The sequence below is a fragment of the Arthrobacter halodurans genome (genome assembly GCF_041877255.1).
In the GTDB taxonomy this organism is placed as follows: domain Bacteria; phylum Actinomycetota; class Actinomycetes; order Actinomycetales; family Micrococcaceae; genus Arthrobacter_N; species Arthrobacter_N halodurans.
Genome location: NZ_JBHDLJ010000003.1, coordinates 228,658 through 342,388, shown reverse-complemented (window position 1 = coordinate 342,388; position 113,731 = coordinate 228,658). Strand labels below are relative to the sequence as shown.

Annotated in this window: 97 protein-coding genes and 4 tRNA genes (2 of these 101 running past the window's edge); 56 read left to right on the top strand and 45 right to left on the bottom strand. The window is 72.4% G+C overall.

What is annotated here, in order from left to right:
* From ACETWP_RS06070 to ACETWP_RS06055, 4 genes are all read left to right on the top strand, one after another.
* A protein-coding gene (locus ACETWP_RS06070; protein WP_373971316.1) for an o-succinylbenzoate synthase crosses the window boundary here: on the top strand, nt 1-937 show its 3' portion. Its footprint begins 104 nt before the window's first position; only the last 937 of its 1,041 coding nucleotides appear in the window; the start codon falls outside the window, past its left edge; its stop codon occupies nt 935-937.
* A gap of 89 nt (nt 938-1,026) precedes the next feature.
* On the top strand, nt 1,027-3,153 hold the full coding sequence (locus tag ACETWP_RS06065; RefSeq protein ID WP_373971315.1) for a PhoX family protein: 2,127 nt from the start codon (nt 1,027-1,029) through the stop codon (nt 3,151-3,153).
* A 30-nt stretch (nt 3,154-3,183) separates the two neighbouring features.
* Nucleotides 3,184-5,106: a 2-succinyl-5-enolpyruvyl-6-hydroxy-3-cyclohexene-1-carboxylic-acid synthase gene (menD, locus tag ACETWP_RS06060; RefSeq protein ID WP_373971314.1), complete on the top strand. Its 1,923-nt coding sequence runs from the start codon at nt 3,184-3,186 to the stop codon at nt 5,104-5,106.
* 127 nt (nt 5,107-5,233) lie between these two features.
* A complete protein-coding gene (locus ACETWP_RS06055; RefSeq protein WP_373971313.1) occupies nt 5,234-6,382 on the top strand; it encodes a peptidase associated/transthyretin-like domain-containing protein in 1,149 nt (382 codons plus the stop codon).
* A gap of 23 nt (nt 6,383-6,405) precedes the next feature.
* On the opposite strand, the gene ACETWP_RS06050 is transcribed toward ACETWP_RS06055, so the two are convergent.
* The 4 genes from ACETWP_RS06050 to ACETWP_RS06035 all read right to left on the bottom strand — a co-directional run bounded on the left by ACETWP_RS06050 (nt 6,406) and on the right by ACETWP_RS06035 (nt 10,453).
* Nucleotides 6,406-7,197, bottom strand: coding sequence for an amino acid ABC transporter ATP-binding protein (locus ACETWP_RS06050; RefSeq protein WP_373971312.1), 792 nt, complete (start codon nt 7,195-7,197; stop codon nt 6,406-6,408).
* A gap of 12 nt (nt 7,198-7,209) precedes the next feature.
* The gene (locus ACETWP_RS06045; protein ID WP_373971311.1) at nt 7,210-8,004 is read right to left on the bottom strand and encodes an amino acid ABC transporter permease; all 795 of its coding nucleotides are present in this window, start codon (nt 8,002-8,004) and stop codon (nt 7,210-7,212) included.
* 138 nt (nt 8,005-8,142) lie between these two features.
* The gene (locus ACETWP_RS06040) at nt 8,143-8,937 is read right to left on the bottom strand and encodes an ABC transporter substrate-binding protein (protein ID WP_373971310.1); all 795 of its coding nucleotides are present in this window, start codon (nt 8,935-8,937) and stop codon (nt 8,143-8,145) included.
* 163 nt (nt 8,938-9,100) lie between these two features.
* A complete protein-coding gene (locus ACETWP_RS06035) occupies nt 9,101-10,453 on the bottom strand; it encodes an isochorismate synthase (RefSeq protein ID WP_373971309.1) in 1,353 nt (450 codons plus the stop codon).
* Nucleotides 10,454-10,527: 74 nt separating this feature from the next.
* Here ACETWP_RS06035 and ACETWP_RS06030 point away from each other — a divergent pair, with 74 nt between their 5' ends.
* From ACETWP_RS06030 to ACETWP_RS06020, 3 genes are read left to right on the top strand one after another with little or no spacing between them, the layout of a single operon-like run.
* Nucleotides 10,528-11,322 carry a demethylmenaquinone methyltransferase gene (locus tag ACETWP_RS06030; RefSeq protein ID WP_373971308.1) on the top strand — a complete coding sequence of 265 codons (795 nt, stop codon included), beginning with the start codon at nt 10,528-10,530 and terminating at the stop codon, nt 11,320-11,322.
* 19 nt (nt 11,323-11,341) lie between these two features.
* Complete coding sequence (locus ACETWP_RS06025) at nt 11,342-12,679, top strand: geranylgeranyl reductase family protein (protein ID WP_373971307.1); 1,338 nt, start codon at nt 11,342-11,344, stop codon at nt 12,677-12,679.
* Complete coding sequence (locus ACETWP_RS06020; protein ID WP_373971306.1) at nt 12,676-13,773, top strand: polyprenyl synthetase family protein; 1,098 nt, start codon at nt 12,676-12,678, stop codon at nt 13,771-13,773. The genes ACETWP_RS06025 and ACETWP_RS06020 overlap by 4 nt, the downstream gene beginning before the upstream one ends.
* 100 nt (nt 13,774-13,873) lie before the next feature.
* Here ACETWP_RS06020 and ACETWP_RS06015 read toward each other — a convergent pair whose 3' ends face one another.
* From ACETWP_RS06015 to ACETWP_RS06000, 4 genes are read right to left on the bottom strand one after another with little or no spacing between them, the layout of a single operon-like run.
* Nucleotides 13,874-14,362: an HIT family protein gene (locus ACETWP_RS06015; protein WP_373971305.1), complete on the bottom strand. Its 489-nt coding sequence runs from the start codon at nt 14,360-14,362 to the stop codon at nt 13,874-13,876.
* A 3-nt stretch (nt 14,363-14,365) separates the two neighbouring features.
* The gene (locus tag ACETWP_RS06010; protein ID WP_373971304.1) at nt 14,366-14,800 is read right to left on the bottom strand and encodes an SMI1/KNR4 family protein; all 435 of its coding nucleotides are present in this window, start codon (nt 14,798-14,800) and stop codon (nt 14,366-14,368) included.
* 10 nt (nt 14,801-14,810) lie between these two features.
* Entirely contained in the window at nt 14,811-15,554 is a 744-nt protein-coding gene (locus tag ACETWP_RS06005; protein ID WP_373971303.1) for a trimeric intracellular cation channel family protein, read from the bottom strand.
* On the bottom strand, nt 15,554-16,963 hold the full coding sequence (locus ACETWP_RS06000; RefSeq protein ID WP_373971302.1) for a PucR family transcriptional regulator: 1,410 nt from the start codon (nt 16,961-16,963) through the stop codon (nt 15,554-15,556). The genes ACETWP_RS06005 and ACETWP_RS06000 overlap by 1 nt, the downstream gene beginning before the upstream one ends.
* Nucleotides 16,964-17,120: 157 nt before the next feature.
* Here ACETWP_RS06000 and ACETWP_RS05995 point away from each other — a divergent pair, with 157 nt between their 5' ends.
* From ACETWP_RS05995 to ACETWP_RS05980, 4 genes are all read left to right on the top strand, one after another.
* Nucleotides 17,121-18,791, top strand: coding sequence for a sodium-dependent transporter (locus ACETWP_RS05995; protein ID WP_373971301.1), 1,671 nt, complete (start codon nt 17,121-17,123; stop codon nt 18,789-18,791).
* On the top strand, nt 18,788-18,925 hold the full coding sequence (locus ACETWP_RS05990; RefSeq protein WP_373971300.1) for a methionine/alanine import family NSS transporter small subunit: 138 nt from the start codon (nt 18,788-18,790) through the stop codon (nt 18,923-18,925). The genes ACETWP_RS05995 and ACETWP_RS05990 overlap by 4 nt, the downstream gene beginning before the upstream one ends.
* 139 nt (nt 18,926-19,064) lie before the next feature.
* The gene (gene gabT, locus ACETWP_RS05985; protein ID WP_373971299.1) at nt 19,065-20,405 is read left to right on the top strand and encodes a 4-aminobutyrate--2-oxoglutarate transaminase; all 1,341 of its coding nucleotides are present in this window, start codon (nt 19,065-19,067) and stop codon (nt 20,403-20,405) included.
* Nucleotides 20,406-20,519: 114 nt separating this feature from the next.
* On the top strand, nt 20,520-21,383 hold the full coding sequence (locus ACETWP_RS05980; protein ID WP_373971298.1) for a universal stress protein: 864 nt from the start codon (nt 20,520-20,522) through the stop codon (nt 21,381-21,383).
* Nucleotides 21,384-21,440: 57 nt separating this feature from the next.
* Here the strand turns inward: ACETWP_RS05980 and rarD are convergent, their stop codons facing one another.
* The 5 genes from rarD to ACETWP_RS05955 all read right to left on the bottom strand — a co-directional run bounded on the left by rarD (nt 21,441) and on the right by ACETWP_RS05955 (nt 29,319).
* On the bottom strand, nt 21,441-22,445 hold the full coding sequence (gene rarD, locus ACETWP_RS05975; protein ID WP_373971297.1) for an EamA family transporter RarD: 1,005 nt from the start codon (nt 22,443-22,445) through the stop codon (nt 21,441-21,443).
* A gap of 164 nt (nt 22,446-22,609) precedes the next feature.
* Complete coding sequence (gene eccCa, locus ACETWP_RS05970; protein ID WP_373971296.1) at nt 22,610-26,572, bottom strand: type VII secretion protein EccCa; 3,963 nt, start codon at nt 26,570-26,572, stop codon at nt 22,610-22,612.
* A gap of 3 nt (nt 26,573-26,575) precedes the next feature.
* Nucleotides 26,576-27,637 carry a nucleotide-binding protein gene (locus ACETWP_RS05965; RefSeq protein WP_373971295.1) on the bottom strand — a complete coding sequence of 354 codons (1,062 nt, stop codon included), beginning with the start codon at nt 27,635-27,637 and terminating at the stop codon, nt 26,576-26,578.
* A gap of 16 nt (nt 27,638-27,653) precedes the next feature.
* Nucleotides 27,654-29,012: a type VII secretion integral membrane protein EccD gene (eccD, locus tag ACETWP_RS05960; RefSeq protein WP_373971294.1), complete on the bottom strand. Its 1,359-nt coding sequence runs from the start codon at nt 29,010-29,012 to the stop codon at nt 27,654-27,656.
* A 7-nt stretch (nt 29,013-29,019) separates the two neighbouring features.
* A complete protein-coding gene (locus tag ACETWP_RS05955) occupies nt 29,020-29,319 on the bottom strand; it encodes a hypothetical protein (protein ID WP_373971293.1) in 300 nt (99 codons plus the stop codon).
* Nucleotides 29,320-29,597: 278 nt separating this feature from the next.
* Here ACETWP_RS05955 and ACETWP_RS05950 point away from each other — a divergent pair, with 278 nt between their 5' ends.
* The 3 genes from ACETWP_RS05950 to ACETWP_RS05940 all read left to right on the top strand — a co-directional run bounded on the left by ACETWP_RS05950 (nt 29,598) and on the right by ACETWP_RS05940 (nt 31,925).
* Entirely contained in the window at nt 29,598-29,942 is a 345-nt protein-coding gene (locus ACETWP_RS05950; RefSeq protein WP_373971292.1) for a WXG100 family type VII secretion target, read from the top strand.
* A 147-nt stretch (nt 29,943-30,089) separates the two neighbouring features.
* Nucleotides 30,090-30,401, top strand: coding sequence for a hypothetical protein (locus tag ACETWP_RS05945; RefSeq protein ID WP_373971291.1), 312 nt, complete (start codon nt 30,090-30,092; stop codon nt 30,399-30,401).
* Between the two features lie 120 nt (nt 30,402-30,521).
* On the top strand, nt 30,522-31,925 hold the full coding sequence (locus tag ACETWP_RS05940; protein ID WP_373971290.1) for an FAD-dependent oxidoreductase: 1,404 nt from the start codon (nt 30,522-30,524) through the stop codon (nt 31,923-31,925).
* Between the two features lie 124 nt (nt 31,926-32,049).
* On the opposite strand, the gene ACETWP_RS05935 is transcribed toward ACETWP_RS05940, so the two are convergent.
* Together ACETWP_RS05935 and ACETWP_RS05930 are read right to left on the bottom strand one after the other, a co-directional pair.
* Complete coding sequence (locus ACETWP_RS05935; RefSeq protein WP_373971289.1) at nt 32,050-33,543, bottom strand: catalase; 1,494 nt, start codon at nt 33,541-33,543, stop codon at nt 32,050-32,052.
* A 12-nt stretch (nt 33,544-33,555) separates the two neighbouring features.
* Nucleotides 33,556-34,017 carry a Fur family transcriptional regulator gene (locus ACETWP_RS05930; protein ID WP_373971288.1) on the bottom strand — a complete coding sequence of 154 codons (462 nt, stop codon included), beginning with the start codon at nt 34,015-34,017 and terminating at the stop codon, nt 33,556-33,558.
* A gap of 236 nt (nt 34,018-34,253) precedes the next feature.
* On the opposite strand from ACETWP_RS05930, the gene ACETWP_RS05925 reads away from it, so the two are divergent.
* Nucleotides 34,254-35,534: an MFS transporter gene (locus tag ACETWP_RS05925; protein ID WP_373971287.1), complete on the top strand. Its 1,281-nt coding sequence runs from the start codon at nt 34,254-34,256 to the stop codon at nt 35,532-35,534.
* Nucleotides 35,535-35,695: 161 nt separating this feature from the next.
* On the top strand, nt 35,696-36,565 hold the full coding sequence (htpX, locus tag ACETWP_RS05920; RefSeq protein WP_373971286.1) for a zinc metalloprotease HtpX: 870 nt from the start codon (nt 35,696-35,698) through the stop codon (nt 36,563-36,565).
* A 107-nt stretch (nt 36,566-36,672) separates the two neighbouring features.
* Here the strand turns inward: htpX and ACETWP_RS05915 are convergent, their stop codons facing one another.
* On the bottom strand, nt 36,673-37,161 hold the full coding sequence (locus ACETWP_RS05915) for a YajQ family cyclic di-GMP-binding protein (RefSeq protein ID WP_373971285.1): 489 nt from the start codon (nt 37,159-37,161) through the stop codon (nt 36,673-36,675).
* Between the two features lie 147 nt (nt 37,162-37,308).
* Here ACETWP_RS05915 and ACETWP_RS05910 point away from each other — a divergent pair.
* Nucleotides 37,309-37,393 (top strand) — tRNA-Tyr (locus ACETWP_RS05910).
* A gap of 96 nt (nt 37,394-37,489) precedes the next feature.
* Here the strand turns inward: ACETWP_RS05910 and ACETWP_RS05905 are convergent.
* A complete protein-coding gene (locus ACETWP_RS05905) occupies nt 37,490-37,903 on the bottom strand; it encodes a hypothetical protein (protein ID WP_373971284.1) in 414 nt (137 codons plus the stop codon).
* 201 nt (nt 37,904-38,104) lie between these two features.
* Here ACETWP_RS05905 and trxA point away from each other — a divergent pair, with 201 nt between their 5' ends.
* Complete coding sequence (trxA, locus tag ACETWP_RS05900; protein WP_373971283.1) at nt 38,105-38,476, top strand: thioredoxin; 372 nt, start codon at nt 38,105-38,107, stop codon at nt 38,474-38,476.
* A 60-nt stretch (nt 38,477-38,536) separates the two neighbouring features.
* Here trxA and ACETWP_RS05895 read toward each other — a convergent pair whose 3' ends face one another.
* On the bottom strand, nt 38,537-39,562 hold the full coding sequence (locus tag ACETWP_RS05895) for an acyl-CoA thioesterase (protein WP_373971282.1): 1,026 nt from the start codon (nt 39,560-39,562) through the stop codon (nt 38,537-38,539).
* Between the two features lie 81 nt (nt 39,563-39,643).
* Between ACETWP_RS05895 and ACETWP_RS05890 the strand changes: the two genes are divergently transcribed.
* Nucleotides 39,644-41,326 (top strand): AMP-binding protein, encoded by a 1,683-nt coding sequence (locus tag ACETWP_RS05890; RefSeq protein ID WP_373971281.1) that lies wholly within the window; start codon nt 39,644-39,646, stop codon nt 41,324-41,326.
* A gap of 41 nt (nt 41,327-41,367) precedes the next feature.
* Here ACETWP_RS05890 and ACETWP_RS05885 read toward each other — a convergent pair whose 3' ends face one another.
* Nucleotides 41,368-42,366 carry a DNA-3-methyladenine glycosylase family protein gene (locus ACETWP_RS05885; protein WP_373971280.1) on the bottom strand — a complete coding sequence of 333 codons (999 nt, stop codon included), beginning with the start codon at nt 42,364-42,366 and terminating at the stop codon, nt 41,368-41,370.
* A 119-nt stretch (nt 42,367-42,485) separates the two neighbouring features.
* Here ACETWP_RS05885 and ACETWP_RS05880 point away from each other — a divergent pair, with 119 nt between their 5' ends.
* Nucleotides 42,486-43,874: a cystathionine beta-synthase gene (locus ACETWP_RS05880; RefSeq protein ID WP_373971279.1), complete on the top strand. Its 1,389-nt coding sequence runs from the start codon at nt 42,486-42,488 to the stop codon at nt 43,872-43,874.
* Nucleotides 43,875-43,883: 9 nt separating this feature from the next.
* Nucleotides 43,884-45,044, top strand: a complete 1,161-nt coding sequence (locus ACETWP_RS05875; RefSeq protein WP_373971278.1) for a cystathionine gamma-synthase — start codon at nt 43,884-43,886, stop codon at nt 45,042-45,044.
* A gap of 68 nt (nt 45,045-45,112) precedes the next feature.
* Here ACETWP_RS05875 and ACETWP_RS05870 read toward each other — a convergent pair whose 3' ends face one another.
* Genes ACETWP_RS05870 through ACETWP_RS05860 form a run of 3 tightly spaced genes read right to left on the bottom strand, consistent with a single transcriptional unit; the run spans nt 45,113 to nt 49,278 of the window.
* Entirely contained in the window at nt 45,113-46,642 is a 1,530-nt protein-coding gene (locus ACETWP_RS05870) for a carboxyl transferase domain-containing protein (RefSeq protein WP_373971277.1), read from the bottom strand.
* Nucleotides 46,639-47,868: a CaiB/BaiF CoA transferase family protein gene (locus ACETWP_RS05865; RefSeq protein WP_373971276.1), complete on the bottom strand. Its 1,230-nt coding sequence runs from the start codon at nt 47,866-47,868 to the stop codon at nt 46,639-46,641. Before ACETWP_RS05865 ends, ACETWP_RS05870 begins: the two co-directional genes overlap by 4 nt.
* 45 nt (nt 47,869-47,913) lie before the next feature.
* A complete protein-coding gene (locus ACETWP_RS05860) occupies nt 47,914-49,278 on the bottom strand; it encodes an SLC13 family permease (protein WP_373971275.1) in 1,365 nt (454 codons plus the stop codon).
* A gap of 143 nt (nt 49,279-49,421) precedes the next feature.
* On the opposite strand from ACETWP_RS05860, the gene ACETWP_RS05855 reads away from it, so the two are divergent.
* Nucleotides 49,422-50,135, top strand: coding sequence for a FadR/GntR family transcriptional regulator (locus tag ACETWP_RS05855; protein ID WP_373971274.1), 714 nt, complete (start codon nt 49,422-49,424; stop codon nt 50,133-50,135).
* A 106-nt stretch (nt 50,136-50,241) separates the two neighbouring features.
* Here ACETWP_RS05855 and ACETWP_RS05850 read toward each other — a convergent pair whose 3' ends face one another.
* Together ACETWP_RS05850 and ACETWP_RS05845 are read right to left on the bottom strand one after the other, a co-directional pair.
* Nucleotides 50,242-51,432 carry an amidohydrolase gene (locus tag ACETWP_RS05850; protein WP_373971273.1) on the bottom strand — a complete coding sequence of 397 codons (1,191 nt, stop codon included), beginning with the start codon at nt 51,430-51,432 and terminating at the stop codon, nt 50,242-50,244.
* 113 nt (nt 51,433-51,545) lie between these two features.
* On the bottom strand, nt 51,546-52,787 hold the full coding sequence (locus ACETWP_RS05845) for an MFS transporter (RefSeq protein ID WP_373971272.1): 1,242 nt from the start codon (nt 52,785-52,787) through the stop codon (nt 51,546-51,548).
* 169 nt (nt 52,788-52,956) lie between these two features.
* Between ACETWP_RS05845 and ACETWP_RS05840 the strand changes: the two genes are divergently transcribed.
* Entirely contained in the window at nt 52,957-53,415 is a 459-nt protein-coding gene (locus ACETWP_RS05840) for a MarR family winged helix-turn-helix transcriptional regulator (RefSeq protein WP_373971271.1), read from the top strand.
* A gap of 17 nt (nt 53,416-53,432) precedes the next feature.
* Here ACETWP_RS05840 and ACETWP_RS05835 read toward each other — a convergent pair whose 3' ends face one another.
* The gene (locus tag ACETWP_RS05835; RefSeq protein WP_373971270.1) at nt 53,433-53,861 is read right to left on the bottom strand and encodes a hypothetical protein; all 429 of its coding nucleotides are present in this window, start codon (nt 53,859-53,861) and stop codon (nt 53,433-53,435) included.
* Nucleotides 53,862-53,984: 123 nt separating this feature from the next.
* Here ACETWP_RS05835 and ACETWP_RS05830 point away from each other — a divergent pair, with 123 nt between their 5' ends.
* The 10 genes from ACETWP_RS05830 (at nt 53,985) to ACETWP_RS05785 (ending at nt 67,056) form a co-directional block, all read left to right on the top strand.
* Entirely contained in the window at nt 53,985-54,617 is a 633-nt protein-coding gene (locus ACETWP_RS05830; RefSeq protein WP_373971269.1) for an MOSC domain-containing protein, read from the top strand.
* Nucleotides 54,618-54,967: 350 nt separating this feature from the next.
* Nucleotides 54,968-56,911 (top strand): DEAD/DEAH box helicase, encoded by a 1,944-nt coding sequence (locus ACETWP_RS05825; protein ID WP_373971268.1) that lies wholly within the window; start codon nt 54,968-54,970, stop codon nt 56,909-56,911.
* Nucleotides 56,912-57,203: 292 nt separating this feature from the next.
* Nucleotides 57,204-58,475 (top strand): glycosyltransferase family protein, encoded by a 1,272-nt coding sequence (locus tag ACETWP_RS05820; protein ID WP_373971267.1) that lies wholly within the window; start codon nt 57,204-57,206, stop codon nt 58,473-58,475.
* Nucleotides 58,462-61,065 (top strand): glycosyltransferase, encoded by a 2,604-nt coding sequence (locus tag ACETWP_RS05815; protein ID WP_373971266.1) that lies wholly within the window; start codon nt 58,462-58,464, stop codon nt 61,063-61,065. Before ACETWP_RS05820 ends, ACETWP_RS05815 begins: the two co-directional genes overlap by 14 nt.
* Entirely contained in the window at nt 61,062-62,909 is a 1,848-nt protein-coding gene (locus tag ACETWP_RS05810; protein ID WP_373971265.1) for an ABC transporter ATP-binding protein, read from the top strand. Before ACETWP_RS05815 ends, ACETWP_RS05810 begins: the two co-directional genes overlap by 4 nt.
* Nucleotides 62,906-65,227, top strand: coding sequence for a phosphotransferase (locus tag ACETWP_RS05805; protein WP_373971264.1), 2,322 nt, complete (start codon nt 62,906-62,908; stop codon nt 65,225-65,227). The genes ACETWP_RS05810 and ACETWP_RS05805 overlap by 4 nt, the downstream gene beginning before the upstream one ends.
* A 112-nt stretch (nt 65,228-65,339) precedes the next feature.
* Nucleotides 65,340-65,411: transfer RNA gene (locus ACETWP_RS05800), tRNA-Thr, on the top strand.
* A gap of 67 nt (nt 65,412-65,478) precedes the next feature.
* Nucleotides 65,479-65,555 (top strand) — tRNA-Met (locus ACETWP_RS05795).
* A gap of 92 nt (nt 65,556-65,647) precedes the next feature.
* Nucleotides 65,648-66,652, top strand: a complete 1,005-nt coding sequence (locus ACETWP_RS05790) for a DUF2797 domain-containing protein (RefSeq protein ID WP_373971263.1) — start codon at nt 65,648-65,650, stop codon at nt 66,650-66,652.
* Between the two features lie 146 nt (nt 66,653-66,798).
* Nucleotides 66,799-67,056 carry a hypothetical protein gene (locus tag ACETWP_RS05785; protein ID WP_373971262.1) on the top strand — a complete coding sequence of 86 codons (258 nt, stop codon included), beginning with the start codon at nt 66,799-66,801 and terminating at the stop codon, nt 67,054-67,056.
* Between the two features lie 40 nt (nt 67,057-67,096).
* Here ACETWP_RS05785 and map read toward each other — a convergent pair whose 3' ends face one another.
* Nucleotides 67,097-67,873, bottom strand: a complete 777-nt coding sequence (gene map, locus ACETWP_RS05780) for a type I methionyl aminopeptidase (protein ID WP_373971261.1) — start codon at nt 67,871-67,873, stop codon at nt 67,097-67,099.
* Between the two features lie 64 nt (nt 67,874-67,937).
* On the opposite strand from map, the gene ACETWP_RS05775 reads away from it, so the two are divergent.
* The gene (locus ACETWP_RS05775) at nt 67,938-68,243 is read left to right on the top strand and encodes a helix-turn-helix domain-containing protein (RefSeq protein ID WP_373971260.1); all 306 of its coding nucleotides are present in this window, start codon (nt 67,938-67,940) and stop codon (nt 68,241-68,243) included.
* 27 nt (nt 68,244-68,270) lie between these two features.
* Here ACETWP_RS05775 and ACETWP_RS05770 read toward each other — a convergent pair whose 3' ends face one another.
* Both ACETWP_RS05770 and ACETWP_RS05765 read right to left on the bottom strand, forming a co-directional pair.
* Nucleotides 68,271-70,013, bottom strand: a complete 1,743-nt coding sequence (locus ACETWP_RS05770; RefSeq protein WP_373971259.1) for a SulP family inorganic anion transporter — start codon at nt 70,011-70,013, stop codon at nt 68,271-68,273.
* Nucleotides 70,010-70,426, bottom strand: a complete 417-nt coding sequence (locus tag ACETWP_RS05765; RefSeq protein ID WP_373971258.1) for an ArsR/SmtB family transcription factor — start codon at nt 70,424-70,426, stop codon at nt 70,010-70,012. Before ACETWP_RS05765 ends, ACETWP_RS05770 begins: the two co-directional genes overlap by 4 nt.
* Nucleotides 70,427-70,543: 117 nt before the next feature.
* On the opposite strand from ACETWP_RS05765, the gene ACETWP_RS05760 reads away from it, so the two are divergent.
* From ACETWP_RS05760 to ACETWP_RS05745, 4 genes are all read left to right on the top strand, one after another.
* On the top strand, nt 70,544-70,996 hold the full coding sequence (locus ACETWP_RS05760; protein WP_373971257.1) for an FAS1-like dehydratase domain-containing protein: 453 nt from the start codon (nt 70,544-70,546) through the stop codon (nt 70,994-70,996).
* Nucleotides 70,993-71,439: a MaoC family dehydratase gene (locus tag ACETWP_RS05755; protein WP_373971256.1), complete on the top strand. Its 447-nt coding sequence runs from the start codon at nt 70,993-70,995 to the stop codon at nt 71,437-71,439. Before ACETWP_RS05760 ends, ACETWP_RS05755 begins: the two co-directional genes overlap by 4 nt.
* 59 nt (nt 71,440-71,498) lie before the next feature.
* On the top strand, nt 71,499-72,578 hold the full coding sequence (locus ACETWP_RS05750; RefSeq protein WP_373971255.1) for a UDP-N-acetylmuramate dehydrogenase: 1,080 nt from the start codon (nt 71,499-71,501) through the stop codon (nt 72,576-72,578).
* Between the two features lie 95 nt (nt 72,579-72,673).
* On the top strand, nt 72,674-72,865 hold the full coding sequence (locus ACETWP_RS05745; RefSeq protein WP_373971254.1) for a hypothetical protein: 192 nt from the start codon (nt 72,674-72,676) through the stop codon (nt 72,863-72,865).
* A gap of 27 nt (nt 72,866-72,892) precedes the next feature.
* On the opposite strand, the gene asd is transcribed toward ACETWP_RS05745, so the two are convergent.
* The 4 genes from asd to ACETWP_RS05725 all read right to left on the bottom strand — a co-directional run bounded on the left by asd (nt 72,893) and on the right by ACETWP_RS05725 (nt 75,716).
* Nucleotides 72,893-74,011: an aspartate-semialdehyde dehydrogenase gene (gene asd / locus ACETWP_RS05740; RefSeq protein WP_373971253.1), complete on the bottom strand. Its 1,119-nt coding sequence runs from the start codon at nt 74,009-74,011 to the stop codon at nt 72,893-72,895.
* A 99-nt stretch (nt 74,012-74,110) separates the two neighbouring features.
* Entirely contained in the window at nt 74,111-74,338 is a 228-nt protein-coding gene (locus ACETWP_RS05735; RefSeq protein ID WP_373971252.1) for an NF038396 family protein, read from the bottom strand.
* Complete coding sequence (locus ACETWP_RS05730; protein WP_373971251.1) at nt 74,335-74,916, bottom strand: dihydrofolate reductase; 582 nt, start codon at nt 74,914-74,916, stop codon at nt 74,335-74,337. The genes ACETWP_RS05735 and ACETWP_RS05730 overlap by 4 nt, the downstream gene beginning before the upstream one ends.
* Entirely contained in the window at nt 74,913-75,716 is an 804-nt protein-coding gene (locus tag ACETWP_RS05725; RefSeq protein ID WP_373971250.1) for a thymidylate synthase, read from the bottom strand. The genes ACETWP_RS05730 and ACETWP_RS05725 overlap by 4 nt, the downstream gene beginning before the upstream one ends.
* A gap of 550 nt (nt 75,717-76,266) precedes the next feature.
* Between ACETWP_RS05725 and ACETWP_RS05720 the strand changes: the two genes are divergently transcribed.
* Nucleotides 76,267-78,657: a bifunctional polysaccharide deacetylase/glycosyltransferase family 2 protein gene (locus tag ACETWP_RS05720; protein WP_373971249.1), complete on the top strand. Its 2,391-nt coding sequence runs from the start codon at nt 76,267-76,269 to the stop codon at nt 78,655-78,657.
* A gap of 211 nt (nt 78,658-78,868) precedes the next feature.
* On the opposite strand, the gene ACETWP_RS05715 is transcribed toward ACETWP_RS05720, so the two are convergent.
* From ACETWP_RS05715 to ACETWP_RS05690, 6 genes are all read right to left on the bottom strand, one after another.
* Complete coding sequence (locus tag ACETWP_RS05715) at nt 78,869-79,939, bottom strand: chitinase (protein WP_373971248.1); 1,071 nt, start codon at nt 79,937-79,939, stop codon at nt 78,869-78,871.
* A 2-nt stretch (nt 79,940-79,941) separates the two neighbouring features.
* Nucleotides 79,942-80,271: a GNAT family N-acetyltransferase gene (locus tag ACETWP_RS05710; RefSeq protein ID WP_373971247.1), complete on the bottom strand. Its 330-nt coding sequence runs from the start codon at nt 80,269-80,271 to the stop codon at nt 79,942-79,944.
* Nucleotides 80,272-80,301: 30 nt separating this feature from the next.
* A complete protein-coding gene (locus ACETWP_RS05705) occupies nt 80,302-81,270 on the bottom strand; it encodes an NUDIX hydrolase (protein WP_373971246.1) in 969 nt (322 codons plus the stop codon).
* Nucleotides 81,270-83,486 carry an RNA degradosome polyphosphate kinase gene (locus ACETWP_RS05700; RefSeq protein ID WP_373971245.1) on the bottom strand — a complete coding sequence of 739 codons (2,217 nt, stop codon included), beginning with the start codon at nt 83,484-83,486 and terminating at the stop codon, nt 81,270-81,272. The genes ACETWP_RS05705 and ACETWP_RS05700 overlap by 1 nt, the downstream gene beginning before the upstream one ends.
* 105 nt (nt 83,487-83,591) lie before the next feature.
* Nucleotides 83,592-84,575 carry a mycothiol synthase gene (mshD, locus tag ACETWP_RS05695; RefSeq protein WP_373971244.1) on the bottom strand — a complete coding sequence of 328 codons (984 nt, stop codon included), beginning with the start codon at nt 84,573-84,575 and terminating at the stop codon, nt 83,592-83,594.
* Nucleotides 84,576-84,630: 55 nt separating this feature from the next.
* Nucleotides 84,631-85,332 carry a winged helix-turn-helix transcriptional regulator gene (locus tag ACETWP_RS05690; protein ID WP_373971243.1) on the bottom strand — a complete coding sequence of 234 codons (702 nt, stop codon included), beginning with the start codon at nt 85,330-85,332 and terminating at the stop codon, nt 84,631-84,633.
* Between the two features lie 355 nt (nt 85,333-85,687).
* Between ACETWP_RS05690 and ACETWP_RS05685 the strand changes: the two genes are divergently transcribed.
* The 3 genes from ACETWP_RS05685 to ygfZ all read left to right on the top strand — a co-directional run bounded on the left by ACETWP_RS05685 (nt 85,688) and on the right by ygfZ (nt 88,329).
* Entirely contained in the window at nt 85,688-86,446 is a 759-nt protein-coding gene (locus ACETWP_RS05685; protein ID WP_373971242.1) for a hypothetical protein, read from the top strand.
* Between the two features lie 210 nt (nt 86,447-86,656).
* On the top strand, nt 86,657-87,256 hold the full coding sequence (locus tag ACETWP_RS05680; protein ID WP_373971241.1) for a heme-binding beta-barrel domain-containing protein: 600 nt from the start codon (nt 86,657-86,659) through the stop codon (nt 87,254-87,256).
* Complete coding sequence (ygfZ, locus tag ACETWP_RS05675) at nt 87,256-88,329, top strand: CAF17-like 4Fe-4S cluster assembly/insertion protein YgfZ (RefSeq protein ID WP_373971240.1); 1,074 nt, start codon at nt 87,256-87,258, stop codon at nt 88,327-88,329. Before ACETWP_RS05680 ends, ygfZ begins: the two co-directional genes overlap by 1 nt.
* Nucleotides 88,330-88,392: 63 nt before the next feature.
* Here ygfZ and ACETWP_RS05670 read toward each other — a convergent pair whose 3' ends face one another.
* The 5 genes from ACETWP_RS05670 to ACETWP_RS05650 all read right to left on the bottom strand — a co-directional run bounded on the left by ACETWP_RS05670 (nt 88,393) and on the right by ACETWP_RS05650 (nt 92,991).
* The gene (locus tag ACETWP_RS05670; RefSeq protein ID WP_373971239.1) at nt 88,393-89,118 is read right to left on the bottom strand and encodes a GNAT family N-acetyltransferase; all 726 of its coding nucleotides are present in this window, start codon (nt 89,116-89,118) and stop codon (nt 88,393-88,395) included.
* Between the two features lie 9 nt (nt 89,119-89,127).
* On the bottom strand, nt 89,128-90,156 hold the full coding sequence (locus ACETWP_RS05665) for a 6-phosphofructokinase (RefSeq protein ID WP_373971238.1): 1,029 nt from the start codon (nt 90,154-90,156) through the stop codon (nt 89,128-89,130).
* A gap of 287 nt (nt 90,157-90,443) precedes the next feature.
* Nucleotides 90,444-90,686: a PspC domain-containing protein gene (locus ACETWP_RS05660; RefSeq protein ID WP_373971237.1), complete on the bottom strand. Its 243-nt coding sequence runs from the start codon at nt 90,684-90,686 to the stop codon at nt 90,444-90,446.
* 215 nt (nt 90,687-90,901) lie between these two features.
* On the bottom strand, nt 90,902-91,297 hold the full coding sequence (locus ACETWP_RS05655; protein ID WP_373971236.1) for a hypothetical protein: 396 nt from the start codon (nt 91,295-91,297) through the stop codon (nt 90,902-90,904).
* Nucleotides 91,294-92,991, bottom strand: a complete 1,698-nt coding sequence (locus tag ACETWP_RS05650) for a PspC domain-containing protein (protein ID WP_373971235.1) — start codon at nt 92,989-92,991, stop codon at nt 91,294-91,296. The genes ACETWP_RS05655 and ACETWP_RS05650 overlap by 4 nt, the downstream gene beginning before the upstream one ends.
* A gap of 125 nt (nt 92,992-93,116) precedes the next feature.
* Here ACETWP_RS05650 and ACETWP_RS05645 point away from each other — a divergent pair, with 125 nt between their 5' ends.
* The 3 genes from ACETWP_RS05645 (at nt 93,117) to ACETWP_RS05635 (ending at nt 96,239) form a co-directional block, all read left to right on the top strand.
* Entirely contained in the window at nt 93,117-94,397 is a 1,281-nt protein-coding gene (locus tag ACETWP_RS05645; RefSeq protein ID WP_373971234.1) for a PspC domain-containing protein, read from the top strand.
* A complete protein-coding gene (locus ACETWP_RS05640) occupies nt 94,394-95,059 on the top strand; it encodes a LuxR C-terminal-related transcriptional regulator (protein WP_373971233.1) in 666 nt (221 codons plus the stop codon). The genes ACETWP_RS05645 and ACETWP_RS05640 overlap by 4 nt, the downstream gene beginning before the upstream one ends.
* A gap of 304 nt (nt 95,060-95,363) precedes the next feature.
* Nucleotides 95,364-96,239 (top strand): hypothetical protein, encoded by an 876-nt coding sequence (locus ACETWP_RS05635; RefSeq protein WP_373971232.1) that lies wholly within the window; start codon nt 95,364-95,366, stop codon nt 96,237-96,239.
* A gap of 111 nt (nt 96,240-96,350) precedes the next feature.
* Here ACETWP_RS05635 and ACETWP_RS05630 read toward each other — a convergent pair whose 3' ends face one another.
* Nucleotides 96,351-97,550, bottom strand: a complete 1,200-nt coding sequence (locus ACETWP_RS05630) for a pyridoxal phosphate-dependent aminotransferase (RefSeq protein ID WP_373971231.1) — start codon at nt 97,548-97,550, stop codon at nt 96,351-96,353.
* Between the two features lie 558 nt (nt 97,551-98,108).
* Between ACETWP_RS05630 and ACETWP_RS05625 the strand changes: the two genes are divergently transcribed.
* The 10 genes from ACETWP_RS05625 to ACETWP_RS05580 all read left to right on the top strand — a co-directional run bounded on the left by ACETWP_RS05625 (nt 98,109) and on the right by ACETWP_RS05580 (nt 107,270).
* Nucleotides 98,109-98,181, top strand: a tRNA-Trp gene (locus tag ACETWP_RS05625).
* A gap of 122 nt (nt 98,182-98,303) precedes the next feature.
* Nucleotides 98,304-98,570, top strand: a complete 267-nt coding sequence (gene secE, locus ACETWP_RS05620) for a preprotein translocase subunit SecE (RefSeq protein ID WP_373971230.1) — start codon at nt 98,304-98,306, stop codon at nt 98,568-98,570.
* An 82-nt stretch (nt 98,571-98,652) separates the two neighbouring features.
* Nucleotides 98,653-99,558: a transcription termination/antitermination protein NusG gene (gene nusG, locus ACETWP_RS05615; RefSeq protein WP_373971229.1), complete on the top strand. Its 906-nt coding sequence runs from the start codon at nt 98,653-98,655 to the stop codon at nt 99,556-99,558.
* A gap of 129 nt (nt 99,559-99,687) precedes the next feature.
* Nucleotides 99,688-100,122 (top strand): 50S ribosomal protein L11, encoded by a 435-nt coding sequence (rplK, locus tag ACETWP_RS05610; protein ID WP_373971228.1) that lies wholly within the window; start codon nt 99,688-99,690, stop codon nt 100,120-100,122.
* Between the two features lie 146 nt (nt 100,123-100,268).
* The gene (rplA, locus tag ACETWP_RS05605; RefSeq protein WP_373971227.1) at nt 100,269-100,976 is read left to right on the top strand and encodes a 50S ribosomal protein L1; all 708 of its coding nucleotides are present in this window, start codon (nt 100,269-100,271) and stop codon (nt 100,974-100,976) included.
* Nucleotides 100,977-101,256: 280 nt separating this feature from the next.
* Entirely contained in the window at nt 101,257-102,942 is a 1,686-nt protein-coding gene (locus ACETWP_RS05600) for a glycoside hydrolase family 10-like protein (protein WP_373971226.1), read from the top strand.
* Between the two features lie 197 nt (nt 102,943-103,139).
* Entirely contained in the window at nt 103,140-104,246 is a 1,107-nt protein-coding gene (locus tag ACETWP_RS05595; protein ID WP_373971225.1) for a GNAT family N-acetyltransferase, read from the top strand.
* A gap of 600 nt (nt 104,247-104,846) precedes the next feature.
* Complete coding sequence (gene rplJ / locus ACETWP_RS05590) at nt 104,847-105,413, top strand: 50S ribosomal protein L10 (protein WP_373971224.1); 567 nt, start codon at nt 104,847-104,849, stop codon at nt 105,411-105,413.
* 68 nt (nt 105,414-105,481) lie between these two features.
* The gene (rplL, locus tag ACETWP_RS05585; protein ID WP_373971223.1) at nt 105,482-105,856 is read left to right on the top strand and encodes a 50S ribosomal protein L7/L12; all 375 of its coding nucleotides are present in this window, start codon (nt 105,482-105,484) and stop codon (nt 105,854-105,856) included.
* 136 nt (nt 105,857-105,992) lie between these two features.
* On the top strand, nt 105,993-107,270 hold the full coding sequence (locus ACETWP_RS05580; RefSeq protein WP_373971222.1) for an acyltransferase family protein: 1,278 nt from the start codon (nt 105,993-105,995) through the stop codon (nt 107,268-107,270).
* A gap of 177 nt (nt 107,271-107,447) precedes the next feature.
* Here ACETWP_RS05580 and ACETWP_RS05575 read toward each other — a convergent pair whose 3' ends face one another.
* The gene (locus ACETWP_RS05575) at nt 107,448-108,641 is read right to left on the bottom strand and encodes an acetyl-CoA C-acetyltransferase (RefSeq protein WP_373971221.1); all 1,194 of its coding nucleotides are present in this window, start codon (nt 108,639-108,641) and stop codon (nt 107,448-107,450) included.
* Nucleotides 108,642-109,351: 710 nt separating this feature from the next.
* Between ACETWP_RS05575 and ACETWP_RS05570 the strand changes: the two genes are divergently transcribed.
* Nucleotides 109,352-113,731 carry the 5' portion of a hypothetical protein gene (locus ACETWP_RS05570; protein WP_373971220.1) on the top strand. It continues 642 nt past the right edge of the window, so the window shows 4,380 of its 5,022 coding nt (coding positions 1-4,380); its start codon is at nt 109,352-109,354; the stop codon falls past the right edge of the window.

Sequence of the window (113,731 nt, the reverse complement as noted above, 5' to 3'; positions counted from 1 at the left end):
GCTCCGGGTCCGATTCCGCGGCGTCGCCGAACGCGAGGTGCTCCTGCTGGACGGCCCCGCCGGTTGGGCCGAGTTCTCGCCCTTCCTGGAATACGACGACGCGGAGGCCTCCGCCTGGCTGCGCTGCGCCGTCGAGGCCGGATGGGACGGATTCCCCGCCCCGATCCGATCGAGCGTCCCGGTCAACGCGACCGTTCCGGCGGTTACGGCGGCCGACGTCGAGCGCGTCCTGGCGTCCTTCGACGCGGCACACACGGTCAAGATCAAGGTCGCGGAACGCGGCCAAACCCTGCGCGACGACGTGGCCCGCGTGGCGGAGGTCCGCCGGCTGCTCCCGGACGCCGCGCTGCGGATCGATGCGAACGCCGGCTGGACGCACGACGAGGCCCTCGCAGCACTCGAAGCCATCGGTCCCCTCGGCCTCCAGTACGCGGAACAGCCCGTGGCCGGAATCCACGGGCTACGCGAACTGCGCGAAGAGGTCCGCCGCCGAGGATGGGGCATCCCCATCGCGGCCGACGAATCGGTGCGGAAGGAGTCCGACCCCCTGGCCGTGGCGCGGGCGGGCGCCGCAGACCTGATCGTCATCAAGGCGCCGCCCCTCGGCGGCATCCGGCGCGCCCTGCGCATTGTCGCCGAGGCCGGGCTCCCCGCGGTGGTCAGCTCCGCGCTGGACTCCTCGGTGGGGACGCGCGCCGGCGCCGCGTTGGCCGCGGCCCTTCCGGAACTGCCCTACGCCTGCGGGCTCGGGACGGTGTCGCTCTTCGAGGCGGACGTGTGCCGGAACCGGTACGAGGCTCGCGGCGGGCAGCTTGATCTCCGCCCGGTGGCGCCGGACCCAGAACTCCTGGAACGCCACCGCGCCGGCCGCGAACGCCGGGACTGGTGGCTGGCGCGGTTACGCCGCTGCGGTGAACTCCTGGTGAAGGACGCGTAGACCCAACGTTCATCCGGCGGCGGCCGGAGCGTTGCCCACGGGTGGCATGGTTCGGGAAGGAAACAACACACCCACCCGGAGGCCCAAGAATGACGACAGACCGCAAGCTCCTGCCCATGCTCGGCCACACCCGCGGAAACCGCTCCGCGGCGACGTGCCATTTCAAGTGCGGGAACGCCTGCGCGAAGGACGTCTGCAACGTGTCCGGCAACGCGTACTTCCGCGACATCGCCGACTCTGCGCTCTCGCGCCGGGCCCTGCTGGGCCTTTCCGGCGTCGCGGCCGCCGCCGTCGTCATCGGCACCGAGACCGTCGCCGCGCCGCATGCCGCGGCCGATTTCGGTGGTTGGGGGCAGGGCGGCGGCAAGCTGCCGTTCCGCGCGATCGCCCCCGTCGAGCGCACCGCCGACGTCGTGACCGTGCCGTCCGGCTACGACTGGGCGCCCATCATCCGGTGGGGCGATCCCCTCTTCAAGAACGCCCCCGACTTCTCCCTGACGCGGCAGTCCGCCGCCGCGCAGGCCGGGCAGTTCGGCTACAACAACGACTACCTGAACATCCTCGCCGACCGCGGGAACGCCCGGTCCGGGGTGCTCGTGGCCAACCACGAGTACACGAACGAGGAGATCATGTTCGACCCGGCGTGGTACGCCGAGAACACCGACGAGGCCCGGCGGATCGCCATGGCGGCCCACGGCTTCACGGTCGTGGAGGTCAAGCGCCGGAAGGCCGGACAGAAGTGGGAGTACATCCGGGGAGGGAAGCGCAACCGCCGCATCACGGCCACGACGCCGTTCGCCGTCGACGGCCCGGCGGCAGGCTCGGAGCTGCTCCGGACCAAGGCCGATCCGAGGGGGCGGCGGATCCTGGGAACGCTGAACAACTGCGCCGGCGGCACGACGCCGTGGGGCACCATCATCTCCGGCGAGGAGAACTTCAACCAGTACTTCGAGGGCACGGGGTCGGCCACGGACGCCCGCTACGGGATCGCCGCGGAGCCGAGCGAGCGCGGATGGGAGAAGGTGGACCCGCGCTTCTCCGCCCGCAACGAGGGGTTCGAGAACGAGGCGAACCGCTTTGGCTGGATCGTGGAGATCGATCCGCAGGACCCGACTTCCACACCGGTCAAGCACACCGCGCTGGGCCGCTTCAAGCACGAGGGCGCGAACATCAGGATCGCGGCGGACGGGCGCGTGGTCGCGTATTCCGGCGACGACGAGCGTTTCGACTACGTCTACAAGTTCATCTCGAAGAAGAAGTACCGGCCCGGCAACCGGCCGCACAACATGACGCTCCTGTCCGAGGGCGACCTCTACGTCGCCAGGTTCACCGGGGACTCCCCGGCGGCGGAGGTGGACGGCTCGGGCGGGCTGCCGGAGGACGGGAACTTCGACGGGACCGGCGCCTGGCTGCCGCTGGTCGTGGACGGGGTGTCCAAAGTGGCGGGCATGAGCGTGGAGGAGGTGCTCGTCTACACGCGCCTGGCCGGTGACAAGGTGGGCGCCACCAAGATGGACCGTCCCGAGGACGTCGAGCCGAACCCCGTCACGGGCAAGGTCTACATCGCGCTGACGAACAACACCAACCGCGGCGTCGGCTCCAACGCCGGCCCCGACGAGGCGAACCCGCGCTCGCGGAACCGCGACGGGCACGTCATCGAGCTCACCGAGCGGCGCCATGACGCCGCCTCGCTGACCTTCGGCTGGAGCATCCTGCTGGTCGCGGGCGACCCCGCGAAGAGCGAGAGCGCCTACTTCGCCGGCTTCCCGCGCGACAAGGTCTCCCCGATCTCCTGCCCGGACAACCTCGCGTTCGACTCCCGCGGCAACCTGTGGATCTCCACCGACGGCCAGCCGGGCACGATCGGCTACTGCGACGCGTTGCACAAGGTCGATCTGACCGGGCCCCAGCGCGGCCGCGTCCGGCAGTTCCTTGCGGTTCCCGCGGGCGCGGAAACCTGCGGACCGGTGATCCACGACCGCGACGACTCCGTGTTCGTCGCCGTGCAGCATCCCGGGGAAGGCGGCACGTTCGCCGAACCGCTCTCGCTGTTCCCCGACTACGTGCCGGCGCGCGGCCGCGAGAAGCGGGGGCAGGCCTTCGCGCCACGCCCGTCGGTGGTGCAGGTCTACCGAACCGACGCGGGGCGCCGGGGCCGCCACGGCAAGGGTTCGGCACCGCACGAGTCCGGGCACGACGGCGGTCGCGGCCGGTAGGCGTCCAGAACGGGACCATAGGATGGGGACATGAGGACACCCGCCGACGACGGACCGATTTCCCTGAACGCCGCCCGCTCCGCCCTGCAGACCCTGGCGGAGGGCGGCGTTCGCCATCTGGTGCTCTGCCCCGGATCGCGCAGCGCCCCGCTCGCGTACGCCGCGGCCGAGGCCGAGGAACGCGGCGAACTGCGCGTCCACGTCCGCGTCGACGAGCGCGACGCGGGCTTCACGGCACTCGGCCTGTCCCTGGCCAGCGGCCGTCCCGTGGCGGTCGCCACGACGTCCGGGACCGCCGTGGGCGAACTGCTCCCGGCGATCATGGAAGCGAACCATGCCGGCGTGCCGCTGGTCGTGCTTTCCGCCGACCGGCCGGAGGAGCTGCGCGGGACCGGCGCCAACCAGACGACTGACCAGCCGGGCCTGTTCGGAAGCCATGTCCGCCTGTGCGTCGACATCCCCGCGGGCCAGGACCCGGCGCCCGAGCTGCGCCGCGCGATGCTCACGGCCGAGGGAATCGCGGCCTCCGACGGACGCGGCGAGCTCCCCGGGCTCGGAGGTGTCGAGGGGATCAGCGTCCACGCGGTCGCCCGCGGACCGGTCCACCTCAACATCGCCTTCCGGGACCCGCTGGTCCCCGGGCCGGGCGCGGCGCTGGCGTCCACGCGGGGTTCCGCGCCGGACTCCGGGTCGGCAGGCGGCGCGGGTGGACCACAGCGGGGCGGATCGGAGGACGGCGAACCGCAGGACCGCGGGACCGGGTCCGATGCCGGCCCGCGCGACGAGGTTTTCTTCACCCCCATCGACGACCTGCCCGAGCGCCGCACCGTCGTGATCGCCGGACACGACGCCGGACCGGTCGCCGAGGAGTTCGCGCGGCGCCACGGTCTGCCTCTGCTGGCCGAACCCAGCTCCAACGCCCGCTTCGGCCCGCACGCCGTCGGGCCCTACCGGCTCCTGCTGGCCCCGTTCGAGAGCCACATCGAGCGCGTCGTCGTCTTCGGGCGCCCGACGCTCAGCCGCCCCGTCGAGCGGCTCCTGGCCGGGGGAGCCGTGCCGGCGGCGCTCTATGTGCCCGAACCGGTGGGCTGGTTCGACGTCGGGCGGCGCCGCGAACGCATCATCGACGAACCCGAGGACCTGTCGCTCTTCGCGGGCCGCGGCGCGCCGGGGTGGCTGGACGCCTGGCGCGCGGCGGGGGCCGCCGCCGAGCGATCCATCGCCGGGGTGCTGGATGCCGGCCCGATGACCGGGCTCCTCCTTGCCCGGCAGGTGTGGGCGGCGTCCCGCGGGGCACTGGTGATCGGATCCTCCAACGCCATCCGCGACGCCGATCTGGCCGGCCTGCCGGCTGGCGCGCCCGCGGCGCGGATCTTCGCGAACCGCGGGCTCGCGGGGATCGACGGCACCGTGGCGACGGCCACCGGCGTCGCGCTGGCGCGGGGAGCGGGACGCACGACGCTGCTGCTCGGCGACGTCACCTTCCTGCACGACGTCGGGGGACTGTTCCTCGGCGACGGGGAGGTCGAGCCGGACCTCGACATCGTCGTCCTCAACGACGGCGGCGGGGCGATCTTTTCCACCCTCGAGCATGGTCTGGTGGCCGAATCGGGGCGCTACGGGAGCACCGTGGAGCGCTTCTTCGGCACCCCGCACCGGGTGCGCCTCGACGGTTTGGCCGCCGCCTACCGCCTGGACTACGTCCGCGTCGACGATCCCGCCGCGTTGCGCGCCGTGCTGGACGCGCGCGCGCCGGGGGAGTCCGGCGGACGCCCGCGGCGGCGGATCGTCGACGTGGCGATCGACCGGACGGATGTCCGCGCGCTGCACCGTAGGATCGCATCCGCCGTTGCCGAGGCGGTGGCGCCGATCGCGGCGGGCGCCACGGCTCCGGACGCGGCCACGGCGGCGGACCAACCTTCGTCCCCTGCCCCGGCGACCGCCCGCCACTGACGTCGTCTCCCGCCCGCCACTGACGTCGTCTCCCGCCCGCCACAGCGGCTTCACGGCGGGGAAACCGCACAGCGGCGCCACAGGCGCGCCCCCGGCGCGGCACAGAAGCGGGAGGCAGGCTGGTGCCATGAACCGACAAACGCCTTCCGCGCCGCACGCCCCGGTGCCCACCACGTCCGCGCGGCCCGGTGCGGTGACGACCACGTCCGCGCCGACGGCCATGACGCGCGATCCCCTCGTCGGCGACGCGGTGCGCCGCGTCGGGGCATCGCCTGAGCACCACGCGGCCGACCGCGCCGAGAGCCGGCACACGGACCACAACCGCGGCGAAGGCACACACCCGGACCGCGACCGCAGTGAAAGCCCGCACCCGGACCACGACCGCGGCCTCGAATTCGATCTGCGCACCCTCCTGTCGCGGCGCTCCGCCTTCTCGCGGCGCCGGGCACTCGGCGCCGGGCTGGGAGGCGTGGCCGCCGCCGCTCTGGCGGCCTGCGCCCCGGCGTCGTCCGGGGGTTCCGCGACCGCCGCCGGATCGTCCGCATCGTCGGACGGGGCCACGGAGAACTCCGGTGGTGTCTCGTCCTCGGCGTCCGGCGCTGCCGCCCCCGCGTCCCCGACGGCGACGCGCGCCATCGCGGACTGCGGGGTGGAAACGCCCGACGAGACGGCGGGACCGTACCCGGGAGATGGGTCGAACGGGCCCAATGTCCTGGAGGAGTCCGGGATCGTGCGCAGCGACATCACGGGCAGCTTCGGTGGCGGCGACGTGAAGCGCGTCGAGGGACTCCCGCTCACCCTCACGCTGACCATCCTGGACGGCTCCAACGGATGCGTCCCCTACGCCGGGGCCGCGGTCTACGCGTGGCACTGCGACCCCAGCGGCAAATACTCCCTCTACGACGCCGGCTACGAGGACGACAACTTCCTGCGCGGCGTCCAGGAGGCCGACGAGAACGGGCAGGTCACCTTCAGCACGATCTTCCCGGGCGCGTACAACGGCAGGTGGCCGCACGTCCACTTCGAGGTGTTCGACTCGCTGAGGAACATCAACTCGACCGGGCAGGTGCTCAAGGTCTCCCAGGTGGCGCTGACGGACGCCGCGTGCCGGGCCGTCTACGCCACCGACGGCTACGCGTCGAGCGCGCGCAGCTTCCCGAACACGCCCCTGAACGGGGACATGGTCTTCGGGGACGACGGCGGAGCGCACCAGTTGGCGGCGATGTCCGGGAGCGTTTCGGCGGGCTACACGGCCTCGCTGAACGTCACGCTCTAGGCAGCTCCAGCGGCGCGAGGGGCCTACTCGCGGACGTCCACGTGGGTCGGATCGAGCACGCGCTTGAGGAAGTCCTGGGTGCGCGGCTGCTGCGGGTTGCCGATGACCTCGGCGGCCGTGCCCTCCTCGACGACCACGCCGCCGTCCATGAACACCACGCGGTCGGCGACCTCGCGCGCGAACGCCATCTCGTGGGTCACCACGAGCATGGTCATGCCGGCGCGGGCCAGGTTGCGCATGATGGAGAGGACCTCGCCGACGGTCTCCGGGTCCAGCGCCGACGTGGGCTCGTCGAACAGCATCAGTTGCGGCTCCATGGACAGGGCGCGGGCGATCGCCACGCGCTGCTGCTGGCCGCCGGAGAGCTGGTCCGGGTACCGGTCGCCGAAATCGGCCAGGCCGACGTTCGCCAGGTGGCGCTGCGCGGTCGCGCGGGCCTCGGCGGAGGGGCGCTTGAGGACCTTGGTCGGTGCGACGGTGCAGTTCTGGGTCACGGTCAGGTGCGGGAACAGGTTGAACTGCTGGAAGACCATGCCCACGTTCCGGCGCATCTTGTCCAGCTCGATGTCCGGGTCGGTCGCCTCGAATCCGCCGACGTGGATGGTTCCGGCGTTCGGCTGCTCGAGCAGGTTGACGCAGCGCAGCAGGGTGGACTTGCCCGAGCCGGAGGGCCCGATGAGGCAGACGACCTCGCCCGGCGCGACCGTCAGGTCGATGCCCTTGAGGACCTCGTTGCTGCCGTAGGACTTGCGCAGGCCGACGATGCTGACGCCCGCGGCGTGGAACTCTGGCTGGGTGGGGGTGCTGTCGTTCATGGCGTGGGTGCCTTATCGCTTGGTCCGCGCGGTGCGGGCTTCGAACTTCCGAGCCAGCAGGCTCAGCGGGACGGTGATGACCAGGTACAGCGCACCGGCCACGATGAGCGGGGTGATGCCCGCGCCCAGGCTCGTGATGCCGTCGCGGCCGAACTTGGTGAGCTCGTATTGGCTGGCCGTCGCCCCCAGGATGAACGCCAGGGACGAGTCCTTCGTGAGCAGGATGACCTCGTTGGTCAGCGGCGGCAGGACGATCTTGAACGCCTGCGGGATGATGATGGTGACCATGGCGCGCCAGGCCGGCATGCCCAGCGAACGCGCGGCCTCCATCTGCCCCTTGGGCACGGCCTGCAGGCCGGCGCGCAGGGTCTCGGCGATGTAGGCGGAAGCGACCATGCCGAGGGACACCATGACGACGACGGGCTGCGGCCAGCTCGTCCCGGGGAACGCGGTGGGGATGCCGAAGCCGAAGGCGATGAGCACCAGGATCGCGGGGATCCCGCGGAAGAACTCGATGTAGCCGGTGGCGATCCAACGGTACGGGGCGAAGGCCGACATCTTCATCAGCGCCAGCAGCAGGCCCAGGGTCAGCCCCAGGGCGAAGGAGATGGCCGTGTAGTAGATGGTGTTCTTCAGCCCGACGGTGATGATCTCGGGGAACATGGGTCCGATGGCGGCGAAGTTGAAGAAGGACTCCTGGAGCACCTCCCAGTCCAGCGTCAGCACGAGGACGATAACGACGATGACGAGGATCGCGAGCTGGACGATCTGGCTGATCCGTGATCGCTGGCGGACGGTCAGGGCCATGGGAAATGCCTTCCATTAGGGCCGCCGGGCCCCGGAGATCGTGGTGGATGTCCGGGACCCGGCGGATGTCTGCTCCGGGGGTGGTCCCCGGCCGTGACGGGTGGCGGCCGGCGCGCGGTGCCGTGCCGGCCGCGGTGCCTACTGCTCGGTCGACCCGAACCAGGTCGCGGTGAACTCCTCGAGCGATCCGTCCTCGGTCAGCCGCTGCAGGGTGGCGTTGACCTCCTCGAGCAGGGCGGTGTTGCCCTTCTTCACGGCGATGCCCAGCTGCTCGCCGGTCGCGAAGTCGGCGACGCGCTGGAACTGCTCGTCGTCCTTAATGGCGTAGCCGAGCACGGACTGGTTGCCCAGCGCCGCGTCGATGGTCCCGGACTTGAGCGCCTGGACCTGGAGGCCGCCGTCCTCGAACTGGACCGCCTCGATGCCGTTCTCGGCGGCGTACTTGGCGCCGGTGGTGGCCTGCTGCACGCCGACCTTCATGCCCTTGGCGGACTCGAGGTCGGTGATCCCGGAGCCCTCCTTGGCGACGAGGGTCAGGTCGTCGTCCATGTAGGGGTCGGAGAAGTCCATGTTGCCCTTGCGCTCCTCGGTGATGGAGACCGAGGAGATCGCGACGTCGCACTGCGTGGCGAAGAGGCCGGACTCGATGGCGTCGAAGGACGAGTCGACGACGTTCAGCTCCACGCCGAGGTCCTCGGCCAGCGCCGCGGCGACGTCCATGTCGAAGCCGACGTTCTCGCCGTCGCGGACGAACTCGAAGGGCTCGTAGGGGATGTCCGAGCAGACCGTGAGCTTGCCGGCGTTGACGAAGGCCAGCTCGGCCTCGGAGCCGGACGCGGCGGGCTCGTCGTTGGATCCGCCGCAGGCGGTGAGGGACAGGCCGGCGATGGCGGTGACGGCCAGCGCCTTGGCGAGCTTCGGGGTGATCCTCATGGAATGTGTGTCCTTCTTGATCTTGTCAACGGGAGCAGGCTGAGTCAGCAGGGCCATTCTAGCCCGGCGGCGGCGCTTCCCTGAGATATTCATCACAGGCTACAGGGGTAGATTCGAAGTAAACAACCGCTTCATAGTACAAGGGCGCGAACGGCGGCCGGGGCTAGAGGTTCAGCGCCTCGCGCATGGGGCGCATCTTCGCCCAGGACTCCGCCAGCTCGGCCTCGGGGTCGGAGGCGGCCACGATCCCGCAGCCCGCGTAGAGGCGCACGCGGGTCGGCGTCTCCACCACCCCGCCGCGCAGGGCGATGCCGAACTCCCCGTTGCCGGCGGCATCGACCCATCCCACCGGCCCGGCGTAGGGGCCGCGGTCCATGCCCTCGAGCTGGCGGATCAGGGCGCCGGCGGCCTCGGTGGGCGTGCCGCACACGGCCGCCGTCGGGTGCAGCACCTCGGCCAGGTCCAGCGCCGAGGGCCGCGTCCCGTCCGCCCCCACACTCAGCCGGGCCTCGACGTCGGAGGCCAGGTGCCAGACGTTGGGCAGCTCCAGCACGAACGGCTCCTTGGGCGAATTCATGCCCGTGACCAGCGGCCCGAGCTGCTCGGTCAGGGAATCGATGGCGAGGCTGTGCTCGTGGCGCTGCTTCTCGTCCCCGGAGAGCATCCGCCGCGCGTAGCCCGGCTCGCCCGCGGGGGCCGTGGCACGGTCGAGCGTCCCCGCCAGCACGCGCGCCCGCGCGGTGTCGCCCTCGACCTGGACCAGCATCTCGGGGGTGGATCCGATCAGCCCGTCCACGGAGTAGGTCCAGCAGTCCGCGTACCGCAGCGCGAGCTCGCGCAGGACCTGCGCGACGGCGATGGGCGCGCTGAGCTCGGCGACCGCGTCGCGGGCCAGGACAAGCTTCGTCAGGCGTCCGGCCTTGATGGCCTCCACGCCCGCGGCCACGTGCGCCCGGTACCCGTCCTCGCTCACCTGGCCCTCGACGAGCCGATCGCCGCCCTCGCCCAGCTCGTGCTCGACGGAGACGTCGTCGAGCAGCGTCGCGAGGCGCGCCTCGGCGGCCGCGACGCTCAGTTCCGCGTCCGGGTCGGAGGTCGTGTAGGTGAGCCAGCTGGCGTCGTCGCGCCGGCCCACCACGATCTCCGGGACGATCATCCGCGACGGGCGCGCACTGGTGAAGGAGAAGGAGAAGGACGCGAAGGCGACCGGCCCGCTGCCCGGCAGGCCGGCGTCGTTCCGGGACTCCGCGGCGCGGACGACGGCGTCCCACCAGGCGCGCGCCTCGGCGAAGCGCCCGGGGCCCGAGGACGCGAACCGCGCGGCCTCCCCGAACCCGACCATGCCGTTGCCGCGGCGCCCCCAGACGAACGAGTCGTCGCGGACCACGTAGTCGAGGAGCCCGTGCTCGCTCATGGGGGGACGTTCGAAGGTGATGCTGCGCAGCGACGGCGCGGCGGGCAGTTCGTCCACCGCACCCGCGGACGGCAGGGGGGAGCCCGGGGAGTCATTCATCATGGTTCCACCAGCCTACTCCGGACGCGGCGGCGGGCTGTTTTCCCCCATCCGCCGAACTTTGCGACAATGGGCGGGTGAGCCGTGCATCGCTGGAGAAGCGCCCCGAAGAAGTCCAAGCCATGTTCGACGACGTCGCGCCGCGGTACGACGTGGTCAACGACATCCTCTCGGTCGGCCAGACGCGCCGGTGGCGGAAGATCGTCGTCGACGCCGTCGACGCGGAACCGGGCCAGCGCGTGCTGGACCTGGCCGCGGGCACCGGCACCTCGTCCGAGCCGTACGCGGACGCCGGCATTCAGGTGGTGGCCTGCGACTTCTCGCTGGGCATGCTCCAGGTCGGCAAGCGCCGCCGCCCGGACATCGACTTCGTCGCCGGCGACGCCACCAACCTGCCGTTCGAGGACAACAGCTTCGACGCCACGACCATCAGCTTCGGCCTGCGCAACGTCACCGATCCGCAGAAGGCGCTCGCCGAGATGCTCCGGGTCACGAAGCCGGGCGGGAAGCTGGTCGTCGCCGAGTTCTCCCACCCGACGTTCGCGCCATGGCGCACCGTCTACACGGAGTACCTCATGCGGGCCCTGCCGGCGATCGCCACCAAGGTCGCGTCCAACCCGACCGCGTACGTCTACCTCGCGGAGTCCATCCGCGCCTGGCCGAACCAGGACGGCCTCGCCGCCTGGATCGACGCCGCCGGGTGGGAACAGTGCCGCTACCGGAACCTCTCCGGCGGCATCGTGGCCGTCCACCGGGCGCTGAAGCCGCTCGGCGGCGCGCCGGGCGGGGGCGCGGAGACCGACGCCGCGCCCGAGCACGCGGCCCAGGCCTCCGCCTACCTGCGCCACCACGCCTCGCGGCGCGTACTCTAGCCGGGACGGAAGGAACCACGTGTCCGTCCTGATCGTCGGCGCCGGCCCGGCCGGCTCCACCGCCGCGTACCACCTCGCCCGGGCGGGGGTGGAGGTGACCGTCCTGGAGAAGACGGCCTTCCCCCGCGAGAAGGTCTGCGGGGACGGGCTCACGCCGCGCGCCGTGCGCGAGCTGCGCCTGCTGGGGGTGCCGCACGACGCCGACGACGGCTGGCGCCGCAACCGCGGCCTGCGCCTTGTCGCCGGCGGTCGCCGTATCGAGCTGCCCTGGCCGGAGCTTGGCGACTTCCCCGACTACGGCCTCATCCGCACGCGGCTGGGCTTCGACGAGGCGCTGGCGCGGCACGCGGAGGCCGCCGGCGCGCTGCTGCACGAGCGCCACGCCGTCACCGAGGCCCTCCGCGACGAAACCGGCCGCGTCGTCGGCGCGCGCGCGAACGTGCTGGACGAACGCGGCCGGAAGACGGGGCAGACGCGGGACTTCTCCGCCGACGTCGTCCTGGCCGCCGACGGCAACTCGACCCGCACCGCGCTGAGCGTCGGGCACGAGAAGCGCGACGACCGCCCGCTCGGCGTCGCCTACCGCACCTACTTCACCAGCCCCCGCCACGAGGACGACTGGATGGAGGGCTGGCTCGAGCTGCCCGACCGGAACGGGAACCCGCTGCCCGGCTACGGCTGGGTGTTCGGCGTGGGGGACGGGACGTCGAACGTCGGCCTGGGGATCCTCAACTCCTCGAAGCAGTTCGGCAAGCTCGACTACCGGCAGGTGCTGCGCGACTGGACGGCCGGCATGCCCGCCGAGTGGGGCTTCAGCGAGGCGAACCAGGTCGGGGAGATCCGCGGCGCCGCCCTGCCCATGGGCTTCAACCGCACCCCCCACTACTCCCCGGGCCTGCTGCTGCTCGGCGACGCCGGCGGAATGGTCTCCCCGTTCAACGGCGAGGGCATCAGCTACGCCATGGAGTCCGCGCGCTACGCGGCCGAAATCGTCGCGGAGGCCCACACCGGGTCCCGCGGCGCGACGGCGGCCGGCCGCGAGGAGCTGTACGCCTCCTACGCCGACGTGGTGCGCGGCCAGTGGGGCAGCCACTTCACGCTGGGACGCCTGTTCGCGCGGCTGATCGGCAACCCGCGGATCATGCGGCTCGCCCTGCGCACGGGCATGAACGCGCCCGCCCTGATGCGGATGGTGGTGCGGATGCTCGCCAATCTCACGGACGAGGACGGCTCCGCGTTTGAGGATAGAGTGATCCATGTATTGGAGAGGCTGGCTCCCCCCACCAGCAACCAGCGACCGCTCCGCGCGTCCGCCGGAAGCCAACTCGCCCCGACGAAGAGTAAGCCACAGAATTGACTGATTCCCAGGCCAACTGGACCGCCGCAGGCCACGGCGTGCCGCACTCCGTTGACGTGAACCCGGAGACCGGCGTGCTGGCCGCCGGCATCCATCTGCCCCCCGGGTTCCGCGACGTCGCGGAGGACCCGGAGTTCGGTCCGGCCATCTCCCAGGGCATGGCCAAGGTGGAGAAGCTGCTGCTGGACGCCGTCGCGAACTCGGATCCGCTGATCGACGCGACCAGCCGCCACCTGGTGGAGGCCGGCGGCAAGCGCATCCGCCCGCTCCTGGTCCTCCTGTCCTCGCTCCTGGGCGAGGGAGTCGACGAGTCGGTCATCAAGGCGGCCGCGATCGTCGAGCTCACGCACCTGGCCACGCTCTACCACGACGACGTGATGGACTCCGCGCCCTACCGCCGCGGGGCGCCGACCGCGCACGAGGTGTGGGGGAACTCGGTCGCGATCCTCACCGGGGACCTCATCTTCGCCCGCGCGTCCGTCATCGGGTCCGAGCTCGGGCCGGACGCGGTGAACCTGCAGGCGCGCACGTTCGAGCGCCTCTGCCTCGGCCAGCTCCACGAGACCGTCGGGCCCCGCGAGGGCCAGGACGCCGTGGAGCACTACCTGCAGGTCATCGCGGACAAGACCGCGTCCCTCCTGTCCACGGCCGGTGTCTTCGGCGCCATCTTCGGCAAGGCGGAGGGCCACCGCGAGGTCATGCGCGACTACGGGGAGAAGGTCGGCGTCGCGTTCCAGCTCGCCGACGACGTGATCGACGTGACCGGCGCCCAGATACGTTCCGGCAAGACGCCCGGGACCGACCTGCGCGAGGGGGTGCCGACCCTGCCCGTGCTGCTCCTGCGGGAGGACGCGGCCGTCGGCGACGAATCGGCGCGCGCCGTGCTCGCGCTCGTGGACGGCGACCTGGCCTCCGACGAGGCGCTCGCCGCCGCCGTGCGGGCCCTGGCCGAGCACCCCGTCACGGGCCGCGCGTGGGCCGTCGCGCGCTCGTGGGCCGACGACGCGCTCGCCGCGCTGGCGCCGCTGCCCGACGGGCCCGTGAAGTCCTCGCTGGCGGCGTTCGCGGACGCCGTCGTCACGCGCGAACTGTAGTCACGCGCGAACTGTAGTCCCGCGCGGCAGCTCCGGGCGGAAACCGCCGGGACCCGTGGCCATTCCGGCCCCGAGGACGAGCCGCTCATCTGGGGCTCATCTAGGGCGTCCGCTCCAGCGCGGCCCGCAGCTCGGCGGCCAGGCGGGCGCGCTCCGGCACCGGCACGCGGTGGCGCAGCTGCTTGTACAGTTCGTCGCCGTGGTACCGGGGGAACACGTGCTGGTGGTAGTGCCACACGTGCTGGTTGCCGGCGGGCTCGTTGTGCTGCCGGGTCGAGGTCCCGTCCGGTTCCCAGATGGACTTCATGGCGGCGGCGACCCGTCGCGTCATGACCATGATGGCGGCGGCGACGTCGTCGGGCAGCTCGTAGAGGGTCTCCAGATGCCGCACCGGAATGACCATCGCGTGGCCGCCGTGCGTCCCGAAGCCGTCGCAGGCCATGATCACGGCGACGGCGTCGTCCCGCAGGACCATGTCGGTGGCGGCGCAGAGGTTGTCCGGCGAGCTGATCCGCCCGTCCAGCAACTCGCAGAACGGACAGGCGTATCCGGCGGGCGCGTGGGAAGGCCAGGGCCCCGCGCCCGACAACGGCTAGTCCTCGAGCTCGGGCTCGAGCTCGTCGAAGACCCAGGAGAACATGTCCAGCATGTATTCGCTGAAGGTGCCCTCCTCGCTCTTCCACGACCCGCGGACGTTGTGGCGGCGGTGGACGATCGGATCCGGGATGTCGAGGTGGTCCTCGCGGATGCCCCAGACGTACTGCTCCTCCTCGTCCTCCATGAACAGCAGGTAGCCGTCCTCGATCTCGAGCTCCTCGGGATCCCAGACGAAGTAGTAGGCCTCCATGAGGTCCTCGCAGCCGCCGAGGGCCAGGTAGAACTCGCGCAGCGCCTGCGGGATCTCCACCCCGGCCTCGTCCAGGGCGTCGTCGAGGTCGTCCTCGGTCAGCCCGTCCTCCGGGTCCCACGCGTCGTCTAGGTATTGCGGAACCAGGGAACGGAACTTCTCAACGAACATCTCAGCCATGCGTCAAATCCTATCGGTCTCCGGAGCGCCGCGGACGCGCCCACCCGCGGGCCGCGAGCGGGGCGCGCCAGTGCAGCCGCAGGGCGAGCTCCCGGAACACGAAGACGACGACGGCGATGGCCACCCCGGTGCCGAGGTTGAGCAGCCCCAGCGTCCCCGTCCACGCGGCCAGCCCGGCGCCGAGCATGGCCGGCAGCGCGTAGATGTCCTTGTGGTTGAACAGCTGCGGGACGTCGTTGGCGGCCACGTCGCGGAGCAGGCCGCCGCCGCACGCCGTCGCGACTCCGAGCAGCGCGGCGACGACGGGGGACAGGCCCGCGCCGAGCGCCTTGTCCGTGCCCGTGATGCAGAACAGGGCCAGCCCCGCCGCGTCGAAGTGCAGCAGCCAGCGGCCCAGCCGCGTCAACCGGCCCGAGACCAGATACACGGCGACCGTCGCCAGCAGCGGCGGCACCAGGTAGACCAGCGAGGTGAACGACGTCGGCACGCCCTGGTCGATGATGACGTCGCGCACGATTCCGCCGCCGAGCCCGGCGAGATACGCCAGCGCCAGCGACCCGACGATGTCGAAGCCCTTGCGCGCCGCGAGCAGCGACCCGGAGACGGCGAACGCGAAGATGCCGATCAGCTCGAGCCAGAGGCCCACCAGGTCGGTGTCGACGGACGCGACGGCGCCGTCGACGAGACCCGCCGGGGTCAGCGACGCACCCAGGGCGGCCACCGCGGCCACCGTCGACAGGAGCCCCGCGCCCATCAGTGCACGTCCCGGGCGGCGAGCGCGAGCCAGAGCTGGACCCGGTCCGGCGTCGTGGTGGGGTCGAAGCCGCTCAGCTCGGAGATCTGCTGGAGGCGGTAGCGCACGGTGTTGCGGTGCAGGCCGAGGTCCTCCGCGACCGCCCCGACGCTGCCGTTGAGACGCAGGTAGGACCGCAGGGTCGCCAGCAGGTCCGCCCCGTGCGCCGCGTCGAACGCCTCGAGCGGATCCAGCGCCTCGGCAGCCAGGTCGCCGAGCGGGACGTCGCGCGCCGCCAGCAGCAGCGACGTCAGCGAGAGGCGCGAGGGTTTGTTGACCGCCTCGCCGTGGCGCAGCGCCTCCACGGCCTCGAAGTAGCTCCAGCGCAGCCCCGAGGGGTGCGCGTAGGAGCCCCCGTAGGCGACGCGCGCCTCGATCCCGGCACCCTGCAGGTACGCTGCGAGGCGCCCCGCGGCCGCGGTGCCGTCGTCGGTCTCCAGGACCACGGCGAGCCGGTCGTCGACGACTGCGCTGGCGGCGTCGCCCAGCTCGGGGGGCAACGGCAGGGAGCGCAGGGCCCGCGGCCGGCCGGTCGAGGACTCCACCAGCAGCACGGAATGCGGCGCGGCTGCGGCGATCCCGACCGTCTGCAGGCGCAGCGCGGCGTCCTGCCCCTCGATGGTCCCCTGGGTGAGGTCGCCCAGGACCTGCCCGGCGACGGTCCGCCGCGACTCGCGCAGCCGCGCCTGGCTGGCCAGCTCGACGCCGATCAGGGACTGCGCGTAGTCGATCAGCCCGTCGCGCGGATACGGCTCGGCGACGTAGAGCGTGCAGCGGTCCTTGAGCCCCGTGGCGATGGGGATGTCGTGCCACGCGCCGGAGTCCGTGGGCGGGCCGTGGACGCGGGCCCCGTACTGGGTGAGCGCGACGCTCGCGCCGAGCAGCCGCGACAGCTCCTTCAGCAGCTCGCCGAGCCCGCCGCCGCCGAGGAGGGCCGCGGCCAGCTGCTGGTGTCCGCGGAGGAGCCGCTCGACGCGCCCCAGGTGGTCGGAGGCGATCGCCTCGGCGATCATCCGGGTGATCGCGACGAACGGGGTCGCGTACGGCACCTCGAAGACCGGCAGTCCCACCTCGGCAGCCCGGCGCACGACGGCGGCCGGCACCTTGGCGTGGGTCAGCCCGGTCCCGTAGCCCAGCGCCAGGGCGCCGGCGTGGCGGGCGCGGTCGACGAACGCCGACTGCGCCGCCGCGGTCTTCTGCCGCAGTCCCGTGGTCAGCAGGACCTCGCCGCCGCCGAGAAAGGGGGCCGGGTCCTGGAGCTCGGTGACCGCGGCCCACTGGATCGGGGCGTCCGCGGCGTCGCCCGCGTCGGTGAGTGCGACCAGGCGCAGCTCGGGGGAGGCCAGCAGCGCGGCCAGGGTCATCGCCATGCCTCCGATGGTAGCCCCGTCATTGTGCGATGGACCCATGGGTCGGCGAGTCCTTGGTCAAAGTGACGGGTCGCACAGCGGGAGCGGGGTCCGCCCGGCGAAGGACGCGGGCCGTTCTCAATTGTGACGCCCCGCACCGCGGTCTACCGTGGATGCCATGACGACTCCATCCACCAGCGGGGCGGCGAAAGCCCCGACCGCCGCCCGAGAGACCTTCTCGTCGCGGCGGCTCTTCATCCTGTCGGCCATCGGCTCCGCCGTGGGCCTCGGGAACATCTGGCGCTTCCCGTACGTGGCCTACGAGAACGGCGGGGGAGCCTTCCTGATCCCCTATCTCGTGGCGCTGCTGACCGCCGGCATTCCCCTGCTGTTCCTCGACTACTCGATCGGGCACAAGCACCGGGCCTCCGCGCCCATGGCCTTCCGGCGCCTGCACCGCGGCGCCGAGCCCCTGGGTTGGTGGCAGGTGCTGATCAGCTTCATCATCGCCGTCTACTACGCCGTCATCATCGCGTGGGCCGTGATGTTCACCGGGTTCTCGGTGACGCAGGCCTGGGGCGACGACGCCGAGGGGTTCTTCTTCGGCGAGTTCCTGCAGATGGCCGAGGTGCCGGGCCTGTCCTTCGACTACGTGCCGGGCGTGCTCCTCCCGCTGCTGGGGGTCTGGGCCGTGGTGATCGCGATCATGGTCTTCGGCATCCGCAAGGGCATCTCGCGGGCCAACGGCATCTTCCTCCCGCTGTTGATGGTCATGTTCCTGATCCTGGTCATCCAGTCCCTCTTCCTCCCGGGTGCCACGGCCGGACTGGACGCGTTCTTCACGCCGAACTGGGCGGCCCTGGCCAACCCCGGCGTCTGGGCGGCGGCCTACGGGCAGATCTTCTTCTCGCTGTCCGTGGCCTTCGGCATCATGGTGACCTACTCGTCCTACCTCAAGCGCAAGACCGACCTGACGGGTTCCGGCATGGTCGTGGCCTTCTCCAACTCGGGCTTCGAGATCCTCGCCGGCATCGGCGTGTTCGCGGCGCTGGGCTTCATGGCGCAGGCCGCGGGCACCGGCGTCGACGAGGTGGTCAGCGGAGGCATCGGACTGGCGTTCGTGGCTTTCCCGACCATTATCTCGCAGGCCCCGCTGGGGGCGCTCATGGGGCTCCTGTTCTTCGGCGGCCTCGTCTTCGCGGGGCTGACCTCGCTGATCTCGATCATTGAGGTCATCATCGCCGCCGTGCAGGACAAGCTCGGCTGGGCGCGCGTGCGCGCCACCCTGGCCGTCACGCTCCCGCTGGCCATCATCTCCATCGGGCTGTTCCCCACCACCACCGGGCTGCAGCTGCTCGACACCTCCGACGCCTTCGTGAACAGCTTCGGCATCATGGCCGTCGCCCTCGTCACCGTGGTGATGGTCTCGGTCGGGTTCACCGCCTTGCCGCGGCTCGCGAAACACGTCAACCGCATCTCGAGCCTCAAGCTGGGGATCGTGTGGCGCGTCCTCGTCGGCGGCGTCGCCCCGATCGTGCTGGGCTACATCCTCATCTCGGAGATCCAGGCCAAGTCCGGCGAGCAGTACAGCGGCTACCCGGCGTGGTTCAACGGCGTGTTCGGCTGGGGCATGGCCGGGGGCCTGATCGTGGCCGCCATCCTGCTGACCCTCATCCCGTGGAGCGCCAAGAGCGCCGTCCACGACCCGGAATTCGAGCGCATCGCGGCGTCCGAGCAGGCGGAGCAGGACGCGATCGACGAGCTCGAGGAACAGGCGTGGGACGACGACCGGCGCCGCGACGGCGACCCAACCCCCGTGCCCCGCACGCAGAAAGGAACGACCCCATGAGCGGCATCGCCATCACCATGATGATCATCGCCATGATCACCGTCTGGGGGGGCCTGGCCATCGCGCTGGTCAACCTGGCCCGCCATCCCGAGGACGAGGGGCACCTGCCCGAGGAGATCGCGCCGGAGCTCTAGCCCACCCCGCCGGGGCCCGCGGAACGCTATGCACCTGCACAGCGTTCCGCGGGCTTCGCTGTGCCGGGGGCCGTGGCGGGGCGCCCCGGCGGGAACGTAGTCTCGGCGGAGGACATTTTCGGCCCGAAAGGAACTTCCCATGGACATCCAGTACCGCCTTGAGCAGAAGCGCAACATCTCCGGTTCCTTCCCCGGGCCCCGGTCCGCGGCGTTGGCCGAGCGCCGGGCCGCGGTGGTCGCCAAGGGCGTCGCGTCCTCGGTGCCGGTCTACGCCGCGGACGCCGACGGCGGCGTCATCGTCGATGTCGATGGGAACTCGCTGGTGGACCTGGGCTCCGGCATCGCCGTCACCACGGTCGGCGCCGGCAACCCGAAGGTCGCCGCGGCCGTCGCCGAGCAGGCGGCGCGCTTCACCCACACGTGCTTCATGGTGACCCCGTACGAGGGCTACGTGGAGCTCGCGGAGAAGCTGGCGAAGCTGACGCCCGGAACGCACGAGAAGAAGTCCGTCTTCTTCAACTCGGGCGCCGAGGCCGTCGAGAACGCCGTGAAGGTCGCCCGCGTCGCCACGGGCCGCACAGCCGTCGTCGCCTTCGACCACGCCTACCACGGGCGCACCAACCTCACCATGGGCCTGACCGCGAAGGCGGCGCCGTACAAGCGCGGCTTCGGCCCGCTGGCCTCCGAGATCTACCGGATGCCCATGAGCTACCCGTTCCGCGAGGAGAACCCGAACATCTCCGGCAAGGAGGCCGCCGAGCGCGCCATCCTCGCCATGGAGAAGCAGATCGGCGGCGACCAGATCGCCGCGATCATCATCGAGCCCATCCAGGGCGAGGGCGGGTTCATCGTGCCCGCGGAGGGGTTCCTGCCCCGGATCGCCGAGTGGGCCAAGGAGCAGGGCATCGTCTTCATCGCCGACGAGGTGCAGTCCGGCTTCTGCCGCACCGGGGCCTGGTTCGCCTCCGAGCACGAGGGCGTGGTGCCGGACATCGTGACCCTGGCCAAGGGCATTGCCGGCGGCATGCCGCTCTCCGGCATCGTGGGCCGCGCCGAGCTGCTCGACTCCGTCCACCCGGGTGGCCTCGGCGGCACCTACGGCGGCAACCCGGTGGCCGTGGCCGCCGCGCTCGCGGCCCTGGACTTCATGGAGGAGCAGGACCTCTCCGGGCGCGCCCGCGAGATCGAGGCGCGCTTCTACGCCCGCCTCCGGCCGCTCCAGCAGGAGATCGCCGCGATCGGCGACCTGCGCGGCCGCGGCGCCATGCTCGCCATCGAGTTCGTCAAGGCCGGGGGCATCGAGCCCGACGCCGATCTGACCAAGAAGATCGCGGCGGACTGCCTGGCCCAGGGCGTCGTCATCCTCACCTGCGGGACCTACGGCAACGTGGTGCGCCTCCTCCCGCCGCTGGTCATGGGCGACGCGCTGCTCGACGACGCCCTCGACGTCCTCGAGGCGGCCATCCGCGCGAACGCCTAGACGGCTCGTCCCGGCCCCATCGCGGGACGGTAGAGTCTGAGCCACCACCACGACGGCGGCGCCCCCACCCACGGCGGAGGGGGCGCCGCCCCACGCCCCCAGGAGGCACCCCCGATGCGCTATCTAGTTGGCTACCGTCCCGATGAACGCGGGGCCGAGGCACTGCGCCTGGGCATCGCGGGGGCGCGCACCCTGCAGTGCGAGCTGGACGTCGTCTACGTCGTGTCCCACAACACGCCCTACGTGGCCTCGCACCCGGAGGGCAGCCGCGTCAGCGCCGAGGAGCAGCGGCTGCTCACGGCCAAACGGGAGGCGCTCGCCGCGGTGCCGCAGGACGTGCCGGTCCGCTTCCACATCCGGTCGAACGACTCCACGGCGCAGGGACTGATCGACGCCGCCCGCGAGCTCGGAGCCGTGCGGATCGTCGTCGGGGCCGCGCGCGAGGGCGTGCTGGACCGCTACAGCATCGGATCCGTGGCGAACGCGCTCCTCCATTCCAGCCCGGTGCCCGTGATGCTGGCGCCGCGCGGCTACGGCAACACCGAGCCGTTCAGCCGGCTGACGGCGGGCGTGGGGGAGCGGGAGGGCTGGCAGAGTGTGCTCTCGACGGCGCTTTCCTCGACCCGGCGTCACCACCGTCCGCTGCGGCTCGTCTCGCTGGTTGCCCTCGATGCCGAGCGGTCCCGCTACGGCGAGGACGCGAACGCCGCGCTCCGGCACGCCAACTCGGTCCTCGCCGAGGCCGCCCGGAGCCTGCCGCAGGACATCGACGTCGCGATCGACGTGGTGCAGGGACGCAAGGAGGAGGACGCGATCGCTTCGCTGGACTGGGAGGAAACCGATCTGATGATCATCGGATCCAGCCGCCTCGCCCAGAAGCACCGCCTCTTCCTGGGCAGCACCGCCAGCCGCATGTTGCGCGCGCTGCCGGTCCCGATGATGGTGGTTCCGCGCGACCACGAGCCGCCGCGGGCCTGACGGGCCGCCGCGGGCCTGACGGGCCGCCGCGGGCCTGACGGGCCCGCCGCCGGCCGCCTAGTGCGGCGGCGCGGTCGCCGCTTCCGACTCCCGCGCGCGGGCCGACGCGGCCGCACTGGCATCGGCCCGGCGGCGGATCCCCGGACGGCGCATCATGTCCACCGTGAGCAGGATGATCGCCACCCACACCAGGCCGAAGCCGATCCAGCGCTCGACCGGCATCTCCTCGTTCAGCAAAGTCAGGGCCAGGATGAACTGGAGCACCGGGGCCAGGTACTGCAGCGTCCCGATGGTGCTCAGCGGCAGCCGCCTGGCGGCCGCCCCGAACAACAGCAGCGGGACCGCCGTGATGATTCCGCTCGCCGCCATCAGCCAGAAGTGCGTCGGGCCCGAGGAGAGCACCGTGGCCTCGTCGCGGGACAGGATCCAGGCCATGTATCCCGCGGCCGGCAGGGCCAGCACGGCCGTCTCGACGGACAGGGTGGTCACCGCGCCCGCCGTGCGGCCGACGCGGTTCTTCACGAACCCGTACAGCCCGAAGGAGAAGGCCAGCGTCAGCGCGATCACCGGCAGGCTGCCGTAGGCGAACGTCAGCACCAGCACGGCCAGCAGCCCGAAGCCCATGGCGGTCCACTGGACGCGGTTGAGCCGCTCCTTGAGGATGAGGACGCCCAGCGCGGTGGAGACCAGCGGGTTGATGAAGTAGCCCAGCGACGCCTCCACCGCGTGCCCGTTGAGCACGGCGTAGGTGTACGTCAGCCAGTTGACCGCGATCAGCACCGCGGCCACGGAGAGCCGGAGCATCGAGCCGCGGTCGCGCAGGAGCACGGCGAGCTGCGGCCAGGAGCGCGTCGCCGTCAGCAGGAGCGCGCAGAAGAGCAGGCTCCACACCACGCGGTTGGACACGATTTCCAGCGGACTCGCGATCCCGATCGTCACGAAGTACAGGGGGAGCAGGCCCCACAGGCCGTACGCGCCGAGTCCGTAGAGGAGGCCCGCCCTGCGGTCGCGGGCCGGGCCGGCGTCGTTGCGCTCGGCGGCCCGGGTGGGGGTGGTTGGCATGGTGATGCCAACACCGCGCGCCGGGCGCGTATTCCGCCCGGGCTGGTTGTCTCGCCCACTGGACGTTCCCGGCACGACGGCGGCGCCGCGGCCCCGGCGTCGTGCGGGTTGTGCGTCGATCGGCACCCTGCCGGTTCCGCGTGCCCGCCGCGGCCCCGGGCACCCTAGCTCAGGTACGCCTGGATGGTCTGGAGGGGCTTGCCCGTCTGGACCAGCTGGCCGCGGCCCGGCGGCAGGGCCCGCGCCCTGACGTTGTTGATGAGGCCGCCCTCGGAGCGCTCGCCGGACATGATCAGCGCCGCGGATCCGGAGTCGCGCAACGTGGAGAAGAACGACTCGTACATGCCCCGGCTCGCGCCGCGGACCTTGCGCGTCAGCACCACGTTGAGGTTCAGCTCGGCCGCCATCGGCAGGTAGGTGGTCAGGCGCCCCATCGGCGAGCCGCCGCCGGCGGTGAGGATGTCGTAGTCGTCCACGAGCACAACGAGGCGGGCCGTGCCCGGCTTCTCGTCCGCGGTCCCGCCGGTGGTCCGCAGCTGGAGCTCCTTGACCAGCGCGGCGGAGAGCTGCTCGGCGACCGCCGCGCTTCCCGCGTAGCCGCCGAGGTAGTCGTCCGGCACCACGTCGTCGAGCCCCTTGCGCGGGTCGTAGACGGCGAAGAGCAGCTCGTCGGGGGTGTGCTGGCCCACCAGCGTGGACACGAAGTTGCGCAGGACGTTCGACTTGCCGCACTCCTCGTCGCCCATGACGATGAAGTGCCGGTCCTTGGCGGTGGTGTCCAGCAGGTGCGGCCCGAGGTCGACCTCGCGCAGCCCCAGCGGGACCACGCCCGGAGCCGCCGGCCGCGGAGCATCGGCGAGTCCCACGGCGCCCGGCAGCACACGCACGCGCATCGCCTGGTCGCGCGTGGACTCCGCGACCTGGGCGACGAGGTCGCGCAGGCCGTCCGAGGCGTCCTCCGCGTCGGCCACGCCGTCGATGCGCGGCAGCGCGACGTGGCCGATCAGCTTCCGGTCCGAGAGCGCGCGCCCGGGGGCGTCCGCGCTCACCCCGGCCGCCACCTTCCGGTCGATGGCCGAATCCGCCGGATCGGTCAGCGCCAGCTCGATCCGGTTGCCGAAGAACCCCTGCTGGGCCATGCGCAGCTCGGCGCCGCGGTTCAGCGTCGTGACCACGTGGATGCCGTAGCCGCCGCCACGCATGATCAGGGCGTTGACGCTGTCCTGGATCTCCTCGAAGTCGTCCGCGATCTGCCCGTAGCCGTCGATGACCAGGAAGACGTCGGCGCTGGGAAGCTCCCCGAGGCGGCCCTCGGCCCGGAGGCGCCGCATGGTGGCCAGCGAGTCGATCCGGTGCTGCTCGAACACGCGTTCGCGCACCAGCAGCATGCCCATGAGCTCCTCGACGGTGCGGCGGACCACCTCGCGGTTGGTCCGGATCGCGGTTCCGCCGACGTGGGGCAGCCCGGCCAGCGGCAGCAGGCCCGAGCCGAGCAGGTCGAGGCAGTACACGCCGACCTCGTGCGGGGAGTGCGTCAGCGCCAGCGAGGCGACGACGGTGCGCAGCAGCGTGCTCCGCCCGGACTGCGGGCCGCCCACGATGACCAGGTTGCCGCCGCCTTGGGTGAAGTCGATCTCCCAGAGGCCCTGCCATTGCCGGGCCGGGTCGTCGAGCAGGCCGATGGGCACGCGGAGCCCGCCGCCGCGCGCGAGACGGAGCCCGCGCTCGCCGGGGCGCACCGAGCCCACCGCGGCTTCCAGCGAGATGGCCGGCGGCAGCGGCGGCAGCCAGATCTCCTGCACCGACCGGGGGAACGAACGCAGCGTGTCCATCAGGGTCGACATGACGGTGGGGCCGGTGGTGCGCCGGGCAGGGGCGTTCCGGCCGGCGCCCGCGGGGGCGCCCGCCGCGCCCGCCGGGGATCCCGCATAGCGCGGGACGGGCACGACGACGGCCGCCTGGTCCGTCGCGCGCGGTTCCGGGGTCTCCTCCGCGTCCAGCGGCCCCGATACGTAGCCGGACTTGAAGCGCGTGTAGACCGTGGTGTCCACCTTGAGGTACCCGTAGCCGGGTACGGGAGGGAGGTGGAACGCGTCGCCGGTGTCCAGCACGGTGCGGCTCTCCGACTCGGACAGCGTGCGCAGGCCGATCCGGTAGGACAAGTACGTCTCCAGGCCGCGGAGCTTGCCGCCCTCCACCCGTTGGCTGCTCAGCAGCAGGTGCACGCCGATCGAGCGGCCGATGCGCCCGATCGAGAGGAACAGGTCGATGAAGTCCGGGCGCGCCGTGAGCAGCTCGCCGAACTCGTCGATGATGACCACCAAGTGGGGCAGCGGATCCATCGTCTCGCCGCGGGCCAGGCGCTCGGAGCGGTGGACCTGGTAGTCGGTGATGTTGGCGATGTTGCCCGCGGCCTTCAGGACCTCCTGGCGCCGCAGGATCTCGCCGTTGAGGCTGGCGTAGACGCGCTCGACGAGCGAGAGGTCGTCGGAGAGGTTGGTGATGATGCCGGTGACCTGCGGCGCCCCCTCGAACGGGGCGAAGGTCGCGCCGCCCTTGAAGTCCACCAGGACCATCGCCAGGACGTCCGGGGAGTGGGTGGCCAGGAGACCGAACACCAGCGACCGGAGCATCTCCGATTTCCCGGAGCCGGTGGCCCCGATGCACAGGCCGTGCGGGCCCATGCCGAACTGGGCGGACTCCTTGAGGTCCAGGACGGTCGGCCGGCCGCCGTCGTCCGGACCCAGGGGGACGCGCAGGAAGTCGGCCTCGCCGCGGGGACGCCAGGCGCGCTCGACGTCGGCGCGGTCCAGCCGGGGCGACAGGCCGAGCATCTCCAGGAAGCTCGCGGAGGCCGCCCCGCCGCCTCCGTGCTCGAGGGAGTCGGCGGAGAGCCGCAGCGGCGCCAGCTCACGGGCGAGCGCGGACGCCGTCGCGACCGGTAGGGGATCCAGCACGCCGGACGCGACGGCCGGGTGCACGGGGTCGGCGCGGTAGTCCTGCACCTCGAAGCCGTCCAGCGTCTCGCTGATCCGCAGCGACACCTCGCCCGGCTCGTGGCCGCGGTCGTCCACGAGGTGGAGGACCGTGAGCCCCAGCCGGCCCGGCTCCACGAACTTGTCCGCGAGCGGAAGCTCCGCGGACTGCGTGCCGTGCGAGTCGGAGACGACGATCAGGCGCGAGAGCGCCTGGCCGGGCGCCGCGGAGGTCTTGCGGGCCTCGACGGCCAGCTTGGCGCGCCGCGACAGGTCCTCGGACATGACGCCGGCGAGGGTGTCCGGGTCCGGCGCGATGCGCCGGACCAGCCCGGTCTCGTCGGCGAGCGCCTGGTCCGCGAGGTGCGGAAGCCAGGAGGCCCACTGCCAGTCCTCGCGGTGGATCTCGGGCGCGCTGATGCCGAGGGCCAGGTCCTCGGGCGAGTGGAACGCCGCTGCCTCGCACAGGATGTTCCGGGCCAGCGCCAGGACGAAGCCGCGCGACCCGACGATGCTGACGTTGCCGGCCCCGTCGAGGGGCACCGTGATGGGCATGTCCGGCGAGGCCGCGTAGCGCCTGCGGAGGATCTCCGCCTCGGCGACCATAAAGGCGTCCAGCTGCTGCGTGGAGCCCGCGCTCTCGGCGACGACGATCTCCCGGCTGGGCCGCTCGCCCGTGCCGATGCGCACGTCCAGGAAGTCCTCGTTGCCGCGGCGCCGCTCCCACAGCCGCAGGGGGTTCCGGACGATGTCGAACAGCGCCTCGGGCGGCGGGCTGGACACCCGGGCCACCGCGGCCGCCCGCTGTTCGTCCGCGCGCAGCTTCACCCGCGTCCGCTCCAGGTAGCGCATGTAGTTGTCGCGGGCCTGGGTGCGGGCGCGCGCCTGCTTGCCGCGCTGGCTGAACATCATGAAGACCGCGAGGACGACCGTGAGGATCATCATCAGCGCGCCGACGGCGGCGAAGGGGGAGTTCCTGAACGTCATCATGACCGTCATGGAGACCGCGCCGCCCAGCATCGGCACGACGGCCACGAGGTTCAGGCCGGGCGCCTCCCCCTCCACGGGCGGCGGCCCGTCGATGGCGAACGGCCGGAAGTCCCGCAGCGGTGCCGATGTCCGGGCGGGGCGGTGGACGATCCTCTGCGACATGCCCTAGCGCCTTCCGTTGGCCAGCTCGAGCGCCTTCGCGGCGATCGTCGCGGCGGTCACCCGATGGCGGGGCGCCAGTCGCGGCAGCGCGACATCAGCACCCGCCGCGAGATGCCGGTCGTAGCCGAGTGCGTAGGCGTCGAAGCCCAGGCGCGCGAGGCGCGCCGCCTGCTGGGGCGCGCCCAGAGCGGACGCCCGGTCCTGCTGCATCACCACCACGACCAGCGGGATGGGGGCCAGACGCGGGTCCCGGCGCCACCGGGCGAGCTGCGCCAGCGCGTCGTCCAGGCCGGAGAGTGTCGCCGGGACCGCGAACACCGCGGCGTGGCAGTCGGCGAGAGCCGCCTGGGTGGCCGGGGCCTCGAAGCCCGTCGGGCAGTCGAGCAGGGTGACCGGGAAATAGCGGGAGACGGCCGAGCACGCCTCGCGGAGCGCGGCGGCGCCGGCGGCACGCTCGCGGGCGCGGGGACCCGTGGCGAAGAGGTTCGGCGCGGCGTGGCCGAGCATCCCGGAGAGCTCGGACGCCGTCGGCAACGTGCCCCCGGTCGTCCGGTCCACGAGGTCGTCGATCGCCGGGGCGGCGTCGGTGCCGAGCCGCAGCCCGAGGCTGCCGTGTCCCGGGTCCAGGTCCAGCACCGCGATGGTGTCGGGGCGCACCGCGGAGAACAGCCGCCCAAGCAGGGCGGCCACCGTCGTCTTCCCGGCACCGCCACGGGTGGAGACGACGGCGATGCGCCGGCCGGTGGCCACGGGGGCCTGCGCCTGTGCCGCTCGCTCGGCCATCACCTCGGGGGTGCGGTCGGCGGTGAACAGCGCACGGAGCACCCGCGCGAGTCCGCCCCGCGAATCCGACGCCGCGGCGAGGCGGCGGCGGTCGCCCTCGAGCGGAGAGCCGACGCCGTTCGGTGAACCGAGGCCGTTCGGAGAGCCGGGTTCGTTCGGTGAACCGAGGACGAGCGGAGAGCCGGGTTCGGCGGGTGCCCAAGGGTCCGCGACAGGCGTGGCGGCCCACGGGTCCGCCGGGGGCCGCGCGGCGGCGCGTGGGGTCTGCGGCTGGTTCGTCATGTGCTTTTCCTCGGCGCTAGAACGTCTCGAGCATCTTGGCGAAGACGCCGAAGTAGCCGGTCAGCAGGGGGACGGTGGCGAGGATCGCCAGGACCTCGACGCGCTCGGCGATCTGGCGCAGGCGGGCCTCGGTGTGGTCGGGCAGGTCCACGGCGAGGCCGAGGCCGATCAGGACGGAGACCAGCAGGACGCCGACGCCCACGATCCACACCCGGTCTCCGGCCAGGCCCGCGAGCGTGACGGCGCCAGCGAGGACGCCGGCGGCGGCGGCCGCGTAGAGGGCGCAGCGCTCGAGGGCCATCGGGAAGGCGCGGGCGCGCAGCATGGTGGCCAGCACGAGCGCGAGCAGCAGCGGCAGGGACCAGGCGGTCCGGTCCCCGTCGGAGCCGACCAGCCACATCCCGGCGCCGGCGGACGCGGCGGCGGCCACCGTGGACAGGGTCAGGCCGCCGTGGGCGGCCCGGATGGCGGCCAGGGCGTCGCCGCGCCGGAGGGAGGCGCCCGCGGCGCGCCGGTCGTCCAGCGTGGCCAGCCCGGAGGCGGACAGCGCGACGGACGGTAGCAGGCCCAACGCGAGCACGGCGCAGATCGCGGCGAAGCCTCCCACGCCGGCGGACCCGCCGGACGCTCCGCCGGTCGCGCCACCGGAGGCGGCCCAGGCGGCCAGCGGCATCGCGATCGCCCAGCACCCGGTGAGCGCCCCCGCCACGGCGGCGGCCGTCAGCAGCGACCGTGGCCGCCGGGACCCCGCGGCGAGGCACGCGCAGAACGCCGCCACCGCGAGCGCCGCGAGCAGCATCCTCGGCGCGTCGGGGCTGTCCCAATGGAACAGCCCGAGCAGGACGGCGCCGAGCCCGGAGGCCATGAGCGTGGTGCCCAGGGGCCTGGCCGCCGCCGCGACGGCCGCGCCGAGCGCCAGCGCGCCGGCCCCGATGGCGAGGTGGGCCCACCAGCGCTGTTCCGGCAGGGAGTGGCCGAGGATGAGCTCGAGCCCCAGCAACAGCCCCGCCACGGAGAAGACGCCCGACGCCGCGACCAGGTGGTGCCGCGTCCACCGGCCGCCGACTTCCGCCGAGGTGTCGACGACGGTGTCGGCGATGTCGTAGACGACCGCGGGGGGAGGCGCGTCGTGGCTGCCGAGCAGGGTCAGCTGCGCGCCGTCGAGCACGCCGGCGTCAGCGAGGGTGTCTTGGGGGGACAGGTGCTCGCCCGTCGCGGTCAGCAGGATCTTGCTCGCGACCCGCTCGCCCGGCCGGTCGCCGAGCAGGTCCAGGATCTGCGGCATCAGCGTGCCGACCTCCGCCGCGGACGGCAGCAGCAGGTCCACGTGTCGTTGCGCGCCCATGAGGGTCACGCGGGTGTACGGCTGGGACATGGCGGTCTCAGACTCCCGTTCGGTGGATGGGTGCGTACGGGTCCGCGGTACGGGCCGGAGCGCTCGCGGACTGGCGCTCCCGCTGCTCCTGCTCGCGCCGCTGGTCCGACAGCAGGCTGCCCACGAACGCCACGGCGACGCAGATCGCGGCGACCAGGGCGGCGGCGACGATGCTGAACAGGAACAGGCGGGCCGTCCCCCTCCAACGCCGCTCGGTGGGGTTGTCCGCGTAGAGCAGGGCGTCGGCCAGGCGGCTGCGGCGCACCGCGACAGATTCGATGAGTTGGCTGTCGAATTCTGTCGCCACTGTGACCTTTCCTGTCGGGCGGGTGGTGCTCTACGGGAACCATCATGTCAGTTCGGGGTTGCGGATTCGTGCCATTCGGGTGCGCATGGGGAGTTCTCCCCATGGGCGCGGCTTGACCCCCCTGTGCGGCTGACGTTGGATGGAACCACCGGCGAGGTCGAACGGGACGCCGGAGGACCACCACCGAACGTCCGCCGGCCGCGGCGTGGCCGGTGCGGGCTCCGGCCGAAGCGGCCGGCGCCAGGGGAACCACCCCCAACCGAGAGGCAGGAAAAGCAATGGGCTTCAAAGGCAAGATGAACGTCCCCGCCATGGGGGACGCCGTCCAGCAGTCCGAGGGATCGGGGACCGAGCTCATCAAGCTCGTCGAGGAGCTGACCGACGGCGTGGAGGAGCTGAAGACCACGTTCTCCGGCAACGGCGCCGTCGCCTACAACAACTTCATGGTCGAGGCCCACCGCGTGCAGGCGGATCTCATCACGGCCCTGGCGTCGATCTCGGCGGGCCAGGCGAAGACCGCCAAGGCCTACGTCACGATGGACGACACGTTCGAGGAGGCCGGCTCCGCCGCGGCCTCGGTCGCCGCGGCCACCACCGTCAAGGGCTTCAACCGCGGCGCCTGACCGGCGCACCCCGCCCCGGCCCGGCGCTCTTCCGGCACGGCGACCACGGCCGGCCTCGGCCGGGCGGCGCGCGGGTCCGGCGCCCGCCACCCACCCCCGACACCACCGCACATCCCCGGCCAGCGGCCGGCACGAAAGGACCACACCATGAGCAAGGGCGACAAGGACACGATCTCCTTCGACGAGGGAGCCGCGGCACGGATCGAGAGCGACATCCTGCGGATCGCGGGGCGTATCGAGACCATCATCGGCGACCGCGAGCAGCAGAAGAAGTTCGTCGCGGACAACTGGGAGGACGCCCAGAACCGCGAGGGCTACGACTCCAAGGAATCCGACTGGATCCTGGCGGCCAACGACACCCTGGGCCTCGTGCGCGACGCGCGCGAGCTGCTCAGCAAGAACCAGACGACGGCGGCGGACACCGGCAAGCAGGTCGGCAGCATCGTCGAGAGCATCTAGTTCCCCGGGGCGGCGGGGGACGGGCGGCAGGGCGGGGTTCGACGCCGCCGCGCGGGCAATTAGACTAGGTGGCTGTGCGCTATTGCCGCGCGCCGCGATTCCCTTCCGGAAGGAAACCACGTGTCACATCCCGCCGCCGACCGCCCGCTGCGCGTCGCCATCATCGGCGCAGGCCCGGCAGGGGTCTACGCCGCCGACATCCTGACCAAGGCGGAGCGCGAGTTCGAGGTCAGCATCGACCTGTTCGACGCCTACCCGGCCCCGTACGGCCTGATCCGCTACGGGGTCGCCCCCGACCACCCGCGCATCAAGGGCATCGTCAACGCCCTGCACAAGGTCCTGGACCGCGGCGACATCCGCTTCCTGGGGAACGTGACCTACGGCCGCGACCTGCTGCTGAGCGACATCCGGTCCATGTACGACGCGGTGATCTTCGCGACGGGCGCCATCAAGGACGCCCCGCTGAGCGTCCCCGGCGTCGAGCTGGAGGGATCCTTCGGCGCCGCCGACTTCGTCTCCTGGTACGACGGCCATCCCGACGTCCCCCGCGACTGGCCGCTCGACGCGACGGAGATCGCGGTCATCGGCAACGGCAACGTCGCCCTCGACGTCGCCCGGGTGCTCTCCAAGCACGCCGAGGACCTGCTGGTCACCGAGATCCCGGACAACGTCTACCGCGGGCTGGCCCAGTCGCCGGTCACCGACGTGCACGTCTTCGGGCGGCGCGGGCCCGCGCAGGTCAAGTTCACCCCGCTCGAGCTCCGCGAGCTCTCGCACAGCCGCGACGTCGACATCGTCCTGTACCCGGAGGACTTCGAGTTCGACGAGGCCTCCGACGCGGCCATCAAGACGAACAACCAGGTCAAGACGATGGTTAACACGCTGACCAACTGGCTCGTCGAGGAGCAGGACACCGGGGCCTCGCGCCGGCTGCACCTGCACTTCCTGCACAACCCCGTGGAGATCATGGGCCGCGACGGCAAGGTCGCCGGCATGCGCTTCGAGCGCCAGGAGCTCGACGGGACGGGCAACGTCCGCGGGACCGGCGAGATGGTGGACTACCCGGTCCAGGCCGTCTACCGCGCCATCGGCTACTTCGGGTCCGAGCTGGAGGAGGTCGGCTTCGACGCCGGCCGCGGCGTCATCCCGAACGACGGCGGCCGGGTGCTGGACGAGTCGGGACGGCGCGTCCCCGGCATCTACGCGACCGGGTGGATCAAGCGCGGCCCGGTGGGCCTCATCGGCCACACCAAGGGCGACGCGCTGGAGACGATCGGGAACCTGCTCGAGGACCGGCTGGACCTTCCGGCCGCGGAGCGCCCGGAGGCGGGCGCCGTCGTCGAGCTCCTCGAGTCCCGCGGCGTGCCGTACACCACCTGGGAGGGCTGGCTGCGGCTGGACGCCCACGAACGCGCCCTCGGGGCGGCCGCCGGGACCGTGGAGACGGCCAAGGGGCCGGTCGCGCGCGAGCGCGTCAAGGTGGTTCCGCGCGAGGACATGGTGCGGATCTCGCAGGACGGCTGACCCGGCGCGGCTGCACGACGACGAGGGGCCGGCATCCGAGGAGATCGGATGCCGGCCCCTCGCGCGTCAGCGGGGACGACCCTGCCGCCGGGGCGCGGCGTGCGCCCCGGCGGCCGCCGGCCGGCTAGACCAGCCCGGCCATCTCGGCGGCGCCGTCGGTGCTGCCGGCGTCGCCCGCGGCGAACCGCTCGCGCAGCAGGGCGCCGAGGTTGGCGTCGACGTTGGTCCAGTACTGGAAGAAGCGCTCGCGGATGTCCTCGCGGGTGATGCCCCCGGCCTGGCCGAGCAGCGTCTCGTGGAAGCGCTCCTTGGCGTCGGGCGTGAAGACGTCGCGGTACAGCGTGCCGGCCTGGCCGAAGTCGCCGTCCTCGGGGTGCAGCGTCGTGGCCGCGCGGACCAGGGCGCCGTCGGACTCCCAGGAACCCTCGGCGGCGCGCGCCGGATCGGCGGTCGGCCCGCCGAAGGAGTTCGGCGCGTAGACCGGGGCCTCGGGGGACTTGAAGCCGTGGCGCAGCTGCCCGTCCTGCGAGTAGTTGTTGACGGGCGCGTGCGGGCGGTTGGTCGGCAGCTCGTTGTAGTTCGTGCCGACGCGGTAGCGCTGCGCGTCCGGGTAGGAGAAGACGCGCGCGGTGAGCATCTTGTCCGGGGAGATCGCGTGGCCCGGGACGACGTTCGCCGGGGACAGCGCGATCTGCTCGATCTCGGCGAAGTGGTTCTCGGGGTTGCGGTCCAGCGTGAAGCGGCCGACCTCGACCAGCGGGTAGTCCTTCTGGGACCAGACCTTCGTCAGGTCGAACGGGTTGAAGCGGTAGGTCTTCGCGTCCTCGTACGGCATGATCTGCACGTGCAGGGTCCAGGAGGGGAAGTCGCCCTGCGCGATGGCCTCGTAGAGGTCGCGACGGTAGTGGTCCGCGTCGGCCCCGGCCAGGGCCTCGGCCTCCTCGTTGCTGATGTTGTGCTCGCCCTGGTCGGTGCGGAAGTGGTACTGCACCCAGAAGCGCTCGGCGTCGGCGTTGGTCCACAGGTAGGTGTGGGAGGAGAAGCCGTGCATCTCGCGCCACGAGCGCGGCAGGCCGCGGTCGCCCATGAGGTACGTGACCTGGTGCGCGGACTCGGGGGAGAGGGTCCAGAAGTCCCACTGCATGTCGGCGTCGCGCAGGCCGGAGCCCGGGAGGCGCTTCTGCGAGTGGATGAAGTCGGGGAACTTGATGCCGTCGCGGATGAAGAACACCGGGGTGTTGTTGCCGACGATGTCGAGGTTGCCCTCGGGCGTGTAGAAGCGCGTCGCGAAACCGCGCACGTCGCGCCAGGTGTCGGGGGAGCCCATCTCGCCGGCGACGGAGGAGAAGCGGGCCGCCGTGGCGACCTTCGCGCCCGGCTGGAACGCCGCGACGCGGGTGTACCGGGACACGTCCCCGGTGACCTCGAACGTGCCGAACGCGCCGCCGCCCTTGGCGTGGACGATGCGCTCCGGCACACGCTCGCGGTTGAACTGCGCGAGCTTCTCCAGCAGGTAGGCGTCGTGCAGGACGGTGGCGCCGCTGGCGCCGACGGTCAGCGAGTGCTCGTCGCTGGCGACCGGCGCGCCGGTCTGGGTGGTGGTGAAGTTCTCAGTCAAGAGAGGCTCCTTCTACTTGGGTGGGGTTCCCTGCGGAAGCACGGGCGCGGCGGCGATGCCGGCGGCCCCGCTCCTGCAGTCTTCACAGACGCCCTGGTACAGAACGTCCGCAATCTGGATGGCCATGCCGTGGTCGTCGGACGGCGTCAGGCAAGGGGCGTGGCCCACGGCGCATTCGACGTCTTCGACCCGTCCGCACGAGGTGCAGACGGCATGGTGGTGGTTGTCGTCCACGCGGGTCTCGTAGAGCGCCGGGGAGTGTGGGGGGCTGAAGCGGCGCAGGAGGCCCCGTGCCGTCAGGTCGTTCAGGACGTTGTAGACGGACTGGATGGACACGTCCGGCAGGTCGCGCCGCACCTCGGCGACCACGATGTCCGCGGACGAGTGCGGCCGGTCCTCGAGCGCGGCGAGCACGGCCAGGCGCTGGCGCGTGACGCGCAGCCCGTGGTCGCGAAGCCGATCCGAGTAGTCCATGCCCCCATTCTGGTCCTTCTTTTGAATAGTTCAAAATAGGACACGCCGGGCGGGACGGATCGGCGCGGCAATACCGGGGCTGCCACCCGACAATGCGGGACCGCACCAGCCCGGGCGGTTCGGGGCGCCGCCCGACAACACGGGACGGAACCGGTGCGGGTGACTCGGGGCGCCGCCCGACAACACGGGACGGAACCGGCGCGGGCGCCGCGGGGCGCGGCCCATAGACTCTTGCGGTGCCCCGCATCCTCGCCGACCTCACCCCGCTGCGCGCCAGCCCGGCCTTCCGCCGGCTCTGGATCGGCAACGCGCTGTCCGCGGTCGGCAGCCAGCTGACGCTGCTGGCGGTCAGCCTCGAGGTCTACCGCCTCACGGGCTCCAGCTTCCACGTCGGCCTGTTGGGCCTGTTCGCGCTGGTCCCGCTGGTCCTGGCCGGCCTCTACGGCGGGGCGATCGCGGATGCGCACGACCGCCGCAAGGTCGCGCTCGGCTCCGCCCTGGTGCTCTGGGGCGCGACGGCGGCCATTGCCGCCCAGGCCTGGCTCGGCCTGGGCAGCGTGTGGGTGCTCTACGCCCTCACGGCGGTGCACTCCGGCGCCGCCGGCATCAACCAGCCGACCCGCGGGGCCATCATCCCCGCCATCCTCGGGCTGAAGCTGCTCCCTGCCGCCAACTCCCTGAACATGGTCACCTTCGGCATCGCCCAGATGGTGGGCCCCCTGCTGGGCGGCGTGCTCGTGGCCCAGGTCGGGTTCGCGTGGACCTACACGATCGACGTCGTGACCTATACGGCGGCGCTGTGGTCGGTGTACCTGCTGCCGCCGCTACCGCCGGACGGCGCCGCGTCCCGGCCGGGACTGCGCTCCGTGGTGGAGGGGTTTCGCTTCCTGGGGAGCCAGCCGAACATCCGCATGACGTTCCTGATCGACCTGGTGGCGATGGTCATGGCGGCGCCGCGCGCGCTGCTGCCGGCGGTCGGCGCCGTCCTGATCGGCGGCGGCGAGACCACCGTCGGGATCCTGCTGGCCGCCACGGCCCTGGGCGCCTTCCTCGCCGGCGTGTTCTCCGGGCCGCTCGGCAGGATCCACCGGCAGGGCGCCGCGGTCTTCTGGTCGGTGGCCGCGTGGGGCGCCAGCATCGGCGCGTTCGGCGCCGTCGTGCTGCTGGCCACCCGGGAACCACGCCCGGCCGACGGGTCAGCCACGGGCTGGCTGTGGGCGGCCGCCGCCTGCATGGCCGCGGCGGGCATCGCGGACGCCGTCAGCTCCGTCTTCCGGACCACCATCCTGCAGACCGCCACGCCGGACCACCTGCGCGGGCGCCTGCAGGGCGTGTTCATCGTGGTGGTCGCCGGCGGGCCGCGCGTGGGGGAGATGCTCTCGGGCACCGTCGCCGTGGGGATCGGCGAGGGGTGGACGCTGGTCGCGGGCGGCGTCCTGTGCATCGCGGCCGCCGCGGCGCTGATGCGGTGGCAGCCCGGCTTCCTGCGCTACGACTCGCGGAGCCCGGTGCCCTGACCCCTTCCGCGTCCGCGCGGCGGATGGCGGCGTCCGTGGCCGAATCGTTGCGCGGCAGCCCGCCGGGGCCGGAACACCCGAAAGGGCGGCCGCGTTGGTTAAAATTGAGGACAACGGCCGCGGCGCGCGGCCGACACGGCATGACCGAGGAGTGACGAACCGTGCACCACCACAACAACGGGCTGAAGACGGCGGCCCTGCTGGGCGGCATGTTCGCGATGCTGCTGGGCGTCGGCGGGCTGATCGCGTCGGGGACCGGCAACTCGTCGTTCATCTGGATTTTCGCCCTGATTGGCGTCGGCACGACGGCCTACGGCTACTGGAACAGCGACAAGCTCGCCATCCGCGCCATGCAGGCCTACCCCGTGACGGAGCAGGAGCAGCCGGCGATGTACCGGATTGTGCGCGAGCTGTCGATCGCGGCCCGGCAGCCCATGCCGCGCCTCTACGTCTCCCCGACGGCCGCGCCGAACGCGTTCGCCACCGGGCGCAACCCGCAGAACGCCGCCGTCTGCTGCACCGAGGGGATCCTGCGCCTGCTCGACGAGCGCGAGCTGCGCGGGGTGCTCGGGCACGAGCTGATGCACGTCTACAACCGGGACATCCTCACCTCGTCGGTGGCCGCGGCCGTCGCCGGCGTGATCACCTCCGTGGCGCAGTTCATGCTGATCTTCGGGGGTGGTGACCGGCGCAACGCCAACCCGTTGGCGATCATCGCGACCGCGCTGCTGGCCCCGTTGGCCGCGTCGTTGATCCAGATGGCCATCAGCCGCACGCGCGAATACGACGCCGACGAGGACGGCGCGAAGCTGACCAACGATCCGCTGGCGCTGGCGTCGGCGCTGCGCAAGCTGGAGACGGGCGTCCAGCGCGCGCCGCTGCCGGAGGACCAGCGCCTCGTCAACACGTCGCACCTGATGATCGCCAACCCCTTCGCCGGCGGCGCGAAGAAGCTGTTCACGACCCACCCGCCGATGGCCGACCGGATCGCCCGACTCGAGCGGATGGCCGGCCGGCCGCTGGGCCACTGACCCGCGGTCGATAGCCGGCTCCAGATCGGGCGCCGCGCAACCGCGTCACCTTGACGCCGGGCAGGGCAGCCGGGGACGTCCCTGAGGCCGGCTCCGAGGGCGTGCGTCTAGCGCATGTTCACGAACTGCAGGTCCGCGTCCTCGAAGTTGCGCAGCAGCGCCATGGTGGCCTGCAGGTCGTCGCGGGACTTGGAGGAGACGCGGAGCTCGTCGCCCTGGATGGTGGACTTCACGCCCTTCGGGGCCTCGTCGCGGATCAGCTTGTTGATCTTCTTGGCGACGTCCTGGGCGATGCCCTCCTTGATGCTGGCCTCGATCCGGTACTCCTTGCCGGAGGCGAAGGGCTCGCCGGCGTCGAGCGACTTGAGGCTGATGTTCCGCTTGACCAGCTTGGACTGGAAGACGTCCAGGATCGCCTTGACGCGCTCCTCGGAGTTGGCCTTCATCAGGATGTTCTCGCCGCTGAAGTCGATCTCCGCGCCGACGCCCTTGAAGTCGTAGCGCTGGGCGATCTCCTTCTGCGCCTGGTTGAGGGCGTTGGACACCTCCTGGGTGTCCACCTTGCTGACAACATCGAACGTGGAATCGCTCGCCATCGGAGTCCTCCTGAAAGTAGGGTTTCTGTTGCCGACCAGCCTACCGGGAGGGGCGCTGCCGGGCACGGGGCGCCGGACGCCGGGCACGATTCGATTCTGCGGCGATTCTTCGGTAAAGTTTCTTCTCGTTCCACTTACGGAGCGTTCGGCAGATTACCCGAGCGGCCAAAGGGGGCTGACTGTAAATCAGCTGGCATTGCCTTCACTGGTTCGAATCCAGTATCTGCCACCACGCATCCGGCAACGGATGGCCAAGAACCCCGGACCTCACGGTCCGGGGTTCTTGTGCGTTCAGGGCTTCCCGAGCGTTGGGGGCCCGCGATCCCCTTCACGCCGCCAGGCGCCCGTCCGTTGCGCGCAGGTACAGGTCCCAGAGGATCAGGTGGGCTGACCCGTGCGCGCCCATCACCGCGTTGTAGTGGGCCCACTGCCAGTCGGTGGCGCCGTGGGCCTCGGGCGGTCCCGGCGGGCAGTTGCCGGGCGTCAGCCACCGCCCGTGGCACCAGATGGCATGGAGGGCCCCCGCGCCAGTGGCCGCGGGGGAGGCGTCCGCCAGCGGCCGCGGCGCTCTGGTGCGGCGCTGGATCCGCGACGCCTCGCCGACGGCGTACAGCTCGGACTTCGACGTCTCCAACGCCTCCGGCACCAGATCCTGGTACTCCTCGGCCAGCCGGAGGCCGAGCTCGATGGCCTCGCGGAGGAGACGTCCTTCGATGATGATCAGCAGTGTGCGGCGCGGCATGCCCGGGGTCCCTTCTGCGGTGCGCGGTGTGGTTCCGAGGCTAGGCCCGGCAGGGCCCCGCGGGGCGGCCGCCGGCCGGAATGTGGATAAGCCGGCCGCCCGGCCCCACCACCCCGCGCGGGACCCCGTGGACCGCCGGTCGCCCTGCACAGCCCCCTCCGGCGCGAGACAAGGCGCTGGACGAGAAGCTACCGTGGAGGCATGGCTACCATTGACATCACCGAGGCCCAGTTCGCGCAGACCATCGAAGAGAACGACATCGTCTTCGTCGACTTCTGGGCGGCATGGTGCGGCCCGTGCCGTCAGTTCGCCCCCGTTTTCCAGGAGGCCTCGGAGAAGTTCCCGGAGGTCACGTTCGCCAAGGTGGACACGGAGGCGGAGCAGGGCCTGGCCGCGGCCGCCGGCATCACCTCGATCCCGACCCTGATGGCGTTCCGCGACAAGGTGCTGGTCTTCTCGCAGCCCGGCGCACTCGGCGCGCCCCAGCTCGCGGACCTCATCGAGGCCGTGAAGGGCATCGACATGCAGGAAGTGCACGCGCAGATCGCCGAAAAGGACGCCGCCGCCACGTAGGACCCCGCAGGGACCTCCGCCTGGGCCTCCACGCGTCCGAGCCCGCGGCGGACGTGGTCCCTAGTGGCCGCCGTCCCGCAACAGGTGGCGCGGCAGGCGGTTGCCGGGCGCGGTGCCGCGGATGGCGATGAGCTCGCGCGCGTGGGCGTGCAGGGACCGGTCCTCCTCGCTCACGGGCACCCACGCCGGGACGGCGACCGCGGACCCGGTGCCGTCGCGCGCCACCATCACCGTCATGCAGTAGGTCGTCAGGCTCATCTCCCGCGTCCTCGGGTCGCCCGAACGGACGTGGACGGCGATGTGCATGCCCTTGTTCCCGGTGTACACGAGACGGGCCTCGACCTCGACGATATGGCCGATCAGCAGCGGACGGTAGAACCGCACGCCGCCGGAGAACACGGCCACCGCGTCCCGCCCGCAGTAGCGCGTCGCGCACACGTAGGCCGCCTCGTCGATCCACGCCATGACGATGCCGCCGTGGACCTTGCCGCCCCAGTTCACGTCCGTCGGGGCCGCGAGAAACCGCAGGACCACGCGCTCCGCCGTGCCCCGGTCGGTGTAGGAGACGCGGTTCATGGCCTCGACGATGCGCTCGCGGACGCCGATCCGCGCCACGGCGTCCGCCTCCAGCCCGCGCTCGGTGTCCGTGGCCGGCGCGAACTTCGGCACCGGCACGGGCTTGCCGGCGTCGTCCACCGCGACGAAGACGACCAGACATTGGCTGCGCGCCTCCGCGGGCACCCCCGAGTCCCCGAACGTGCGCGGGTCCCCGGACGTGACGGTCGTGAGGATGTGCATGGAGGACCGCCCCGTGTGCACGATCCGGGCCTCCAGCGCCACCATGTCGCCCACCTGCACGGGGTCCGCGAAGTGGATGTTGCCGACGTAGGCGGTCACGCAGTAGGCCTTGGCCCACGCGACGGCGGCGGCGTAGGCCGCCTTGTCGACCCACTCCAGGATCGTCCCCGCGTCGACCGTGCCGCTGTGCCCGACATCCATGGGCGCGGCCAGGAAGCGCAGCGTCGTGACGTTCCCCGGTGCCGGGCCGCGGGGGGCCCCGGCCCCGCCGTCGTCGCGTTCGTCCATCCGTCGCTCCTCCCCGCGGCCGCCAGGCCAACTGGTATGTTCTGGATCACAGTCTGACCGCAGAACCCCCAGGAGTCGATGATGATCCAGTCCGACGTGCGTCCCCCCGCGGATTCCCACATCGAGGGCGGGCGCGGGCTTCCGGTGCTGGAGGAGACCATCGGCGCGAACTTCCGGCGCATCGCGGGCCTGAACCCGCAGCGCGAGGCGATCGTGGAGGCGTCCACGGGGCGCTCGTGGACGTACGCCCGCATGGACGAGGACACGGACCGCATCGCCCGTGCGCTGATGGCGGCCGGGGTCGGGCGCGGCGAGCGGGTCGGCATCTGGAGCCCGAACTGCGCCGAATGGACGCTGCTGCAGTACGCCACCGCGAAGGCCGGCATCGTCCTGGTCAACGTCAATCCCGCCTACCGGACCCACGAGCTCGCGTTCGTCGTCGAGCAGTGCGGCATGCGCGCCCTCGTCGTCGCGCCGGCCGACGCGAACAGCGACTACCCGGCCATGGCGCGGCGGGTCCGCGCGGACACCCCGGGACTGCGCGAGCTGGTCCTCCTGCCCGGTCCGGGCGGATCCCCGGGACCGGAGCCGGAAGCCGGCGAGCTGACCTGGGACGCCCTGCTGGCGGGTGCCGATGCCGTGGGCCAGGGCGCGCTGGACGCGCTCCTGTCCGCCCTCGAGCCCGAGGACGCGATCAACCTGCAGTACACCTCGGGCACGACGGGCTTCCCCAAGGGCGCGACGCTGACCCACCGCAACATCCTCAACAACGGGTTCCACATCGGCGAGCTGCTCGCCTACACGCCCGAGGACCGCGTGGTGCTGCCCGTGCCGTTCTTCCACTGCTTCGGCATGGTCATCGGCAACCTCGCCGCGCTCTCGCACGGCGCGGCGACCATCCTGCCCGGCAGGACGTTCAAGCCGGCCGAGGCGCTGGACGCGGTCCAGCGGCACCGCGGCACCAGCCTCTACGGCGTGCCGACGATGTTCATCGCCGAGCTCGCCCTGCCCGACTTCGCCGCCTACGACCTTTCCTCCCTGAGGACCGGGGTGATGGCGGGGTCGACCTGCCCCGCCGAGGTCATGGAACGCGTCATCGGGGAGATGAACATGGCCGGCGTGGCGATCTGCTACGGCATGACCGAGACGTCGCCGGTGTCGACGATGACCCGCGCGGACGATTCCCTGGCCCGGAGGACGCAGACGGTCGGGCGCACCATGCCCCACCTGGAGTCCAAGATCGTGGACCCCGGCACCGGCGCGGTGGTGCCCCGGGGCGAGGTGGGGGAACTGTGCACGCGCGGCTACGCCGTCATGAGCGGCTACTGGAACGATCCGGCCAAGACGGCCGAGGCGATCGACGCGGACGGTTGGATGCACACCGGGGACCTGGCGGCCATGGACCCGGACGGCTACGTCCGGATCGAGGGGCGCATCAAGGACATGGTGATCCGCGGCGGCGAGAACATCTCGCCCCGCGAGATCGAGGAGTTCCTCTACCGGCATCCCGCGGTGCGCGACGTCCAGGTCATCGGGGTGCCGGACGACAAGTACGGGGAGGAGCTCATGGCGTGCGTGATCCTCAAGGACGGCGCCGAGCCGCTCACTGTGGAGGGCCTGCGCGCGTTCTGCGCCGGCAAGATCGCCCACTTCAAGATCCCCCGCTACCTGCAGGTCAGGGAGAGCTTCCCGATGACGGTGTCCGGCAAGATCCGCAAGGTCGAGATGCGCCAGGAGGCGCTCGAACTCCTTGGCCGGGGATAGGCGACGGCGCGGCCCGCCCGACGCCCGAACGCGTGCGCGGCCTAGCGACCGCGGTGGTCCTCGGGGGCCAGGCGCGGTCCGAACGCGGGCTTGCGGAAGCCGGAGAGGCCGATCATCCGCACGACGCGCTGGCGGTGCCCGGACCATGGCCGCAGCAGGTCCAGCATGCCGGCGTCGTCCGTCTTCCGGCCCGTGAGCGCGTAGCCGACGTACGCGGCGAGGTGGTAGTCGCCCACCGACACGGAATCCGGGTCGCCGTGGGTGCGCTGGAGGACCTCCGCCGTCGTCCACGGGCCGATGCCGGGAATGCCCTGGAGCCTGCGGCCCGGGTCCTCCTCCAGGCGCAGCGCGCCCAGGCGGTCGATGCCCGCGGCGGACTCCGCGGCGCGCAGGATGGTGGTCCGCCGGGAGAGGTCCACGCGGGCCGCGTGCCAGTCCCAGCTGCCGATGCGCCGCAACGCGTGCGGGCCGGGCGGGATGCGCATGCCCTCCGGGGCAGGGCCGGGCGCGGGGGTGCCGAACTTGCGCGCCAGGTACCGCCAGGCGTGGCGGGCCTCGATGGTGGTCACCTTCTGCTCCAGGATGGCCGGGACGAGGGAGTCGAAGACGCGGCCCGTGGACGGCAGGCGGACCCCCGGGTGCGCCCGGCGCGCCTCGGACGCCATGCGCGGCAGCGTCTCGGCGAACCCGGACTCGTCGAACCCGGACCAGTCGTCGCGCTCGCCGAGCAACGCGGGCGCGGACGCGACGGCGAGCCGGGCCCCGGGACCCCAGCCCTGGATCCTGACGGTCGTCGACGGACACCCGGGCGCCGCCGCGGGCCGGGGGACCGCCGACAGCCGGAGGGACGCCGGGCCGGCCTCCGTGCCGAAGCACAGCCAGGCGAGGGAGTCGCCCACGCGCGCGCAGGGGTCGTGCGCGCCGCGCTGGAGGACGGAGAGCGTCGACCCCAATGCGTAGTGCCCCGCGACGTCCCACTCCGCCTCGGCGTCGGCGCGCGCCGCCGGGCCGGACCGCGCGGGGGTCGGGGGAACCGTCATTCCCCCATCATTTCATCCGCCGCCGACGGATCGGGGCCCCGGCCTTCTCGCCCGAGGCGCATGACGGCGGGTTGCCCCCGCCGGGGCGCGCCGCGACGCCCGCGGGTAGAGTCTTGGGCATGAAATACGCCAACTCCGTCCTGGACCTCATCGGCAACACGCCGCTCGTGAAACTGACCAAAGTCACCGAGGGCGTGCGCGCGACCGTGCTCGTGAAGCTCGAGTACCTGAACCCGGGCGGGAGCATCAAGGACCGCATCGCCCTGCGGATGATCGAGGAGGCGGAGAAGTCCGGGGAGCTCAAGCCCGGCGGCACCGTGGTGGAACCGACGTCGGGAAACACCGGCGTGGGGCTGGCGCTGGTCGCCCAGATGAAGGGGTACAAGACCGTGTTCGTCACCCCGGACAAGGTCGGCGAGGAGAAGCGGGACGTCCTGCGCGCCTACGGCGCCGAAGTGGTCGTCACCAAGACCGCGGTGGAGCCCGACTCGCCCGAGTCCTACTACGGCGTCTCCGACCGGCTGGTCCGGGAGATCCCGGGCGCCTACAAGCCCGACCAGTTCTCCAACCCCGCGGCGCCGGCGAGCCACTACGAGACGACCGGCCCCGAGATCTGGCGCGACACGGACGGCAGGCTCACCCACGTCGTCATCGGCGCCGGGACCGGCGGCACGATCACCGGAGCGGGCCGCTTCCTCAAGGAGGTCTCCGCCGACCGGGAGTCCGGCCCCGTGCGCGTCGTGGCCGCGGACCCGGAGGGGTCCGTCTACTCCGGCGGCACGGGGCGCCCGTACTTCGTCGAGGGCGTCGGCGAGGACATGTGGCCGGGCAACTACGACCCCTCGGTCCCCGACGAGGTCATCGCCGTCAGCGACGCCGAGTCGTTCGCCATGACGCGCCGCCTGGCCCGGGAGGAGGGCCTCCTGGTGGGGGGCTCCTCGGGCATGGCGGTCGTCGCCGCGTTGCGCGCCGCCCGGGACCTCCCCGAGGACGCCGTCGTCGTCGTCATCCTGCCCGACGGCGGGCGCGGCTACCTCGCGAAGGTCTTCAACGACCGGTGGATGGCCGAGCGCGGCTTCCTGTCGCCGGCGGTCGACGGCGTCCGCGTCGGCGAGTCCGTGCCGACCGACCCGGCCCGCGTGCCCCACGTGCTCCTCGATCACACGCTGGCCGAGGCCGCGGCGGCAGTGGAGGCCTCCGGGCTCCCCGCACTGCCGGTGCTTGGCCACCGCCCGCCCGCCGTCGTGGGCGAGGTGCGCGGCACCGTCACGGCGGAGGCGCTGCGGGCCGCGCGCGACGCCGGCCACGCCGCGGACACGGCGCTCGCCGAGGTCCCGGACCGGTTCGGGGCCGCGCTGCCGATGGTCGGGGGCTACCAGCCCGCGTCGGCCCTGCGGGAGGCGCTCGCCGGCGGCGCTCCCGCGGTCCTCGTGGCGACCGACGGGATCGTCGCGGCGCTTGTGACCGCCGATGACCTGGCCCGCGCCGACGCGAACGCGGGGGCGTAGGCTCGGAACATGGCGACCAACGAGAGCACCGGATTCAACACCCGCGCCATCCACGCGGGGCAGGCCTTCGAACCGCGGACCGGGGCCGTCGTGCCCCCCGTGCACTTCAGCTCCACCTACGCGCAGGACGGCATCGGCGGGCTGCGCGCCGGCTACGAGTACGGCCGCGGCACCAACCCGACCCGCGACTCCCTGCAGGAGCAGCTGGCCGCGCTGGAGGGCGGAACGCACGCGTTCTCCTTCAGCTCGGGGCTCGCGGCGGAGGACTCGCTGATCCGCGCGCTGACCCGGCCGGGCGACCACATCGTGCTGGGCAACGACGCCTACGGCGGCACCTACCGCCTCATCGCCCGGGTGCTGGGGGACTGGGGCATCGGGAACACGCCCGTGGACATGGCCGACCTGGACGCCGTGCGCGCGGCCGTCGCGGCGCACCCCACGAAGCTCGTGTGGGTGGAGACGCCGTCGAACCCGCTGATGAAGATCAGCGACATCGCGGCGATCGCCGGGATCGCGCACGAGGCCGGGGCGCTGCTGGTCGTGGACAACACGTTCGCGTCCCCGTACCTGCAGCAGCCGCTGGCGCTGGGGGCGGACATCGTCGTGCATTCGACCACCAAGTACATCGGTGGGCACTCCGACGTCGTCGGCGGAGCCGTCGTCGTCGCCGACGAGGACCTGGCCGAGAAGATCGGCTTCGTGCAGTTCGCGGTCGGCGCGGTGTCCGGGCCGATGGACGCGTTCCTCACCACGCGCGGCCTGAAGACCCTGGGCGTGCGCATGGACCGCCACTCGACCAATGCCCAGGCGGTCGCCGAGTGGCTGCTCGGCCGCCCCGAGGTGGAGCGCGTGCTCTATCCGGGTCTGCCGGACCACCCGGGCCACGAGCTGGCGCGGCGCCAGATGAAGTCGTTCGGCGGCATGGTGTCCGTGCAGTTCAGGGGCGGCGAGGCGGTCGCGCGCAAGGTCGCGGAGTCCACCCGGGTCTTCACGCTGGCCGAGTCGCTCGGCGGCATCGAGTCGCTGATGAACTACCCCTCGGAGATGACGCACGCGTCGGTCAAGGGCACGGAGCTGGCCGTCCCGGTCAACCTGCTGCGCCTGTCCGTGGGCATCGAGGACGCCGAGGACCTGATCGCCGACCTCGAGCGGGCGTTCTCCGCGCTGTAGGCACCGCGGTGCCGGCGGGGCCGTCCCGCAGTCCCACCCTCTCCGGGCGGGACGGCGAGGCCGCGGGCCTAGCCGCCGAGCGTGCCGAACTTCCTGCGGCGGCGCTCCAGGCGCTCGCCCGCCGGAACTGCGGCCGCCAGCTCGAGTTCGTATTCGATGGCCCGGGCCATGCGCGCGCAGAAGCCCCGGGGCGAGCGTGCGGCGTCCGGCCGCTCCTCCACGACGTGGTCCACCAGCCCGATGCGGTGCAGGGAGGCCACGTTGACCCCCTGCTCGGCCGCGAGCTCCGGGGCGTGGTCCGCGTCGCGGTAGACGATCGCGCTCGCGCCCTCGGGCGGCAGCGGGGAGAGCCACGCGTGCTCCGCCGCGATCACGCGGTCCGCGGGCAGGAGCGCCAGCGCGCCGCCGCCCGTGCCCTGTCCCAGCAGCACCGCGACGCTGGGTGCGTCCAGCCCGATGAGGTCGTTCAGCGAGCGGGCGATCTCCCCGGCCAGCCCGCCCTCCTCGGCCTCCCGGGACAGGTCCGCGCCGGCCGTGTCGATCACGGTCAGCAGGGGCAGCTGCAGCTCCTCGGCCAGCTGCATGCCGCGCCGCGCCTCGCGCAGGGAGCCGGGACCCATCTGCGGTCCGTCGGCGTGCCGCGGCCGCTGGTGGCCCAGGACGATGCAGGACCTTCCGCCGAAGCGCGCCAGCGCGAGGCCGAGCCCGGGGTCGTTCTCGCCCTGGCCGGTGCCATTGAGGGGCAGGGCGTCGTCCGCGCCCGCGGCCAGGAGCCACCGCAGGTCCGGACGGCGCGGGTTGCGGGTGATGAGGATCGATTCCCAGGCGTCGGTGTCGCCGGGCCGGGCCGCGAGGCTGTCGGGCAGGGGCGCGGCGGGCGCGGCGCCGGCCGCGGCCGATGCGTCGCCCGGGACGAGGATGCGCAGCGCGCGGTCCAGGATCTCGGGCAGCTGCCCGGGGGCGACGACTGCGTCGATCAGGCCGCGCCGATAGAGGTTCTCCGCGACCTGGACGCCGGCCGGGAAGGGCTCGCCGCGCAGCGTCTCGTAGACGCGCGGGCCCAGGAATCCCAGCAGGGCGCCGGGCTCGGCGACCGTGACGTGGCCGAGCGATCCCCACGAGGCCATCACGCCGCCGGTGGTCGGGTGGCGCAGGTACACGAGGTAGGGCAGGCCCTTTGCCTTGTGCCGGCGGACGGCGTCCGTGATCCGCACCATCGACAGGAACGCGAGCGTGCCCTCCTGCATGCGGGTCCCGCCCGAGGCGGGTCCGGCCAGCAGCGGCAGCCCCTCCGCCGTGGCGCGCTCGACGGCCTCGGTGATGCGCTGCGCGGCCGCCTGGCCGATCGATCCGGCGAGGAAGGCGAACTCGGAGACGATGACGGCCACGCGCCGTCCGCGGATGCGTCCCTCGCCGGTCACCACCGACTCGTCGTGCCCGCTCTTGAGCCGCGCGGCCTCGAGCTCGGCCGCGTAGCGCCCGCCGGCCGCGCGCTGTTCGGCGGGCGCGTCCCACGAGGAGAAGGAGCCGGCGTCGAGCACGACGCCGATCAGCTCCGCCGAGGAGAGTCGGCGCGACGTCGCCGCGGGGGCGCTCACCGGCCGCCCTCCCGGTCCGCGGCGAGCCAGTCCCGGATCGAGGCGCCGTCCGCGTCCAGCAGCGGCGGGGCGGAGTGCTCCGTCCGCGTGGTCTCCGCGGCCGTGGCCGGGTCGAAGAAGCGCAGCGGCGGGCCCGGGAGCGTGATGTCCCCCAGGACGGCATGGTCCACGCTGATCAGCAGGCCCTGCGACCTGACCTGCTCCCACGCGTAGACCTCGTCGAGTGAGCGGACCTTGCCCGCGGGGACCCCGGCCGCGTCGAGCTTCTCCAGCAGCTCGGCGGGCCCGTACGCCGCGAAGGCGTCCTCGACGGTGCGGATGACGAGGTCGCGGTTGCGCACCCGGTCAGCGTTGGAGGCGAACTCCGGGCGCCCGCCGTCGATCCCGAAGGCCGCGGTGAAGGCCGCCCACAGCTTCTCGCTGCCGACGCTGATCTGCACCCGGCCGCCGCGGCAGCCGAAGAGGCCGTAGGGGGCGATCGAGGGGTGGTGGTTGCCCTGGGCGCGCGGCACCTCCCCGGCCACGGTGGCCCGCGTACCCTGGAACGCGTGCACGCCGACGAGCGAGGCCAGCAGCGAGGTGCGCACCACCTGCCCCCGGCCGGTCCGCTCACGCTCGAGCAGCGCGGCCAGCACGCCGTAGGCGCCGTACATCCCGGACAACAGGTCCGCGATGGGGACGCCGACGCGCTGCGGGTCCTCCGGGCCGGAGCCGGTGAGCGACATGAGCCCGGCCTCGCCCTGGAGGATCTGGTCGTAGCCGCTGCGGTGCGACTCCGGCCCGTCGTGCCCGAAGCCGGTGATGGACAGGATCACCAGCCGTGGGTTCAGCTCGTGCAGCCGCTCGACCGAGAAGCCGAGCCGGTCCAGCACGCCGGGGCGGAAGTTCTCCATCAGGACGTCGGAGCGCCCGATCAGCTCGGTGAGCACCGCCTGGTCCTCCCCGTCCTTGAGGTTCAGGGCGATGGACTCCTTGTTCCGGTTGCAGGACAGGAAGTACGTCGCCTGGGGGTCCTCGTCGGGCCCGACGAACGGCGGGCCCCACCCGCGGGTGTCGTCGCCGTGCCCGGGCGTCTCGACCTTGAGGACGCGGGCGCCGAGGTCGGCCATCATCATGCCCGCGTGGGGTCCGGCCAGGGCGCGGGTCAGGTCCAGCACGGTGTAGCCGCTCAGCGGGCCCGGGCGGGCGGAGGTGGTCTCTTGGGTTTCCAGGGATGGGGCGCTCATGCGGTGCTCCTTGGGGGTCGCGGTGGCGGCGGTCGGGGCGGCGGGCTACAGCCAGCCGGGCAGGACGAGGATCAGCCAGGCCAGCAGCGGGCCGGCGACGACGACGATGCCGCCGTAGCCGAGGATCTGCCGGTAGAACCTCTCCTTGTCCGTGCCCTCCGGGGCGTTGGCCAGCACCAGCGCGCCGTTGGTGGAGAACGGGGAGACGTCCACGACCGTCGATGCGATGGCCAGGGCGCAGACGACGCCGATGGCGCTGACGGCGCCCGAGTCCAGGAACGGGATGGCCAGCGGGATGAGGGCCGCGAGGATCGCGGTGGACGAGGCGAACGCCGAGACGACGGCGCCGATGTAGCAGATCATCAGGGCCGCGAGCAGGGGCATGCCCATGGTGGCCACGGCGTCGGAGACGTACTCGATGGTGCCGGCCGCCTCCAGGACGCCGACGAAGGTCAGCATGCCGCAGATCAGCAGGACGGTGGACCAGCTGATCTTGTTGACGGCGCCCTTCTGGGCCTCGGGGGAGATCAGCGCCAGGACCACGGCGATGGTGATGGCGACGAAGCCGACGTCGACCTTGAAGCCCAGGGCGACGACGGCCAGGACGATGAGCCCCAGGACGGTCATGACCTGCGGGAACACCTGCTGGCGCGTCTTGGTGGCGGTCGCGCCGTCGCCGGCGGGGTCGCGCGGCCCGTAGGTTCCGCTGCCGGAGCCCTTGAAGTCGACGTCGCTGGCCTTCGCGCCGACGGACACGTTCATGCGGGCCTCGGCCACGGACTCGACGAAGTGGCCCACGCGGGTGCCCGAGAGCTTCCGGCCGCCCAGGACGAAGAAGAGGACGATGGCGATCGCGAAGTTGAAGAGCAGGCTGCTGAGGAACAGCGCCATGGGGCTGAAGGCGAAGCCGGTGTCCGCGATCAGGCTGTTGACGATGACGCCGTAGACGGCGATGGGGGAGAAGCCGCCTGCCTGCGCGCCGTGGACGATCAGCATGCCCATCATCAGGGGATTGATCTTGTACTTGGCGGCGAAGCCGAGTCCGATGGGGGCCATGATGGCGACGGCGGCCGGGCCGAGGGCGCCCACCGCCGTGATGGCGGCGGTGATCACGAACATCACCCAGGGCACCAGGGCGATCCGGTTGTCGACGAGTCGGACGGCCCGCCGGATCAGCAGGTCGATGGTCCCGTTGTTCTGCGCGATCGCGAAGAGGTAGGTGACACCCACCAGGGTCAGGAAGAGGCCGCCGGGGAACTCCGCGAGGATGTCCGAGGTGTCCATGCCCAGGAAGACGGCCCCCAGGAGGAAGGCCCCGACGAACGCGAGGGCACCCATGTTGATGGGCAGCACTGTCGCAAGCAGGAACATCACCGCCAGGACGATGATGGAGAGAATTGGTGCGGACATGGGGGGGCCCTTCGCGTCGGGGTGGCTGCGGGAATGTGAACCACGTCACTGGTTCAGTGGCCTAGCCTCCTAGACACCTACTGGCTTTGTCAAGACGGTCCCCGGTGTAGATTGGGGGGCACACGGAGGAAGGGAGGGGCGCCATGGCGACACCGGAGAAGCCGCGGCCCACGGGGAAACCCCTGGGGAAGGTGGCCCGCCCGCGGCTGTACGAACAGCTGATGAAACAGATCCTCGGCTACGTCGAGTCGGAGCAGCTGGGGCCCGGCGACCACCTGCCGGCCGAGCGCGAACTGGCCGAGCAGCTCGGCGTCTCGCGGGCCACGCTGGCCCAGGCACTCGTCGCGCTGGAGGTGCTGGGCGTCATCGACGTGCAGCACGGCACCGGGGCCGTGCTGGTCTACCGGCCGAGCGTCGCGGCGGTGCTGCGGAAGCTGCGGGAGCACCAGAACCGGCTCCCCGAGATCGTGGAGGCGCGGAGCACGCTCGAGGTCAAGCTCGCCGCCCTGGCCGCAGCGCGGCGCACCGACGAGGACCTCGCCCGCATCGAGGAAGCGCTGGGCGTCATGGCCGGGGAGATCGCCGCCGGCGAGCGCGGCGCGCGGGGGGACGAGCTCTTCCACGAGGCGATCACCGCCGCGGCGCATTCGGCCGTCCTCGCGCAGCTCATGACGTTCATCGCGGAGATGATCCTCGAGACGCGGCTGGAGTCCCTGGGGCAGCCCGGCCGCCCGGAGGTCTCCCTCGAGTCGCACCGGAAGATCACCCGGGCCATCCGCGACCGCGACGCCGAGGCGGCCGCGGAGGCCATGCAGGCGCACATCGAGCTCGTCTCCGACGTGGCGCTTCTGCGCTAGGCCCCCGCCGGCCCCGATCCCCGGGGGTTCCCCGCTCGGCACCCGCCGGGGAGCGCCCCTACCGGGAAGTGCCTCTATCGGGGAGGGCCTCCACCGGGGAGCCCCCCTACCGGGGAGCGACGACGTGGCGGTCGGCCACGCGCGGCAGGCGCGTCCCGGCGTCGTACTCCATGACCTGGCAGCCCGCGATGAAGACGCGCAGGGCGCGCTGCATCACGTCCAGCGGGTCGCCGGACCAGAGGACCAGGTCCGCGTCCTTGCCCGGCTCGATCGATCCGATCCGGTCGGCCAGCCCCAGGACCTTCGCCGGGTTGATCGTGATGGAGCGCAGCGCCGTCACCGGGTCCAGCCCCTCCTTCACGGCCAGGGTGCACTGGTGGACGAGGAAGTGGATCGGGATGACGGGGTGGTCGGTGATGATCGAGATCTCCACGCCGGCGCGCGCGAGCTTGCCCGGGTTCGCCAGCGAACGCCCGCGCAGCTCGACCTTGGACTTGGTCGTGAAGAGCGGGCCGATGAGCACCGGCACGCCGCGCGCGGCGAGGACGTCGCCGAGCACGTGGGCCTCCGTGCCGTGGTCCAGGACCAGCTCGTACCCGAATTCGTCGGCCAGCCGGAGGGCAGTGGCGATGTCGTCGGCGCGGTGGCAGTGCTGGCGCCAGGGGATCTCCCGGCGCAGCACCATCGCGAGCGCCTCGAGCTTGGGGTCGACGGCGTTCGGATCGGCCTTGGCCATGTAGTTCCTGGCGTCCATGAACGCCTTGCGGATGACCATCGCGGTGCCGAGGCGCGTCGACGGGGTCTGCTTGCGCTCGCCATAGATGCGCTTCGGGTTCTCGCCGAGGGCGGACTTCAGGCCGCTCGGGGACCGCAGGACCATCTCCTCGATGTAGCGCCCGTGGGTGTGGAGCGCCACGGCCAGGCCGCCGACGGGGTTGCCGGAGCCCGGGTTGACGTTGACGGTCGTCACGCCGCCCGCCAGCGCGTCGTCGAACCCGATGTCGAACGGGTCGACCGCGTCGATCGCGCGCACGGCGGCCATGATCGGGTCGGTCATCTCGTTGACGTCGGAGGTGGAGCCGTTCTCGCCCTCGGGATGCATGCCGAGGTGGACATGCGCGTCGATGAAGCCCGGCAGCAGCCACTGGCCGGCGGCGTCCAGGGTCTCCGCGTCCGCGGGCACAACGACGTCGGGTCCGGCCTCGGCGATCTTCCCGTCGCGGACCAGGACGGTCCCGTCGAAGGGGTCGCCCTCGATGGGGACGACGTGGGCGTTGGTGATGGCGAGGAGACTCATGCGGGACCTTTCGCGGGTGGCTGGGGGTCATTCGACCCTACCGCCGGATCCCCGCGCCTCGTGACCCGGGACACACGCCGGGGTCGCGCGGACGCCGGGATCCGGGACATGCCCTACCGGGCGGCGCGAGGTCCGACGGCATCCAGTCCGGCGGCGGATTCCGGTGCGACGTCGGCGCCCGGCACGCCGGGTGCGCCGGTGGTCCGGTCCGCGCGCGCGGCGGCGAAGGCGGCGGCGGCCAGCACGGCCACGGCGAGTACGGTGAGTCCGGAGCCCGCCCACAGGGGCGAGGTGTAGCCGAGACCCGCGGCGATCGCCGCGCCGCCGATCCAGGCCCCGAGCGCGTTGCCGATGTTGAAGGCGGCGATGTTGGCGCTGGAGGCCAGCGTGGCCGCGCCCGGCGCGTAGTTCATGATGCGCGTCTGCAGGCCCGGGACGGTGCCGAAGCCGAATCCGCCCATGAGGACCAGCAGCACCATCGTGGCCGGCTGGCTCGAGGCCAGCAGGGCGAAGGCCGCCAGCACCACGGCCAGTCCGGCGAGGAGACCGATCAGCGAGGCGTCCAGGCGGCGGTCGGCCGCCTTGCCTCCGGCGATGTTCCCGGCGAACAGGCCGCCGCCGAAGAGCACCAGCAGCCACGGCACGGCGCCGCTGGAGAAGCCGCCGACCTCGGTGAGCGTGTAGGCGATGTAGGTGAAGGCGCCGAACATGCCGCCGAAGCCCAGGACCGTGACGACGAGCGAGAGCCAGACCTGGCCGGAGCGGAAGGCGCGCAGCTCGCCGCGCAGCGACGTGCCGCCCGCGCCGTTGGCGGACGCGGGCACCAGGGCCGCGATGCCGGCGAACGCGAGGATCCCGATGCCCGTGATGGCCCAGAACGTGGCCCGCCAGCCGTAGGCCTGGCCGATGAACGTCCCGAACGGCACGCCGAGGACGTTGGCGAGGGTGAGGCCGGTGAACATGACCGCGATGGCCGCGGAGCGCCGGGCGCGGGGGACCATGTCGGCGGCGACCACGGCGCCGATCCCGAAGAAGGCGCCGTGGCACAGGGAGGCGATGACGCGACCGAGCAGCATGGTCTGGTAGTCCGGCGCGGTGGCGGAGACCAGGTTGCCGGCGACGAAGAGCACCATCAGGCCCAGGAGGACGCGCTTGCGCGGGCGGCGGATGACGGCCGCGGTGAGGGCGATCGCACCCACCGCGACGCCGAGCGCGTAGCCGGAAATCAGCCATCCGGCGGCCGCCTCGTCGACGCGCAGATCGGCGGCGACTTCGGGGAGGAGGCCGGCGATCACGAATTCGGTCAGACCGATTCCGAAACCGCCGATGGCGAGGGCGAGGAGGCCGAGTGGCATGGGGATACCCGTGTTCTTTCGTATACTGGATGAAAAGTGCAGGCGCCGTTATTTGCAACAGCACTTAGTTGCAGACGCTGGATAAATAGTTGCACGCGCGTTGTATTCGCGCAACCGGGCAACGGCAGGCACGCGACCCCGCGCCCGGGGCGCGGGACAGGAGGGGCAGATGGGGATCAGGGACGACGCCGTGGAGGTTCGCGCCCAGGGTTGGCGCACGCTGGCGGCGCTGCACGGGCTGATCGAGGCCGCGCTGGAGCGGGCGCTGCAGTCCGCGGCCGGCCTGTCCGTGGTCGAGTACACGGTGCTGGACGCCCTGGGCCGGCAGGACGGATGGCACATGCGCATGCAGCAGCTGGCCCGGGCCGCCGCCCTCAGCAGCAGCGCCACCACGCGTCTGGTGAACCGGTTGGAGGACCGCGGCCTGCTGGCCCGCATCCTCTGCCTCGACGACCGCCGCGGCGTCTACACGGAGCTCACGCCGGCGGGGCGCGAGCTGCTGGAGGCGACCCGCCCGGCGCACGACGCCGCGTTGGGCGCCGCGCTGGACGAGGCGCGGGCGACGCCGGAGCTCGCGCCGTTGCTCGACGCGCTGCACGCCGCGCCGCTGGCGGAGCGGTCGGTCTAGTCGGTCTAGGGGGGCAGCTAGGGGCGGCGCGTCGGCGGCCGGGTCGCGGCGCGCTCCGCCTTGCGCCGGGCACGGGCCTCGCGCGACTGCTCCTTGAAGTACGTCAGGCTCGGCGGCAGCCAGAGCATCACGACGCCGATCAGCAGCCCGGCGGCCAGGACGGTGAGGCGCGGCCCGCGCGCGAGCAGGGGCAGTCCGCCGATCAGCCCGAACGTCGTGAGGAGGCCCCGCCCGGCCAGCCGCCCGCGGGACAGCTGCCATGCGCCGTAGCCCACCAGCGCGCCGAGCAGCCCGAGCACGACGGCGAGGGCCACCAGCCCCGTCCGGTCGGCTGCCGGGGCGATCTGGGCGTTGCCGATCGACGCGGCGCCGAAGCCCGCGGCGGCGACCGCCAGCGCGGCCCACCACCAGACGGCGGCGCGGAGGGTTCCCGGGAGCTTCTTCACGCGTCCGAGCCTAGCCGAGGCCGCCGCGGAGCCGGGGAAGCGCCAGCGGAGCCGGGGAAACGCTCGGGGACGGCTCCCGTGCCGGGTGGGCGGATCCCGCGCGACCGCTCGTAGGATGGGGCCATGGAATCCACCGCCGGCGCCCTCCTCGCCGTCTGCCGTGTCCACCAGTTGCTGCCGGACCGCGGCCCCGTGGGGGTCACGGCCATCGACAAGCGCCCCGTGCCAGGGCCCGTCAAGGTGGGACGCCTCGGCCTCTACGCCGACGTGCAGGCCTCCCGCGAGCACCACGGCGGTGCGGACCAGGCCGTCTACGCGTACTCGGAGGAGGAGGCCGGGCGCTGGGCGGCCGAGCTCGGGCGGGAGATCGCCCCGGGACTCTTCGGCGAGAACCTCCGCGTGGCCGGCATCGCGACGACCGACGCGGTCGTCGGCGAACGCTGGAGGGTGGGAACCGACGTCGTGCTGGAGGTGACGATGCCGCGCACGCCTTGCTCGACGTTCGCGCGCCGCATGGGCGAGGCGGGCTGGGTGGGGCGCTTCGCCGACCGGGCCGACGTCGGCTGCTACCTGCGCGTCGTGCGCAAGGGGTCGTTGCGCGCCGGGGACCCGATCGAGGTCGTCGACCGGCCGTCCCACGGCGTGACGGTGCGCCGGGTGTTCACGGGGCTGGACCGGGACGACGCCGCGGCGCTGCGGGCCGGGCACGAGGCAGGCGAGTGGGAGCTCCCCGAGAAGGTGCTGCGGCTGGTCTGATCCCGCCCCGGACCGGGTGCGCTCCGGGCGCCGTGAGGCGCCGCGGGGCGCCGCGGGGCCCCTCCGCGGCGCCGCCCCGCGGCCGTGTGCGCAAGCGCACAGCCCCTTCCGACGCACGCGCGGCCGGGATCGGATAGAATGAAGTGTTCGCCGATTTCCGGCTTCCCTCGCATCCTGCCCAATATTTGAGGCAAGAGCTATTCGTGTTTGTGTGCTCGCGCTGCGGGTGGTTTTTCATAGGGGAGCGCCGGACCTTCAGGTGAAGAGTCCGAATGTGCCGCGGATGCCGCTCCCAGGGAGCGGTTGACATCCGCCCCTATGAGTAGAGGTATACACCTATGTCTTCCGACATGCCCGAAAACCAGAACACCAACGCCGGCGAGAACACCGAGACCGCCGAAGAGACCGTCAAGTTCTCCGACCTCGGCATCGACGGACGCGTCCTCGCCGCCCTGAACGACGTCGGCTACGAGAAGCCGTCCCAGATCCAGGCCGCCACCATCCCGCTGCTGCTCGCGGGCCGCGACGTCGTCGGGCTGGCCCAGACCGGCACCGGCAAGACCGCCGCGTTCGCCGTCCCCGCCCTGTCCCGCATGGCGGAGCTGGCCGACCTGAACGGCACCACGCACAACACGCAGATCCTGGTGCTCGCCCCGACCCGCGAGCTTGCCCTGCAGGTCGCCGAGGCGTTCACCTCCTACGCCCGCCACATCGACAACTTCTCCGTCCTCCCGGTGTACGGTGGCTCGCCGTACGGCCCGCAGCTCGCCGGCCTCCGCCGCGGCGCGCAGGTCGTCGTCGGCACCCCCGGCCGCGTCATCGACCACATCAACAAGGGCTCCCTGGACCTCTCCGAGCTGCAGTACGTCGTGCTCGACGAGGCCGACGAGATGCTCCGCATGGGGTTCGCCGAGGACGTCGACCGCATCCTCGAGGCCACCCCGGTCGAGAAGCAGGTGGCCCTGTTCTCCGCGACGATGCCCGGCGCGATCCGCCGCATTTCCAAGCAGTACCTGCGCAACCCGCAGGAGGTCACGGTCAAGTCCACGACCACCACGGGCAAGAACACGCGCCAGCGCTACGTCCAGGTCATGGGCCCGCACAAGCTGGACGCCCTCACGCGCATCCTCGAGGCCGAGCCGTTCGACGGCGTCATCGCCTTCGTGCGCACCAAGGTGGCCACCGAGGACCTGGCCGACAAGCTGAAGTCCCGCGGCTTCCGCGCCGCCGCCATCAACGGCGACATCCCGCAGCAGCAGCGCGAGCGCACCGTCGAGAACCTCCGCGACGGCAAGATCGACATCCTCGTCGCCACCGACGTCGCGGCCCGCGGCCTGGACGTGGAGCGCATCAGCCACGTCGTGAACTTCGACATCCCGAACGACACCGAGTCCTACGTGCACCGCATCGGCCGCACCGGCCGCGCCGGACGCCAGGGCGACGCGATCCTCTTCATGACCCCGCGCGAGAAGTACCTGCTGCGCGCCATCGAGAAGGCCACGCGCCAGCCGGTCGAGCTCATGCACCTGCCGAGCGTCGACTCCGTGAACGACAAGCGCCTGGAGAAGTTCGCCGAGCGCATCACCGAGACCCTGGCCTCCGAGGACCTCACGGTCTTCCGCGGCCTGGTGGAGAAGTACGAGGCGGACCACGGCGTCACCGGCGTAGAGATCGCCGCCGCGCTGGCCCACATGGCCCAGGGTGGACGCCCGCTGCTGATGGAGGACATGCCGCTTCCCCCGGCCAAGCAGGCGCGCATGATGAAGGGCGCCAAGGATGGCCTCGGTTCCCGCGGACCGTCGCGGACGCTGACCGAGGGCAACGCGACGTACCGCATCGCCGTCGGCCGCCGCCAGCGCGTCATGCCGGGCTCGATCGTCGGCGCGCTCGCCAACGAGGGCGGCTTCAGCTCGGCCGACATCGGCGGCATCGACATCCGCGCCGACCACACGCTGGTCGAGCTGCCCGCCGAGCTGTCGCAGGACCAGTGGCAGGCCCTGTCCCGCACCCGGATCGGCGGCGAGCTGATCCGCCTGGAGCTGGACAACGGCCGCACCCCGCGCAGCGAGCGCGACTCGGGCAGCCGCGGCGGCGGCTTCGGCGGGGGACGCGGCGGCAGCGGCGGCGGCGGATTCCGCAAGCGCGAAGAGGGCGGCTACGACCGTGGCGAGCGCTCCGGCGACCGCGGCGGTTTCCGCAAGGACAGCGCCGGCTTCGGCGGGGCGCGCAAGCCCCGCACCTCCTCGCGTGGTTTCGACGGCGCCAAGAGCGGCAACAACAACCGCGACTACTAGCCGGACGGGACGCCCCGGCCGCCGCACGCAGCGGCCGCGGCGCCCCCACCCCGAGCCGAGCGGCCCGGCCGGACACCGATTCCAGGTGTCCGGCCGGGCCGTTTTCGCGTCACCGGCAGCCGCGGATGAGAGCCGTCTCATCCGCGCTTCATCGGGGGCTCATGTTGCGTGTGCATGCTCGCTGTCATGCTTCCCGCAGCAGGGAGGCCGGCTCGCGCGGCAACCGCCCGCGGGCGGCGCGCGAAAGGACGGCCGGACGATGCCAGGAACACCACGGGACAGGGGCCTCCGCGTGGCCCTCTATTCCCACGATTCGGTGGGGCTCGGACACACGCGGCGCAACCTCGCCATCGCCCACGCGCTCAGCACCGCGCTGCCGGCCCTGACCGGCCGGCGCGTGTCGGGGCTGCTCGTCACCGGCGAACGGACGGCGACGAGCTACCCGGCCCCGGAGGGCTGGGACTGGGTCGTGATGCCCGGCATCCACAAGCGGGACGGCCGCTACGCCCCGCGCACCCTGAATGTCGGCATGGACCGCCTGATGGGCGTGCGCTCGTCGGTCGTCGACGGCGTCCTCGGCTCGTTCCGGCCCCACCTCGCCGTCGTGGACCGCCACGCCTTCGGGGTCGACGGCGAGCTCGCGGGGCCGCTGGCCAACCTGCGCCGCGACAACCCCGATTGCCGCCTGGTGCTGGGCCTGCGCGAGGTGCTCGACGCCCCGTGCTCGGCGGCCGCCGAGTGGGGGCGGGTCGGCGTCGAACGCGTGGCGGAGGCGTTCGACGAGCTGTGGGTCTACGGCGACGCCGGCGTCCACGACCCGGTCGCCGGCGGAGAGATCCCGGGCGCCTTGGCGGACCGGGTGAGGTTCACCGGATACCTCTCCGCCGGGCGCCATTGCGCGGAACCCGCGGGGGACATGGCGCGCCCCTACCTGCTGACCATGGCCGGCGGGGGCTCGGACGGCTACGCCATGACGCGGGCGGCCGCCGCGGCCCGCGTCCCGGCCGGGCACCGCCACCTCGTCGTGACGGGTCCGCAGATGCCCGCCGAGCTCCGCGAGAAGGTCCGCGCCGCCGCGGCACCGGGGACCCGCGTCCTGGCATCGGTGCCCGACGGCCTGGCCTACATCCGGTCCGCGGCCGCCGTCGTCGTCATGGGTGGCTACAACACGGTCTGCGAGGTCCTCGGCTCCGCGGCGCCGGCGCTCGTCGTGCCCCGCGTGGCGCCGCGGACCGAGCAACTGATCCGCGGGCGCTCGCTCGAGGCCCGGGGCGCCGTGCGCGTGCTGCACCCGGACCTCCTCTGCGCGGAGGCGATCGGCGACTGGTTCTCCGACGTCGTGCGCGCCGCGCGCCCGGGGGCCGGCCCGCCGACCGCCGGCCCGTCCGCCGGCCCGCCCGCCGGCCAGCTGGCCGCCCGGGGCACCCTTGCCCTCGACGGGCTCTCCGAGCTCGCCGGGCACGCCGCGCGCCTCGTCGGCGCCGCCGCCGCGCCAACATCCGCCCGCTTCCCGGCCCCCGCAGCCGGGCCCCACCGAGAGGAGTACTCCCATGCCGCAGTCTGACACCCGGCGCACCGGCTACGTGCTCAAGGTCTACCCCCGCTTCTCCGAAACGTTCATCGTCACCGAGATCCTCGCGCGGGAGGTCGCGGGGGAGAAGCTGGAGATCTTCGCCCTGCGCCCCAGCACCGACGCGCGGTTCCATCCGGAACTCGCGCGGGTGCAGGCGCCCGTGTCCTACGTCCCGAAGCCGCTGAAGCTCGCCGACGGCTGGGAGGCGGTGGCCGACGCCACCCGCGTTGTCCCCGGCTTCGCGCGGCGCTACGCCGACCTGCTCCCGGAGCTGGCCGGCTACGAGGCCACCGAGGTGCACCAGGCGATCGCGCTCGCCGCGGCGGCCACCCGCTCCGGCCTGACGCACCTGCACGCGCACTTCGGCTCGCTCGCCGGCCGGACGGCCGAGCTCGCCGCCGAGCTGGCCGGGCTCACGTTCTCGGTCACCACCCACGCCAAGGACCTCTTCCACGAGTCGGTGGACGCCGAGCGGCTGGGCAGGACGCTGCGGCGGGCCGCCCACACGGTGGCCATCAGCCGCTTCAACCTCGATCACCTCGCCGCCGCGTACCCGGACCTCGCGGGACGGACGCACCTGCTCTACAACGGCCTCGAGCTCGGCCGGTTCCCGTTCCGGGAGCCGCCCGCGCCCGGATCCCGGCTCAGGATCGCCGCCGTCGGTCGGCTGATCGAAAAGAAGGGTTTCGCCCATCTGCTCGACGCCGTGGCGGCGCTGGGCGCGCGCGGCGTCGCGGCAGACCTGCGGATCGCCGGCGATGGGGAACTCCGCGACGAGCTCGTGGCGCGTTCCGCGCGGCTCGGGCTCCACGACGGGACCCCGCCCGCGGGCAACACCGCGGTGCTGCTCGGCCCGCAGACGCAAGAAGAGATCCGGGCGCTCCTGGGCTGGGCCGACGTCTTCGCGGCGCCGTGCGTGGTCGGCGCCGACGGCAACGCCGATGGGTTGCCCACCGTGCTGCTGGAGGCCATGGCCGTGGGCGTCCCGTGCGTCGCCACGAACGTCACCGGCATCCCGGAGGCCGTCCGCCCTCCCGGGTCCGCCGCTCCGGCCACCGGGATCCTCGTCGAGCCAGGCGACGACGGTGAGCTCATGGACGCGCTCCGGCGCGTCGCGGATCCCGGATTCCCTCGCGCCGAGGTCGCCCGTGCGGCGAGGGCGCTGGTCGAGGACCGCTTCGACTCCGCGCGGCAGGCCCGTGCGCTCGCCGCGCTCGAAGACCGGGCCGGCGCAGTGGGGGCAGAGGCCGGCATCCCGACCGACGCCGCGGACGGCACCACGGACGGCTCCGGGGTGGGGGCCGGGGTCGGCATCCCGACCCACGCGGCCGTCGCGGCCGGGTCCGGAAGCCTCGCGGGTTTGCGCGTCGCGTACGCCTGCGTCGACCCCGGGATCCCCTTCTTCGGGACCAAGGGCGCGTCGGTGCACGTCCAGGAGATCGTGCGCGCCCTCAGGGCCCGCGGCGCGGAGGTCCGGCTGTACTGCACGCGCGCCGGGGACCGCGTGCCCGCGGACCTCGCGGATCTCCCGGTCACCGAGCTTCCGATCCCGCCGGGACCCGCCGCCGTGCGCGAGGAGGCGCAGGCGGGGGCGTCCCGCGCGATGGTCCGGCGGATCGCGGCCGACGGGGCCGACCTCGTCTACGAGCGCTACAGCCTCTTCAGCACCGTGCTCGCCTCCCTCGCGCGGGACCACGCCATCCCCGGGATCCTCGAGGTCAACGCCCCGCTGATCGACGAGCAGCGCACCCACCGCGAGCTACACCGCGAGGATGAGGCCCGGCGGGCGCTGTGGGACCAGGTCGGTGCCGCGGCGCGCACCGTCTGCGTCTCGGCGCCCGTGGCCGATTGGGTGCGCGGCCGGGTGGGTCCCGAGGCCGGATCCCGCGTGGTCGTGGTCGCCAACGGAGTCAACACCGACCGAATCCGGCCGCGGCCGGCCGCGGGAACCGGCGGGAATCCGGAGGTGCCTCCGGAGGTGTCCCCGGCCGTCGTCTTCGTCGGCACGCTGAAGCCCTGGCACGGGGTGGAGGTCCTCGTCGACGCCGTCGCCCGCTCCCGGGGCCACTGGAGGCTGCGGATCGTCGGCGACGGTCCGCTGGCCGGGTCGCTGCGCGACCGCGCCGCGGCCCACGGGCCGCGCGTGCGGGACCGGATCGAGTTCGCCGGCGCGGTCGACCCGGAGCGTGTGGGCGCGCTCCTCGGGGAGGCGACGATCGCGGTGGCGCCCTATCCGGCGGCCTCCGACGCCGACGCCTACTTCTCGCCGCTGAAGATCTACGAGTACCTCGCCGCCGGCCTGCCGGTCGTCGCCAGCCGTGTCGGCCAGGTGCCGGGCATCGTCCGCGACGGGCGCACCGGCGTTCTGGTCGAGCCCTCCGACGCCGCCGACCTGGCCGCGGCACTGGACGCGCTCGCGGACGACCCGGTCCGCCGTGCCCGCCTGGGCGCCGCGGCCCGCGCCGAGGCACTGGCCGAGCACGGCTGGGACCGGGTGCTCGGGCGCGTGCTCGCCGGGCTCCACGAAGCGCTGCCCCCGGCCATGGCCGCGTCCGGCGCCGGCGCCGGGGCGCTGTCGTGAGGCGCCGGGATCCGCGGCGCCCGCCGCGCGCCCCGGGGCCGTTCCGCCGCACGCTCTCGGTGCTGCGCCCGCACCTGCCCGGCAACCGGCGGCTGATGGGCGGCGGCGTCGTGGCGCTGCTCTTCGAGGTCGGCTTCCGGGTGCTCGAGCCCTGGCCGGTCAAGTTCGTCGTCGACGCCGCGTCCCAGAGCCTCGGCGCGAAGCTGGGCACCGGCGTGCCGCCGGCGACGCTGCAGCTGATGCTCGCCTGCGGGGCGGCCGTCGTCGTGATCGTCGGGCTGCGCGCCCTCTCCAACTACCTGGCGACCGTCGCGTTCGCGCTCGCCGGATCCCGGATGGCGACGGCGCTGCGCCAGCGCCTGTTCGCGCACATCCAGTCGCTCTCCGGGGCCTACCACTCGGGATCGCGCACCGGGGACACCGTGCAGCGGCTCGTCGGCGACGTCGGCAAGCTGCAGGAGGTGGCCGTGACCGCGGGGCTGCCCCTGCTGGCGAACGTCCTGACGCTGGTGGCGATGGCCGGCGTGATGTTCTGGCTGGACCCTCTCCTTGCGCTGGTCGTGCTCGCCGCCGCGGCGCTGTACCTGCTGGTCTCGCGCGGCAGCACGGGAAAGATCACCGGCGCCTCGCGGAAGACGCGCCGGGGGGAGGGACAGCTGGCCAACATCGCCAACGAAAGCCTCGGCGCCATGCGCGTGGTCCACGCCTACGGGTTGGAGAGGGAACTGGAGGGCCGGTTCGCCGGGAGCAACGACAGGACGCTGCGCGACGGCGTGCGGGCCAAGCGGCTCTCCGCCGGGCTCGAGCGGAGCACCGACGTGATCGTCGGGCTGGCGACCGCGGTCGTGCTGGTCGGCGGCGGCTGGCGGGTCGTGCAGGGCGGCATGACGCCCGGGGACCTCGTCATCTTCCTGACCTACCTGAAGACCGCGATGAAGCCGCTGCGCGACATGGCCAAGTACACCGGGCGCATCGCCCGCGCCGCCGCCTCCGGCGAGCGCGTCGCGGACCTGCTGGACATCCCGGCGGGCATCCGTGACGCACCCGACGCGCGGCCGCTGGGGCGCGCCATGGGGGACATCGAGCTCAGGGGGGTCAGCGCCGGCTACGGCGGCACCCCGGTCCTGGACCGGATCGACCTGCGGATCCCCGCCGGGCAGAAGGTCGCCGTCGTCGGCCCGTCCGGCGCGGGAAAGTCCACGCTCGCGCTGCTGCTGTCGCGGCTGATCGAGCCGTCGGCCGGCTCGGTGACGCTCGACGGGTTGGACCTGCGCCGCATCACCCTCGCCTCGCTGCGCTCGCAGGTGAGCCTGGTGCCGCAGGAGTCTGTGCTTTTCAGCGGGACCATCCGCGACAACATCCGCTACGGACGGCTCGACGCGACCGAGGAGCAGATCATGGACGCGGCCCGGTCGGCGCAGGCCCACGACTTCATCCACGAGTTCCCGGACGCGTACGACACCGTGCTGGGCGAGCGCGGGGGGACGCTGTCCGGCGGCCAGCGCCAGCGCATCGCGATCGCCCGCGCGATCCTGCGCGACGGCGCCGTCGTCGTGCTGGACGAGGCCACCACGGGGCTGGATCCCGAATCCTCGGCGCTGGTGCTCGCGGCGCTGGCCCGCCTCACCGCGGGCCGCACCACGGTGAGCATCACGCACGACGCGGCGACGGCCCTCGCCGCGGACCGGGTGGTGTGGATCGAGCGCGGGCGGATCGTGCTGGACGGGGCGCCCGCGGAGCTGTTGGCCGGGGCATCCGGCGAGTTCGCGCGGTGGGTGGCCCGGGAGGCGGAGGGCGCCGCGAGCGCCGTCGTGCCGGCCGGGGCCCCGGGAGCGCGGGCATGAGCCGCGGCGAGCGCGGGCGCGGCGTCCTCCTGCCGGCGGTGGGCGTGCTGCTGGGCGCGGCCCCCGGCTCCGCGGACATCCTCGACCGCCTGGGGTGCGGCCACGGCCGCGTCGACCACCTGCGCTACAAGCCCGGGCTGTCGGTGGTGGCGCGGGCCGACGGCGGCTCGGCCCGGTGGGTCGCCGGCTTCGCTCCGGCGGCGCGGGAGAAGGCGGACAAGCTGCGGCTCAAGGACGCGGCGCTGGGCTACGGCCTGCGCGAGGCGCCGGTGCCGGGCGCGCCCGGGCACGTGCTGATGTCCGGACCGCTCGGGCTGGACAACCGGCTGCGGGGTCCGCTGCGGGCCGAGGGACTCCTGGACCATCGGGGGGAACCGGCCGGGACCGTGCTGAACTACAACCCGTGGCGCCGGCTCGTGCTGGGCGGCCCGGAGACCGGGCAGGGCGGACGGGTCTCGAAGACGACGGCGGTTCCGCCCGGCGACCTGCCGGCCCTGTTGGCCGGCCTCGCGGGGGAGGGGGTGCCGGTGCTCGTCCCGCGGCCCGGCCGCGACGCCCGGACCCTCCACTACCCGCGCTACGGGAGCGAAGACCTCGCCTCGGCGTGGGAGCGGGCCGCGGCCGGCGGGAACGGCACCCCCGGGGCGGCGCGGGCCGGCCGGATCCTGGCTGCCCTGCACGCCAGCGGTGCCCGCCCGGGAGGGGTCGTCGAGCCGTGGCGGCCGCTGCTCGGCGTCGCGGCCGGGGTCGCCGACGTCCTGCCCGGCGCCGCCGGGCTCGCCCGGCGGACCGCCGTCGAACTGCTCGACGCCACGGAGCCGGCGGGCCGCGGGTGCGCGGCGGACGTGCCGCTGCACGGGGACTTCTCGGCCGACCAGCTGCTGGTCGGGCCCGATGGGCTGCGCCTCATCGACCTGGACCGCGCCGCCAGGGGACCGGCCGGCTGGGACCTGGGCTGCTTCGCGGCCACCGAGATCCTGGCGGGACGGCACGGCGGCGCGGAGGAGCTGCTGGACGCGTACCTCGCCGCGCGGCCGGCGTCCGGCCGCGTCGACGTCGGACCGTGGACGGGCATCCACCTGATGGCCCGGGCCCTGGAGCCGTTCCGGGACGCGGCGCCCGGATGGGAGGATCTGGTCCTCGCCCGCCTGCGCCTTGCGCGCGCCGCGCTCCGGGAGGGTGCCGGCGGACGCGGTACCGGCGGACGCTTGGCGCGGGCTCACGCCGCCCGGGCGCTGCCGGAACTGCTCGAAGCCGGGGGCGACGGGCTCGGGGGCAACGGGGTCGAGCGCGAAGTGGTGAGCGTCAGGCGCTCCTGGCCGGCGCCCGACGGCACGCTGGTGTTCGAGGCGGTCGACGGCGCGGGCCGGGTCCGCGCCGGCGCGTGGGACGGCCGGGGCGCCACGCTGCTGCCGCACGCCGCCGATCCCCGGCTTCCGGGCCTCTCCGACGAGGGCACCGTGCTGGTCCACCGGCGCGGGAAACGCGCGGTGGTGCGCCGGGACACGGCCGGCGGCACCGACTTCGTCAAGCTGCTGAGGCCGGGCCGCGGCCCGGCCGTGGCGGAGACCTCCCGGAGGCTCGCGGCCATGGCCCTCGAGGCGGGCCTGCTCGCGCCGCGGGTGCTCTCCGCCGGCGGCGACGCGGTCCGCTTCTCGGCCCTGCCGGGGAAGCCCGTCGCCGAGTACGCCGGCGCCGCGTGCTCCATCGCGTCGTCCTCCGGCTGGGAGGCGGCCTGGGAACTGTGGGCCGGGGCCTGGCCCGCGCTGGTCGCCACCGACGCGGACGCCCTGCCGGTGCACGACGCCGGGCGCGAGGCGCAGGTGCTGGGCGGGTGGGCCGGGCAGCTGCTCGCGCACGACCCGCTGGGCCTCACCCCGGCCGGGCGTGCGCGGGTCGACGCACGCCTGGCGGCGGTCGCCGGCGACCTCGAGCGGCTGGCCGCCGACGAACGTCCACTGGTGACGGCGCACCGGGACCTCCACGACAAGCAGCTCCTGTACGACCTCGGAGCGGACCGCCTCGGCATCCTGGACTTCGACACGGCGGCCCGCGCCGACGTGGAGCTGGACCTGGGCAACCTGCTCGCGCACCTGGAGCTGCGGCGGGACCAGGGCGTCCTCTCCGGGTCCGAGCGGGACTCCGCCGCGGCGCGGGTCCTCGGCGTGGCCGCCGGCCTCGGGGCCGACCCCCGCCGGCTGGACGCCTACACGGAGGCGGCGCGGCTGCGCCTCGTCTGCGTCTACGCGTTCCGCCCCGCCTGGCGCGGACTGGCGGAGCGCTGGCTGGCGCGGGGGAGGCGGACGGCCGCGCGGTGAGCCGGGAGGAGCGGCGCCACAGGCCCCCTGAGGGGCCGCTCCGTGGCGCCCGTCACGCCTGGTTTTTCCGATTTCATTCGGCGCGGGAATGCTGGTAAAGTTTTTCTCCGTTGCCCCCCTAGCTCAGTGGTAGAGCGCGTTCTTGGTAAGAACGAGGTCACCGGATCGATTCCGGTGGGGGGCTCTGAATGATCTGGCCCGCGTCGATGTCTCTCTCGGAGAAGATGTAGGCGCGGGCCTCGGTCATTCGTGGCGGTGTAGCTCAGCTGGTTAGAGCGCACGACTCATAATCGTGAGGTCCCGGGATCGAGTCCCGGCACCGCTACCATCCGGCCCCCGCGGCCCGACGGCCCCCGAACGCGACAGCGTCCGGGGGCCTCGTCGTTCCGCCGCAGCCCCCCACGGAGAGGACGCCCACGCATGTCCGAGCAGCCGCACGCGTCGCCGGGGTCCCTGCTGTGCCACGGCATCGCCTGGCCCGCCGCGGACGGTCCTCCCCGGCTGGCACTGCGTGCTGTGGGCGGCGGCGCGGCGACGGGCGGTGCCGTGGGCCGCGGCGCGGCGGGCGGGGCGGCCGACGTCGTGCTGGCTCCGGGCACGCGCCTGGTGTTCGACGTCGTTCCCGGCAAGTGGTGCCTGGGCCACACCGTGGTGCACGGGCGGGACTCCCGCACCTCGCACGCGTGCCCCGGCCGTTCCCCGGCGGAGCGCGGCCACCAGTGCGGGCCCTGCTTCGCCCGCGAGGACACGCGCCACATGCACGACTTCCACCGCTCGGGCATCGCGCCCGAGGGGCTGCGAGCCTACCTCGCGCAGGAGCACTGGCTGTACGTGGCCAGCTTCGCCCATGGCGCCGCGAAGATCGGGACGGCCGCCGCCGGCGGCAAGTGGCGCAGGCTCGCGGAGCAGGGAGCCGTCGCCGGGTCCTACGTCGCCCTGGCCGCGGACGGCCGCGCGGTCCGCGTGCTGGAGGACCTCGTGACCCGGGAACTCCGCCTGGGCCAGTCCGTCCGCTCCGCGGCCAAGGCGGCCGGGTTGGCGGCGGGTCCGGGCGCGGCGCACGACGCCGGGTCGCTCGCCGAGGCGCACGCCGGGCGCGCCGCCTCCGTCCGCCGACTGCTCGACGCCTCGCCCGAGGCCGCGACGGTGCCGTTCCGGCCCGTCGACGAGCGCTGGGATCCGCCCGCTGCGGCCGCGGGGCTGCTCGCCGGATGGGACGCCGGGCGCGTGCGGCCCTACCCGGGGTCGTTGGCGGGCGGGAGCCACGGCTTCACCGTCGACTCGGTGTCGGGACAGGTCCTGGGGGTCCGCCTGCGCGGCAGCGACGAACTCTTCGCCGTGGACGCCGGGGCCCTCAAGGGGCGGCGGCTGACGCGCGGCGGGGGTGCCACGGAGGCGCCCGCCGTCCAGGACGTGCTGTTCTGAGGCACTCTGTTTTGCGGCGCCCTGTTCCGCGGCACCCTGTTTTGCGGCGCCCTGTTCCGGCAGGACGCGCCGTTTCGGGGTGCCCGGACCCGGTGCCCCGCAGGCACGGCGTCGCGCGCCCCCGGCCCGCCCGATAGTCTGGAATCATGATCAGCACGCCGTGGGAAGCCGCCTCCCCGCTCTACAAGAAGCTGGTGGTCGCCTCGATGGCCCTCTCCGCGGTGGGCATCGTCCTGGCGGTCGTCGGGAGCTCGACCGATCGGCCCACGCTGATGTACACCGCCGTGGGCATCATTCTCGCGGGGCTGCTCACGCACATCGCCGGGTTGATGGTCCGGGGGCGCGACGTCCGCGCGTACCGCAAGGACAACCCTCCCGCGCCGCAGCCCCCGCGCCGGAAGTAGCCGTCCGAGCCGGAGGAGGGGTGCGCCTCCCTCCTCGCGGTCACGCCGGCCGCGGCAGGGTGAGGATTTCGGCCCCCTCGTCGGTGATGGCGATGGTGTGCTCGCTGTGAGCCGTCCGGCAGCCCGTCGCGCTGCGGAGCGTCCACCCGTCGGCGTCGGTGACGAGCTCGGCGGTGTCCTCCATGACCCACGGCTCCAGCGCGAGCAGCAGCCCGGGGCGCAGTGCGTATCCCCGGCCCGGTCGTCCGGTGTTGGCAACGTGCGGGTCCTGGTGCATCGTCGATCCGATCCCGTGGCCCCCGAACTCGGTGTTGATCGGGTACCCCGCCTGGCCGAGGACGGATCCGATGGCATGGGAGATGTCGCCGATGCGGGCCCAGGGTCCGGCCGCGGCGATCCCAGCGGCCAAGGCCCGTTCGGTCGCGTCGATCATCGCGACGCTCGCCGGAGGGCGGGATTCGCCCACGATGAAGCTGATGGCGGAGTCCGCGGCGACACCGTCCTTGGAGAGGGCGAGGTCGAGGGTCAGCAGGTCTCCGTCCGCCAGCTCGTGGTCGTGCGGCAATCCGTGGAGCACGGCGTCGTTGACGGCGGTGCAGATGTAGTGGCCGAACGGGCCGCGGCCGAAGGACGGCGCGTAGTCGACGTAGCAGGACCGCGCTCCGGCGTCGGCAATCATGGTGCCGGCCCACCGGTCGATGTCCAAGAGGTTCGTGCCGACCGCGGCACGGGCCTTCAGGGTGTGCAGAATGTCGGCGACCACGGAGCCCGCGACCCGCGCGCGGGCCAGCTCGGTGGAATTCAGGATCTCGATCATGCGGCACCTTTCACGTGGCCAATAATTATCCCGGCCATATTATCCCGGTACTAGAATCGGAACCATGGTCAGGTTGCCGCTCACATCCGCGGAAGTCGAGCGCGGGCAGCGCCTCGGTTCACTGTTGCGACGCGCCAGGGGGGAGCGCCCGATGCTCGACACCGCCCTCGACGCCGGCCTCTCGCCGGAGACCCTCCGAAAGATCGAGACGGGCCGCGTGGCCACCCCCGCCTTCCCGACCATCGCCGCGATCGCCGACGTCCTCGGCCTTTCGCTCGACGCGGTGTGGGCCGAGATCAACCGGCCCGAGCGCGGGGCGGAGCCGCCCGGCCGCTCCGGGCGTCCCGCACGGGAGCGGCTGGCCTCGTAGGTCCGTCCGCCTGGGCCGCGTCTGCGCTCAGTCCGTCTCCGCTGGGGCCACGTCCCCGCCGTCTCCGCGGGCCGTCCCGGCGTCCCGCGCAAGAGCCTCCCGCCGGACGTGGTCGCGGGCGTGCTCGACCGCGGGGCCGAGCTCGTCGAAACGGTGCTTGTAGTGCCGCAGCGCCTCGAGGACACCGACGCTGTCCGCCAGCCGCACGTGCTCGGGCCGGATGCCCTTGATCAGCACCGTGATGCGGCGCCGCTCAAGCGCCTCGATGACCTCCGCGAGGGCCTTGGCACCGGTGGCGTCCAGCATCCGCAGGTGGGACAGCCGCAGGATCACCACCTCGACGTCGCGCACCGCCTGGATCTCCTGCAGGATCCGTTCGGCGGCGCCGAAGAACATCGAGCCCTCGAGGCGGAAGAGGGCGATCCGCTCGTCGCCGGCGTGGGGTTCGCCGGGGATCGGTTCCCTGCGCACCCCGGAGAGCTGCGCGACGCTGCGCAGGGCGAAGAACGCCGCCACGAGGAGCCCGATCTGGATGGCCTCGATCAGGTCGAACGCGACGGTGATGACGGCGGTGATGACGAACAGGGCCGCGTCCGCGCGCGAGGAGCGCAGGATCGAGGAGACGGTGTGGCGGGAGACCATGCGGGTGGCGGTGACCATCAGGATGCCGGCGAGAGCGGCCAAGGGGATCCGCGAGACGAGCTGCGCCCCCGCGTAGACCACGGCCAGCAGCAGCGCCGCGTGGACGAGGGAGGCGACCCGGCTGCGCCCCCCGCTGCGGACGTTCACGGCCGTGCGGGCGATCGCGCCGGTCGCCGGCATCCCGCCGAACAGCCCGGCCGCGATGGACGCGAGCCCCTGGCCGGTCAACTCGCGGTCGGGTTGGTAGGGTCCCGTGGTCCTGCCGGTCGGACCCGGCAGTCCCGAGGCGACGCGCGCGGAGAGCAGCGATTCGATCGAGGCCAGCACGGCGATGGCGACGGCGGGGCCGGCGAGGTCGCCCAAGAGGGCGGGGGAGAAGGCCGGTAGCGACGGGGCGGGCAGCGACGAGGGCAGCTCGCCGATGCGCGGCACGTCCAGCCCGAGCAGTTCCGCGGCGACGGTGGCCAGGACGACGGCGATCAGGCTCGCGGGGATCCCGGGGTGAACCCGCGGGGCGAGCACCAGCAGCAGGGCCACGCCCGCGACGATCGCGAGCGTGGTTCCCACCGTCGGCCACGTGGCGGAGGTGACGGCCAGCCAGGCCGCCGCGGCCGTGTTCATGCCCGTCTCGGCCGACGTGCCCGTGGCCAGGGGCACCTGCTGCAGGAAGATGATGGCCCCGATGCCCAGGGTGAACCCCTCGACGACGGGCCAGGGGATGTAGGCCACCGCCCGGCCCAGGCGCAACAGGCCCAGCACCAGGACGATGACACCGGCCATCAGGCTCAGCAGCGCCACGGACGCGGCGCCGTGCGCGGCGACGATCGGCGCCAGCACCACCACCATCGCGCCGGTGGGTCCGGAGACCTGGACGTGCGAGCCGCCCATGACGGCGGCGATGGCGCCGGCGATGACCGCCGTGACGAGCCCGGCCGCCGCGCCGACCCCGGAGGAGACCCCGAACGCCAGGGCCAGCGGAAGCGCGATGATCCCGACCGTGATGCCGGCCAGGATGTCCCCGCGCCAGCTCAGGCGCAACCCGGCGTAGTCCTCCGGCGCGGGCAGGAAGCCCCCAAGGTACGCGGCCGCCCCGGTCCGGCCGGCCGTCCCGCCGGTCCCGCGGCTCACCGCGCATCTCCGGCGCGCTGCTCCGCGGGACCCGGCCCGAGCAGCCGCTCCGCGCGCTGCGCGTCGGCCTCCTCCAAACCGTCCAGCAGGAAGTCGCGGGCGATGCCCAGCAGCGCCGCGACGCCCGGATGGGCCAGCGAGTAGACGACGTTGCTGGCCCGCCGCTCGGAGACCACCACCCCGTGACGGCGCAGGACGCGCAGGTGCTGCGAGAGGTGGCTGGCCTCGATGTTGATGCGCGCGAGGAGGTATGCCACGGTCGCCGAACCGCCGGGGGCGTCGCGGATCAGCTCGAGCGCGCGGATCCGGGCCGGATGCGCCAGGGCCTTGAAAAGGTTCGCCTTGATCTCGTACAGGGGCTCTTGCCCCGGGGCCAGCCGCACGGCCGCCTCGCTCTCCGCCCCGCGGGGCACGATGTGATGATTTCATCATATCGCGCCATCTGCCCGCGTGGCCCCGCTCATGGCTAGGCTGGGGGGAACGGCCCGGCCACCGGCGCCCGAGACCCAACCGTCCACAGCGAGGACCCCATGAGCATCGATCCAGCCCTGCAAGGGCGCACCTATCCGGCGGGCGAGCCGTACGTCGTCGGCCGGGAGAAGATCCGCGAGTTCGCGCGGGCCGTCAAGGCGACCAACCCGGCGCACTTCTCGCCGGAGGCCTCCGCGGAGATGGGCCACGACGACGTCGTCGCGCCGCCCACGTTCGCCGTCATCATCGCCCAGCGCGCGGATGCGCAGCTGATCGCCGACCCGGCGTCGGGCATCGACTTCTCGCGCGTCGTCCACGCCGACCAGCGCTTCACGCACCACCGGCCCATCGTCGCCGGCGACGCCCTGGTGACCGAGCTCCACGTGGATCAGGTCCGCGCCATGGGCGGCGGCGCCATGATCACCACCCGCGCGGAGATCTCGACAGCCGACGGGCAGAAGGTCTCCACGGTCGTCTCCTCGCTCCTGGTGCGCGGGGAGGACCGGCCATGAACGGCATCGACTTCACCCAGCTCGAGGTGGGCCAGCCCATCGGCTCCACGACCGTCCGCGTGAACCGCGCCGATCTGGTCCGCTACGCGGGGGCGAGCGGGGACTTCAACCCGATCCACTGGAACGAGCGGTTCGCCGTCGAGGTGGGCCTTCCGGGGGTCATCGCGCACGGCATGTTCACCATGGGCGCCGCGGTGCAGCTCGTCACCGATTGGATCGGGGACCCCGCCTGCATCGTGGACTACCAGACGCGCTTCACGAAGCCCGTCCTCGTCGAGGACCCGCCCGGGACGAACCCCACGGACCATCCCGGCACGGAGGTCACCGTCGCGGGAACCATCGGCAAGCTCGACGCCGACGCGCGCACCGCGCGCGTCGACCTCGCCGTCGCCGTCGGGGAGCAGAAGGTCCTGGTTAAGGCGCAGGCGCTCGTCCAGTTCTAGCCGGCCACGGCGGGCCGCCCCAGTTCTGGGCCGCCCGCCGGGGCACTAGGCTGGTCAGCGTGACCGAGAAGCTGATTTCGACCTTGACCACCACCGGCGTCGGCGGTCCCGCCGGCCGCTTCGAAGAGGCCGCCACCGAGCGGGAGATCGTCGACGCCGTCCGGGCCGCGGACGCGGCCGGCGAGGATCTCCTGATCGTCGCGGGCGGCTCCAACCTGGTGGTGTCGGACGCGGGCTATGCCGGGACCGTGCTGCGCATCGCGAGCACCGGCGTCGACATCGACGGCACCGATGCCTCCTGCGCCGGCGCGACCGTCCGGGTCCAGGCGGGCCATCCGTGGGACGACGTCGTGGCGACCACGCTCGGGCGCGGACTGGCCGGGCTGGAGGCGCTGTCCGGCATCCCCGGGTCCACCGGCGCCACGCCCGTGCAGAACGTCGGAGCCTACGGCACCGACGTGTCCCGCACGATCTCGCGCGTGCGCACGTGGGACCGCGCCGAGGGGCGCATCCGCACCTTCGCCGCCGCCGACCTGGGCTTCGGGTACCGCGACTCCGTGCTCAAGCGCACCACCGTCAACGGCTCGCCGCGATATGTCGTCCTGTCCGTCGACTTCCAGTTGGAGCCGGGCACGCTCGGGGCGCCCATCGCCTACGCGGAGCTGGCGCGGGCGCTCGACGTGGCGATCGGCGGGCGGGCCCCCGCCGCGCGCGTCCGGGAGGAGGTCCTGCGGCTGCGGGCGGGGAAGGGCATGGTCCTGGACGCGGCCGACCGCGACACCTACAGCACCGGGTCGTTCTTCACGAACCCGGTCGTCGAGCGGTCCGCCGCCGACGCCCTGCCCGGGGACGCCCCCCGGTACCCGGCCGGGGACGGGGACCGGGTGAAGCTGTCGGCGGCCTGGCTGATCGACCACGCCGGCTTCGGCAAGGGCTTCGGGCTGCCCGGCACCCCCGGCGAGCACCTCGCCGGGGGCAGGGCCTCCCTGTCCACCAAGCACACGCTGGCGGTGACCAACCGCGGCGGCGCCGGCGCGGACGACATCCTCGCCGTGGCTCGGGCGGTCCGGGACGGCGTCGCGGAGCGCTTCGGCATCGTCCTCCACAACGAGCCGCTCCTCATCGACTGCGCGCTCTAGCCGCGGCGTCCCGGGCGCGCTTGCCGCCGGCCGGCCGCCCGCCCGGCCCGCAGGTCACCGTGGACTTTCCCGCGGGTCGGGCGCAACATGGGTGCATGGAACACAGCACGAGTCTGGAACACGCACTGGATCTGGCCGAGGCGAACCTCAAGGAAGCCAAGCGGCTGCTGGACCACGGCACGAAGGCGCGCGCGGCGGGGGACATCGACGACGCCCGCCTGGACCAGTTGCAGCGCCTGTACGACGTCGCGGCCCATGACGTGGCGCGGGCCAAGCGGGAGAGCTAGGGCCGAACCGCGCCGCCAGCCGGACGGCTAGAGCCTGCCGAGGGCGATCAGAAGCATGCGGCGCAGCGGCTCGGCGGCGCCCCAGAGCAGCTGGTCGCCGACCGTGAATGCCGAGATGTACCGCGGGCCCATCTCCAGCTTGCGGATGCGACCGACCGGGATGTCCAGCGTTCCCGAGGCCGCGACCGGGGTCAGCGCCTTGACCGTGGCGTCCTTGGTGTTCGGCACGACGCTGGCCCACTCGTTGTCGGCGTCGAGGAGCCGCTCGATCTCCTCGACCGGGAGGTCCTCCCGGAGCTTGAGCGTCAGGGCCTGGGAGTGCGAGCGCATGGCGCCGACCCGGACGCACAGCCCGTCGACGACCACGCGGTCCTCGGCCGACAGGCCCAGGATCTTGTTGGTCTCGACCCCGGCCTTCCATTCCTCCTTGGACTGGCCGTTGCCGAGGTCGGCGTCGATCCAGGGGATGAGCGAGCCGGCCAGCGGGACGCCGAACTGCGTCGCGTCGAGTCCTCCGCGCTGGGCCTGGAGCACCTTGCGGTCGATCTCCAGGATCGCGGACGCCGGGTCGGCCAACTCGCCGGAGACGGCGGCGTTGATGTCGCCGAACTGCGTGAGCAGCTCGCGCATGTGCCGGGCGCCGCCGCCGGAGGCCGCCTGGTAGGTCATGGAGGTGCTCCACTCGACCAGACCGTTCCGGAAGAGGCCGCCCAGGCCCATGAGCATGCAGGAGACTGTGCAGTTGCCGCCGACGAAGTCGCGCGTCCCGCCGGCGAGCGCGCCGTCGATGACGTTCCGGTTGACCGGATCCAGCACGATCACGGAGTCGTCGTTCATCCGCAGGGTGGACGCGGCGTCGATCCACAACCCGTCCCAGCCCCGCGCCCTCAGCCGCGGGTGGACGTCCGCCGTGTAGTCGCCGCCCTGTGCGGTGACGATGATCGGCAGCTTGGCGAGCTCGTCGACGTCGTACGCGTCCTTGAGCGCGCCGGCGCCCTCCGCGAACGCCGGAGCGGCGCCGCCGGCCTGCGAGGTGGAGAAGAAGACGGGGTCCAGGCCGGCGAAGTCGCCTTCCTCCTGCATGCGTTGCATCAGGACGGAGCCGACCATGCCGCGGTAACCAACGAAGCCTACTGAGGAAGTCATAGGCCCATCGTAGGACGAGCGGGCGCGCGGGGGCAGTCCGTTACGCCCAGCGTGAAGCCCCGTCCGCGCGGCCCGCGAGGACCCGCGGACGCGGCGCGCCTACTGGGCGTCGAGGATCCGGCGGCGCCGGCCGATCGCCCAGAACGCACCGAAGGCCAGGGCCTGTGTCACCGTGAACAGCACCACCAGGCCGCCGATGGTCTGTCCGGTGACGATCATCCACAGGCCCAGGGCGGCCGAGATCAGCGCGAGCAGCGGGAAGAGCATGTAGCCGAGCGCGAAGAGCGGCTCGGGGGTGTTGGCCAGGGTCCTGAAGGCTTCCTTCACGGGGTTTTCTCCCAAAGTTCGTGGCGGTATTCGAGGCCGGTCGCGGAGACGAGCCAGCCGGCGTCGGGCTCGAGGAGCGTGCGGCGCCACCGGTCGCCGAGCTGCGGGGCGCGGGTGTCGCCGTCGGCCTCGAGGTTGATGACGGTGACGACGGCGGTGTCCGCGCGCGGTTCGTAGGCGGCGTAGATCTCGCCGCCTCCCACGATCCAGATCTCCTCCGACCCCTCGGCGCCGCGGGCGGCCTCCAGGGCCTCACCGAGCGTGCCGACGGCGAGGGCGCCCGCCTCCCGGACCTCCGCGGCAGTCGCCGCGTGGGAGGTCAGAACGATGTTGGTGCGTCCGGCGAACGGGCGGAAGCGCGCGGGGATCGACTCCCAGGTGCGCCGTCCCATGATCACCGGGTGACCGGTCGTGGTGCGCACGAAGTGGGCCATGTCCTCCGGAAGGCGCCACGGCATGCCGCCAGCGGCGCCGATGACCCCCTCCGCCGTCTGCGCCCAGATCATGCCGATCCGGGAGGGGCGTCCCCCGGCCGCCCTGTCCGCGTCCGCGCCGATCGCCGCGTGGCCGCCGCTCATACGGCGATCGGTGCCTTGATCGTGGGGTGGTGGCGGTAGCCGACCACCTCGAAATCGTCCAGGGTGTAGTCGAAGATGCTCTCCGGGGTGCGGAGGATCCGCAGCTGCGGCGACTCGTACGGCTCGCGTGAGAGCTGCTCCCGGACCTGCGCGAGGTGGTTGTCGTAGATGTGCACGTCGCCGCCGGTCCAGACGAACTCGCCGACCGCCAGGCCCGTCTGCCGGGCGACCATGTGGGTGAGCAGCGCGTACGAGGCGATGTTGAACGGCACGCCCAGGAAGGTGTCCGCGCTGCGCTGGTAGAGCTGGCACGACAGCCGGCCGTCGGCCACGTAGAACTGGAAGAACGCGTGGCACGGCGGGAGCGCCATGTTGTGCAGCTCGGAGACGTTCCACGCGGAGACGATGTGCCGGCGGGAGTCCGGGTTGGACCGGATGGACTCGACGACCTTCGCGATCTGGTCGATGTGCCCGCCGTCGGGCGTCGGCCAGGATCGCCACTGCACGCCGTAGACGGGACCCAGCTCGCCGTCGGCGTCCGCCCACTCGTCCCAGATCGTCACGCCCTGCTCCCGCATCCAGCGCACGTTCGAGTCGCCGCGCAGGAACCAGAGGAGCTCGACGGCCACCGACTTGAAGTGGACGCGTTTCGTGGTGATCAGCGGGAAGGATTTGGACAGGTCGAAGCGCAGTTGTCGTCCGAAGACGCTGCGCGTGCCCGTTCCGGTGCGGTCGCCCTTCGCGGTGCCGTGCGCCAGCACGTCGCGGAGCAGGTCCTCATAGGGGGTCGCGATAGTCACGCGTCCAGTCTAGCCACCGCCGCGCCGCGGGGACCGGGCGGCGGCACCGGAGGTGGGGCGGCGCGCGGGTCGACGCGCCGGGCCAGCGGGGCATGATACGGAGGTCGCCGTCGGAATCGCGAATCCCCTCGGCAAAATGCGTCATATAGCGGATTGACCGAGCCACATGTACGGTGTGATGCGTTTCACAGCTGACGCACAGCACCTCGCGCGCCCGAAACCCTCCGGAGAGCCCGCCGCGACGTTCCGATCTCGCTCATAAGGCCCCTGACAAGGGACAAGAGGATCCAAGTCCGGCCGAGAGCTCGCCAGCGAGGCCGCGGGGGTCGTCGGCGTCGCGAAACCCTTCTTTCACACGCACCACAGGTTGCCCAGTGGCATGTCAAAGTCTTGTCGACCTCAGGAACCGGCCGTTGACCAGTGTCGGGGTGTGCTCCCTACGATGAAGTATCGGGTGTCCCGAGCAAGCTTGGGGCGAAATCGGACATCCGCGGGTAAGCCGCCAGATCGCGGTGCGCCGGCAGTGACGGAACTTGGGGGACGGTGCAACATGGGGATTTTGATCGGCAATGGGGACCTTTCGTACGGTCGGCGGGCGGGCCGCGTGGGCCGCCGGTTCGTCGGCGGCGGGGCGCACGCCCAGGCGGCCGCCCCGGCGCCGAGCGTGCCGGTGTTCTTCGATCCCACGGGCAAGCGCTGGCGGCGCGTGCTGGCCGGCATCGTGCTGTGCCTGGCCACGCTCACCGGCACCGTGGCGTGGGTGGTTCCGCAGGCGCTGAGCCCCACGTGGGAGCAGCCGCTGAACCAGGAACTGGGTTACCCGGCGGAACTCCTCGCGAGCGGCGACGTGTACAACATCCCGCTGCTGGGGACCGACACCGGCTTCGCCTTCGCGCGGATGGCCCTGGTCAAGCGCGAGAACGGCGCGGTGTTCCTCGCCGACCCCTTCAGCGACGAGGTCTTCCGCACCGTCACCGACGAGGAAGCCGAGCTCATCGGCGACAGCCCCTACGCCATGGAGCGCTTCGGCACGCCGGCGGACGGGCAGCTGATGATCACGTTCGACGACGGACCCGACGCGACCTTCACGCCGGAGATCCTCGATGTCCTATCGGCCGAGGGCGTCCCGGCGACATTCTTCGACATCGGCACCAACGTCGTGAAGAACCCCGACGTGTTCGAGCGGGTTATCCGCGAGGGCCACATGGTCGGCAACCACACCATGACGCACTTCACCGGCTGGGACGACGAGGGCGCGCAGCAGCGCGAGGAGCTGGTCGGAACCGACCGCACCATGCGCGCCGTCGGCTCCTACGCCAGCCGGCTCTTCCGCCTGCCGGAGGGCGATCCGGAGAACAACGCGCTGGGACTGCTGCAGGCGCAGCAGCTCGGCTATATCCATGTCGACATGGACCTGGACACCCTGGACTGGTCCTACGCGCCGGGCGAGGAGATCGTCCTGCCCGAGCTGGACGGCAAGGGCCACATCGTCCTCATGCACGACGGCGGCGGCGACCGGTCGGGAACGGTCGAGATGCTGAAGGGCCTGATCGCGGACGCGAAGGCCAAGGGCTACCAGTTCTCCACCGTCGCGCCCCTGCTCCCCGAGGAGTACATGCCGCAGCACGACGCGCAGGGTACCTGGGTGGACGACGTCACCGCCGGCGCCCTCGCGTCCGTGGTGGTCGCCCCGGACGTCGTCATCACCTGGCTGTTCTGGTTCGGCACGGGATCGCTGGCCATCATGACCCTCCTCTACATCGTGCTGGCGCTCATGAACAACCACCGGCAGCGGCGCCGCACGTGGACGGAACCCGACGAGGACAAGCTGCCGCTCGTCAGCGTGGTCCTGCCCGTCTTCAACGAGGAACCGGTGATCCGGCGGACCCTCGATGCGCTGAAGTCCAGCGACTACCCCTCCTTCGAGGTGGTCGCGATCGACGACGGTTCCACGGACAGCACGCTGCGGATCCTGCGCGACTACGCCCGGGAGTGGCCGCAGCTGCGCGTCCTGACCCAGCTCAACGCCGGCAAGTCGGTGGCCAGCAACCTGGGCATCGGCGCGGCCCGCGGGGAGATCGTGGTCACGCTCGACGGCGACACGATCTTCGAGCCGCACACCATCCGCGTCCTCGCACGCCACTTCTACCAGGAGAACGACGGCGGCAAGCCCGTTGGCGCCGTCGCCGGCCACGTCAAGGTCGGCAACCGCAAGAACGTGCTGACCGCCTGGCAGAGCCTGGAGTACATCTCCGGCATCGTCGTGACGCGGATGGCGGAGGGCCTGGTCGGGGCCATCTCGATCTGTCCCGGAGCCTGCGCCGCGTGGCGGCGCGAGGCGCTCGTCCGGGTCGGCGGCTACTCGCACGACACCATGGCCGAGGACGCGGACCTGACGCTGTCGATCCAGAAGATGGGCTACTCGATCGTCCAGGAGAACGAGGCCGTGGCGTGGACCGAGGCGCCCATGACGATGTCGGGGCTGGCCAAGCAGCGGCTGCGCTGGACCTACGGGAACCTGCAGGCCCTGCGGAAGCACGCCGGGATGATCTTCCGCCCGAAGTACGGGGCGCTGGGCATGGTCGCGCTGCCACACACGCTGCTCTCGACCGCCGTCCCCCTGGTCTTCCTGCCGCTGACCATCGTCATGGCCGGCGCCAGCCTGATGGCCGGCAGCTGGCAGAACATCGCGCTGTTCGCGCTCTTCGTGGCGCTGACCCACGCCATCATGTGCGCCATCGCGATCTACATGGTGCGTGAGAGCCCCCGCCACCTGCTGATGGTGCCGCTCTATCGGGTCATCTACGAGCCGTTGCGCGCCTACCTGCTCTACGCCTCGGTCATCCAGGCGCTGAAGGGCAAGGCGGTGGGCTGGTACAAGCCGGAGCGCACCAACACCGTGTTCAGCGGCGCGGGCGAACCCGAGCCCGAGTCCGCCTGATCGGCCGGCGCCGTCGGCCGAGGCCGGCCCCGTCCGGGTCCACCGGGCGGGGCCGGCCTTTGTCGCGGTCCGGCATGCGGGATAGCGCCGCCGACCGCGATCCCTCAAGCGGGATAGCGGCGCCGACCGCGATCCCTCAAGCGGGTTAGCGCCGCCGACCGCGATCCCTCAAGCGGGATAGCGGCGCCGACCGCGGTCCGGCGCCGGACCGTCAGCCGCCGAAGCCCTCGCCCAGGACACGAGCGAATTCGCCGGTCTGCTGTTCCGTGCCGCTGCAGGTTCCCACCGCGCCCTCGTCGGCGGCGATCTCCGGGCCGCACGGTCGGTCGCGGTTGACCGACCAGTAGGACATCCGGCCGATGCCCCGTTCGCGGGCGAAGGCGTTGAGCGCCTCCGCGTCGGCCACGGTCAGCAGCTCCCCGTCCACGTCGTTCACGCCGAGCATCGGGGTCAGCCCCATGCGGTTCCACACCAGTTCGTCGGAAAGCGCCTGACCGGCGTCGGCATAGGCGTCGCGGAGCTGCGCGTGCGCCGCGCCGGCCGCCGCGGTGGAGACGTCGAGCATCGAGCGCTCCTGGGGCGTGCCGTCCCCGTAGTTCATGGTCATGATGTTGACCCCGTCCAGCTCCACGCCCGCATCGAGCATGCCGGAGATCAGGGAGAGCGACTGCTCGCCGAGCCCGGTCGACCCCACCGGCAGCGTCAGCCAGACGCCGAGGGGGTCCTCGGCCGGGCGCTCGGCCTGGAGCTCGGCGACGACCGAGGCGCGCCGGAGGTTGGCCTCCGAGTCCTCGAGGTCGTTCAGCTCGACGTCGAGGTCCAGGACGTCCAGGTCGTAGCGGTCGATCACCCCGCGGTAGGCCGTGGCCAGCGCCGCCGGGTCCGTGCAGGCCGTGGCGAGCTCGTCCTCGGCCGCGCCCCCGAAGGAGACGAGCACCTCGCCGCCGCTCCGCCGGATGTCCGCGACCTGTGTCTCGAGCCCCAGGTCGGCGGCCGCCTGGTCCAGCGTGAAGTATCCGCCCCACGACGGCGAGCAGGCGTCCTCGGGGTCGGCCACGATGAAGCCCAGCACTGTCGTCGCGTCCGCGGCGGAGGCGCCGGCGAACTCGAAGTACGGATACGCGGTCGCCTCGACGTAGCCGCCGAACCACGGGGTGTTGGCGGCGGGCGGGGCGTCCCCGGCCGGGGCGCAGGAGACGAGCAGGCCGGCCGCCACCGCGGGAAGCAGGAGCCGCGCGAGGCGGCCCGGGCGTCCGGGACGTCGTTCCGCGGTGTTCCGCATGCTCAGCCGGCCACCATGTCGCGGTACTCGGGGTAGCGGCGCAGGTAGTCCTGGACGTACGTGCACTCGGGGACGATCTTCCGTCCGGCGTCCCGCAGCTCGTCGAGGACCATCGTCACCAGCGCCCGCGCGTAGCCGCGGCGACCGTAGGCCTCGTTGATGATGGTGTGCTGCAGCGTGATGACGCCGTCCTCGCCGACGGAGTAGCCGACGAAGCCGATGTACGTTCCCTGGTGCCAGAGCGCGTACCGGCACCGGTCGGCGTCGTGTTCGACGACCAGCCCCGTGTGGACGATCTTCTCGGGCTGCCGGGCCGGGGTGTGGTGTCTCATCGCGTGCTCCTCGGGTTGCGCTGCATGGGTCTAGTCCTCGAACGTCTCGTAGATCTCGACGGACAGGAGCTTGCCGGGCTTGGCGGCGCTCTGCTGGAGGACGAGCACCGAGCCGGGGCGCAGGTACGGGTCCTCGGCCGGCAGGAATCCGGCGGCCTTCCGCGGCAGCCGCTCGTCCATGACGGCGAGCACGCTCGGCAGCACGGGGCGGTGCGTGCACACGGCCAGCGCCACCTGCTTGTCCAGCAACTTTTCGATGGTACGGCGCGCCTTGCCCGGCCGGCGGTGGTGCTCGTCCTCGGTGATGGCGCCGACGAACTTCACGGCGGCGCCGCTGCGCTGCAGGTAGGGGGTGACGGTCTGCACGCACCGGGTCCACGGGCTCGTCGCCACCTTCGAGGGCCGCCAGGAGTCCAGGAGGTTGGACACGGACTGGGCCTGCCGCTTGCCCGTGGCGGCCAGGGGGCGCTTGCCCTCCTCCTTGGTCCAGCTCGAGCGCGGCTTGGCCTTGGCGTGCCGCACCACGATGAACGGCAGCGTCTCCAGCCGGTCCGCCTCGTACGCGGCGACCAGCGCCTCCAGCGGGACGGTGTCCGAGGGGTTGGTGAGCGTCCGGCGCGCCTGTTCCGGGGTGACCCACCGGACCGCATCGACCTCCTTGCCGTCCGGCACCGCCTTGATCCCGCCGACGTGGGCGGCCCAGTAGTAGACCACCTTCGCGCCGGAGGTCACCGGGTACCTGATGGCGGGCAGCGGGAGCCCCAGCGAGGCCTCGAGCCCGACCTCCTCGCGGACCTCGCGCACGGCGCACTCCGGGAGGGTCTCGCCGGGGTCGATCTTGCCCTTGGGCCAGGACCAGTCGTCGTAGCGCTCGCGGTGGATGAGGAGGAGCTGCAGCCCGCCCCCGTTGACGCGCCAGGGCAGCGCCCCGGCCGCGACGACGGCCGCGGGCTCGGTGACCGCCTCTGGGTCGTCGCTGGACCGCACGGCAAGCGTCATCAGCGGCGGACCGCGCCGCGCTGCCGCCTGCGGGAGTCCAGGAGCCAGCTCTGGATGTCCGCCAGCGGCTCGCCGTCCGCGCCCGTGTTGTGGCGGGTCCAGATACCGTCGCTGTCCAGGTGCCAGCTCGCGGTGCCCGCGTCCATGTAGCGGTCCATCAGGGAGGCCATGTCGCTGATGTCCTCGCGGTTGGACAGCCGGACCAGCGCCTCGACCCGGCGGTCGAGGTTGCGGTGCATCATGTCGGCGGAGCCGATGAACACGACGGGGCTGCCCGCGTTGGCGAAGAGGAAGACCCGCGAGTGCTCCAGGAAGCGCCCGAGCACCGAGCGCACGCGGATGTTCTCGCTTAGACCCGGGACCCCGGGGCGCAGGGCGCAGATGCCGCGGACGATCACGTCCACCGAGACCCCGGCCTGCGAGGCGCGGTACAGCGCGTCGATCACGGCCTCGTCGACGATCGAGTTGACCTTGACGACGACGCGCGCGTCCAGGCCGGCCCGCCGGTTCGCGATCTCCTGCTCGATCCTGTCGATCAGGCCGGAGCGCAGGGAACGCGGCGCGACCAGCAGGCGCTTGAACGTGGAGCGCGGCGCGTAGCCGGAGAGCTGGTTGAACAGCCGCGAGAGGTCCTCGCCGACCTGGTCGTCCGTGGTGAGCAGCCCGAAGTCCTCGTAGTACCGGGCCGTGCGCGGGTGGTAGTTGCCGGTGCCGATGTGGCAGTAGCGCCGCAGCCGGTCGCCCTCGCGCCGGATGACCAGGGAGAGCTTGCTGTGCGTCTTGAGCCCGACGATGCCGTACACCACGTGCACGCCCGCCTGCTCCAGCTTGCGCGCCCAGGAGATGTTGGCCTGCTCGTCGAAGCGCGCCTTGATCTCCACCAGCGCGAGGACCTGCTTGCCGGCCTCGGCGGCGTCGATGAGCGCGTCGACGATCGGGGAGTCGCCGGAGGTGCGGTAGAGCGTCTGCTTGATCGCCTGCACCTTGGGGTCCGACGCCGCCTGCTCCAGGAACGCCTGGACCGAGGTCGAGAACGAGTCGTAGGGGTGGTGCAGCAGGATGTCGCGGCGGCGCATGGCGGCGAAGACGTTGGCCGCCTTGGAGGTCTCCGACTCGTTGAGGAAGCGGCTCGTGTGCGCCACCTGGGTCGGGTAGTGCAGGTCCGGGCGGTCGATCGCCGAAATGGCGCCGAGGCCGCGCAGGTCCAGCGGGGCGGGGAGGGCGAAGACCTCGTCCTCCTCGACGCCGAGCTCGCGCACCAGCAGGGCACGGACGGCCGGGTTGATGTCGCTGGCGACCTCGAGCCGTACGGGCGGGCCGAAGCGGCGGCGCAGGAGCTCCTTCTCGAGAGCCTGCAGGAGGTTCTCGGCGTCGTCCTCCTCGACCTCGAGGTCCTCGTTGCGGGTCACGCGGAAGGTGTGGTGCTCCACGACCTCCATGCCGGGGAAGAGATGCTCGAGGTGCTGGGCGATGACCTCCTCGAGGGTGATAAACCGGGCCACGCGCCCGGCGGAGTTGCCCGCGCGGGGCCCGTCCACGGAGACCAGCCGCGGCAGCATGTCCGGCACCTTGAGGCGGGCGAAGAGCTCCTTGCCGCTGACGGGGTTGCGCACGATCACGGCGAGGTTGAGCGACAGGCCGGAGATGTACGGGAACGGGTGGGCCGGGTCCACGGCGAGCGGGGTGAGGACCGGGAAGACCTGGTCGATGAACCAGCGGTACAGCTCGTCCTGCGACCGGTCGTCCAAATCCGACCAGCGGGTCATGAGGATCTGCTCGTGGGCGAGCGCGGGCCGCAGCTGCTCGGCGAAGACGTGCGCGTGGCGCACCTGCAGCTGGCGGGCCGACTCCAGGATGTGCTCGAGCTGGTCGATCGGGCTGACGCCGGCGGCGGACGGGACGGCCAGGCCGGTGGCGATGCGGCGCTTGAGGCCCGCGACGCGGACCATGAAGAACTCGTCGAGGTTGGAGGCGAAGATGGACAGGAAGTTGACCCGCTCCAGCAGGTGCAGGTCCTCGTCCTCGGCGAGCTCGAGCACGCGCGCGTTGAAGTGCAGCCAGCTGATCTCGCGGTCCAGGAAACGGTCCAGGGTGAAGTCGCCGGAGGGGCCGAGGGCGGGCTCGAACTCGGGCAGCTCGATCCGGTCCTGCGTGGCCCGCGCCGAGGGCATGTCGCTGTCGCCGAAGGTCGAGGCGGCTACGGTGGGCGTGTCCATCGGTGGTGTCCTTTGCGTCGCGGTCGGCAGGAGGGGCGGGAAGCGCGGCCGCGGCGGTGCGGAATCGCGCGACCGTGCGTCGGGTCTCACTTTACCCGCCGGCGGTCAGCCCGCGGCGGCCCCGGCCGCGTACATGACGTCCACGTCCCAGCGCGTGAAGCCGAGCTCGCGGTAGAGCCGCACGGCCGCCGTGTTGTCCGCGTCCACGTACAGCATCACGGCCTCCAACCCCAGCGACCGCAGGTGGGCGATGCCGGCCAGCGTGAGGGCCCGGCCGAGTCCCGTCCCGCGCGCCTCCGGGACCACCCCGACGACGTACACCTCGCCCAGCGCGTGGTGCTCGCCCGTGGTCCGGCTGGCCACGGCCGGGTGCACCTTGGTCCAGTGGAAGCCGAGGATCCGGTCCCGCGCATCGACCGCGAGCAGGAAGCCGGTCGGGTCGAACCAGTCCTCGCGCATCCGCGCGTCCAGGTCGGCGCGGGTCATCGCGCCCTGTTCGGCGTGCCCGGCGAAGGCCTCCGCGTTCGCCGCCAGCCAGGCGTCCTCGTCCACGCCGGGGACGAAGGCCCTGATCGAGACGCCCTCGGGCAGCGCGGAGGCCGGCACCTCCCCGGTGTGGACCAGCCGCATCCGCCACAGCTCGCGGACGGGCGCGAAGCCGTGGCGCTCGGCCAGGCGCGCGGCGGCGTCGTGGTTGCCGTGGGACCAGGCGTTGAGGCGTTGTAGGTCGGTCTGCGCGCCGAGGACGCCCAGCAGCGCCGTGCCGATGCCGTCGTTGCGGTAGTCCGGGTGGACGACGAGCTCCAGCGTCCCGGTGCCGCCCGCGGAGCGCGGCTGCACGGCCACGCCCACCCCGACGAGCTCGCCGGACTCCCGGCCCTCGCCCTCGGACAGGTAGGCGTAGGCGCCGAGCACGGCGTCCGGGTCGTCGCCGGTCCCGAGCTCCACCAGGGTCTGCTCGCTCAGCGGCGGGTTGCCGTCGGAGTCCTCGGCGTCGGCGGCCAACGCCCGCACGCGCCGCATCACGTCGTCCTCGGGCACGCCCTTGACGGTCTCGATCATCCAGTCGGGGTTCTCGGGTGCGCTCATGCAACCAACATAGCGCCGGGGCGCTGACTTGGGGAGCCGGGACCGGCGGCGGACCCTAGGCCTGGACGGTCTCGTCGGCGTCGCTCGGGGATCGGGTGCTCGTGAAGCGGTAGCCGACGTTGCGCACAGTGCCGATGAGCTGCTCGTGGTCGGCGCCGAGCTTGGCCCGCAGCCGCCGCACGTGGACGTCCACCGTGCGGGTGCCCCCGTAGTAGTCGTAGCCCCAGACCTCGTGGAGCAGCTGGTCGCGCGTGAACACGCGTCCCGGGTGCTGGGCCAGGTACTTCAGGAGCTCGAACTCCTTGTAGGTGAGGTTCAGTGGCTCGCCGTGCACCTTGGCCGTGTAGCTGGCCTCGTCGATGACGACGCCGGCGGCGCGGATCTCCGTCGAGTCCACCCCGGCGTCGGCCGGCCGGGACGTCGCGAGGCGCAGCCGCGCCTCGACCTCGGCGGGGCCCGCGCTCTCCAGCACGACGTCGTCCGCCTGCCACAGCGCGGAGACAGCGGCCATCCCGCCCTCGGTGAGGATCAGGATAATGGGCGCCGACAGGCCGGTGGTGCGCAGGAGCTGGCAGAGCGAGCGGGAGCCGGAGAGGTCGCGTCGGGCGTCGACCATCACGACGTCGGCCTTGTCCACGTCGAGCAGCGCGGTGGCGGCGGCCGGGAAGATGCGGACCTCGTGCGCGAGGAGCTCGAGCGCGGGGAGCACCTCGATCGACGGACCCGACGCGTTGGTCAGGAGAATGATGCTGGCCATTGCGGGCCTCCTCAATGCCTGTGGAACCGAGCACGCCATTGGGTCCGGGGATTGGACCAGTATAAAACGCGGGCCCCGCGCAGCGGCATGTTCCGCGTCACGAAAAGGAAACACGGAGGGTCGGGCGCCGGTGACCTCGGTGAAACGGCGGGCCGCGCTCCCGCGTTACACGGGGGAAACCGGGACTTACACGCGGGAAACCGGGACCGACCTGCCGCGGGTGCGCGGCGCCTCTCCGCCACTGATGCGCGGGTCCCCCGGACGCGGGCGCGCGGCTCCTCGCCGCCGCCCGGTCCGGCCGCCCGATCCGGCCGCGCCGTCGATGGCGCGCAGGGGATAGGGCAGGATGGAGGGTGTGAGGACCAAAACCGTCGCAGCAACCGCCCTGGCCGGCACGGCCGCCGTCGTCGCCGCGAGCTACGCCGGCAACGCGGCCGTCAGCGTCGCGGCCGTGTGGGTGGTCGCGTCGGTCCTCGTGCTCGCGTTCGCCGCGGGCTGGCCCCGCCTCCTGGACCTGCCGGCCCCGGTGCCGCTGTCGCTGGTCATCGGCCTCGCCGGCTGGTCGGCGACGACGCTCGCCGCCCTGGCACCCATGCCGCAGCCCATGATCTGGATGGGGGCGTGCGCCGCCGTCGGTCTGATCCTGGTCTTCCTCACCCAGCTGTTGCGCGGCACGGGACAGCAACTGCGGCTCGAGTCGACGCTGGCCGGGGCGTCGGGCGTGCTGGTCGCGGTCCTGGCCTCCGGCTGGGTGGCCGCCGACCGCATCGAATCCAACGCCGCCAACTCCTCGATGATGCTGGTCTCCGGGCTGAGCCTCGGCGCCGCCGTGCTGGTCGGGACGATCCGCTGGCCCGACCGCATCACGGCGCCGCTCGGGCTCGCCGTGGCCATGCTCGTCGGCGGCCTCGCCAGCTTCGTGGACGCAAACCTCGCGCTGCTGCCGGCCGTCGCCGTCGGGGCCGTCGTGGGCTCCGTCGTCGTGGCGTGCCGGGCGCTGCTTGTCGCCGAGGGCGGTCCCCGGGGCACGACGGCGGCCGTCGCCGCGGGCGTCGCGCCCGTCATCGCGGCCGGCGGGCTGGCCTACTTCGTCGAGCGGATCCTGCTGGCCTGAGCGGCCTCCCGGCGGCTCCGCAACGTTGCGTCGCGCGAACCGGACCACCCGCGCCGCCGGGCTAGTATGGAGCCATGGAAACCAACTACCTGGCTCTCGAAATCTTCTTCCTCAGCCTCCTCGTGGTCGCGGGCCTGGGCATGGCCGGCGTCGCCGCCCTCGTGGTCTCGCGCCTGTTCAAGGGCCAGAAGTAGCCGCAGGCCCGAGCTGATGGCCATCGAAATACCCACCGACCTGACGCCGGAGCTCGTTCCGCTGTCCTGGCTCCTGGGAACCTGGGAGGGCTCCGGCCGTCTCGGGGCGGGGGAGGGCGAGGACCCGCACTTCTGGCAGCGGGTCGAGTTCACCCACAACGGCCTGCCCTACCTGCAGTACCGCGCCGAGAGCTGGCTCACCGACGAGGAGGGCACGCGGCTGCGCCCGCTGTCCGTCGAGTCCGGCTTCTGGTCCCTGGACCGCCCGCTCGTCGAGGCGGACGGCGGGCCGGGCCTGAACCCGGCCGAGATCGTGCCCGCCCTGCGGACCGCGGACGACGTCGAGGAGCTCCGCAACGAGGCGGGCGGATTCAACATCCAGGTCAATATCGTGCACCCGGGCGGGATCAGCGAGCTGTACTACGGCAGCATCAAGGGCCCGCAGATCCAGCTGGCCACCGACCTGGTCATGCGCGGCACCAACTCCAAGCCGTACGCGTCCGCAACGCGCATCTTCGGGCTAGTCCACGGCGACCTGTACTGGCGCTGGGACGTCGCCGCCGACGGCGCCGGGCTCGCGGCGCACGCGTCGGCCGCGCTGAAGAAGGCCGCCTAGTGGCCGTCCCCTCGCCCCTGCTCGGCCGTCCCGGGGCCGTCGCCGGCTCCGGGATGGACTCCGGCGTCGCGGCCCACTACGGCGAGCCGCTCCCGGAGCAGCGCCGGCTCGAACGCGGGCTGGCGGTGGCCGACCTGTCGCACCGCGGCGTCGTCACCGTCACGGGCCCGGACCGCCTGAGCTGGCTGAACACGCTCTCCTCCCAGCTGCTGCTGGGCCTGGCGCCCGGCGCCTCGGGCGAGGCCCTGTTCCTCAGCGTCCAGGGGCGGATCGAGCACGACTGCCGGGTGGTCGACGACGGGACGACGACCTGGCTGATCGTCGAGTCGTTCGAGGCCGCGCCGCTGGCCGCGTGGCTCGACTCCATGCGCTTCATGCTCCGCGTCGAGGTCGCCGACGCCAGCGCCGACTGGTCCGTCGTCGGCTCCTGCGCCGAGGTGCCCGCGCTGGCCGGGCGCACCGCCTGGCGCGATCCCTGGCCCGGGGTCAACGAGGGCGGCTACTCCTACTCGGCCGGTGAGCACCCCGCCGCCGGGCGCGTCTGGTTGGAGTACCTGGTGCCCGCCGCCGAGCTGGAGTCGTCCGTCGAGGGACTGCCCCTGGCCGGGACCATGGCGGTCGAGGCCCTGCGCATCGCCGCGTGGCGTCCGCGCATGGGCGCCGAGACCGACGACAAGACCATCCCCCACGAGCTGGACCTGCTGCGCACGGCCGTGCACCTCACCAAGGGCTGCTACAAGGGGCAGGAGACGGTCGCCCGCGTCCACAACCTCGGCCACCCGCCGCGGCGCCTCGTGTTCCTGGACCTCGACGGCAGCCTCCACACCCTGCCCGAACCGGGCAGCGAGGTGCGGCTGGGGGAGAAGGCGGTCGGCCGCGTCACGTCCTCCGCGCTGCACCACGAGGCGGGGCCGGTGGCGCTGGCGGTCATCAAGCGCAACGTCGATCCCGCGGCGACACTGTCCGTCGTCGACGGGGACGAGCTGTACGCCGCGTCGCAGCAGGTGATCGTCGCGACCGACGCCGGACAGGTCGTCGGGCGGCAGCAGGGCTTCATGCGCGGCCCGCGCTAGCGCACCGGCGGGCTTCCCGGTCCCGCGCGTCGACCGGTCTGCCGGATTCGTTGGCGGCCCGCGCTAGCCGATCCGCGCGCTCGTGAGCGAGCCGCAGAGCACGAAGCCGAGCTCGTCGGCGGTGAGGTGCGCCGCGCGGTGGCTCACCCCGGCCCGCCATTGGGGCACCAGTCCCTGGGAGAGCGCCTCGTCGACTGCCACGGCGGCGATGTACGTCCCCAGGCCGTGGCGCCGCAGCTCCGGGACGGTGATCGCCGCGACGTCCGCGACGAGTCCCTCCCACACGTCGTATCCCGCGCCGGCCAGCGGGGCGTGGCCGTCCTGCGCGAGCAGTGTGAAGGTGTGCTCCCGATCGGAGAGGCGCACCCCGGCCAGGTCGTCGCGCGGACACTCGGCCTCGAGGGCCAGCGCGTGTTCGGCCTCGAGCGAGACGAGGGTCGAGTCCGATTCCGCGACGTCGAGCGGCTCGTCGAGGTAGTAGAGGGCGGACTCCCCGGTTCCGCGGGCGTCCATGGCGCCGTGGTCCCGGATGAGGCGCACCAGCGTCGACTCCTGCGCGAGCGCCTCGTCGTCGTACTCCGCGGCGGCGTCCACGAGCCAGCCGGGGCCCGCGAGGACGGACCCGCCCACCAGCCGCAGGAACCGGACGGTGTCCGCGGCGTCGTCGCGCGCCTCGACGCGGTCGGAGCTTTCGCCAAGCGCCGCGAGGTGCAGCGCGGAGTCCGCCAGCCCCAGGTGGCGCGCCCACGCCAAGGCGATGATGGCACGCGTTCCGGTCTCCAGTTCCATGCAGGAAGACTAGCCGAAGAGGATGGCGGCCTCGTCGTACCGGTGCTGCGGGACGCGCTTGAGGTTGTTCAGCGCCGCCTGGAAGGGGACGCGGTAGATGTTGGTTCCGCGCAGGGCCACCATGTTGCCCCACGCGTGGTCGGAGACGGCGTCGACCGAGGCCATGCCCAGACGGGTCGCGAGGACGCGGTCGTAGGCCGTCGGCACGCCGCCGCGCTGGATGTGGCCCAGCACGGTGGCGCGGCTCTCGATCCCGGTGGCCTCCTCGATCCCGAGCGCGACCCGGTCGCCGATCCCGCCCAGCCGCGGGCGGCCGAAGGAGTCCAGCCCGCGGTCCGAGTAGGCCTCGTCGGTGTCCTGGGGGACCCAGCCCTCGGCGACGACGACCAGCGGGGCCCGGCCGCGCTCGTGGGCCTCGCGCACCCACTGGGCGACCTGCTCCATGGGGACCGACTGCTCCGGCATGAGGATCGCGTGCGCGCCGGCGGCCATCCCGCTGTGCAGGGCGATCCACCCGACGTGGCGGCCCATGACCTCGGCGACCATGCAGCGGTGGTGCGACTCGCCGGTGGTCCGCAGCCGGTCGATGGCCTCGGTGGCGATCTGCACCGCCGTGTCGAAGCCGAACGTGTAGTCCGTCGCGTCGAGGTCGTTGTCGATGGTCTTGGGGACGCCGACGATCTTGAGGCCGGCGTCGGTCAGGCGCTTGGCCGCCGCGAGGGTGCCCTCGCCGCCGACGGCGATGACGGCGTCGATGCCCAGCCGCTCCAGCGTGGCCGTGATGTTCTGCGGGCCGCCCAGCTCCCCCTCGAAGGGGTTGGTGCGGGACGTGCCGATGATGGTGCCGCCCTGCTTCGAGATGCCCCGCACGCGCTGCCGCGGAAGGTCGACGACGTCGCCCTCGACGACGCCGCGCCAGCCGTCCTGGAAGCCCACGAACTCGTGGTCGTAGGTCTTGATGCCGTTGAGCACGGCACCCCGGATCACGGCGTTCAGGCCGGGGCAGTCTCCGCCGCTGGTGAGGATTCCGATGCGCATCAGTGCTCAGCTTTCGTCAGTTGCTCGTTCCCGAAGGAAGTCAGGGATGGGAGCGCGACACTGGGCTCGGCCTCGATGCTAGCAAGCGCGCGATGAGACGGCCACCACACGCGCGTCCCGGGACGGGCCCCGGGAGCACGCCCCGGGAGGGCATTCCGGGGCCTCCTCCGGGCGAAGGAACGCCTGGGCGGCCGGGTGCCCAGGCGTGCCCGGAGTGCCCGGGGAGGCCCTGGCGGGACCCGGTGCGTCCGAGCCGGCCCCAGCGGGACCGGAGGGCCCGGTGGTTCCTAGTGGCGGCCGATGAAGCGCTCGAGGGGGATGGTCCCGTCCTGGAACGGGATCAGCAGCCACAGGACCAGGTACAGGCCGATCCCGATGACGGGCAGCAGGAAGCTCAACAGGATGCCGATGCGCACGAGCGTCACATCCCAGCCGGTCCGGGCGGAGATGCCGCCGGCGATGCCGCCGAAGATCCGCTTCGGGCCGCGACGGAACGGGATGGATCGCAGGGTCGAGTAGAAGTTTTGCATGGGTAGAGCCTTTCACGTTGTGGGTCCCGGGCGTTAGCGGGAGCGGGCGGTGGGAGCGTTCGCGGCGGGGCGGCGGGTGTTTTCGTTGCGGGCCCATCGGCGGCGTGGGTTTCGGGGCGGTGCCGCCGCCGCGTTGGCGGCTGCGTAGGCCGCCCGCGCCGTGGGCCTGTCGTCGGCTTGCTTGTCGACAGCGGTTGCTTCTCCGCCGCGGAGCTTCAGCCGCGGCCGCGCCGGCGCCCCGCGAGCAGGCCGCCGACGACCAGAAGCAGTCCGGCGCCGACGAGGATGGACACCGCAATCACACCGGGGTCAAGGCTGACGCCGTAGAGGATCCCGACGAGGAAGATCAGGCCCAGCCCGACAAGCACCAGGCCGAAGACCAGGGTGCCCATGGGTACGCGCATCGCCGTCGGGTCCGACGTGTCCGTGCCGGACCCGGCCCCCGCCCCGGACGCCTTCGCCGTGGTTGGCGCGGCCGGCGTGTCCGATCGGCGGGGCGCGCCCGGTGCGCCCGCTCCGGTCGTCGGGCCGCCGGCGCCGCTGCCGGCGTCGGGCGCGGTGCCGGCGCTGGTGGCGCCGCCGTCGTTGCGGGGGGTGGTTGACTCGCTCATGGCGCGACCTCCTGGGTGGTGACGTTGACGTTGTTGAAGGCGCCGTTGATGCTGACGGTCAGCGTCGGGCCGGACGCCCCCCGGTTGATGGGGATGCTGTCGCTGGTGCCGATGCCGGAGTGCGTCGTCGAGCCCTCGGGGGTGTCGATGGTCAGCGAATAGAAGGCGCTGTCGGCCTCGATGACCACCGGGATGTTGTCCGGCACCGTCAGGTCCAGGCTGCTGAACACGGTGTTGACCGTGAGGGACGTGTCGGTCGTGATGTCGGTTCCCCAGGGCGTCAGGTCAAGCGACGCTCCGCTGAAGACGTACGTGTACTCGTTGCCCTCGTGCACCGCGATCGGGCCGATCCAGGGTTGCACCTGGGAACGGTTGATGGTGGCGCCGGAGACCAGGATCGTCGGGACGAGCAGCGCGATCGCGAAGCCCGTCAGCGCCCCGCCGCTGTGGCGGCGCGCCGCCGCGCCGACGAGACCTGCGCCGAGCACGGTGAGTGCTGCGGCCATCGCGACGGCCAGCGTGTCGTCCCCCAGATCGATCAGCGCGAACATGTCCGCCAGGACGGTCGCCCCCGCGACGAGGATCGAGATGCCGAGCACGACTGCTACCGCGTAGCCGGGCAGCGGCTCGCTCGTCCGCGCGGGCACGGCGGGGGCCGGCACCGCGCGCGGTGGCTCGTAGCCGGCCTGCGCACCGCGGTTCGGGAAGCCGCGATCCTGGAAGCCGGGATTCCGGAAGTCCGGGTCCGGGTAGCGGGGGGACGAGGCCTGGCCGGGCTTCGACGCGGACGCCGCGGCCGATGCGGTGGACCCCAGCGTGGCCGAGTGTCCGCTGCGCTGGTCGCCCAACGGTGCCGACAATCCGCGTCCATGGGCCGCCAGTGGCAGTGTGGGGTGGTTCCGGGCGATGGGCGCGGTCGCGTCTCCGGAAGTGGACGTGTCCGGGACGGATCCGTGGCTGGCCGCATCCGAGCCGGCTGCCGACGGATCGCCCGGAAAGCCTGGGTCGGTCGCCGTCGTGCCGGCCGTCGTTGCGTCGGTCGCCGTCGTGCCGGCCGTCGTTGCGTCGGTCGCCGTCGTGCCGGCCGTCGTAGCGCCGGCCGCGGCAGCGGGGGCGGGCTGATCGGCGCCGGCCGGTGCGGCTCTGAACTGTTCGGGACCGTACGGTTCGGGACCGGGAGGGGAGTAGCCGCCGGCCTCGGGACGCCGCGGACCGTCGTCGAGGGGGCCGGGACCTCCGGCCGGGTTCTCGAGGCCCCGCTTCCTGCTCTGTGCCACCACCAGCCAGACGATGCCGCCGACCACGACCAGCGTCCAGAACGTGCCGCCCCACCACCCGTCCCACCCCGGGACGAAGAACCACTGACCGAAGGGGCCGGGCCGATCGAAGGTGCCGAGCAGGAAGAAGACGAGGGCACCGGTCATGCCCCCGGACCAGCGGCCACGGCCCGCCTCCTGCGCGTGGATGCGCCCATCCGGTTCGGGCAGGAGCGCCCAGGCCAGGCCGTAGAGGAGAAGCCCGATGCCGGTGAAGACGGCCAGCACCACGACGATGCCGCGGGCGAGAATCGGGTCGATGCCGAAGCGACGGCCCGCGCCCGCCGCGACGCCGCCGATCCAGCGGTCCTCGCTGCGGTGGACGCCGAGCTCGCGGACCCAGCGGAAGAAGGGGCTCTCAACAGGTGCGTTGTTCATGGTCCCCATGATTCCGCCGCGGTGCGGGCGCCGCTATGGGGGTCGACCCTGATCTACCCCCGATCATCTCCGGGGCGGACCCCGGTTCGGGGGTTGCGGACGCCCGAGCATGTTTGGATGGGGGCATGACAGTCCCGCCCGACCGCCCGCCCCTGCTGCGCGGCGGCACGCGCGTCCTCGCCGGGGTCTGCACGGGCCTGGCCGCGCACCTCGGCGTCGACGTGCGCGCCGTGCGGCTGGTCTTTGTCCTGCTGGCGCTGCTCGGCGGCGCCGGCGTCCTGCTCTATGCCTGGCTCTGGATCCTGGTCCCGAACGAGGAGGACGCGGCGCGCGACGCCCTCCGCTCGGCCGCGGGAAAGCCCGCCTCCATCACCCGCAACCTCGAGGCCTGGGCGGAGACGGCCCGTTCGGTGCAGGATCGGCCGCGCCGCGGAGGGCGGGAGATCCTCGCCGGCGCCGGCCTGCTCGTCGTCGGCGGGCTGCTGACCGCCCAACTCGTGGGCGTGGGCATCGCCTGGGGCGTCGTCTGGCCCCTCCTCGTGGTGCTCGCCGGGGCCCTCGTCGCCTGGCTCCAGCTCGATGCCGTACGACGCGAGGGACTGCGCCGTTCCGCCGGGGTGGACCGGGCGGCCGGCGTGGCGCGGCTCGTCGGTGGGCTCGCTCTGGTCGTCGCTGGGCTGGTGTTCCTGGTCTCCGGGGCCGTGACCTGGGAGTCCCTGTGGTCGGGTGCGCTGGTGTCGCTGGCCGTGCTGGCCGGCGTCGTGCTGGTGCTCCTGCCTTGGGGCCTGCGTTTCTGGCGCGACTATGTCTCCGAGCGCTCTTCGCGCGTCCGTGCCGCCGAGCGGGCGGACATCACCGCGCACCTGCACGACTCCGTGCTCCAGACCCTCGCGCTGATCCAGAAGAGCGCCGGCGACGAGGGCCGGGTCCTGCGCCTGGCCCGGGCGCAGGAGCGCGAACTGCGCCAATGGCTGTACCGCGAGACGCCCGTCGCCGAGGGGGACATCTGCGAGGCGGTCCGCGCCGAGGCCGCGCGGTTGGAGGACAGCCACTCCGCCGCCATCGAGGTGGTGTCCGTCGGCCAGCTGACCGGGCTGGCCGGGCACGACGCCCTCCTGCAGGCGGCGCGCGAGGCGATGCTGAACTCCGCGAAGCACGCCGGCGGTACCGTCTCGGTGTACGTGGAGGCCCGCGGCGACGGAGTCGACGTCTTCGTCCGGGATCGGGGCGGTGGCTTCGACGTCGACGCCGTGCCCGAGGATCGGCTGGGCGTGCGCGAGTCGATCCTCGGGCGCATGCGCCGCAACGGGGGAACCGCCGCGATCCGCAGCGGCCCCGAGGGAACGGAAGTCCACCTGACCATGCCCCACCACCGCCCGGAAGACCCCACAAGGAGTGCGCCATGAACGAAGCGAGCGAGCCCGGAGCCATCAACGTGGTCGTCGTCGACGACCACGCCATCTTTCGATCCGGCCTGAAGTCCGACCTGGACTCGCGCCTGCGCGTGGTCGGGGAGGCCGCGACGGTCGAGGAGGCCGTGCGCGCCGTGCACGAGCTGCGGCCCGCCGTCGTGCTGCTCGATGTGCACCTGCCCGGCGGGCGGGGCGGCGGAGGTGCCGAGGTGCTGGCGCAATGCGCCGGGCTGCTCGCGGACGTGCGGTTCCTGGCCCTCAGCGTCTCCGACGCGGCCGAGGACGTGGTCACCGTCATCCGGGCCGGAGCGCGCGGCTACATCACCAAGTCCGCCTCCGGGCGCGAGATCTCCGACGCGGTGTCGCGGGTGGCCGGCGGCGACGCGGTCTTTTCGCCGCGGCTGGCGGGGTTCGTGCTCGACGCCTTCGGCACGCAGGCCGCCGTGAGCGCGGACGAGGAGTTGGACCTGCTCTCCGCCCGGGAGCTGGAGGTCATGCGGCTCATCGCCCGCGGGTACAGCTATAAGGAGGTGGCGAAGGACCTCTTCATCTCCGTGAAGACGGTCGAGAGCCACGTGTCCTCGGTCCTGCGCAAGCTGCAGCTCTCAAACCGCCACGAGCTCACCCGCTGGGCCGTGGACCGCAGGATCCTCTAGCGGGGTTTTCCGGCGGGGCACTCGGGAGGCGTCCGGCCCGCGCCACAGGGGTCCGTTCCAGCCCGACCCGTGGCTGGTGTGTCCGGCCCGCGCCGCAGGGGGCCGTTCCGCCGTGGGATGTCGCCGGTTCCGTCCACCCAGCGCCACATGGTCCCGTTCCACGCCTGTGGGGACGTGGTGGGACCGCGCCAGTCCGGGTTGCGGGTTACCCCGCACAGGTTTCCGGGGAGGCGATGTGGCGCCGGCTGTCCACAAACCGGGTCAGCCCAGCCCAGCCGCGTGCCCTCCTGGGCAGGGTGGACACATGGACGCGGAGGAGGCGCTCGCCGACGTGGGCGGACTGGCGCGGTGGAAGGCCCTGGCGGGATCGGGGGTGCAGCCCCGGCAGCTGCGTGCGGCGGTCGCGGCCGGGACGGTGGTCCGCCCGAGCTACGGCCTCTACGCCATGCCGGGCATCGCCCCGGAACTCGTCGCGGCGCTGAGCCTCGGCTCTTCGCTCGGCTGCGTCAGTGCCGCCCGGTTCCACGGGCTCTGGGTGCACAACCGGCAGGGGCTGCACCTGAGCTCCCCGCGTGGTGTGCGCGCGCCGTCGAACGGCCGCGTTCACCGGCTGCGCCAGTCCCATGGACCCGTCGTCCCGCTGAGGGTCTGCCTGCGTCAGGTCCTGGCGTGCCTGCCGGATCGCGAGGCTCTGGTGGTCGCCGAATCCGCGGTGGTCAAGGGGCTTGTCACCCTCGATGACCTGAAGGACCTCAGTGCGGGCCGCGGATCGCTTCGGGCAGCGGCGGTGATCGAGCGTATCGATGCCGGTGCGGAGTCCGTCCCCGAGACCCTGGCACGGGATGTCCTGCGGGCCGCCGGCTACGCGGTGGTATGCCAGCGGCGGATTCGCGGGGTCGGGCGCGTGGACCTGGAGGTGGACGGCTCCCTACTGATCGAGATCGATGGCCGAACCTACCACTCCGACGAGCGATCCTTCGCCGAGGACCGCAGGCGCTGGAACGAGCTCACGATCCAGGGCCGAGACGTCCTGGTGCTGCCCGCGAAGCCCATCCTCGTGCGCCCCGAGTCCGTCCTGGAGCCCGTGGAACGGTACTTTCTGGGTCGGGCAAGTTCAGCGGGCGCCACATGGGGCAGCACGCCGCGCTGGGTCCGCGGCGGCACCGTGGACGCACGTTAGATCCGCGCTGTCTTCTTATCCCTGCCCGCCGGGAGCGGCCCGATGTGGCGCGGGGAGTCGCGCAACGCGGCTCCCGCCACCGCGGGACGGCGTGTGGCGGGAACCGTTCGGCTACTTCGCTCGGCCAAGCAGATCCTGGATCCGGCCGACGCCCTCCGCCAGGTCGGCATCGCCGAGGGCGTAGGAGAGGCGCAGGTAGCCGGAGGGCCCGAAGGCCTCGCCCGGGACGACGGCAACCTCCGCCTTCTCCAGGATCAGCGCGGCGAGCTCGGCGGACGTCGAGGGCCGCACGCCGTCGATCTCGCGGCCGAGGATGCCGCGGACGTCGGGGTAGACGTAGAAGGCGCCCTGCGGCACCGGGCATTCGATCCCCTCGATGGAACCCAGTGCCGAGACCATCGCGCGGCGGCGGCGGTCGAACGCGGTGTGCATTTCCCTGACGGCGTCCAATGGTCCGGACACGGCGGCCAGTGCGGCCATCTGGGAGACGTTCGCGACGTTGGACGTGCTGTGGGACTGCAGGTTGGTCGCGGCCTTGATGACGTCGGCGGGGCCGGCCATCCATCCCACACGCCAGCCCGTCATGGCATAGGTCTTGGCCACGCCGTTGAGGACCACCACGCGGTCGCCCAACTCTGGCGCGGCCGTGGCGATCGAGGTGAACGGGACGCCGTCGTAGGTGAGGTGCTCGTAGATCTCGTCGGTGACGACCCACAGGCCCTTCTCCGCGGCCCAGCGGCCGATCTCGGCGACGGCCTCCGGCGCGTAGACGGCGCCGGTCGGGTTGGAGGGCGACACGAAGAGCAGGACCTTGGTCCGCTCGGTCATCGCGGCCTCGAGCTGCTCGACCGTCACCAGGTAGCCCTGCTCGGGGCCCGCGAAGACCTCCACCGGCACGCCCCCGGCCAACCGGATGGATTCCGGGTAGGTCGTCCAGTACGGCGTGGGGAGCAACACCTCGTCGCCGGGATCCAACAGCGTGGCGAAGGTGTTGTAGACGGCCTGCTTGCCGCCGTTCGTGACCAGCACCTGCGAGGCGTCGATCGCATAGCCGGAGTCGCGCATCGTCTTCGCTGCGATCGCCGACTTCAATTCGGGCAGGCCCGCCGCGGGGGAGTAGCGGTGGAAGCGGGGGTCGTGGGCCGCCTTCACTGCGGCCTCGATGATGTAGTCGGGGGTCGGGAAGTCCGGCTCGCCGGCCCCGAAGCCGATCACGGGCCGTCCCGCGGCCTTGAGCGCCTTGGCCTTGGCGTCGACGGCGAGCGTGGCGGATTCTGCGATGGATCCGATGCGTCGGGAGATGCGTGGCATGGTCTCGCTTCCTGGGTCGGCGGGGAACGTGTCCTGACGATCCCACCTTATCGACATGGCCACGACGGATCACGTTTTGTGGCGCGGGGCCTACGGCCGGCCGGGGCGGCGGCTGAAGGCGGCGCGGGGTGGCGATTGCGGGACTGCTCCCGGGCCGCAAGCCCCCCCGCATGGGGCCCTCGCCGGTCGGGAATCCGGGTCACGCGGCGAGACGGTCGTCGTGCCGAGTGACGGGAGATTCCCGGCGCCCGCCTGGGGGCACGAGCCGGGCGCCATCCTGGACGGGAACCGGGCGGGCGCCCATCTGTCGCGCACCGGGCTCCCGCCTGGACGGGAACCGGGGGATCCCACTTGGACGGGAACCGGGCGGGCTTCCACCGAACGGGGATCGCGCGGGCGCCGCGTGGATGCCGCGTGGATTCTTCCCCGCGGCGCGCCGGTGGCGTTCGGTTCGACTTGTGTGGATCGATTGCGTAGACTCTTTCTTCGGTGTTGGAATACACCCTGATGAAGCGCGCTTGCCCGCAAGCCGCGGATTCCGGGGGATCCCGATCCCGAAGGGTAGTGGCGCAATTGGTAGCGCAGCGGTCTCCAAAACCGCAGGTTGCAGGTTCGAGTCCTGTCTGCCCTGCGCAGTGGCAATCCACGCATACGGCGTGGCGTGCTCGGCGAAATCACGTCACGGTATGTCGCGGCCGCAGGGTTGCGGTATGCCGTGATTTTTCCCTATGGAAGAACGCGAAACGAGGCACAGTGACCGAAACGGCTGCGAGCAGCTCGCAGGGAACGCCGCGGGGCGACACGCCCGCCAAGGCCGGCATGTTCGCCCGGCTGGCCTTGTTTCTGCGGCAGGTGATCGCCGAGCTCAAGAAGGTCGTCACCCCGACCCGGCGCGAACTGGTCAACTACACGTTGATGGTCCTCGGGTTCGTGGTGCTGGTGATGCTGATCGTCAGCGCGCTGGACTTCGTCTTCGGCAACGCCTCCCTCTTCGTCTTCACGGACAAGCCGGAGCAGTAGGCCCGAGTCCTCGGGTTCGCCCCGTCGTCCGGATCGCCATCTCACAGTTCTGGTGTACCAGTCTAAGAAAGCAGGAACCGTAGTGTCCGAGAAGGAACTCGAAGCGCAGTTCAGCGACGACGTCGTTGAGCGGGCACCCGAGGCCGACGCCGTGGAGGCGCCGGCCGATTCCGTCGTTTCCGAGGACGCCGAGGTCGCCGACGCGGACTCCGACGCCACGGACACGGAGGGCGACGACGAGGCCGAGGCAGTCGACGCCGAGGCGGCCGCCCCCGAGCAGTCCGAGGAGTCCGGCGACGCCGAGGCCGCATCAGAGAACGACGCCGACGCCGAAGCTGCGGACGACGCCGAAGAGGCGGAGGACGCCGACGCCGAGCCCGCCGTCGACCCGCTCGAGGAATTCCGCACCAAGCTCCGCCGCCAGCCCGGCGACTGGTACGTCATCCACTCCTACGCCGGCTACGAGAACCGCGTGAAGGTGAACCTGGAGACCCGCATCCAGACCCTCGGCATGGAGGATTTCATCTACGAGATCCAGGTGCCGATGGAAGAGGTCGTGGAGATCAAGAACACCACGCGGAAGATCGTCCGCCGCGTGCGCATCCCCGGCTACGTGCTGGTCCGCATGGAGCTCACCGACGCCTCCTGGGGCGCCGTGCGCCACACCCCCGGCGTCACCGGGTTCGTCGGCAACGCCCACGATCCCGTGCCGCTGAGCCTGGACGAGGTCTACTCCATGCTGGAGCACACCGTGGTCACCGAGGCGCCGTCCGAGTCGGGCAAGCCGGGCCGCGCACCGATCACGCAGGTCAACGTCGACTTCGCCGTCGGCGAGTCGGTCACCGTCAACGACGGCCCGTTCGAGACGCTGCCCGCGACGATCAGCGAGATCAAGCTCGACTCGCAGCAGCTGGTGGTTCTCGTCTCGATCTTCGAGCGCGAGACCCCGGTGACCCTGTCCTTCAACCAGGTCACCAAAATCCAGTAGCGACACATTCTTCGCCCCGGGGCGGCCGCTTTACCGGCCCGGGACGACCCGGCCGCCGCGCCACGGCGGTCAACCCCCCGAAGCACGCTCCTGTGCGGCGGGGAACCGCAATCAGAAGAAGGACCCGAAATGGCCCCGAAGAAGAAAAAGGTCACCGGCCTCATCAAGCTGCAGATCCAGGCAGGCGCCGCCAACCCGGCCCCGCCGATCGGTCCCGCGCTTGGTCAGCACGGTGTCAACATCATGGAGTTCTGCAAGGCGTACAACGCGGCCACCGAGGCGCAGCGCGGCAACGTCATCCCCGTGGAAATCACCGTCTACGAGGACCGCTCCTTCACGTTCATCACCAAGACCCCGCCGGCCGCCGAGCTCATCAAGAAGGCCGCAGGCGTCGCCAAGGGTTCCGCCACCCCGCACACCGACAAGGTTGCGAAGCTGACCCAGGCGCAGGTGGAAGAGATCGCGTCGACCAAGATGGAAGACCTCAACGCCAACGACATCAAGGCCGCGGCCAAGATCATCGCCGGCACCGCCCGCTCGATGGGCATCACCGTCGAGGGCTAGGTCCCCCACCGCCTCCCCGGAGGCACCCCCCCCAACAAACCAAGGAACGACGGCGAAACGCACCTTCCAGTGCGCGCCACCGCCGTCGCAGTGGCAGGGTCGAGCGCGACCCATACAGACCACGACTGCATAAGGAGAACAAGCAGATGGCAAAGCGCAGCAAAGCATACGAGGCCGCCGCGGCCAAGATCGAAGCCGACAAGCAGTACGCCCCGGTCGAGGCAATCGCCCTGGCCAAGGAGACCGGCTCGCCGAACACCGACTCCACCGTCGAGGTCGCCTTCCGCCTGGGCGTCGACCCGCGCAAGGCCGACCAGATGGTCCGCGGCACGGTCAACCTGCCGAACGGCACGGGCAAGACCGCCCGCGTCGTGGTCTTCGCGAACGGCGATAAGGCCGAGGCCGCCATCGCGGCCGGCGCCGATTTCGTCGGCTCCGACGACCTGATCGAAAAGATCTCCGGCGGCTGGACCGACTTCGACGCCGCGGTGGCGACCCCGGACCTGATGGGCAAGGTCGGCCGTTTGGGCAAGATCCTCGGCCCGCGCAACCTGATGCCGAACCCGAAGGTCGGCACGGTGACCATGGACGTCGCCAAGGCCGTCAACGACATCAAGGGCGGCAAGATCGACTTCCGCGTCGACAAGCACTCCAACCTGCACTTCATCATCGGCAAGACCTCCTTCGACCAGAAGAAGCTCGCCGAGAACTACGCCGCCGCGCTGGAAGAGGTGCTTCGCCTGAAGCCGTCCTCCTCCAAGGGCCGCTACATCCAGAAGGCGACCATCGCGACGACCTTCGGCCCGGGCATCCAGGTCGACCCCAACGTCACGAAGGTCCTGATCGAGGACTAGTCCTCGGGATGAACCGCTGAGGGCCCGACCGGCAGACGCCGGTCGGGCCCTCGGCGTTTAAGCACCGTCGTCGATCCGGGCGCCGGTCCGTTGGCGGACCCGGACGGCTCCGTGACCCGGTCGACTGCGGACCCGGCTCCCCGCGTCGGTGGAGCGGCCCGCAAGGTGCGCCGAATCGTGACCGCCGGAGCCTTCTCGAGCGCGCGGCCCGGGCGTACGGTGATCGCACGATGTCCCCGGGGCGCGTCAGCCCCGGGCGCGATCCGGGGGAGGCCCCACCATGCAGGACCAGCCCATTCATGTCTCGGGGGCTCGGGCGCCGACGCGCAGGGCCCTGCTGGCCACGGCGGTGACGGCGGCGGCGGGCCTCGCGCTGGGAACGTCCGCCGCGGGCGGGGCCCGCCCCGCGTCGGCGGCCGCGGGGCCGCGCACGGCGCTTCCCGCCGCGGTGGTGACGAACAAGGTCTACACCGTGTCCACGCGCAACACGTCGGCTTCCAGCACCTACCCCAGGACCGAGTTCCGGGGGTTGTGGACGGCCAGCGTCCTCAACATCGACTGGCCCTCGCGGACCGGCCTCAGCGCCGCGGCCCAGCAGACGGAACTGCGGTCCATCCTGAACCTGGCCGTCTCCCGGAACCTCAACGCCGTGTTCCTGCAGGTCCGGCCCGCCGCGGACCGCATGTGGTCGTCGACCCTCGGGGAGCCGTGGTCCCGCTACCTGACCGGAACCCAGGGGGCGAATCCGGGCTACGACCCCCTTGCCTACGCGGTGGAGCAGGCGCACAGCCGTGGCCTGGCCCTGCACGCGTGGGTCAACCCGTTCCGCGTCTCCATGGACGCGGACCTGACCTCGCTCGTGGCCAGCCACCCGGCGCGGCTGAACCCGTCGTGGAGCTTCGCCTACGGGGGACGGCGCTACTACAACCCCGGGATCCCCGCCGTCCGCGCCTTCGTCCGCGCTGTCGTCGTGGACCTGGTGCGCCGGTACGACGTCGATGGCGTCCACTTCGACGACTACTTCTACCCGTACCCCGTCGCCGGCCAGGCACTGCCGGACGCGGCGACATTCGCCGCCTACGGCGGCGGCTACACGTCGATCGCGAACTGGCGCCGGAACAACATCAACGTGTTCGTCCGCGACACCTACGCCGCCATCAAGGCCACCCGGCGCCGGGCGGCCTTCGGGATCAGCCCGTTCGGCATCTGGCTCAACTCGACCTCCTCGGCGCTCGGCTCCGCGACCAGCGGGCTCGAGAGCTATTCGGCGCTCTACGCCGACAGCAGGAAGTGGGTCAAAGAGGGGTGGGTGGACTACATCCTGCCGCAGCTGTACTGGTACCAGGGCTATCCGCCGGCCAACTACGACGTGCTGGTGGCGTGGTGGGCCCGGCAGGTGGCCGGCACCCGGGTCAAGCTCTACACGGGGGAGGCCGCCTACCGGGTCGGCGACCCCGCCCAGCCCGCCTGGCAGGATCCCAACGAACTGCGCGACCACATCACCAAGGGCCGCTCCGTGCCCGGGGTCGTCGGACAGGCTTTCTACAACACGACGGCATTCCGCGCGAACCCGCTCAACGCGATCGGCATCCTCGCGGCCCGCCACTACGCGCGCCCGGCCCTGCCGGTTCCCCTGCCGCACCTCGTGTCGGCGCGGCCGTGGACACCACTGATCCGCTCGGTGTCCTGGTACGGCTCGGGCATTTTGCTGACCTGGGAGTCGAAGAGCGGGGCGGAGCCCCCCACTCACATCGCCATCTGGCGGTGGGAATCCAGCGGGGCGGCCGTGCCGAACATCCAGTCCACCGCCACCTATCTGCGCGCGGTGCGCCGCAGGACCGGCCTGACCCAGTCCTGGCGCGACACCGGCGTCGTGCGCGGCCGCACCTACTGGTACCTGATCCAGTCGGTCAGCCAGACCGGCATCGATTCCGGAAGCGCGACGTGCGTCTTTATCCGGGCCTGAGATGGCGGGTTCGGGACCGCGGCGCGGCGCTGCCCGGCGCGAGAGTCCCGGGCCAGGCTCGTCGGCGCGAGGCTCCGGACCCGGGGTTGATTCCCGGGTGGTGCGGGGGCCTTGCGGCGCCGCGGCTGTGCGCCTAGGCTATCGATTGGCAAAAACCAATCACTCGCGCCGGCCGGCGTGGCAGCAAGGGGACCCCCGTGACCGACATTTCCATCCACAGCCTCCCGCTACCCGCCGGGCTGGACGAGCCGGGGGGACGGGACTTCGCGGCCGCCGCCGAACTGGAGGACGCAGCCTGGGCCGAGCTGCTGGGTCACGGGGACTTCTGCGAGGGCCCGGGCCGGCGGCTGGCCCGGGAGCAGCCGAGCGACTACAGCACCAGCCTGCGGCTTGTGGCGCGGGACACGGGTACCGGCGGGACGATCGTGGGGACGGCGTCGCTGTGGCTGCCGATGGCCGAGAACACCGATATGGCCGTCGTCCACGTCGCGGTCGCGCCGGGGCACCGCCGCCGGGGCATCGGATCCGGCCTCTTCGCCGCGGCGGAGCGTGAGTCCGCGTCCCGCGGCCGGACAAAGCTCAACTCCTGGGTCAACTACCCGGAGGCGCCGCTGTCCGGGATCGACGGTGCGTTGGCGCCCGCCGAGGGCGACGGGGGAGTGTCCGCGGACGCGCCGGCCACGCGGTTCGCGGTGGGGCTGGGCATGGAGCTCAAGCAGGTGGAACGCGTGAGCCGGCTCGAGGTCGCCGGGGCCGGGGCCGTCATGGCGCGGCTCGAGGCGGAGGCGCGTTCCGCCGCCGCGGAGGACTACGACGTCGTCGGCTGGGTGGGTCCCGTGCCGGACGAGGCCGTGGAGGACTACTGCCGCATGATCGAGCGCATGGACACCGATCCGCCCATGGGTGGACTGGAGTGGGAGCAGTCGGTGTGGGACGAGGCGAGGCTGCGCGTCGCCGAGGACCGCGAGGCGCGGCGTGGTTCCTTCAGCGTCCACACCTGCGCGGTCCATCGCCGCACGGGGGAACTCGTGGCGTTCTCCGTGCTGGAGGTGGTGCGCGACCTGCCCGAGGTGGCGTTCCAGGAGGACACGCTGGTGATGGAGGAGCACCGAGGGCACCGTTTGGGGCTGCTGGTGAAGACCGCGAACTACCGCCGGCTCCTGGGCGCGTGGCCGGACGTGCAGCGCATCTACACGTGGAACGCCGAGGAGAATCAGCACATGCTCGGGATCAATGTGGACATGGGATTCCGCCCCGTCCACGCCGAGGGCGCCTGGGAAAAGAAATTGGATATTAAGGGCTGATAACTGTTTGACGGACTAGCGTGATGTCCTGCTAACCTTGGTCTACCGACACGATCCTGTGTCGGGTGGCGCGGTAACGCGTCCCTCGCGTCGGACCGGTTCCCCAAGCTATCCGATGCGTTGTAGTCACGGTGCGTTCCCCCAAGCCGCACCGTGGCGTTCCGAGACCGGGTCGCTCCCGCCGTCCCCCAAGAGGCGCGGAGCGGCCCGGTTCTCACTTTAAGCACCGTTCCCCGGCGCCGCGCATCCCGTCCCGCCGCGCATGCTGAGCGCCTCGCCCCGCCATGCCTCCCGGGCGTCGATCCCGCCCCGCCGGGGACCGCTCTTCCCGCCGATTAGGCGCCGCGGACGCGCGCCGCTATGCTGGAACTACCAAAGACCGTCGGTCGATGTGCTTTTCCGCGCTTGCGCGGGAAAACCATCCGAAAGTCCCTCACAAAGGGCGGCCCACGCAGGTGAACGAACTTGACCCAGCGCCCCGGAATCCGGTGCGTCGGGTGGAGCCCCGTGCATCTGCACGGGGCGTTTTTTGTGTGTAGGCCACTCCAGGCCTCGGGGACCGGGATACCGGCGAACGAACCAATCCCCGGAAGGAGGGTTATGGCAACGCCGACTAAGATTTCCGCAGTCGAGGAGATCACCGCCGACTTCAAGGAGTCGTCCGCCGCTGTCCTGACCGAATACCGTGGGCTTACGGTTGCACAGCTCAAGGAGTTGCGCCGCTCGCTTGGTCAGGAGACCAAGTACGCGGTTGTGAAGAACACCCTGACGGGCATCGCTGCAAAGGAAGCGGGCATCGACGCGTTCGATGGCCAGCTTGCCGGCCCGACCGCTATCGCCTTCATCAAGGGCGATGCGATTGCCGCTGCCAAGAGCCTCACGGATTTCGCCAAGGCGAACAACCAGCTGGTCATCAAGACCGGCTACTTCGAAGGTAAGGCCATGGACGCCAGCGAGGTGGCCGCGTTGGCCGCGCTGGAGTCCCGCGAGTTCCAGCTGGCCCGCGTGGCCGGCATCCTCAAGGCCCCCGCCGCCGCCGCCGCGCGCACCATCGATGCGCTGCGTCTCAAGCTCGAAGAAGGTGGCGCAGCCCCGGCCTCGGCCGATGCTCCTGCCGCTGAGGCCGAGGAAGCACCCGCTGCCGAAGCTGCCACCGAAGAGGCCTAAGGGCCTTTTCACCCCACCAAAAACTCGCGTCGTCGAAGTACGCCGCCCCAGGGAAAGGACGCCACACCATGGCGAAGCTCACCACTGAAGAGCTCCTTGAAGCTTTCAAGGAAATGACCATCATCGAGCTCTCCGAGTTCGTGAAGACCTTCGAGGAGACCTTCGAGGTCACCGCCGCCGCCGTCGCCGTTGCAGGCCCGGCCGGTGGCGCAGAGGCCGCCGAGGAGGAGAAGACGGAATTCGACGTCATCCTCGAGTCGGCTGGCGACAAGAAGATCGCCGTCATCAAGGAGGTCCGCGCGCTGACCTCGCTGGGTCTGAAGGAAGCCAAGGACGTTGTCGACAGCGCTCCGAAGGCCGTCCTCGAGGGCGCCACGAAGGAAGCCGCAGAGAAGGCCAAGGAGGCCCTCGAGGCCGCCGGCGCCACGGTCACGCTCAAGTAGCGTTCCGCTCTTTCACGCAGAGCCCCGTCCACCCTTGGGTGGGCGGGGCTCTGCGTTTTCGGCGCGACTGGCCGCTTACGCTAGAATGATAACGAATGCGTAACGTACCCAGCCGCTCCAAGGGAGGGCGCCGCCCATGACAGCCACCCTCGATATCGTGCGTCCCGCGCCACAAAGCGGCGCCACGCAGCCCGCCCACGACGACGCCGCGAGTCCCGCCGCCCGCGGGGGACAGCCCACGGAGGCGCGGACCAAGCGCGCGCCGCGGCTGGCGTTGCTCGACGGCGTGCGGCTCCTGGCCGCCCTCGCCGTCCTGCTCTACCACTACACCGCGTGGCACCATGGCCATTGGGGCGTGGAGCCTGCGCGCGATGCGTGGCCGGTGCTGTCCAAGTTCTCGGTGTTCGGCAACATGGGCGTGCAGCTGTTCTTCGTGATCAGCGGCTTCGTCATCCTGCTCTCCAGCTATGGCAAGCGGCCCGCGCAGTTCATCGGGTCGCGGATCGGCCGGCTGTTCCCCGCCTACTGGGTCGCCGTGCTGCTCACGGGAACGCTGGTCTTCCTGATCTGGCCGGTGATGGGAAGCCACCTGAGCCTCTGGGACTGGGCCGTGAACCTCACCATGCTGCAGGGCGGCACCGGCAACCCGCATATCGACGGCGTCTATTGGACCCTGTGGGCCGAGTTGCGTTTCTACGGGCTCGTGCTGCTGCTGATGTTCCTCGGCTGGCAGACCCCCGGCCGCCTTTTGGCGTTCGCCGCCGTCTGGCCGGTGGCCGCGCTGGCTGCGCCCCTGCTTCCGGGCAACTTCTTCTCCCAGGCGCTGATGCCCGAGTATGCCCCGCTCTTCGCGGGCGGCATGGCGCTGTTCCTCCTCTACCGGTTCGGCCACACCCCGCTGCGCTGGGCCGTCCTCGCGCTGAACGTGGTTCTCTCGGCCCACCACACGGGCGCCAGCGCGAGCCGCGAGGCGATGGAGTTGGTCGGCTACTCGGTGCCCGCGCAGACGTACTGGGCCATCGTCGTCGGAATCTTCGCGGCCGTCGCCCTGCTGGCGCTGACGCCGCTGCGGCGGGTCAGCCTGCCGGGCATGGCCCTCGCCGGCGCGCTGACCTACCCCGTCTACCTGCTCCACCAGGTGTGGGGCTGGTGGCTGATCGAAAACCTCAGTCCGTGGCTTCCGCGTCCCCTGGTGCTGGCGCTGACCATTGGCATCGTGTGCGCCGCGGCTTACCTGGTGCACCGCACCGTCGAGAAGCGCTTCGGGCGCGGCCTGGGGTCGTTCGCCACGCGGGTCGCCGATCTGGTCGCGTCCGGCCGCGAGCCCGCGCGTCGCTTCGCCCTCCGCGTCGCGCCCGCCCCGGCGCGCCGGCTGATGCCCGACACCGTCGGCGGCATCACCCGCGGTCGCTAGCGGAAGATTCGGTGATCCCGCGGGTTTCCGCGGTTGCTCGCCGGTCCACAGGGCAGCGGTAGCCGCCGCCGGGCAAGCCTCCGCGTGCGGGCACCGCCGGGCGGGCCTCCGGCCCCGGCCTTCCCGGGCTGGCTGCAGGCTGCGGCCCTCCCGGCCGTCCCGGGCGGGCCGCCGGCGCTAGGCCTCCCGGGAGAGCAGCAGCGCCTCGCCCTGGCCGCCGCCCCCGCACAGGCTCACGGCAGCCCGGCCGCCGCCGCGGCGCTTGAGCTCCAGCGCGGCGTGCAGCGCGAGCCGGGCGCCGGACGCGCCGATCGGGTGGCCCAGCGCGATCGCGCCACCGTGGATGTTCGTCTTCTCCAGCGGGTAGTCAAGGTCCTTGAGCGACTGGCAGGCGACGGCGCCGAACGCCTCGTTGATCTCCACGAGGTCAAGATCCGCCGCCTCCCACCCGGCCTTGCCCAGCGCCGCAGTGATGGCGTGCGAGGGCTGGGAGTGCAGGGAGTTGTCGGGTCCGGCCACCTGCCCGGCCTCGCCGATCACGGCGAGGACCTCGAGTCCGTGCTGGTCGGCGTACGCGCGCGATGCGACCACCAGGGCGGCGGCGCCGTCCGAGAGCGGCGAGGAGTTGCCCGCGGTGATGGTGCCGTCGGCGGCGAACGCCGGCCGTAGCCCCGCGAGGCTATCGGTCGTGGTGTCGGGGCGGACGCCCTCGTCCTCGCTCACGATCACCGGATCGCCCTTGCGCTGCGGGATCTCCACCGGGACGATCTCCTCGGCGAGGATGCCGTCCCGCTGCGCCGAGGCGGCGCGCTGGTGCGACGCGGCGGCGACCTCGTCCTGCGGAGCCCGCTCGATCCCGAGCACGGTGTTCTTGGCCTCGGTGCTCACGCCCATCGAGTTGCCGTCGAAGGCATCCGTGAGGCCGTCGTGAGCCACGGAGTCGACGGCGCTGATGTTGCCGTAGGTCCAGCCCTGCCGGCTTCCCGGCAGGAGGTGCGGTGCGTTCGTCATGGACTCCTGGCCGCCGGCGACGACGACGTCGGCCTCGCCGAGGCGGATGAGCCGGGCCGCGTCCGTGATGGCGGCCAAGCCGGACAGGCAGACCTTGTTGATCGTGACGGTCGGGACGTCCCAGCCGATTCCGGCGCCGATGGCCGACTGCCGCGCCGGGTTCTGCCCGCAGCCGGCCTGCACGACCTGCCCCATGATGACCGCCTGCACGTCGCCCGCGGCGACCCCGGCGCGCTCCAACGCCCCGGTGATGGCGGCGGATCCCAGTTGGACCGCCGTCTGCGAGGCCAGGCGGCCCTTGAGGCGGGTGAACGGGGTGCGGGCTCCGCCGATGATGACTGCGTCGCGGGGTGAGGGCATGGGGTGGGCTCCTTCGGTGGGACTGCGGGTCCTTGCCAGATTAGCGTGATCCACGACACGCGCCACAATCTCCCCGGACCGCCGCGACGACCGATCCCGTCGGCACCCGCGGCGCGGCCGGGGCAGAGCCCCGCCCGACGGTGGAATGACAAGCGGATGCGAAAATTCTTGTCACATCTCGCGTGTAGGTACTTCTCTATCTCCTGTGACCATGGTTACACTTCAGTCACGGCCAGCGGTTGGGGAACCGCTACCGGACTTCATTGGGGAACTTGGGGGAGGGGTCGGGATCAATGGGATCTCGGATCTATCGGTCAGTGCACGGTCGGTATACGGTTCGCCGCTGTCTCGGGGGAGAGACGAGCCGGATGGCCAATGCGCATGACAACTCAGCGACAACCACGAAGTCGCCCATCACTACGTGCCTTGACAATCGAGCCTGCGCCCCGGCGCGGGCTCATCTCGTTTGACCTTCGTGAGGTAGGCGGACCTACGCATTCGCGAGCAGCATCCGCTTGGGGGAAACCGCCGGGTGCCGGGGGCCTTGGGGGCCTCCGGCACCCGGGCGCCCCGGGCGCTTCGGGATCTTGGGGATCCCAGAACGTGGGGGATCGACCGTGGCACGCGAGCGCAGAGGCGACTCCGCTCCCGGGCGGAGACGCAGGCGGGGCCGGGGTGGGTTCCACGCCGCCGTTGCGGCGCTGGCCGCAATGGCGCTTGTCCTGTCCGCGACCGTGTCCGCCGGTGCCGCAGTGGGTCTCGGCCCGCAGGGGACTTCGGATACCGTCTCGGCAAAGCAGCGCCCCGGCGCGGTCTCCTCGTCCGCCCGGGACGACGCCGGCGTGGGTCGCCGGCACGCCGCTGCGAACGATGCCCAGGCCTACACCGTGCCCGTGCATGAACCCGAGGACGACGCCGGGGCACCCGACCGCGTGGGCGTCGAGGACGACTTCGACGACGATGCCACGGACGGGGGTAGGGAGCGCTCGGGACGGGGCACCCAAGACGGTGGCCCGGCTGTGCTGGACGTCGTTGCCGAAGACGGCGTGGAGACCGGCGGCCGGGGCGGTGCGGGGGACAGCGATTCCGGCGACGACTCGGACGATGTTGCCGGCGACGACGCGGGCGATGTTGCCGGGGACGACGCGGGCGATGTTGCCGGGGACGACGCGGACGACGATGCCGGCAACGGCGACCACGGCGCCGGGAACACTGACCGGGCCGAGGTCGGTGACCGGGACGGCGCCGCGGGCGGATCGGGGAATGGCGGGCTGGCCCACCGCGAACTGACGATTAGAACCACGGCCGTCCCGAGCTTCGAGCGCGGCTACGACTGGACCATCGCGGCACTCGTTCCGGCGGACGGGGACGCCGCGGCCCACGACCGCATCGAATCGGCGGCCGGGAACGTCGCCGTCGACTACCGCGTGCGGGTCGACCCCGGCGAGCCGAAGGACACGGACTTCCGGGTCGGCGGAACCATTGCCGTCGGCAACCCGAACTCGGCGGCGGTGGCGGGCGTGACCCTCACCTCCGCGCTGCCCGGGGTCCGCTGCGCCGTCGAGACCGCGGACGGTGACGCGGTGGACGGCGCCGTGACCATCCCCCGCGGAGGGGCGACGTTCACCTACGGCTGCCGGATGCCGGCCGGGACGACGGCCGACGACGGTGGAACCCACACCGCCACGGTGGCTTGGGTCCGCGCCACGTCCCCGAGGCGGGCGGCAACCGCCTCCGCCGCCGCGGCGTTCGCATTCGCCGCGGCGACTCCCGACGCGTCCCACGCGTCCGCGACGATCGTGGCCGAGCGGGCCGATCTCGCGCGGCGTCCCGCCGGCAACCTGGTCCGGGCCGAGGACGGCCCCAGGGTCTTCGACTACAGCCTCGTGTGGCCCGGCATCCGCGGACGGTGCGTCGACTACGGGACCACCGCCGTCTTGACCACCAGCGATGGCGCGGCCTCCGAGGCGTCCAGGACCGTGACGCTCTGCCGTGGCGCCGCCCTCCGCGTCGAGAGCAATGTCGTCTCGAGCTTCGACCGGTCCTATCTTTGGGATGTCGATCTGACCCACACCGGGTCCGGCACCTACGAGGCCGACCCGGAGACCGGCGACGTGACGGTGCAGTACGAGGTTCGGGCGCGACCGCGGGGCACGACGGGCGACGAGGCGGCGGACGACGCGGGATGGGCCATGCTCGGGACGATCACCGTCGCCAACCCCAACGACTGGCAGGGCATCGAAGCGACGGTCGGGGACGCGGCGGATCTGGGGGGCGGCGGCGCGTGTGTGGTGGTTGGGGGAACCACGGGGCCCGGGCGTTCCTGGCGGGGCGATGCGGACCCGGCGGCCCCCGGATTCCAGGCGCTCATCCCCGCACGGACCGCCGTCGACTTCGACTATGTCTGCCCGTTCGACGCCCGTCCGCACTCCGCGGGCCGGAACACGGCCACCGTCACATGGGACGCGGCCGCGACGCACACCCGCGAAGGTTCGGCCTCCCTCGGCGTCCCGGTGGATCTCGGAGCTCTGGCGGAGGCTGGTGAGCCCGCCGGGACCGCGGCGCCCGGCGCGTCGGGCGAACCGCCCGCCAACCGGACGGTGGAGGTCGGCGACGACGCATACGACGCCGAATCCGCCTGGAGTGCCACCCTGGCCTCCGGCGCGGCGGCGCACACCCGGACCTACTCCGTCACGTGGACCGTGGCCGAACCGGGGACGTGCCAGACGTTCACGAGCACCGCGACGGCCAGGGGCGACGCGGCCGGCGCGCTCGCGGCCGCGTCGGCAACGATCGAGGCCTGCCGCAGGGCACCGCTGGAAGTCGTGAAGGACGTCCGGGCGACGCTCGAACGCACCTACCTGTGGAGCATCGAGAAGACCGCGCGGCCAGCGCACCGGGAGATCCACCACGCCCGCGCCGCCCGCTTCGGCTACACCGTGACGGCGACGCCGAACGGCCACCGCGACACGGGCTGGACCCTGGACGGCACGATCACGCTGACCAACCCGAACACGTTCGCGGACGGAGCCGTCACGGCGACCGTCGGCGGCGCCGCGGCGGTCGGCGGCGGGGCCGAGTGCGCCATCGACGGGACCGACGCCGATCCGGAGACGGCGGGCTTCCAGGCCTTCGTCCCGGCGCCCACGGGCGGTTCTACGGGTGTCGTGGTGCTGGGCTACCGCTGCGCCTTCGCGGGAACGCCGGCGCCGACGGGCACCGACACGACCACCGTGGACTGGGGCGGCGGAGTGGCCGACGCCACCGTGCCGGTCGTCTTCACTCCGCGGACCGCCACCGACCGCAGGGTCGTCGTCTACGACGACCGCGGCGACCCGGGCCGCGCGCCGGCGCCGCTGGGAACCGCCGACTGGAACCGCGCGAAGACACCGACCGTCTTCGACGCCGAGCTGACCCACGAGGGCGCCGCCGGCGTCTGTACCGACTTCACCAGCACGGCGTGGATCGACGCGGCCGGTACGGATCCGACCGCCCGGGAACGCGCCACGCTGTGCGTCGAGGACGATCTCCGCCTCACGCAGACCGCCTCCGCGGGCTTCGACAGAACCTACGGCTGGGACCTGCGGGCCTCCGCCGACGCCACGGAGGTGGCCGCGGGGCCCGACGGGCGGCACACCGTTGGCTACACGGTGCGGGCCGTGCCCGACGGCTCCCGGGACTCCGGGTGGGAGCTGGGAGGAACGGTCTCCATCACCAACCCCAACAGCTACGCGGGGGGATCGATCACGGCCACCGTCCGCGTCCTGACCGGCGTCGGCGGCGGCGCCTCGTGCGCGGTCGACGGCGGCCCGACGGCGACCCTGGCCCCCGGGGAGAACCGCGTCCTGGCCTACTCCTGCACCTTCGCGTCCCGGCCCGACGACCGCGGGGGAACCACGGCGACGGCGACCTGGGACGGTGGAGAGGCGGCCGCCGATGCGCCCGTCCGGTTCGTGCTCGACCGGGAGTCGGACCGGACCGTGCGGGTGTACGGCGGGCTCGCGGGGCCCGGCGGGGATCGCACGCCGTCCGGCGTCGCCGCATGGAAGCCCGCGCCGCTCGGCGCCCCCGGGTGGAACCGCGCGCCGCTCGGCGTCGCCGAATGGAACCGCGCGGGGAAGCCGACGGAGTTCGGCTCCACGGTGGCGTTCGACGGGACCGCCGGCACGTGCGCGGACTTCACCGGCACCGCGTCGATCGTCCGCGACGGTGGGATGGGCCCGCGGGCGCTGCAGAGCATGCGGTTGTGCGCCGAGGCGCCGCCCGAGGTCACCACAACCGCCGTCGCCGGATTCGACCGGGCGTACCACTGGCGCGTCGCCCATGCGGCGGACCGCACCCGGACGGAGACCGCCGAGGGCACGCCGGCGAGCCTGCGCCACACGACCACGGCGACGCCGGACGGCTTCACGGATTCGGAATGGACCCTCGACGGGACCATCGCCGTGCGCAACCCCAACGACTACAAGCCGCTCGAGGTCGCGGTCGCGGACATCCCGGACGTCGGCGGCGGCAGCTGCCGCGTCGCCGACGGCGAGTCCGTCCTGGTCCCGGCGGGCGGCGAGCGGACGCTGGAGTACCGGTGCCGCTTCGACGGCCGACCCGACGACGCCGGCACCGCCACCGCCGTCGTGTCCTGGTTCGGCGCGGCGGGAACCTCCGTGGCCGAGGCCAGCGCCGACGTCGACTTCGAGCTCCGTGCGGAAACGGACCGGTCGGTCACCGTCGTTGCGGACCGCGCCGGTGCGGGCCCAACGGTGCTGGGGACCGCCGCCTGGGACGCGTCGGGGAATCCGGTGCGGTTCGACTACGCGGCCGACGTCGACGGCGCGGCGGGGGAGTGCGCCGAACACACGAGCGAGGCCCGGCTGGAGGAGACCGGGCAGGCCGCGGTGGCGACGGCGACCGTCTGCGTCGAGGCGCCGCTGCGGGTCGAGGCGACGGCCGTGGGCGCGCTGGAGCGGACGTATCTGTGGTCGATCGACACGTCGGCCGTGCGCGAGCGCGTCATGCAGGGCACCTGGAGCGCGCCGGCGTCCTACCGCGTCGCGGTCACGCCGCGGGGGCACGCGGACTCCGGCTGGTCGCTG

Coding starts and splice junctions, on each gene's coding strand:
- ACETWP_RS06065 (WP_373971315.1), top strand. CDS start 1,027: ATGACGACAGACCGCAAGCTCCTGCCCATGCTCGGCCACACCCGCGGA.
- menD (WP_373971314.1), top strand. CDS start 3,184: ATGAGGACACCCGCCGACGACGGACCGATTTCCCTGAACGCCGCCCGC.
- ACETWP_RS06055 (WP_373971313.1), top strand. CDS start 5,234: ATGAACCGACAAACGCCTTCCGCGCCGCACGCCCCGGTGCCCACCACG.
- ACETWP_RS06050 (WP_373971312.1), bottom strand. CDS start 7,197: ATGAACGACAGCACCCCCACCCAGCCAGAGTTCCACGCCGCGGGCGTC.
- ACETWP_RS06045 (WP_373971311.1), bottom strand. CDS start 8,004: ATGGCCCTGACCGTCCGCCAGCGATCACGGATCAGCCAGATCGTCCAG.
- ACETWP_RS06040 (WP_373971310.1), bottom strand. CDS start 8,937: ATGAGGATCACCCCGAAGCTCGCCAAGGCGCTGGCCGTCACCGCCATC.
- ACETWP_RS06035 (WP_373971309.1), bottom strand. CDS start 10,453: ATGATGAATGACTCCCCGGGCTCCCCCCTGCCGTCCGCGGGTGCGGTG.
- ACETWP_RS06010 (WP_373971304.1), bottom strand. CDS start 14,800: ATGGCTGAGATGTTCGTTGAGAAGTTCCGTTCCCTGGTTCCGCAATAC.
- ACETWP_RS06005 (WP_373971303.1), bottom strand. CDS start 15,554: ATGGGCGCGGGGCTCCTGTCGACGGTGGCCGCGGTGGCCGCCCTGGGT.
- ACETWP_RS06000 (WP_373971302.1), bottom strand. CDS start 16,963: ATGGCGATGACCCTGGCCGCGCTGCTGGCCTCCCCCGAGCTGCGCCTG.
- ACETWP_RS05995 (WP_373971301.1), top strand. CDS start 17,121: ATGACGACTCCATCCACCAGCGGGGCGGCGAAAGCCCCGACCGCCGCC.
- ACETWP_RS05990 (WP_373971300.1), top strand. CDS start 18,788: ATGAGCGGCATCGCCATCACCATGATGATCATCGCCATGATCACCGTC.
- gabT (WP_373971299.1), top strand. CDS start 19,065: ATGGACATCCAGTACCGCCTTGAGCAGAAGCGCAACATCTCCGGTTCC.
- ACETWP_RS05980 (WP_373971298.1), top strand. CDS start 20,520: ATGCGCTATCTAGTTGGCTACCGTCCCGATGAACGCGGGGCCGAGGCA.
- rarD (WP_373971297.1), bottom strand. CDS start 22,445: ATGCCAACCACCCCCACCCGGGCCGCCGAGCGCAACGACGCCGGCCCG.
- eccCa (WP_373971296.1), bottom strand. CDS start 26,572: ATGTCGCAGAGGATCGTCCACCGCCCCGCCCGGACATCGGCACCGCTG.
- ACETWP_RS05965 (WP_373971295.1), bottom strand. CDS start 27,637: ATGACGAACCAGCCGCAGACCCCACGCGCCGCCGCGCGGCCCCCGGCG.
- eccD (WP_373971294.1), bottom strand. CDS start 29,012: ATGTCCCAGCCGTACACCCGCGTGACCCTCATGGGCGCGCAACGACAC.
- ACETWP_RS05950 (WP_373971292.1), top strand. CDS start 29,598: ATGGGCTTCAAAGGCAAGATGAACGTCCCCGCCATGGGGGACGCCGTC.
- ACETWP_RS05945 (WP_373971291.1), top strand. CDS start 30,090: ATGAGCAAGGGCGACAAGGACACGATCTCCTTCGACGAGGGAGCCGCG.
- ACETWP_RS05930 (WP_373971288.1), bottom strand. CDS start 34,017: ATGGACTACTCGGATCGGCTTCGCGACCACGGGCTGCGCGTCACGCGC.
- ACETWP_RS05915 (WP_373971285.1), bottom strand. CDS start 37,161: ATGGCGAGCGATTCCACGTTCGATGTTGTCAGCAAGGTGGACACCCAG.
- ACETWP_RS05905 (WP_373971284.1), bottom strand. CDS start 37,903: ATGCCGCGCCGCACACTGCTGATCATCATCGAAGGACGTCTCCTCCGC.
- trxA (WP_373971283.1), top strand. CDS start 38,105: ATGGCTACCATTGACATCACCGAGGCCCAGTTCGCGCAGACCATCGAA.
- ACETWP_RS05895 (WP_373971282.1), bottom strand. CDS start 39,562: ATGGACGAACGCGACGACGGCGGGGCCGGGGCCCCCCGCGGCCCGGCA.
- ACETWP_RS05890 (WP_373971281.1), top strand. CDS start 39,644: ATGATCCAGTCCGACGTGCGTCCCCCCGCGGATTCCCACATCGAGGGC.
- ACETWP_RS05885 (WP_373971280.1), bottom strand. CDS start 42,366: ATGACGGTTCCCCCGACCCCCGCGCGGTCCGGCCCGGCGGCGCGCGCC.
- ACETWP_RS05880 (WP_373971279.1), top strand. CDS start 42,486: ATGAAATACGCCAACTCCGTCCTGGACCTCATCGGCAACACGCCGCTC.
- ACETWP_RS05875 (WP_373971278.1), top strand. CDS start 43,884: ATGGCGACCAACGAGAGCACCGGATTCAACACCCGCGCCATCCACGCG.
- ACETWP_RS05865 (WP_373971276.1), bottom strand. CDS start 47,868: ATGAGCGCCCCATCCCTGGAAACCCAAGAGACCACCTCCGCCCGCCCG.
- ACETWP_RS05860 (WP_373971275.1), bottom strand. CDS start 49,278: ATGTCCGCACCAATTCTCTCCATCATCGTCCTGGCGGTGATGTTCCTG.
- ACETWP_RS05855 (WP_373971274.1), top strand. CDS start 49,422: ATGGCGACACCGGAGAAGCCGCGGCCCACGGGGAAACCCCTGGGGAAG.
- ACETWP_RS05850 (WP_373971273.1), bottom strand. CDS start 51,432: ATGAGTCTCCTCGCCATCACCAACGCCCACGTCGTCCCCATCGAGGGC.
- ACETWP_RS05845 (WP_373971272.1), bottom strand. CDS start 52,787: ATGCCACTCGGCCTCCTCGCCCTCGCCATCGGCGGTTTCGGAATCGGT.
- ACETWP_RS05840 (WP_373971271.1), top strand. CDS start 52,957: ATGGGGATCAGGGACGACGCCGTGGAGGTTCGCGCCCAGGGTTGGCGC.
- ACETWP_RS05830 (WP_373971269.1), top strand. CDS start 53,985: ATGGAATCCACCGCCGGCGCCCTCCTCGCCGTCTGCCGTGTCCACCAG.
- ACETWP_RS05825 (WP_373971268.1), top strand. CDS start 54,968: ATGCCCGAAAACCAGAACACCAACGCCGGCGAGAACACCGAGACCGCC.
- ACETWP_RS05815 (WP_373971266.1), top strand. CDS start 58,462: ATGCCGCAGTCTGACACCCGGCGCACCGGCTACGTGCTCAAGGTCTAC.
- ACETWP_RS05805 (WP_373971264.1), top strand. CDS start 62,906: ATGAGCCGCGGCGAGCGCGGGCGCGGCGTCCTCCTGCCGGCGGTGGGC.
- ACETWP_RS05790 (WP_373971263.1), top strand. CDS start 65,648: ATGTCCGAGCAGCCGCACGCGTCGCCGGGGTCCCTGCTGTGCCACGGC.
- ACETWP_RS05785 (WP_373971262.1), top strand. CDS start 66,799: ATGATCAGCACGCCGTGGGAAGCCGCCTCCCCGCTCTACAAGAAGCTG.
- map (WP_373971261.1), bottom strand. CDS start 67,873: ATGATCGAGATCCTGAATTCCACCGAGCTGGCCCGCGCGCGGGTCGCG.
- ACETWP_RS05775 (WP_373971260.1), top strand. CDS start 67,938: ATGGTCAGGTTGCCGCTCACATCCGCGGAAGTCGAGCGCGGGCAGCGC.
- ACETWP_RS05760 (WP_373971257.1), top strand. CDS start 70,544: ATGAGCATCGATCCAGCCCTGCAAGGGCGCACCTATCCGGCGGGCGAG.
- ACETWP_RS05755 (WP_373971256.1), top strand. CDS start 70,993: ATGAACGGCATCGACTTCACCCAGCTCGAGGTGGGCCAGCCCATCGGC.
- ACETWP_RS05745 (WP_373971254.1), top strand. CDS start 72,674: ATGGAACACAGCACGAGTCTGGAACACGCACTGGATCTGGCCGAGGCG.
- asd (WP_373971253.1), bottom strand. CDS start 74,011: ATGACTTCCTCAGTAGGCTTCGTTGGTTACCGCGGCATGGTCGGCTCC.
- ACETWP_RS05730 (WP_373971251.1), bottom strand. CDS start 74,916: ATGAGCGGCGGCCACGCGGCGATCGGCGCGGACGCGGACAGGGCGGCC.
- ACETWP_RS05720 (WP_373971249.1), top strand. CDS start 76,267: ATGGGGATTTTGATCGGCAATGGGGACCTTTCGTACGGTCGGCGGGCG.
- ACETWP_RS05715 (WP_373971248.1), bottom strand. CDS start 79,939: ATGCGGAACACCGCGGAACGACGTCCCGGACGCCCGGGCCGCCTCGCG.
- ACETWP_RS05710 (WP_373971247.1), bottom strand. CDS start 80,271: ATGAGACACCACACCCCGGCCCGGCAGCCCGAGAAGATCGTCCACACG.
- ACETWP_RS05705 (WP_373971246.1), bottom strand. CDS start 81,270: ATGACGCTTGCCGTGCGGTCCAGCGACGACCCAGAGGCGGTCACCGAG.
- ACETWP_RS05700 (WP_373971245.1), bottom strand. CDS start 83,486: ATGGACACGCCCACCGTAGCCGCCTCGACCTTCGGCGACAGCGACATG.
- mshD (WP_373971244.1), bottom strand. CDS start 84,575: ATGAGCGCACCCGAGAACCCCGACTGGATGATCGAGACCGTCAAGGGC.
- ACETWP_RS05690 (WP_373971243.1), bottom strand. CDS start 85,332: ATGGCCAGCATCATTCTCCTGACCAACGCGTCGGGTCCGTCGATCGAG.
- ACETWP_RS05680 (WP_373971241.1), top strand. CDS start 86,657: ATGGCCATCGAAATACCCACCGACCTGACGCCGGAGCTCGTTCCGCTG.
- ACETWP_RS05670 (WP_373971239.1), bottom strand. CDS start 89,118: ATGGAACTGGAGACCGGAACGCGTGCCATCATCGCCTTGGCGTGGGCG.
- ACETWP_RS05665 (WP_373971238.1), bottom strand. CDS start 90,156: ATGCGCATCGGAATCCTCACCAGCGGCGGAGACTGCCCCGGCCTGAAC.
- ACETWP_RS05660 (WP_373971237.1), bottom strand. CDS start 90,686: ATGCAAAACTTCTACTCGACCCTGCGATCCATCCCGTTCCGTCGCGGC.
- ACETWP_RS05655 (WP_373971236.1), bottom strand. CDS start 91,297: ATGAGCGAGTCAACCACCCCCCGCAACGACGGCGGCGCCACCAGCGCC.
- ACETWP_RS05650 (WP_373971235.1), bottom strand. CDS start 92,991: ATGAACAACGCACCTGTTGAGAGCCCCTTCTTCCGCTGGGTCCGCGAG.
- ACETWP_RS05645 (WP_373971234.1), top strand. CDS start 93,117: ATGACAGTCCCGCCCGACCGCCCGCCCCTGCTGCGCGGCGGCACGCGC.
- ACETWP_RS05640 (WP_373971233.1), top strand. CDS start 94,394: ATGAACGAAGCGAGCGAGCCCGGAGCCATCAACGTGGTCGTCGTCGAC.
- ACETWP_RS05635 (WP_373971232.1), top strand. CDS start 95,364: ATGGACGCGGAGGAGGCGCTCGCCGACGTGGGCGGACTGGCGCGGTGG.
- ACETWP_RS05630 (WP_373971231.1), bottom strand. CDS start 97,550: ATGCCACGCATCTCCCGACGCATCGGATCCATCGCAGAATCCGCCACG.
- rplK (WP_373971228.1), top strand. CDS start 99,688: ATGGCCCCGAAGAAGAAAAAGGTCACCGGCCTCATCAAGCTGCAGATC.
- rplA (WP_373971227.1), top strand. CDS start 100,269: ATGGCAAAGCGCAGCAAAGCATACGAGGCCGCCGCGGCCAAGATCGAA.
- ACETWP_RS05600 (WP_373971226.1), top strand. CDS start 101,257: ATGCAGGACCAGCCCATTCATGTCTCGGGGGCTCGGGCGCCGACGCGC.
- rplJ (WP_373971224.1), top strand. CDS start 104,847: ATGGCAACGCCGACTAAGATTTCCGCAGTCGAGGAGATCACCGCCGAC.
- rplL (WP_373971223.1), top strand. CDS start 105,482: ATGGCGAAGCTCACCACTGAAGAGCTCCTTGAAGCTTTCAAGGAAATG.
- ACETWP_RS05580 (WP_373971222.1), top strand. CDS start 105,993: ATGACAGCCACCCTCGATATCGTGCGTCCCGCGCCACAAAGCGGCGCC.
- ACETWP_RS05575 (WP_373971221.1), bottom strand. CDS start 108,641: ATGCCCTCACCCCGCGACGCAGTCATCATCGGCGGAGCCCGCACCCCG.